Raw genomic sequence first — 115,343 nt, 5'->3', positions numbered from 1 at the left:
AAATCGACGTTGTCGGCACAGGGCGACCCCGTGCATGCCTTACCATGGTTTTTGGTGCTCGGTGAAACCGACTCCGGTAAAACATCCGCGCTAAGAAAATGCGGTTTAACGTCGTTAATTTCCAAAGCCGGTCCAAAGTTAAACGCCGATTCTACCGACACCTGTGATTGGTGGTTTTTTGAAGATGCCGTCGTGCTGGATACCGCAGGAAGGTACACCCTGCCGCTTAATGGTGACGACGATGAATACGAATGGCAGGAATTTCTCACGCTACTCGGAAAGCACCGAAAACGTGAACCAATCAATGGCATTGTGATTACTTTACCCGCAGAAATGCTGGTGGAAGGCGATGCAGAGAGAATAAAAAAATACGGCACTTACATTGCTAATCGACTCAACGCGCTGACGACAGAATTAAAAGCACGTGTATCCGTATATTTAATGATAACTAAAGCCGATCACATCTTTGGTTTCAACGAATTTGCTGAACAGCTCAGCGCCGACAAGCAAAAAGAGGCGCTGGGCATCACCATTGAGCAGACGTTGGAAGCCTCCGACTTTATTGACATGGCATTAAACGATCTGTGTGACCGAATTGGTGCGTTATCACTGCTTTCTCCGAATCAGGTCTCATGCGCTGAGCTCAGCCTAACGGACGAGCTGAAAGCGTTGAAAACAGTATTGAACCAGTTCGCCAGGTCCGCGTTTGGTCATGGGAAATATCATGAAGCCGTGTTACTGAGAGGGATCTACCTTTCCAGTGCCAGACAGCAACACCCCACCAAAAGCGCCTGTTTCTCGCAAATCAGCCAAAGCACAGGCCCTGAGAGGGAACACGGTCTCTTTCTTCACGATTTCTTTTCACACTTGTTACCCAGTCAGCGAGCGGCATACCACCCCAGCAGCGCATGGTTAAATGTTCAACGGAAAAAAGTCTACACCCTGGGTGGCGTATTTGTTGCCATCCTCACGGTAGGCGTACTCACCCTCACCTATGTGTTTTGGCAAGGTCACAACCAGCTATCAGCCCTACAGAACAGTCTGGTGAACCTTCAACAACATGCGCAGCAAACTACGTCGCCCGAACAAAGTTTGCTCAGGCTGTCAGATTTACATACCCAGATTACTGGTTTCGAGCGCGAATTGCCCCCCCGTTATTTGCAGCCTGTCAGCTTAAAGGAACCGATGGTTATCGCCCTTGCTAACGCGAAAAACATATACAGCGAGAACTTTCACCGTCAGGTCATCCACCCCACCAACCAACGGCAATTGCAGTGGCTCAAACATGCAGGAGACCCCAGTGTGGCGCTCGGTGCCGTGATTGATAATTTCGCCTCCCAGCTAAAGGGAGTCGATGCCACCCTCAACGATACTTATCGCCCCATCACGCTTTCAACGCCGGCAGGACAAGCAGAAGACAGCGAAACCCCCTGGCTATACCAAGGTGTATACGAATCACTGTTTAACGCCTACCTGGGATTTAACACCCAGCCTAAACAATTGCTCGCATTGCGTGCTCAGCTTGACGACCAGTTGAACAATCTGCTTGCCATCAACGGTGAACTCTCCTGGTTGGTCAACTGGGCAAATCACCACAACCGACCTGTCAGTTCCAATGAGTTCTGGCAATTACCTTTAGTGAGTCCGCTTAAAATACCGGGGGCATTTACCGAACAGGGCCATCAACACATTCAAGCCTTGCTGACCACACTCAGCGCCTTGAAGTTGGTCGACAACAGTCAGGTTTCTCGTTTCAACAGTGGTTATGCCGTTCAATACCTCGAACATTGGCGCAACCTGAACCTGAACTTCAACCAGACCGGCGAAGGCATGACCATGGCAGAAAGGCGTATGGTGTCTCTCACGGTGAACCAACCCGACAACCCTTTCGCCATCTTGCAGCAAAGAACCCTTAAAGCGCTGCAGGCCATAGCAGCAATCAATGATGTGAGCTTACGTTCCCTCACGCTCGCGGAAACGATGTTAAAAGGCTACTGGGCGGAGAAAGAACAAGACAACCTGAATAAAGGACAGGCGTTTATAGATTCGGCAGTCAACAGTCTGGTCGAAGGGGACAGCGCATATTTCGAAAAAATAGAAAAAGGCAAAGAATGGGTTGGCGCATTCACTCAAGCCATGGTGGTGCAAAACCAGAATATTGATAATCAGTCCAAAGTGACAGAAAGCCTGGGGCGATGGCTAAGCGGCGCAGACTCCGGTGCTGGCATAGAAGATGCCTTTACGGCCACACAGCAACTGGAGAATTTATTGGCCTTAGCGCCCGGCTCAACATCGCTGGGGGGCTATCAGCTTTTCAACAATATCTACCAGTTTATGCTCGAATCCAGCATGGAAACCGCCGCCTGTCGCATACAAAGTGCATGGGAAAGTGACGTGCTCGGGCCACTCAAGTATTTGCCCAATAGAGAAAAAGTACAGCGACTATATGAAAAAAAAGGGTTGTTAGATACCTTTCTTACCCAACAGCTCACCCCTTTCGTCAGCCTTGACGGGAGAGGCTGGAAGCCCAAAATGTTGCAAGGCAAGCAAATTGAGTTCCAGCCCGCCTTTTTCAACTTAGTGGAACGGGGGGCGTATGTTCGGGGTTCGCAGCAACAGGAATATACGGTGCGCGTTCGGTCCTTACCCGTTACCGTCAACCGGGATGCGTTAACTTACCCGCAAAAAACCACCCTTTCACTTTCCTGTGAAAGCGGCGAACAGACTTTGGTCAACCATAACTATGACAAGAAGCAGGCGTTCAAATGGCAGCCCTCTTCCTGTCTCACCACCAAAATCAGCATCGATTTTGGCGATTTCATTTTGAATAAAGTCTGGGAGGGTGAAGGCGCATTTCCCGATTTCCTTCAGGATATGGCCGGAGGCTCCCTGAGACTGGCTCCCTATGATTTTTCAGGCTCACTGCTTTCATTGAAAAAACACAATATTAAGCAAGTGACCATCAATTATGAAATACAAGGAGGACGTTCAATAAGGAACTGGAAAAAAGCCAGAAACCTCGTGATGCCAGAAAAAATCGTTCACTGTGATGTCAAATAACCGGAAAGAGGAAAGGAAAAAATGTCAACACAATATGATAAAGAACAGGATGAAAAAATTCTTGCCCTGGAAAACCCTGATAAACACCAAGATAACAACAAGGGGAATTACAGGAGTATTACAATGGGCTCAAAGTCCTTTATAACGCTAGGTTCTTCTAATAATGTACTAGTTGGGAATTCTGCTGAAATTTTGGTCGGCCCTAGTGAGAGCTTTAAACTTGCCGTTAGTTTGGATGTCAAATTTTCAGCATATGAATCCCTAAATCTTGCGGCAAAACTGGAACAAACATTTGGCGTTAAATGTGATATAAATTACGGTATAACAAAAGAATACAACGGTGTGGACAAAACAGAAGTTGTACTTAATAGCAATATGAAAATCAGTAATAGAAAAATAGATGCTTCTTCTAAAAACATAACAGCATCACATCATAAATTAGATTTAGTTCGAGACGGAAAGGTAGTGAAAATCGGTTATGACTGGAATACAAATGCTCCAAGTTCGACAGATTGGTGGGGTGACAAAGATGACTTGAAAATTGCACTTGCTGGCTCAACCCAACAATATCAAACAGTAGTTAGTGAAGTTGACATTAATGGTACAGAAAAAAAGTTAGTTTTAGGAAACGAAATTAAGCAGGTTACTTATGATTTAGATTACACATCAAAAAGTGGGAATCTTGTTTTTTTATCTGAACAATCTAATATTATTATTGCCGCAAAAAAGCGTATAGAAATAAGTGCTGATGAGTTAGTGATCAAAACAAATAAGCAAATAGATAAAAAAGATAAATTAATAACGACAATAAGAAACCAAAATGTTCAAAGCGCGAAAATTACCATATTTCAATAACATCAAGGGCATTTTCCTCTAAATTATTGAAGTGTTTAATATAACCGCATTAACATCTATCTAAACACAAAAATGAGTGAAAATGATGGGGGAAGCCACTCATAAAATTAGCAACTGAAGGCCAAATTTCTCCCTAGGTAAAAGAGCGGCTTTATGTGTTCAAATTGGTTCCTCTTAAAAGAATGGTCATGTTTGCTTAACGAGTTTCACTATGAAAAAATGCAAAAATTTTGTCAAAAGACCAATTTCCGAAGTAAGCTCATGTGGCATCAACGCAGCGGAAACTGAGCGATTTGATGAAGTAAAGGCTCAGATTAATAATAAGAGCAAGATCATAGTCAGGGTTTCCTGGCCAGTGGTCGAAAAAGGCACGGAGGAGATATTACGCCACCATAGTAAGGATTTCCGCTGCGTGTGTTATTACGCTGTTGCTGCCACGCACAACAGAGGCATACAGGGATTATTCGATGGTTTAAACGCCATTTTGGATATGTGCCTGATCTATTGGGATAACGGCTTTCCCAAAGGAGGGAAAAAAGATGCCCGGTTAGCCGCGTTTGAATGGTATATCGAAAATATCTTACCTACCAAAGCCTTGATACAAGAAGAGAAAGACAAAGCGAAGCTAGAATTAGGCCGTTCGCTGGCGCTTGATATACATGAAGAATTGCTCAAGCACTATGGAAGAGCAGCGCCTGCTTTTGATTCATTGGTCGCGCTGTTTTCCCGCCGTATTGAAAATCTTGAGGCGAAACAGCGGGCGTCGCTGACACTGTTTGATCAGGCTGAACCGCCTCCCCTACAGTCTTCGACTACGCCTGCTTCGGCCGAGCCTGAGGCCGCGCTTTCCCAAAAGCCAAGCAGCAAAAAGGCAAATACGCCTTTGCTACTGATGATCGCACTGACCTTTTTTGCGGCGTTTTTCTACATTATCTACCAAGAAAAACAATTGGAGAGGCTAAAAGAAAACATCAAAGACTATTCCATTGAACGCGTATTGACCGTGATCAGACATGCGGATACGCCGACAGAACTCACCGCTATACAACAGCCCTTGTATGAAAGGCTCGCGGCGATTGTCAACACCTATGGCCACGAGCCGTTTTCTGTTGATAAAAGCCATAAAGTGCTGGCATCCATCAAGGAGTTTGAGCGGCTTTACCCTGAATCGAACAAAGCCGAAGTGTTAGAAAAGGCGTTTGTTTCTAAACATGCTGGTTTAGTCAGTGAGTGGGCGGCCTTAAACGAGGGCTTCAAGAAAGCCAGAACCCTGTTCGCGAACCTGAAAGAAGCAGGAGGTGAACAAGCAGGTATCATAAAATCCTATCAATACAGCAACACCCTTTTCCCATTGATGGGCAGAATCAACTTCGCCGAGAGCGAGCAATCATTGGAAGAGTTGGATAAAGCGCAATACATCCTCAACAGCTATCAGTACAAGATTAACCAACTTCGTGAGGACCTTGAATTGCAAAGCTTGGGAGTAAACGCAGAGGGGAGGAGAAGCGTTTCGCCATAGGCCTGAGCTAAGCCCCTTTTCTTGGATAAAATCAAACTACCTGAAGCTGACTGAATTCAGGCAATTTGGGTGTAAAAAAGGGCCAGAAAGTGCTGACCCTTGTGCAGACTTCGTGTACGTTACGCGTCGTCTTCTTCGTTCTTCTTCGCTGCTACGGTAACCGCAATCGCCAGTTCCTCAAGCGCTGCCGGGTTAGCAAGGCTTGGTGCATCAGTCAAAAGACACGCCGCTGCAGTGGTTTTCGGGAACGCGATAACATCACGGATGTTTTCAGTGCCACAAAGCAGCATGACCAAACGGTCAAGACCGAATGCAAGACCTGCGTGTGGTGGCGTACCGTACTTCAAAGCTTCAAGCAGGAAGCCGAACTTCTCTTTCTGCTCGTCTGATTCAATACCCAGAATATCAAACACAACAGTTTGCATGTCAGAGTTGTGAATACGCACAGAACCACCACCCACTTCGTAGCCGTTTAGAACCATGTCATATGCGTTAGAAATTGCTGATGCCGGGTTTGCGCGTAGCTCTTCTGCCGTCATGCCCAAAGGTGACGTGAATGGGTGGTGCATCGCGTGCAAATTACCTTCGTCATCTTCTTCGAACATTGGGAAGTCAACCACCCACAGTGGTGCCCACTTGCTGGTGTCGGTCAGACCCAGATCGGTACCCAGCTTCAGACGCAGTGCACCCATCGCTTCAGTCACCACTTTCTTGCTGTCAGCACCGAACAGGATGATGTCGCCAGACTCTGCGCCAGTGCGATCAAGAATGGCGTTAACCACATCTTCCGTCAAGAACTTAGCCACTGGAGACTGAATGCCTTCCATGCCTGCTGCACGGTCGTTCACTTTCACCCATGCCAGCCCTTTCGCGCCGTAAATACCAACGAACTTGGTGTAGTCGTCGATTTGCTTACGAGACAGTTCTGCGCCACCCGGTACACGGATAACTGCAACACGGCCTTTCGGATCGTTTGCTGGGCCAGAGAAAACCTTGAATTCAACGTCTTTCAGGATATCTGCAACATCAACCATTTCCAGCGGGTTACGCAGGTCTGGTTTGTCTGAACCGAAACGACGCATCGCTTCTTCGAACGACATGATTGGGAATTGACCCAGATCGACGTTCAACAATTCTTGCCACATATCGCGAACCATGTTTTCAGTCACTTCGCGCACTTGTTCTGCGTTCATGAACGAGGTTTCGATATCGATTTGGGTGAATTCTGGCTGACGGTCTGCACGCAGGTCTTCGTCACGGAAACACTTAACGATTTGGTAGTAACGGTCGAAACCAGACATCATCAGCAGCTGTTTGAACAACTGTGGAGACTGAGGCAGCGCGTAGAAGCTACCTTTGTGAACACGGCTTGGTACCAAGTAGTCACGCGCGCCTTCCGGGGTCGCTTTGGTCAGTACTGGCGTTTCGATGTCCAGGAAGCCGTTGTCATCCAGGAAGCGGCGAACAAAGCTCGACGCTTTCGCACGCAGCTTGATGCGGTCACTCATTTCAGGGCGACGCAGGTCAAGGTAACGGTGCTTCAGACGCTGTTCTTCAGAGTTGTTCTGGTTGAAGTCCAGTGGGAGTGGAGCTGCACGGTTGATGATCTCAACGCCACGCGCCAGCACTTCTACTTCACCCGTCGCCATACCTTTGTTGATTTGGCTGTCAGGACGCAAACGCACTTCACCGGTGATCTTGATACAGAATTCGTTACGCAGTTGGTTAGCAACCTCGAAGATATCTTTCATATCTGGGTCTACAACTACCTGAACGATACCTTCACGATCTCGCATATCGATGAAGATAAGACCGCCTAAATCGCGACGACGGTTAACCCAGCCGCATAGTTCTACAGTTTGCCCTGCGAGGGCTTTGTTCAGGTGACCACAATATTGGGTGCGCATATGAATTTCCCGATCTGTTACTTACTGTCCTTTTACGCCACAAGACGCAAAGTATCGAATGAGGGTTTGCAGCTTTTACTGCTGATGCCCGCTGGAAAATCTGCACCAGCGAACCTCTAAATATTTCAAAAAGACGGCGCATTATAAAGGAAAAAATGAGCCTGCGGTAAATCGTAGCCAGACTAAGGAAGGAAATCGTCGCAACTGCGCAAAAAAGCAGCAAAGATTGACCTCTCGCCAGTGTTAATTCCACAATAGCCGCTCAAACAATAGAAAGGACTTTAGGTTTGCAAACGCCGCTTTCCCAACTGACTTCACCGCCAATCCGCCTTGGTATGACTCAATGGTCACACAATTCATGGCAGCGTGTGTTCTACCCTTCAGGCACAAAAAGCGGCGAACGACTGGCCCGTTACGCAGAAGTGTTCAATTCAGTGGAAGGAAACACCACTTTTTACGCGAGTCCTTCCCACGCCACGGTAGCGAACTGGAAAGCGGCCACCAGCGATGCATTCAGCTTTACCTTTAAGTTTCCCCAACCCGTGACGCACCAAATGATGCTGCGCCATTCCGATGAAATGGTCTCAGAATTTATTACTCTGATGCAGCCACTCCACGAGCGCATTGGCCTTTGGAAAATTCAGCTTCCTGCAGCATTTGGGCCTGAGAATTTACCCGACCTCAAACGTTTTCTGAGCGCAATGCCGAAAGGCTTTAAACTGGGTGTGGAAGTTCGTCATCTCGCGTTTTTTGCCAAAGGTGAAGAAGAACGCGCGTTGAATGCGATGCTGATGGAGCTTGGCGCCAACCGCATCATCATGGACAGCCGCCCTGTTTTCGCGGTTCCACCGGATACCGACGCCCTCCTTGATGCCCAACAGAAAAAGCCGAAAGTGCCCGTGCATGCCATTTCGACGGCAGAAACCCCCATGGTGAGGTTTATCGGAGACCCAACGCTGGAGCGAAACGATAAGTTCTTTGCCAACTGGCTGAAGAAGATCCCAGTCTGGATAAATGAAGGTAAAACGCCTTATCTCTTTATTCACACTGCCAATAACGACGAAGCGCCGCAGTTAGCAGCGCGTTATTACGAAAAGCTGTGTGAGCACATTACCTTGCCACCGTTAGCGCCCTTAATGCCGGAGCAACCTAACAGCAGCCAGATGAGTTTGCTTTAGAGGGGGCTCTGGGTCCTGCAACGTTTTTTAAGTCACGGCCGCCACTTCAAGCTTTTGCTTTTCCTAGGACCTAGGACCGCTCTTTGCCCTTCCTAGAACCTTCTTCAAAAATACCAACTGATTTCCGCTTCCAGAAAATCGTCTTTGCGGAGCGAGTAAACAGGGTCAGATGGGGTATCAGAATCAAACATCCAACCAGTGACTGTCCAGCTCCAGTCGTTGCTGAAACGCCCACTGGATTCGAGCCTAACAGTGACCGAATCAGAGTTATCCAAATCCACCGTGCCACCAACCAGAAACTCGGTGCCGTCTAAATCGTTCAATACCCAACGAAGTCCGGCAAACAAATCATTTTGGCCTGCCACTGGCGCTTTTTCACCGCGGTTGTCATAAAGGTATTCCACCAAAAAACCAAGGTCGGTTATGCCGTCGTTTACACCAACATAGGTGTATTCAAAGCCGCCAGTAAACGCCGTGTGATTGTCTAAGCTGAATCTTCGAATAGCTTCTGCTTTCCACAGCCAGTCTCCGAAAATCGCCTGCACATCCAGTCCGACCTGACTCATCAAGGCATAATACGGTTGAATAGAATTCGACAAACCCTGCACGAAATATGGATCCCGATTAGTGCCATGAAAAGCACTGACACCGAAGTCCCATTGGTCCCACATTAGCGAGTAACGCCCCGCCACATCCGGATACCATTCTTCATGTCGTGATTCGTATTGCGCTTCTGTATCACCCAACCCCGGGAAAGCCAGTCTGCCATCATTGCTGGCGAAGGTTCGTTCCCGAAAGTAAGGAAGCAGGTACAAATCGAGCAGGCTGTCATCAAATTCCCAACCTATGCTCACCATGGGTTGCCCGAGTTTTACTTCACCATCAATTGCTTCAACTGCGTCGGTTTGATTAATCACATCGACTAAATGTTGTGACTCCGTCACGCCCCAGAAGACAATACCGACACCCGCGCGAATTTCGTAATTGCTGTCATAGTGTCGCCACAAGGCCTCGCGAACATCACCATGAGTACGGTCGTCGTCCATCGAGTCCCAACGGAAAAACGGCGAGAACACAAAACTCGAGTTGCCCTCTTCGGTTTCCCAATAAAGCTCTGGCTCTATCGCCACCGAAGTCTGGCTTTTGCTTTGTCCCAACAAGCCGGTTTCTGCAAACTGACGCTGCTGGAATGAGATTTCACCTTCTGCCTCAAAATGCTCGAAGGCAGAAAGGGGAAGCGCAGCCAGCGCCAGTGCTGCCCCCAATACTGCTGATTTCATCCAACCTCCTAGCGCGCACGTTTCAGGCTGGATTTGGAGAAATCTTTTTCTTCAAGCCCCGTATTGAATGCCAATTTGCTGGTGGTCAGTGTCGTCACTTTTCCGGTCTGGTGGTTCTCCATCACCATTTCAAGCGCACGCCAATACTGGTCCATATACTGCTGGTAATCCGCGAAGCTCAGGGTTTTCAGCAAAGTGTCACGACGGTCGTAAAACTCGATTTTCAGCGGGCGATAGTGCTCTTTATCCAGCCACACTTTCTGACGGGTATAACCGGAATATTTATCGGTCGGGATTTGCTCCACCACAAAGCTGTCTTGCCCTTCGACAGACTCATCACCCAAATAGTTGAAACGGTACTTTTCCAGTTCAAATGAGCTCAGATCTTCATAGGCAAACTCACTGCCCACAAATGGGCCTGACTTGTTGCGTGATGCAATTCGTTTAGTGCGCTTAAGCGCTGGCAGATACAGCCACTGGTCATCCGGGCCTGTCACATGCGAATAGTTCAGAAATACCGTGCCACGCACATCTCGCGGTTCATCAAAAATCGTCAGACCTTTATCGCCGTCATCTGCCACTTCCAATGTGTTGATGCGCAGTTTGCGCTCACTGGTATCACCATTAGCGTTTTGCAGCACCATGGTCAGAGTGGAAGCACTATCGCCCCACCCTTCATCTCGCTTTTTGCGCTCTTGAGCAATTTCCAAACCGCGAGCTTCATCCGCCATCAGCGGCATTGATACGCTCAACAGGCTTAATGACACCACCACCGCCTGACTTAACTTCTTCATCGTGCTCATAGTTCTCTCCTTGATTCTTTTTTGTCTTTTGTCTGTTCGTCTATTGGGCGGTTTGTGTCACTAGGTTTTCAGATTCACGGGCGTAAGGTTTACGGTCGGCAACCAGCAATACTGCAGGCAGAAGGATGAAATCGACCACCAGCGCAATGAAGATCACTATGGCACTTAACATGCCCATGTCAGCGTTTAAGCGGAATACGGACGTTGCCAGTACACTGAAGCCTGCCACCAGCACCACTGTGGTGATCCAAAGTGCACGGCCAACGGTGCTGAATGCGTAACGGATACCTTCTTCAACATTGCGTCCTTGAAGGCGCGCATAGCGATACTTGGATAGGAAGTGAACCGTGTCATCCACCACGATGCCAAGCGTAAGAGTCACGACAATAGAAAGTCCCAGATTGATCTCACCGGAAATCACTGCCCACAAACCAAAGCCGATAATGGCGGGCGCAAGATTCGGCACCAGACTGATCGCACCCAGTCGCCATGAACGCAGCGCAAATACCAGCAGACCAGAAATCAGCACCAGTGCAATCGGCAAGGTCTTGAGCATGCTTTCCATATTGGTTTCGCCAATGTGGGCAAACATCAGGTTCGGACCGGAAGAGGTCATGTCGAATTGCGGCGCGTTAGCGGCAAACCATTTATCCATGCGCTGCTCAAGATCGATGAGCTCAACGCTGCCCAAGTTATCGACGGTAAGCAGCAACTTCACTGCCGACTTATCAATGTTTATTTCGTTGTTCAGGTCGAGGCCGTAAGGCAGCGACATCTCATACAGCAGCAGATATTGGGCCGCTAGTTCGGGATCAGTCGGCAATTGATAGTAGGCTTCATCATCGCCATGCATGTTCTTGTTCAAACGCTTGAACGTGTCTGAGATAGACGCAACATGGTCGACTTCCGGTTGAATACGCAGCCAATCCGTAAAACCGTTCACAGCTTGTAAGAACTCAGGCTGGGTGATGCCTTGAGGCTGGCCAGATTTAATCGACAAGCTGATGGCCGTGGTACCACTGATGTTTTCTTCCATAAAGTCAGCGGCCTGACGGAAGGTGTTTTCAGGGCCAAAGTACTCCACTGAGTTGTCATTTACTTGGTTCTGAACAAGCAGCATGCTGCTCAGCACCACCACAACAGCACTGACAGGCAAAATCATTTTGTGGTGGCGAATGACTGAATCAGCAATCCAGCCCATCACCTTGTTGCCAGAGCCTTGCGATTGCTTCACTTTCACAGGCATCAGTTGTAGCAATGCCGGTAGCAAGGTCACTGAGAGGAAGAACGCAATCATCACACCCACCGCTGCCAAGTTACCCATGTCACGAAGTACCGGCGAGTTCGATGCATTCATCATCAGGAAACCGATAGAAGTGGTGACCGAGGTGATCAACAGTGCAAGGAAGTTCAGCTTCAAGGCATAGCTAATAGCCTCAGATTTCTCTTTACCTTCACGAAGCGCATGAACATAAGACGTGATCAGGTGAACACAGTCCGCCACCGCCAACGTCATGATCAGCGTCGGTACATTCACGGTGCCGTTATTGAGGTAGTGCCCCACCCAGCCAAGCAATCCCATTGTGCTGGCGATCGTGAGTACGATGACCACCAGCGTGGCAAAAACAAACTTCCACGAACGCAACATGAAACCCAGAAAGACCAGAATCACCAAGAACATCATGGGTACCAATGTATTGCCGTCATCCATGGCAGCGAGAGCAAAGGCATTGTTCAGGGCAATGATCCCGCCAAGATGAAACTCTACATCGCTGTGTGACTGGCTAACTCGGTCGAGCAACTGGTCTGTAAAAACAGAGATTTCATTGACTTCAACACTCTGGTCACCGTCAGGAAGTTGGAAGGTAATCGTCACGACAGCAACACTGCCATCCTGTGACACACTTGAACCCACAAGTCGCGGTTCGTTCAATGCGACATCTCGGATATAGGCGAGACGTGAAGCATCCAGATCAATGTAATCCGCAGCCAAATCCTCAACCAGCAAGTCATCTTCTTCTGCTGACGTATGCTGATAGTTGGTAATGGAATCAACACGGCTGGCATATGGCGTTTGCCAGGCTTCATCGGTCAGTTGCTTTACCAGTGACAGGTTTTCTTCGGTGAAGACATCACCATTAGCAGGTGCAACCACGATGGATAAGGTATCGGTTTTGTTGAAGGTGGCTTCCAGCTCTTTAAACGCCTGAAGTTGAGGGTTTCCTTCATCAAAGAAGATTTGGTAATCGCCGCGGAAATACAGTTTGGAGGCACCAAACGCCGCAAGCAGGGAAATCAAAACACTAAGGATTAAAAACAACCATGGCCTTAAGGTTGGCCATTGGGAAAGATCTCTGTTCATCACAGGCTCCGTTTGTGACGATTCGTCAATAAATCCGCTTTAAAAAGCCAACACAGTGGCTTAGTAAGACTCAACAGATTTCCGAACCAACCTTGACGAAACGTCAAAATTGGAAAAATTAAAAAGCGCTAGTGCGCCATGACAACTTTCCACACAACGGTAAGTTGACGATCCGTCATAAATGACGTTTCGTCAATATAGATCAACCAGTATCACATTGAAAGCACTTTTTGACGATTCGTCAGGATTAGGCTTTTTGCCCAAGAAGAGCAAGTTCCTCAGAGAAGAGTTCTTTCCTTGCACGGGCCCAGGTTTGCTCATAGTCGAACTCAGTCGACAACGGTTTCCAACCAAGACCATCCAGCAGGAAGTTAATGTTTTGAAGGACAATATTGTGATTCAGTTGGCGTGACACACAAGTGCTGTGTTCCGCGTTATGAACCAAGGCGTTTGTACCAAAACCCATCGCCCAGTTAGCAAACACAACGTTGTCTGATGTCACACCAGGGTTCAACACTAGCTCACCCGAGTTAATACCGTTTTGGATGAACGCATCACCAATAGATACCGCTATTTCTTCCAGCTCATTGAGTTTTTCCAGGCGCTCAGGCGCACTTTTTTCTGTCACAGCAGGCGTGCGGCTGACCATGGCACACATGGAAAGAATGGGTTCGAGTTGGGAGAAAACGAAGTAGCCTGCATGCATGGCGATACATTTCTCGCGGCTGGAGCCATCAAATGCCAAAGAACGTTTAAACATTGGTAGCTCACGACTTAGCGCTTCAATCGCCAGAGCCGCAATCAGGTCTTCTTTGCTGTTAAAGTGATTATAAATTGTTCCCTTGGAGTACGAGCTAGCTGCAGCCACTTTATCCATAGTCAGTTGAGCAAAGCCTTCACGCATCACAACATCACGCGCGATTTCCAACAGCTCTTTTTCTCTGTCACGCATGGCAAGCTGCTTGCGGCTCAAAGACGAAGTATCGACGTTGTAAATCGCGGACATTCTGTTTTCGATGGTTTGCTCTAACATAATCACTTCCTGCACAAGATCAGCTCACTTATAGCATGGAACATGACAAAACGGAAAACGGTCGCTGTATTTAAAAGCTGACAACTTGACGAAATTCAATGACCCGACAATTCACACATTGAGCTCAGAATAAGCAGGATAGAGACAAGCGAAGCAAAATTCTCTACAATACGCGCCCTTTGGATGCTGGATGGAAACTGGCGTCAACGAGTGTAGTAATACCGAATCTCAGGAATGCAGAGATCGACGGTAAACGGTTCTTTTTAGGCAGGTTCAGATGGCAAATCGCGACAATATTTTTGCTGCGCCAATCGAAAAACTGGGTGACTTTACCTTCGACGAAAACGTCGCCGAAGTTTTTCCGGATATGATTCAACGCTCGGTACCGGGCTACAGCAACATCATTTCTGCAATTGGCATGCTGGCTGAGCGTTTCGCCACTGATGGTAGTCGTGTTTACGATTTAGGTTGCTCGCTGGGCGCAGCAACTCTGTCTATGCGCCGTCATATTAAAGCGCAAAACTGCACCATTATTGGCGTTGATAACTCTCCTGCGATGGTTGAACGCTGTAAACTTCACGTCAATGCTTACCGCTCAGACACTGATGTACAAATTCTCGAAGACGATATTCGCAATGTCGATATTCAAAACGCTTCTGTGGTTGTGCTGAACTTTACCTTGCAGTTTTTGACCCCAGACGATCGTCAGGCGCTTCTCGAGAAGATCTTCGCTGGCCTCAAGCCAGGTGGCATTCTGATTCTCTCTGAGAAATACAACTTCGCCGATGAAACTGCGAACGAGCTTCTTATTGACCTGCACCACGATTTCAAACGCGCCAACGGTTACAGCGAGCTGGAAATCAGCCAAAAACGCAGCGCATTGGAAAACGTGATGAAGCCTGACAGCATCGACACTCACAAGCAGCGCCTGACTGACATTGGTTTCAGTAGCGTGGCGGTCTGGTTCCAGTGCTTTAACTTCGGCTCCATGTTTGCCATCAAGTAACTACCAAAGGCCAATAGACCCTGGCTAAACAAATTCATCGCGCTGGGTAGTCCCAGCGCAATACGAAAAACCAAAAGACGATACCTATGTTCGATTTTTCTGACTTCTACCAACTGATTGCAAAAAACCGTCTGCAGAACTGGCTGAATGTATTGCCAGCGCAATTGACGGAGTGGCAAAACCAGCCACATGGTGATCTGCCAAAATGGATGCGCGTGCTGAAGAAGATCCCGATGGATGCGCCTTCTACGATTGACCTGAAAGACAGCGTGACCATTGGTACAGAAGACGAACTGCCGGCTGGCCAGCGCGCGAAGATTGAAAACCTGCTGCGCGCGTTCCACCCATGGCGCAAAGGTCCTTACAATGTTCATGGCATCAATATAGATACTGAGTGGCGCTCGGACTGGAAATGGGATCGTGTGCTACCGCATATCTCTCCACTGAAAGGCCGCTATGTGTTGGATGTAGGCTGCGGCAACGGCTACCACATGTGGCGCATGCTGGGTGAAGGTGCAGAGCTGACAGTAGGTATCGATCCTTCTGAGCTGTTCCTCGTTCAGTTCGAAGCGATTCGCCGAATGATGGGCAACGACCAACGTGCTCACCTACTTCCGCTGGGTATTGAAAAGCTGCCTGAGTTGAAAGCATTCGATACGGTATTCAGCATGGGTGTACTGTACCATCGTCGTTCACCACTTGATCACTTGATCCAATTGAAAAACCAATTAGTGAAAAATGGCGAACTCGTATTAGAAACGCTGGTAATTGATGGCGATGAAAACGCGGTGCTGGTGCCATTTAGTCGTTACGCACAAATGCACAATGTCTACTTCTTCCCTTCCGCGAAAGCACTGAAAGTGTGGTTGGAGAAAGTTGGCTTCGTGGACGTTCGTATTGTTGATGAGTGTGTAACCACCACTGACGAGCAGCGCACAACCGATTGGATGACACACAATTCGCTACCTGATTATCTTGACCCAAATGATCCAACAAAAACGGTTGAAGGTTATCCGGCACCCAAGCGCGCTATTTTGGTTGCACGTAACCCAGATTGAAATAACACCTTTCTGATTTAAAAAGGCAGCCCCGGCTGCCTTTTGTCGTATATTCGAATCAAATAGTTAAATTTTCCGACAACTTAGCGTCATTTCGAGCCAATTCCACCCCAAAATTAATAGTGATTTTAATCGCATAAAAATCCAATTCATTTCATTCGCATTCAAATAATTTCGAGTCAAACCCCGCCAGAAATCCAACATAATTTGTAAGTCATTGTTCGGAATATTTTGAAACATTATTTCAATTTAATCTCACATTCGTTTCGTGAATATTTAATTCGAGACACAAGCAGCATGTATTGGATGTGTCCTGTGAGATACGTACGCAAAAGGAACGAATAATGAAACTAAAAACTCTTGGCCTTATTATCCCAGCAATTTTGGCTTCTAACGCAGTAGTGGCTGCGGATGTATACAAGAATGATACTTTGACCCTTTCCGTTTCGGGTCACGTAAAAGCGAACAGCACTTCATCAAACGCTAAAACCAATGGTGTTGCCACAGCGAAAAAAGAATTTCACGTGACTTCGAGCGGCGAGGTTGCTTTCAATGCAGCTTACCAATTGAACGATGACGTTAAACTAACCGGTTCTGCTTATATCAACGGCAGTGACGGTCTGGAAGGTTTTAAACTATCAGGTTCACACACCAAATACGGTGTGCTTTCTCTGGGCGATACCGGCAGTTCTTTCGGTGCACTGGAAAAGGCGAATGGTCTGGAAATCACCAATATCTACGCGGTTAGCCAGGGCGGCGTTGGCCAGAATGGTATTCGCTACACCAAGTCCGTTGGCGACTTCGACTTCTCAGCAAACTATGAAGCGAAAGAAAGCCAGGTTAATGATGACGGCGAGAAAGACCCTTCAAACTACGCAGCATCCGTTAACTACGGCGGAAGCAACTTCTCAGTTGCAGCCGTTTATGGCTCTGATGGCGACGATGCACAATCCTATGGTGTTGGAGCAGACGTGACGTTTGGATCTCTGAAGGTAGGTGCTGCCTACGTTGACTTCCAGAACGCAGGCTCTTTGACCGTTAATGCCGATGTAGATTCGATTGAGCTGGACACACCGAACAGCGGTGAAACATACGCTTTGACCTCAATTTATACCCTCGATGATTTGGCGCTTTTTGCCACCTACCAACATGCAAAAGGTACGGCAGTGGATAAAGCGTTCGATATCGACACCTATGCGACAGGCCTGACTTACAAGGTAAGCGACAACTTCACAACTTGGGCGAACTATCAGGTGGGTGAAGGTAAAGACGGTACTGACCGTAAAGAGGGTGACGTCATTCGTTTGGGCGTGAAACTCACGTTCTAACGGATAACCCGTGGGGCAGGCCGGTCCCACATTGCACTGCTAATTTCTTTTTTATTTTTACGACTCCTTTTGTGCTATCACCTTGGTGATAGCACTTTTTTATCTGTTAGGGGCTGTTGATCTTTGGTGATGACTTTTGCAGCAGTTTGTGGGGACTTTATGCAAGGCAGAGGCTTCGACGTGTAGCTGGCCTACATGAGAAGCCGATAACGCAGCAGAAATTCCCCACAAACGCTGCCCGAAGGGTTCTGCCCTATACGTTTTATGCTTTGTTGAGGTGTATTTGCTTAGAATGACTAGGCGGCACACACCTCGCCGCGCCTAAAACGTTTAGGGCTAGAACAAAATTTAACCACCAAAGGTCAACAGCCCCTAGGCCACAGCTTGCTGATAAGGATATTTCGCGCAACCCAGCTTTGACGATATGGCTGCAGCGGCCTGAAGCAATGCTGCTTTGTAACGGTCGCAGACCTCCTGTGAGTAGCGGACAGTTGGTATATCAACTGACAACGAGGCGACCGCTCTGTTGAATCTGTCGTAGACAGGCACCGCCAAAGCGATCACCCCGGCCTCATGTTCTTCTCTATCGAACGCATACCCCTTCTTACGGACTGCTTCGAGTTTTATCATCAAGGTAGCGAAGTCTGTATCATCATCTCCACCCGTTTCTTGCCAGATCCTTTTTGTTTCAGATTCGCTCTTCTCAGCCAAAAATACGTTACCCAACGCAGCGTCAACCAACGAATGCCGGCTTCCTACGCGAACCTGAACACCAAGGCTGTGTGAAGCATCGAGTTTATGGACATACACAAAGCTGTCACCATCCTCTATTCCGAGACTCACTGCTTCTCCTGATACAGTCGCTACATTACTCATCTCAGCGTTTGCGATCTCTACTAAGTCGACGTATTCAAGCGCAGCTGCGCCCATTTCGAACAGCTTTAACGTCAGCGAGTAGTGCTCTGAATCGCCCTCCTGCGACACGATCCCTAACGTCTTCATGGTTTGGAGAAAACGATATACCGTACTTTTTGACATCATGAGTCTTTGCGCCAGCTCACTCACGCCAATGTCTTTCTGCGAACTTAATGCCTGCAAAATCGCAAAAGTTTTCAGCACTGATGAAACTGACTCGGGCTGATTGTTTAACGCCATAACACGTATACCTTTACATTCTCATTATTAGGAGCAACCGTTCGCCTCTTGAGGAGCTTGTACCCAATAGGGTTGTCAATCAAACATATCAAGCGAATGGATATTCACTATAGGCTTTCAATCATAAATAAAGTGAAACAGCGTTCCATTAGAATATTCTTTAATTTCGTCAGAGTTCACTGTTTTCGACTCAACGGTTATTTATTAACAACTTCCTTTTATAAACCGTTTATTGAAGCGTCAGGTTTAAGGCGATTAATCCCTGAAAAAATCGAGTACGAAGATAAAGAGAGTAAAGCTCTTTGCGCATGAATCGTCATCCTGAATGCAAGCATGAAAAACCATCATCAGAAATAATGAAAGGGCATTTTCCAAAGAATGAACGTAGGGGAAAGTGTCAGATAAATTAACAAGCTCAGCACTTTGGTTATGCTGCCGTGTCCGCTATCACAAGCCATTCAGAAACCACGAGCCCGGCACCGAGAGACAATTTAGGCTGGTTTATAGAAAACGTAATGAAATTCTGTTCGGATTTTTCATGCCAACAATAACAACAAAGACAATTAAATTGGCCGGCACTAATTTTTGCGACTGAAATCCCAATCATAAAGTTCGGAAAGTTTGCAACAAAACAGTATGTTCAGATTAGCGACAATCCTGACTCAGATATGACAAATCACCCTTCTCGCTTCGTTTTTTTCGGGATAAACTACACTCCTATTTTCAACGCCTTAACCACCCAGCACGGAGCTCCACATGCTAACTCGCAGCGGATTGCTGATTCTTTTCTCTGCTGTCCTCTCTGGCTGCAGCATTACATCTCAGGAACAGCACCAGCAAACCCTGAATGCAATCAGTAACATAGAGACCAACATTCAGAGTGACTACTCGTCGCTAAACCAAAGTGTTCAAACACAGCAAGAACAAATCGCAACCCTTGAACAACAGGTTGCTGATATGTCTGACACACTCAAAATCATGCGTCAGAATCAAGCCCGCGAAGCTGCGAACCGAGCTGAACCGCAAGTGGTCTACGTCGAGAAAGAAGTGCCTGTGCCACAGAAATCCGATAAAGCTGTGCTAGGTGAGCAAGAATGGGTTTGGATTGATGCTGCTGGCTCCAACTACAAGGCCCGCGTAGACACTGGCGCAACGACGTCTTCCCTGAATGCGACTGACATTCAGGAGTTTGAACGCGACGGTAAAACCTGGGTCCGCTTCAGTCTTGCACATACCCAAAATGGCGAGGGTGAGTCCGAACCGCTAGCAACGATTGAAGCACCAGTGACCCGCTGGGTGAAGATCCGTCAAGCTTCCACTGAAGGTCTTGAGCGCCGTCCTGTTGTAGAACTGCGTGTCAGACTGGGTGAACTGCATGAAAAAACGCAATTTACGCTGGCTGACCGTTCGCACATGGAATTCCCGGTTCTTCTGGGTCGTGAATTCTTTAAAGACATTGCCGTTGTTGACGTCTCTCAGTCTTACATCCATCCAAAGTTTGTTGCCGAAAAGAAATAGCGCACTGAACTACCAACCACAGTGCCAATAACGAGGAAAGAATGACTTCACGCGTTCCTTTTTATTTACTCATTAGCCTGCTGATCATCGTCGGTATGAGCATGAGTATCTACCGCCATAACGTCTACGGTGTGCCGTGGACGGCGGGACAAAAACACCAAGTGTGGGAAGTGGAAGCCCGCGTTGAATTCCAAGCCAAAGGCGAGCCAGTCAAAGTGTCACTGGCAACGCCGGATACCCAGGAAGGCTTTACCCTCATTAATGAAAACACCAGCTCACCGGGCTATGGGTTTGCATTGATCAATACCGAAGATGGCCGCAGAGCCGAGTGGAGCAAGCGCGAAGCGAGCGGGCAACAAATACTTTATTTCAAAAACCAAATGCTGGTTGATGAAAATGCCAACTACCCGACTGAGCCCCCTCTCGGTGAAGTCACCCCTGCCGTGCTTGATGGGCCAATCAAAACAGCGGCAGATGCTCTTCTCGAACAAGCCAGACAGCGCTCCGCAGACAATGTGACACTCGCGCGTGAGCTCATCAAACAGTTCAACGACAAAGAAAGCCAAAACGCAGCACTCCTTACCAAAGAGATGAGCAAGGCGGACGCTATTGTGGCTATTTTGTCGTTGGAAGGCATCCACGCCCGCGTTGTTGGTGCTTTGCAGCTGGAAGACGGACGTCGTCGACAAAGCGTTGTTCCAATGGTCGAGATTTGGAATAACGAAGAGTGGCAATTGTTTAACCTAGATACCGGAACAGAAGACTCTTTCGACAATCTATTGATCTGGAATCAAAAAGGCACGCCTTTACTTGAAGTCATGGGTGGCACTAACAGCCAGGTCAGCTTCTCCATCATCGCGCAGGATATCAGCCCTCAACAGGCAACCGACGAGAAAATACAGGCCGAAAGTCTGTTGAATTTCTCTATTCACAGTCTGCCTATTGAAGAACAGGCGATGTTCAAAACCATTATGTTGATCCCAATCGGTGCCCTGATTGTGGTATTGCTACGCGTGCTGGTTGGTCTGAAAACCTCCGGTACCTTCATGCCCGTGCTGATCGCAGTTGCCTTTGTTCAAACGCAGTTAGTACCAGGCCTGGTGGGCTTCCTGTTGATTGTTGGTACCGGTCTGATTATCAGAAGTTACCTATCAAGGCTTAATCTACTCCTTGTCGCGAGGATATCTGCCGTGATCATCACGGTGATCATGATTATCTCTGTCTTTACGGTCGTCGCGTTCAAGATTGGATTGGTTGAAGGCCTGACAATCACCTTCTTCCCAATGATTATCCTTTCCTGGACCATCGAACGTATGTCGATTCTTTGGGAAGAAGAAGGTGCGAAGCAGGTACTCATTCAAGGTGGTGGCTCGCTGTTGACTGCCGTGTTGGTTTACCTCGCCATGACCAATGAATTTGTCCGTCATATCACCTTTAACTTCGTTGGCATTCAACTCGTGATTCTGGCATTGATCCTAATGCTGGGTAACTACACTGGCTACCGCCTGAGCGAATTGAAGCGATTCAAGCCGTTGGTGAAGGACTAAGGCATGCTGGATTTCCTAAAGAAATACACATCGCCTTTTAAGCTGCACAATGCTGGCATCATGGGAATGAACCGCCGGAATATCAGCTATATCGGCCGATATAACAAACGTAGTTTGTTTCCGTTGGTGGATAACAAGCTGAAAACCAAGCAAATTGCCCAACGTGCTGGTGCAACGGTTCCAGAACTGATTGGCGTCATCAACGAACAGCACCAAGTTGCCTCCGTCCACGAGATGGTTAAAGACTGGCCGGGCTTTGTGATAAAGCCAGCCCAAGGCTCAGGCGGTAAAGGTATTCTGGTGGTAACCTCAAACAAAGATGGCGTTTATAAAAAGCCATCTGGCTCCGAGGTCAGTAAAGAAGAAGTCGAACGCCACATCACCAACACCCTAGCGGGATTATTCTCGCTGGGTGGTAAGAACGATGTCGCTGTCGTAGAAAACCTTATCCAGTTCGATGACGTGTTTGATGGTTTCAGCTACGAAGGCGTGCCGGATATCCGCGTTATCGTCTTTAAAGGTTACCCTGTGATGGCGATGATGCGTCTTTCTACTGCAGCTTCCGATGGTAAAGCGAACCTTCACCAAGGTGCGGTTGGTGTCGGTATTGATATCGCGACGGGTAAGGCATTGCGTGCCGTGCAGTTCAACCGCCCTATTGAGCATCATCCTGATACAGGCCGTCTGCTGAGTGAACTTCAGGTGCCTCATTGGGAGCTATTATTGACTCTCGCTGCAAGCGCGTGGGAAATGACAGGCCTTGGCTATCTCGGCACCGATATGGTGCTCGACAAAGAAAAAGGCCCAATGGTGCTGGAGCTCAATGCCCGTCCTGGTCTGGCGATTCAAATCGCTAACGGCTGCGGATTACTGCCAAGACTTCGTCATATCGAAGCCATGGGAGAAACAGCGCATCTCACAACTCCGGAAGAACGTGTGGCTTACGCCGCGAAAAATTTTTCAGGCACCTACACGCCCGGACATTAAATTCAAACAAGATAATTCAATCGGGCTTCGGCCCGATTTTTATTTCAGGCAACGACTCCCCCTTTCCCATTCCCATCTAGTTTCAGTAAGCTAGGGTTATTGACCCCAAAGGAACACTGAGAATGGACGCATCAACCCACCAATTTGATTTTGATAAAGAAGTCGACCGCACAAAAAGCCATAGCGACAAATGGGACAAATACAAAGGTCAGGATATCCTGCCAATGTGGGTGGCAGACAGTGATTTCCAATCCCCACCAGCGGTAATCGAAGCACTCCAAGAACGCGTATCACACGGCGTGTTTGGTTATACCCATGCGTCAGATACCTTGACTGAGATTTTCGTCGCCCGCATGAAATCCCGCTACAACTGGGACATTCAACCTGAGTGGGTAGTCTATCTTCCGGGCTTGGTATGCGGACTCAACATCGCCGCCCGAGCTTTAACGGATGAAGGCCAAACCATTATTAGCCCTAGCCCAATCTATCCACCTTTCATTTCTTCAGCCAAGTTTGCTGAACGCCCTTTAGTGAAAGCCACAGTGAAGCTGACAGATGGCCGCTGGATGCCGGATTTGGAAGAAGCAGGGGAACAACTCTCGGGTAAAGGTGGTTTACTGCAAATGTGTAACCCTCTGAACCCGGGTGGGACGGTTTATACCCGCGAAGAGTTGGAAGCGACGCTAGTGTTTGCGGAAAAACATGATTTGTTTGTGTGTTCCGACGAGATCCATTGCGACCTGATTCTGGATGGTGACAAGCAACATATTCCCTTTGCGAGTATCAGTGAAAGTGCCGAGCGGCGCAGCGTGACGCTCATGGCACCGAGCAAAACCTTCAACATCGCTGGCCTTGGAGCGTCTATCGCTATCATTCCCAATGCGAAGCTTCGCCAGCGTTTTAGCAAGATAAAGCGAGGTATCGTGCCGGGCGTTAATGTGCTGGCTTTCACCGCTGCCGAAGCAGCTTATCAACATGGCGAAGCTTGGCTGCAAGAGCAACTTTGCTATCTCGCAGGTCACCGCGATTACCTGATGCAGGAAATCAATGCCTTGCCCGGTATGAAGCTGGAACACATCGAAGCCACTTACCTTGCCTGGATTGATTGCAGTGAACTGCCCGTCGATAACGCTCATCGTTTCTTTGAGGAAGCAGGCGTGGGTCTTTCACCTGGGCTTGATTTTGGTAACCGTAAGTTCGTCAGACTGAACTTCGGGTGTACCCATAAAACGCTGGAAGAAGCCGTTCGTAGAATGAAAGCTGCAGTCAGCTCGTTGGCTTAACGGCTTTAGACCAAAGAAAAACAGCGCCAAAAGGCGCTGTTTTTGTCTTTTCGTTTAACCTAATTAACGCTTGGTACGAAAACCTCGGTGACACGCTTTACAGGAGCGGTCGGCACTTTTGATTGCGGCTTCCAGAGCATCATCATCTTGCGCTACGGCTGCATCAGCCATTGAAACAAAGCTGGTTTGCAGGCCATCAAGGCCAGATTCAAACTTATCCCACTTCGTCCAAACTGCTGGCTTACTACGGCTGTCAAAGCTACTGCCTTCCGGGAACATTCCTTTAAGTGCGCCGACTGTGTCGGCATTTTTGATTGCCAGATTGCGGATGGTTTCCCAATCCGAGTCACTGCCATCTTCGGCTTTCTTCAAGCTTTTGAATGTGTCTGCAATAGAGAGGAAGTTTTGCTGGCGATTATCAATCACTTCAGAAAAATCCTGCGCCATCGCTGCACCAGACACCATCAGCAGAGCACTGACCAACCCGATTGCTTTACTTCTTGTTGCAATTCTTTTCACGACTTTATCCCTGTAATGCTGTTGAATCGACGAATAACATCATAAAACCTAACAATTTTATGGATATTTCTGTTAAAACTCGACAGAAAAATTGTAACGTTTCGCGTTAAACTCCAAGCCTACATTTTCTGGGAAAATCAGGAACAAATCATGAAGATATGGGACGCACCGACCCGCGTTTATCATTGGCTCCAAGCCGTATTGTTTACGGCGATGTGCGTGACCGGGTTTCTTCAAGAAGGTCCGCACCTGACCATTGGCCTCGCGCTCGCTGCATTGCTGGTTTGGCGGATACTGTGGGGTTTAGTCGGTAGCAAGACCAGCCGATTCCTGCATTTTGTAAAATCACCGCGTTCAGCTGTGAACTACCTCCTTGGTAAAGAGGAGCATGACGGTGTCGGTCATAACCCTGCCGGCGGACTCATGGTTATTATCATGCTGTCATTGTTGGTGTTTCAGTGTTTTATCGGGATGGCCCAAGCGGGGTATTTTGACGATTACATCAGCGACGAAAGCTGGCTGTATGACATCGACCTTCTGGCTACTCTCCACCTTTATGGCGCGTATTTGTTGATGGGATTAGTTGGTGTGCACCTAGCAGCAATAGCCATTTACAGCGCAAAAGGAAAATCATTGGTGAAAGCGATGATTACGGGACGGCAAGCGCAATTGCAACCGACTTCCCTGTTCTTCAGGTCGAACAAACGAGCGGGAGCGATACTGCTTGGGATAGGTGGATTTCTGACTTACTTCGTTTCTGGATAACCCAAAAAAGAACAGCGCTCAACAGGCGCTGTTCTTTTATTTCGACTATTCACCATCTAACACCACGCATACTTCAAGTTTCCTATCTGCTATCGCTCTCTCATTTTCAGCCTCATAAGACACTGATCTATAGCGATATGTGATTGCCTTCTCAGTCGAATCAAGATGCAACATTTCTCCAGTAAAGGGCTTATTTGTCCAATATATTAAGCAAAATGCCGGGCGCATAATCAGACCAACTCAAAACACAAATCTAATAACTCGAACTTAAAGGTCTGAATCATGAAAACGAATCTTGCTGAACTAAAACGGCACCTTCTCACCGGCACCAGCCACATGCTTCCATTCGTTGTTGCAGGTGGTGTTCTGCTGGCTCTGTCGGTAATGCTGAACGGTAAAGGTGCAGTGCCAGAAGGTGTATTCCTTGAAGGTCTGTGGGACATGGGTATCGCAGGTTTCACCCTGTTTGTACCGGTTTTGGGTGGCTACATTGCTTACTCTATCGCTGACCGTCCTGCTCTGGCTCCGGGTATGATTGGTGCTTACCTGGCTAACCAGGTTCAAGCCGGCTTCCTTGGCGCTATCGTGGTGGGTTTCATCGCCGGTTACGTCGTTCTGCAACTGAAGCGCATCCCTCTTTCCAACAAGCTTAAAGCGCTGTCTACCTACTTCATTATCCCTATCGGCGGTACCTTCATCGTGTCTGCACTGGTGGTATGGGTGATCGGTCAACCAATCGCGGCATTCATGGCATTCATGAACGAAGGTCTGCAATCCATGGCTGGCGCTTCTAAAGCGATTCTGGGTGCGGTACTGGGCGGTATGACAGCATTCGATATGGGCGGTCCAATCAACAAAGTTGCCACCCTGTTCGCACAAACTCAGGTAGGTACACAACCATGGCTGATGGGTGGTGTTGGTGTTGCTATCTGTGTTCCACCACTGGGTATGGCACTGGCAACTTTCCTAGCGCCTAAGAAGTACTCTGCGGAAGAACAAGAAGCGGGTAAAGCGGCGGCAATCATGGGCTGTATCGGTATCACTGAAGGTGCCATCCCATTCGCTGCAAACGACCCAGCGCGCGTGATTCCAGCCATCGTGGCAGGCGGCATGGTCGGTAACATTGTGGCCTTTATGGCGGGTGTTCTGAACCACGCACCATGGGGTGGTCTGATTGTCCTCCCGGTTGTCGAAGGTCGAATGATGTATGTCGTCGCGGTCATCGCCGGTGCAGCAACCACAGCACTGATTGTGAACGCACTGAAGAAACCTGTCGCTGACCGCGAAGAAGAAAAACAAGCACAAACCGAAGAACTGGAACTGTCCTTCGATTAACGAACAAAGCAATAAGAAATACATAGGTAAATGAATATGAAATTGATTGGTGTAACTTCTTGCCCTTCTGGCGTAGCACACACTTACATGGCAGCCGAAGCACTGGAAACAGCAGCAAAAGCAAAAGGCTGGGACGCGAAGATTGAAACCCAAGGCGCGATTGGTATCGAAAACGAACTGACCGCTGCTGAAATCGAAGCTGCTGATGTGGTGGTCCTGACAAAAGACATCGCTATCAAGAAAGAAGAGCGCTTCGCGGGTAAGAAAATTGTTCGAGTCACTGTAACTCAAGCGGCAAAACAAGCCCCTGAAATTATCGCCAAGCTGGAGAGCATGCTGGCGCAAGCGTAAGTAAAAACAAACCGCGGTAAGGTTCCCCTGCCGCGGTTTTCCCGTTCAGGCTCGTAAGGCAAATCCTTTTAAATCCCCTTTTCCACGCTTTACGCTTCGTTTTGGAAGGCTCCATTCATGCAACACAATATCGCCGCTTCCCTTAGCAACTTTCATGGCACACTTGCCAAGGTATGTTGCAGTGAAAACACCCCGCCAGAAGGCGCGTACCAGGTAAACTTCAATCGTCTGGAAGTGATTCTAGAAGGGAAATACGACCTGATCGTGGATTCAAGAAACGGCGAGAAGACGCTGGCATTGCAACAAGGAGAGATGGTCTACATCCCTTCCAATGCCTGGAGCAAACCCACTTGGGAAAACAGCTGCAAGATGATGTCGATTCTCTTCGGCAAGCATCAGGTTGGCTTTAGCTTCGTGCATTTTGATGAAAACGAAGGCTACGTCGATGTGCAAAAACACGCCATGCCTCTCCCCACCTCGATGGCCGTCGAACATGTTCTGGATGCTCTCAACAGCATGACCGATGAAAGCCGTTCAGTCGTGATGGCAGACCACCTCACCAATGCGTTGTTGGTTTACTGCAATGAACTGCTGCAAGGCCCACAGCAAGAGAAAGTCAGCCGTGGCGAGAAGCTTTACCGAAGCATGTGTATTTACGTGCAGGAAAACTTCCACAAAGACATCACCCGCGTTTCCGTCGCCAGCCGTTTTGGTGTTTCCTCTGCGCATGTCTCCCGTTTGTTCAATCAGGAAGGCTCAGTGAAATACGCCGATTACGTCACCTACGTCCGGCTCGACCGCGCCAAATTTATGCTCAAGAAGTACAACTTTAAAGTGGACGAAATTGCCCACCGTTGCGGATTTAAAGACACCAATTACTTTTGCCGGGTGTTTAAGCAGAAGACGGGGAAGACACCGAGTGAGTATCGGTTAGGGGCCGTATAGCGTTCCGGCAACACTTTTTAGAAAAAGCGATTCCAACCACGAACCACGCCATTCTCGAAAGCCTTCGATAAAAACCGAAGGCGTCGTAAGCGACTTTGACCAATCCTAGTCAGAGCATTCGTTTTTAAAACGTTTTTGCCCAAATTGAGTTAGCGTTTCGACCATTTGAGTGCTCGAATCATCCCACAAAGCCTGAATTTTTCTTATGCATTTCCGCTGTATAAAAATACAGGGATATGTATATAGTAAAAATGTGAACGCTTTAAATTCGGGACGCCCGATTTCTCACTTTTGGACCACAAGCCAATAAGCTAATCCACTGATTCTACTAAGCTGTATGATAAAGTGTCTTAAGTGTACGCGGACTAATCGGGCGTCTCGATTTTGTACTAAACGGGCTTTATGCCCGCTAATAAGTTGTTATGTTTCATGGAGGAAAACTTGAAAGCTCTATCAGTAGTTGAGCCGTGGGGAACAATGATCGCCAATGGATTAAAGTCATTGGAAATTAGATCATGGAGTCCAGAGCTACTACCAATGCTAAATGTTGCTTTGGTTCAAAATAACACACGTCTAACGAGAGACGGTGACGAAGATGTTGATGGTCGAGTTGTGGCTATTGTTGATATTGTCGCAAGTGAACCATGGGTAAAAGAGGACTGCAAACATTCAGGCTGTGATGAGTCAGAGTTTGAAGAGGGCTGGTTGGCATGGAAGTTAAAAAATATCAGAAAGCTAGATAACCCAGTGAGTGCAATAGCAAAACGTAAATTCTACGATTTGACAGATTCTGAGGCTATTGCCGTCAAACGTGAGTTAGAAACATAACAAATTGTTCAAGAGTGATTCGGCACGCGTGGCATTTTTACTATGCGTTGGTTTTAGTGGTTAAGGTGTTATGCGGAAGCTTGGGTATTGCGTGCCTCACACCTTAACAAGGCGTTAGGTGAACCATGAAATACGAAACATTGGCATTACAAGCAATCAAGGACTCTTCTGGTACTGAAATAGGAGAAGAAGGTGTTGACTTATTTGTAGCCCACCATTTGGAAGAGTTGCCGACAAGTTATTGGGTAGAGCTACTGGGAACAGAATCGCCATCGAGTGAGCAAGTCATTGGCCTACTTATACTTCGCAGTAAATGGGAAGATGAAGAAGTATATGACTTTACTCTCCCTGGAGAAGTTACAGATTATGTTGTCAGCGTAACATTCGATGAGGAAGGCAAAGTTGAGAGTATTGAGATGGAAAGCTAGTTGTTCACCTAACAAAGGCCATCAACGGGACGCTTTGTCACTGCGGAAGCTTCTCAAAGTGCTGTGAATACAAGAGATTAAAGCTGTTTGGTCGGTTTGGTAAGCGCCCGTTATTGCAACGTTATGTAAAACGGAGTTGAAATGCTTAATGAAGTTAAACCCTAAAAAGTTTTTCCGAATAGCCTTTCCTTTAATTCTGATTGGGTTTACAGGCTTCCTTCTCGATACCGTGTATGAAGTAATATCCGGTAGAGGCCATGAATATTATATATCGGGTGTAGGTCATAGATTGACACCTTCTGGTGTGTTGGTTCTTTTGTCAGTTATACCTTTTGTACTATTGATAGGCTGGTACGCCAGATATCGTGCAGATAAAGAGGAAAAGGACTTCGAGAAGAAGTACGGCTCAAAAAGAAAAAAAAGATAGCCTTCTTAGCTTCGATTAGTTTTTACATAACAAGGCCATGAAACATCGCGCCCTTCGGGCGCTGGACTCGCAAAAAACGCGCTCGCCGTTTATGGCAGCGTTATGTGCAAAGAGAGAATTATGTATAAATCCATTCCAAATAGAGAACTTCTGAACTCAGGGAAGTATTCAAATATGTTTCGGGAGGTTGGTGTTTCTGACTTTCATGAGGCCTGTGAATATGTATGGAAGCTTCCTTATGGGAGGACGAGTGATCGATCGAATTGGGATTTGGTACTTTCTGAAGGAAAAGGTGCTTGTAGTACCAAGCATGCACTGTTGAAGGCTTTGTCGAACGAGCTGGCTTTAGATATTGATCTTATTGTTGGCATTTATCTCATGCACGAGAATAATACTCCAGGTGTTGGGGATGTTCTAAGTGAATATGGATTAGCATACATACCTGAGGCACACTGCTATCTGCGGTTTAGTGGAAGTAGGATCGACTTGACTAGACATGGAGCTCAGGCTGAAGAGGAAATCGCTGAATTTCTGACTGAGAAAGTTATTGAACCTCAGGGAATAGGAGCTGAGAAGCAGGAATATCATAGAGAGTACGTGCGCAGAGAATTTGGTGAGGCTGAATTTGATAGGGTATGGAGCGCTCGCGAAGAGTGTATTTCGGCAATTAGCACATAACAATCAAAGGCAAAGCGACGCGTAAACGCGCGCTTGCTTTGGGCGTTAGGGCTCTAGGAGGTCAATATTAGAATTTCGACAAAGCAATTATTCCTTGGTTATTTGAAGCAACTGAGCGTTATCGTAGATAAAGTACAAAATGATGTATTCTCTGAATCCTTATCTGACGGCATGTTTTCTCTTGAGTTAAACGCACAAGTTGCAGCTAATTTTTTGTTGAGAGGTTATTGCCCATTGGTAGGTGCTGATTCAGCGTCGTATAAACTCGTTGGCTCGGGGAAAGATTCTGTCTCTAAGATGCTAGAAAAGGTTAGGACACATCTCGAGTCAATGCCTGATGTGGAGAATTTTGATGACAATAAATCAATTTCTGATTCCGCCGGTTTTTCAGAAGTGTCACTCCCTCAAAGCAGCTTCATCTTAGAATACATAATCCCCAACTATATGTTCCACGTCAGTATGGTGTATGCAATTGCTAGGAAAAATGGTGTTCCGCTCAGCAAAGGTGATTTTGATGGCTTGCATAGCTATCCAATGGGTTTTAGGTTCAAGCCCTAACAAACTGCTCAAGGCGGACTATCAACGCTCGGCAATTTGGGCTCTAGTTTGGTAAAGTGTTTACGGCGGCTAGTTTAAGTATCGTGTAATGCGTTGCTAGCCACTTAGCAGGGCGTTAGGCTTACAGGGGAAACTATGAAAATATTATATTCAGGTGGTCTTCAGGTTCGCTCTCATGATGCACAAGAACGCTTGCTAAATGTTAATACCTTTTTAGAAGGTGAATTTGCTCTCCACAACTTGTATCGAGAAGTTAAAGCAAGCGATTTTCCGATTGCTCAGGATTGCTTTGGCGATCAATTCCTTATTCGAGATAACTTGGTAGTTAAGTTGAATGCTGAAACTGGTGAGATTGATGAATTTGGTTGTACTTGGGAGCAGTTTTTGGCTTGGGTAGAAGAGGACCCAATTGAAAGATTGAATATTCCAAGCGATTTGGAGCTAAAGGTTGGTCAGCTGCTATTCGTTTATCCGCCTTTCTGTACTGTTGAAAGCAACAATGCATCAATAAAAGCAATTGATGGTATTGAGCTAATCAGCTTTCACGCAGATTTTGCAAGGCAGATAAATGGAGAACGTTAAGCCTAACAAATAAGAAGAAGTGTTGAGCAGCCGACCCTTAAAATCCATTCTTTGCCCAAACTCAACTTATCCGAAGTGAGCTGCTACGGGTACAACCCCTAACCCACAATTGTCCAAAATTCAGCTAGCCAATATCCTACACACCTGCGATCGGCTATAGCCGATCGACCATGCTGACAACGCCTTTCCCAATCATGCGCTTGAACGGCAGAACGTGCCAGCTTGGTAATTTGCTTCGGAGTTAAAGTTTGGCTGAGTGCTGCAGGCTATTAGGGCAAGACCGGTTAACATCAACCAGCCAAACTTCATGGTTTTCCTAATCAGAAAGATTGGCACTTATTCTGGCAGAACAACGGGCTAATTGAGGAAACTCAAGCAGAGATACCAATCTGTTTATGTTCATTAGCAACCCAACTCTCAATCATTGAGGCGAACATTTGCGGTTGATCTGCCCATGAAAAGTGACCTGCTTCGGGGAGAATATGTAGTTTACTATTCGGTAATGCTGCATGGATACGTTCTGCATTACTCACATCAAATAACACATCTAATTCCCCCCAAAATACTAATGTTGGGATCTGAATTTCACTTAGACGTGCCGCAATTGCTTCTGACTTTGCATAAAAATCTTTAAACCAATGTATGACTTCAGGCGCCCTACCCGCATAGGCTCTCTTATAATCGTCAATTTCAACGGCGCTGGCTTGATGCCGCACAGCACCAATCTTGGCAGAATACGCTATCAGTGGACCAGCACCTAGCAGTGCGCTAGTGGCTCGCATGAAACCAAACTTGGCCAGCATACCGATCATAAAACCAAGCTCTACTGGGTTGGGGTTACCGATACTGTGGCCTATCACCATACTGGTTAATCTGTGTTCGTGGTCGAGCACATAACTAAGGGCAGAGGCCATTCCTACATCAGGAGCGACAAGGTGAATGTCGTTCAGTTCAAGAGCGTCAAAGATTGCAGCGAGGTGATTTCCTTGTGCGGTTGGCGTCATATCATGACGGTCACCTTCAGAGCCTCCAAAACCGGGTAAATCTATTGCGATTACTCTGAAATTGGCAGTGAGCGATTCCCAAGAACCGGCAAAATTGAGGATACTAGCCGGAAATGGGCTGAGCAGAACAACTGTTGGTGCGTCAACGGGACCTGCTTCTGCCAAGCGAATTTTTCGCCCAGCAATAGTTCGTATTTCCAGCGGTATATTGACAACAGGGTTTTCAAAAGACTGCGCTCTCTTTTGAGCGGCTTTCACTTTAGGCCATTCCGGAGAGACGAGCAGCAGTGAGGCAGCATTGAGCCTGTCAAACAGATTTAGTTTCTTCATTTCTCATCCTTGAGTAATTTGGTCTGCACCATGAGCCTTGAACGCAGTGTTAGGCACCCCTTCTTTATCTCAGTCTATTCATAAGACGCTAAAAGTTTACTTGCCGAAACTTCTGATTGTCACATTCTATCTCCTACACTACCCCACCCTATCAACACAAAAAAGCCGCTCGTAGGGAGCGGCGAATAGATACCCGTTTGATTGGGTGTTTGAGTTACATCGTTTTTATAATGCTAGCTCTGACGTCAGGAAGGCGATCATTTCGTCTTCCGTATTCATCGTTTTCAGGGTGTTTCTGAAATTCTCGTGGATCAGTTTGCGGGCAAGGCCGGAGAAGATGCGCATATGCTGGTCACCCTGATTTTTGTTCAGGGTCAGCATGATCACAAACTCTACTTCGCCGTCTTCTTCATCGCTCCAACGCACCGGTTTGTTCAGGCGGGCAATAGAAATCGACGAATGAACAATGTTGTCTGATTTGGTATGCGGAATCGCAAAGCCATTACCCAGACCGGTCGTGAAGACTTCTTCACGCGCCCAGATATCGGCTTCCAACTCTCCCACCAAATTGGTGCGGCCTTGAATACCAAGGTTGCCCACCAGCGTTTGAATGGCTTCTTCCTTAGAGTTGAAATCGCAATCCAACAGCACACATTCGGTGGCTAGCAGTGGCTTGTCTTCCTGAGAGCGGCTAAACGCTTCCAGCAAATGCTCCACTTCTTCGATAGTCGCGCAGTTGCAAGCCTGAATGAAAAGCTCACGGCAAAGCTGGGCATCCAGTTGGCTCAATTGCGCCTTGGTGGTCGCAATGCTTGGCGCTGCCATGCTGAGCTCGTCCAATCCAGCACCCACCAACAGTGGCAACACTTTCTTGTTAGCGCCTAATTCGCCACATAGGCCCACCCATTTGTTGTGCGCGTGTGCGCCACTGACCACAGCTTCCAGCAGACGCAGGAACGACGGGGCCAAGCTGTTATAGAGCTTCGCGACGTTGTCGTTGTCACGGTCAACCGCAAGCAGGTATTGGGTCATGTCATTGGAGCCAATGCTGAAGAAATCTACTTCCTTACAGAATTGATCCATGATGAAGGCGACAGACGGAATTTCGACCATGATGCCAAGTTCGAACTCACCATAAGCCACACCATCTTGTTCCATTTGCGCTTTGACTGCGTTGATCTGCGCTTTCACCCAACGGATCTCTTCGATGCTTTGAATCATCGGGATCATCACCTTGGTTTTACCAAACGGTGCGGCGCGCAAAATGGCGCGGATTTGGGTGTGGAACAGGCTGATAAATTGCGGATAGATACGCACGGCACGATAGCCGAGGAACGGGTTATGCTCATGTGGCAGGTTCAGGTATTCGATAGGCTTGTCGCCGCCGATGTCCATAGTGCGGATAATCACTGGCTTGCCTTCTGCCGCTTCCAGCACCGTTTTGTAAGCGTGGAATTGCTCATCTTCGTCTGGTGCCGTCGCGCGGTCCATAAACAGCATTTCAGTGCGGAACAAGCCGATACCCTCAGCGCCTTTGGCGAAAGCCGGCTCAGCTTCAACGGTACAAGCAATGTTCGCGGCGATTTCAATCTCTTTGCCGTCACGGGTTTTACCGGAAAGATGAGTAAATGCACCCTCTTTCGCTGCCATTTGCTCGGCGAGCCAGATGGTGCGTTCAAAGTAGGTCGCTACATGCTCAGACGGTGTCAGCGCCACCACACCCAAGCTGCCATCCAGATAAATCAATTCACCTTCCTGCGCAGCACATTCCGCCACTGCCACACCGGAAACCGCGGGAATGTTAAATGCGCGGGCAAGAATAATAGTGTGAGAGGTAGAGCCTGCCTGCGTCAGGATTAAGCCTTTCAAGTGTTCACGATCCAGACCCAGGAACTGGCTTGGCGTTAGATCGTTTGCGATAACAATCGAAGGCTCAGTCAGCGCAAATTCCGTTGAGATATTCATCTCAGGGTGGGCAGCGATCAGCAGTTGAAGTGCGATGTCTTTGATATCCAAAACACGCTCTTTGAGGTAGTCAGAACTAGATTGCAACAGGCTTTCACAAATCACATCTACCGCAAGAATAATCGCCTTCGCCAGCGTTTCGCCTTGCTCAATAAATGTCATCACAGAATGGTTCAGCGCTTCGTCTTTCAGAATGCTCAGGTGCGCTTCGATAATCGCTTTTTCCTGACCAGATGCGCTTTCAGCCTGATCCAGAAGCTTCTCCGTCACCAAGGTTTTCGCGTGCTCAAACGTCATTGCTGATACCGCACTGTCGAACAGTGACAGTTCCACTTCGCTGTATCGAATCAGTTTGCCCTTGCCAATGCCTGCCGACAGACGTTTCGCATTCACCAGTGTCGGGTTATGACGCATCAGCGATTGTGGCAGCGTCACCTCGCCTTCATCCATCACCACCAATTCTTCATCGCAATGCGGGAATTCGTTGTGAAGGTATTTCGCCAGCACATCGAACGCGGCGTCTGCGTCTTCACCTTCAATCAGCATGGAACAAGGGTCATTGAGTAGCGTGTCAGTACCCACTAACGACAGAACGCTTTTCGCTGAACCTTCGTTATTGTTGCGCAGGTTTTTCAACGTAATGGTGCTTTTGAACTGGTTACACACTGCTTCAAGATGATTTGCAGGGCGGGCATGAATGCCGTTTGGCAGCTCACAGGTAAATGCGACTTCTTTTTTCATTTTGTTCACTTAAATTTTTTCAAAAGGGCAATAGGGTGATTGATGGCTTCCTGCACCGAGGTGATGGTCAGCGTCTTCCCGGCATAGCGGTCGCTTTCAGAAGGAGTAATTTCGGTAGCCAACAAGATGTGATCCGCGGAATCAAACTCGCGTTCGGAGATTTTGTTTTCGATGCCCATCGCGCCCTGGGTTTCGACTTTTATTTGAATATTCAGGGTACGTGCCGCTTCAACCAGTCGGTCGGCAGCCATATAGCAATGGGCGATACCTGTGTGGCAGGCAGTGATGGCAACAACTTTCATAGCATGGCTTTTTGTTTGATTCGGATGCCCTCATGCTATGCCTTTCACACCCGTTCAAACAGATGAAATAACTAACATTTACTGGACAAAAGTCGCATGCGAATCGATGTGTGAAATGCATCACCAAGCCGAAAAATCCGTTCGCTCCCCTGCCCGTTCTGGAAAAAAGCGACATTGATTCCGTTCTTCGGCACTCAGCGATTTTTCCACTTCAGTATTAGCAATCGCTCATCAAGTCGCATCTGTGATATCCCTTCCACCGCCATTCGTTACGATACTTGGTGTATAGCGGCGTTACGACGGCCGCATCAGGAAGAAAATAATTCAACAAGGACGTGGCGATAATCAACGACATAGGTATCACCATGGACTTTTCCAAACCCAAGCGCCCTGTCGATAGGGTGTTTTTGCATTGCAGTGCCAGCGATTCAGAGGCACACGACAACATTGAAACCATGCGAAGATGGCATCTTGAAAGAGGATGGCGGGATGTGGGCTATCACTATTTCATCCGAAAGAGTGGCGAGTTGGAGGCTGGCCGCTCATTGGAAGAGGTACCTGCCGCACAACAAGGCCACAATACCGGTTCGATAGCGATTTGCCTGCATGGTTTAAAGCAGGAAAAATTCACCAAAGCCCAGTTCGAGCGGCTCATCGCACTTTGTCGGGAAATCGACAAAGCCTATGAAAACCAACTTACCTTCCACGGACACTGTGAGGTTTCAGCCAAAACCTGCCCGGCGTTTGACTATAAAACCGTGTTGGGATTAACCGAATCAGGAGACAGAAAAAACGCGCCAGCAAGTGAGCCGCAGCGGGTTGAGCAGCCCATTCTTGAACTCACCGCCAAAGGTGCCGCTGTTGCTCACCTTCAAGCGCTACTTAATGAAAAGCTGCAAATAGACCTCACCATCGACGGTCATTTTGGCCAACTCACCAAAGCGGCAGTAATTTCATTTCAGCGAAAGAAAGGACTGATTGACGACGGCACGGTTGGCCGAAGAACGTGGGAGGAGTTGCTTGCTTAAATTGAAATCGCCCAACATGTCGTTGGGCGACTTGCAAACTCAGCGAATTTGCTTCGCAAGTGTTTGATAGCCGTTGTAAATGCGCGAGCCAGTGGTAAACCAACACATGGCACCGAACACACAGGCAATCATCACGAAATGTGCAGGGAATAGACACATCAGCATAAAGCAAAGAATCGTCTCTGAACCTTCGGTCAATCCCGTCATGTAATACAGTGATTTGTTGCTGTAAACCGGGTCATCAATCCCCTGCTTGCTCGCCATGATCGCAAACGCCAGAAAGCTGCTTCCCGTGCCAATGAAAGAGAAGATCAGGAAAGCGCCCGCCACGGCATTCACGTCTGGGTTAGCCAGAATAAAGCCAAATGGCACCAGTGAGTAGAACAGGAAATCGAGGCTGATATCCAGAAACCCACCGGCGTCGGTAATGCCCTGAATCCGCGCCAACGCGCCGTCCAATCCATCCATCATTCGGTTGATCATGATGAAAATCAGCGCCAGTTCGTACTGCTGCATAGCCAGCGCTGGCAAAGCCAGAAATCCGATGCAAAAGCCTGCCAAAGTCACCTGATTGGCAGAAACGCCCATCTCATCGACCATCTCAGCAAACATCGCCAGCGGGCGCTTAACCACTTTAATGCCAAAACTATCAAGCATGTTGACGCTCCTGTTGTGCAGCATGCCAAGGCCAGTTCAGAAGCTGACTGCCTTGAGGAATATCTTCGAGATCATGCGTCACCATCAACGCGGGAATATGGGCCTCTTTCAGCTGCTCAACCACCCAATCGCGGAACTGGCTGCGCAAGGTTTTATCCAGTTTGCTGAAGGGTTCATCCAGCAGCGCCACTTTGGGTTTTGCTAACAACATTCGGGTCAGGCTGACACGGGCCCGTTGCCCGCCGGAGATCTGGTCTGGAAACGAGTTCGCCAGCTGTGCCAGCGAGATGTTTTTCAATGCCTGCATCGCACGTCCTTTGCGTTCCGCGCCTTTAATGGCGTCCGGCAAGGAAAACGCCAGATTTTCCCAAACAGACAGGTGTGGAAACAGTAAGTCATCCTGAAACAGAATGCCGACTTCGCGCTTGTGCGCTGCCATGCCATCAAGCTTGATGCCATTCAATTTGATGCAGCCGGAATATTCGAATTCATCTGACAGGTGACCTGCAACGGCATCCAACAAAGTGGATTTACCGCAACCGCTTGGTCCCATCAGGCACAGCACTTCGCCCTTTTCTACACACATGTTCAGCGATGAAAACAGCACCTCACCAGAGGATTTACGAATGGCGAGGTTTTCGAGACATAAGCTCATTGTGAAACAACTCTTTGATTGGTTTGCGGCGAAGCGTTAACTGCAAACGGCTTGTCAGGATCGCCAGCGAGAAGAACAGGAACGGCAGCAATGCCTGCCAAATAGCGTAAATCGCCGTGACACGACGATCGAAGCCGCTGGAAAGGGCCACAGCTTCCGTAGTCAATGTGGTAATGCGTCCTGCTCCCAGCACCAGTGTCGGCAGATACTGCGCCAGACTAACGCTGATACCGATTGCCCAAGCGAACAGAATCGCGGGCAACAGGATGGGCATTTTCACTTTAAGCCAGACGCGGAGTGGCGATTTACCCAGACTCAACGCCGCGCGGGTTAAACGCTCGTCGTAGCTGCGCCAAGGGCCGTCCAGCGAAAGATAAACATACGGGAAAGCAAAGAACAGATGCGCCCAGCAGACCCAGAAAAAGTGTGCGTCGCCATTCACGTACAGCGTGGCAACCTGCATGCCAAACAGGATGGAAAGCTGCGGTACCAGCATAGGCACAGCAATGATGTAACCCGGCACCTGAATGCGGTGACGCAGGCGGTATTCGTGCGCCAGTAACGCCATCAACAAAGCCAGCGAAGCAGAAATCAACGCAATGACAATGCTCTGCTCAATCGAGCCAAGAATGGAATCCCACTCATGTTCCCAGAAGCGCAGACTGTATCGACTTGGCAGTAAATCCGGAAAGCGCCAGCGCTGCGCCACGCTCCAGATTAACATCAGCGGGATCATCGAAATCGAAAGTATCAGCATCCCCGCAAACAGGGTTTTTCCCGGTAACGCAAACCCTGTACGCCCTGAATATTGCCATTGCTTGAAGCCTTGGGTGACCGCCCATTCAATCAGACGCGCAACACCAATAAGCACAAGGGAGATCGCCAGCAACACCACAGCGCCTGCCGACGCGCGCGGTAGCAGCGCTAAGTCAGGATCGTTAAACCATTGCCACACCAACACCGCAAAGGTTGGCGGGTTGGTCGGGCCGATGATCAATGCCACATCCACCACTGACAAACCATAAGCCATCACCGCCAGCAGCGGAAAACGCAGCTTGGACAGCCACTGTGGGAACACGCATTTCCACCAGGCTTCCGCACGCGAATACCCCAGTGATGCGGCGACTTTTTCCACCCTGTTCACTTTCACCTGCTGGAGAATGGAAATACTCATCAACAGCAGGAATGGCACCTCTTTCAATGCCAGCATCAGGATTAAGCCCAGCGCGTGCGGGTCTTTGATCAGCAGCGCGAGATCAGACGCATTTGGATCAGCGCTAATGCCAACCACATCCAGCAAACGCATTCCCATCCCCGTTGGGGCAAACAGGAAGGCAAAGCCAATGGCAAAGGCCACATGCGGTACAGCCAGCAAAGGAGAAAGGGAGACCTCGACCTTACGCCAGAACCTAGTTCCCCAGGTTGCCTGCAGAATGGAAAATGTCAGCAAACATGCCAGATACGTGCTCGCTAATCCGGAATAGACCGTCATGCCAATCGAACGCCAAACGCCTTCCCAAGCGAACACTTTGGAAAATCCGTTCAGCGAGACGAGGTGCATGTCGAGCGGCGGAATGTAGCCCACTGAAGAGACAGCAACACCCGCCAACCCAAACAGGGTCGGCAGGACGCAAATAAGAAGAATGAACAGATAGCTCGCGCGTAACATCAAACCTAACTTCCGTAGCGTTGTAGCCACTCTTTTTCGATGGCACTTTGCCAGCTTGGGTGGGTTTCAGGCACTGATTTGAACGGTTTGTGTTCTTTCGCCGAACCAGAAAGGAATTCGGTTTTCAACACCGATGGGTCACCCCAAATATCGATATTGCCTTTGCGGGATTGCGCTTCAGGACACATCAAAAAGTTAATGACCACTAACGCCCCAGCCTTTGCATTGGCGTTCCATGGCACCGCCAGATAATGAATGTTCGACAGCGCGCCAAAGTCCATTGCATAAGCTTTGGTGCTTTCCGCAAGGTTACCCGTGGCATGGGCAGCGTAAACCGCGTTTGGGTTGAAAGTGATCGCCAGATCGATTTGACCATCATCCAGCAATTGCAGCGTTTCGGCTGTGCCTGCCGGGAATTGCTTACCGCCACGCCAAGCCACTTGATGGAACGCATCCAGATAGTCCCAAAGCGGTTTGGTCACAGCCGCATAATCTGTGTCAGAGGCTGATTTTTGCAGACGCGGATCGTTCGATGTCAGCTCAATCAGCAAAGACTTCAAAAAGCTGGTGCCGTGAAATTCCGGTGGTCGTGGGTACGTCAGTCGGTTTGGATTCGCCTGCGCATATTTCAGCATGTCCGCGTAAGAACGTGGCGGAGATGAAAGCTCTTCCTCGTCATAGATAAACACCAGTTGCCCCATGCCCCATGGCGCTTCCAGCCCTTCTGTTGGCTCGGAAAAATCCACGGTCACAGGCAGTGACTGATCCACGTACTGCCAGCTTGGTAAGTCTTCGACAAACGGGCCAAACAGCAGTTGGTTATCTTTGAGGGATTTGAAGTTTTCGCCGTTAATCCAGAGCATATCAACGCTGCCACCCTGATCTTTGCCTGCGGCTTTTTCTGCAATCAGGCGCGTGGTGGTTTCGGTAATGTCCGTCACTTTGACGTGATGAAGCGTGACATCGTAACGGCGCTTAAGCTCTTTTTTCGCCCAACCCAGGTAACGGTTAATTTCCTGATTACCGCCCCAGGCGTGGAAGTAAACATGCTGTCCGGCAGCCTCGGCTTCAATTTGCTGCCAGTTTTCGGTGCCCGTCGCAGACACAGAGAAAGAGGTGACCGCTAAAACAAGCGCGGTGAAAAGGTTTTTCATGGCATTTCTAGTTCGTTTAGTTAGGGTCTGTTGACCTTTGGTGATGATTTTTGCAGCAGTTTGTGGGGACTTTATACAAGGCAGAGGCTTCGACATGTAGCTGGCCTACATGAGAAGCCGATAACGCAGTAGAAAGTCCCCACAAACGCTGCCCAAAGGGTTCTGCTCTAAGCGTTTTATGCTTTGTTGAGGTGTATTTGCTTAGAATGACTAGGCGGCACACACCTCGCCGCGCCTAAAACGCTTATAGCGAGAACAAAATTTAACCACCAAAGATCAACAGACCCTAGGGCTTTGAAAAGCAAAAAATCGTCCCCAGCCAAAAAGACGGAGGACGATACATTCACTTCATGGATATGCGCAAGCTTATTTAGACAGTTCCGCCATATCGATGCCTTTTTTCTTCGCGATGTATTTCGGGATCAGAGACATGCCGAACAGCACCAGACCCGCAACCGCGAATTTCACCAGCAACATTGCCGACACGCCGTTAGTCGCGATATCACCCGCCATGTAAGCGAAGATGAAAGCGCCAGGTGCCATAGTGATCATTGAAACCAGCGCGAAAGTGCTCAGGCTCAGACCAGTCAGGCCGTATGCGTAGTTTTGCAGGCTGAATGGGAACACTGGAACCAGACGGGTCAGGATCAGGAAGCTGGTACCATTTTGCGCAACACCGTCATCAATTTTCTTGAAGATTGGGTTGGTGCCAAACTTTTTCATGATGGTGCCACGTAGCAGGAAGCGAGCGACAACAAACGCTGCAGACGCACCCACAGTTGCAGCTACCAGTGCCAGAATACCGCCTTGAACCGGGCCAAATACAATACCCGCTACAATGGTGAACGCACTGCCTGGCAGCATGAAGATACAGGCGAAAACGTAAGCAATCAGGAATACCACGTAACCCATTGCACCGAAGCTTGCGATCCAAGCTTGCAGGCTTTGGATGTCAGTGATGATTTCCAGAATGCCGCTTTGTTTCGCTGCAAACAGAACAGCGGCGATAACCGCAACGATCAGACCGATTTTTAGAAATTTCATGAGTATTTACCCGAAAAATAAAGAATTCTGCTTTTTCCTGAAGAAGGCGTTCGGCCTTGAATGTGCGCTTTTTGTTTGCCTGATACGAGGGCTCCCGTTAGGCCCAGACGCATCCTAAAAGCACACCGAACGACTTCTTAAGGCAAGAAACTCGCCGGGCGAAACTGCAGGAGACAACTGCGTATCGCTCAACACCCGGCGGCTTCTTAATTCACACTGACATGCACTTAATCAGGCCAGCTTTTGACTTGTAGCGGTTGAACCAAGCTTTAGCAGGGTTAGCCAGTACGTTCACTGGTGGCGCAGTATCTTGCATCACAACCGGACCAAACATCAGATCCAGAATGTGCCAAGACTTGGTGCCCACACCCATCATGGATGCACGACATGCGGCGCAGTAAACCACCACGTGGTCAGTTTCAAATTCATCAACACGACGCTGAACCACACGGGTTGCCACATCAGGGTTAGCCGGTACAACCATGCCACCGAAGCCACAGCAGCGCGTATTTTCGCGGGTGTGTTCTGGCTCAGCGGTTTTGTAGCCCAGCTCGTTCAGGATCCAACGGATACCGTCTTGCAGTTCTTTCTCGTAGCGGGTTGAGCAAGAATCGTGAATGGTGAATACCACGTCGCTGTCTTTTGCTTTGCCCACCAGCTCTTTTGGCAGACCGATTTTCGGCAGCAATTTCCACAGAGAAACAGGCTTTTGCGTACCACCAGATTTCTTGATCATGCCGTAGCAGCTTTGGCACGCCACGATCACTTCGTCTGCTTGTAGCTTGTCAAAGTCAGCTTGCAGCTGGCCGTAACGCTCTTTGAATTTGTCTGCCTGACCAATCGCTGCAGTTGGCTTACCACAACATTTCTGAACTGCACCCATTTCCGGGAACACGTTTTTCAGGTGTTGTGCAATCGCCGCGACACCTTCTGGCGAGTAGGATGGCAGGCTGCATCCTGGCATGAATACTTTATTGGTCATTTTGTGGTTACCGCGCGTTTAGCCATTGTGAAGAATTTCGAGAAGCCCAGCTTCTGGTGCATGTTGATTGCCTTGTGGCCTTTCATTGGCGATTCGCCATTGTTCGCATTAACGAAGTCAACACGGGCGCCAAGGAAGATATCCTTCATTGGGTAATCTTTAGGACAAACGATGGTGCACTGGTCACAGGCGTTACAGGAGTAAGCCAGCAGTGGATCCATCTCTTTGTTGTTGACGAAGTCACTGAACAGGGTCTTCGGACAGTCGCCGAAGTCGTTCATCATGATGCACTCGCTCATACACAGTTTGCAGGTACACTGCAGACAGCGGCTTGATTCCTGCTTGATTTGCTCTTGGGTGAAACCAAGGTCAACCTGAGCGAAATCGCGCTTGCGTACTTCGGCATCACGCAGTTCACCGTGCAGACGAGGTACGTCGGTAGTGCCTTTAGGCAATGGAATGTCCAGACGAGACTTGTAGCTGTACTCTTCCTGGAAATCGCGGCCTTCTTCCAGAGGACGACCCGCGAACTGACGCTCGATACTCATGGCGGCTTTACGGCCCAGTGCCATCGCTTCAATCACGATGTTACCGCCAGCGGCGTCACCAGCGACGTAAACACCTTCCAGCGAAGTTGCCAGCGTGTCTTTGTCGACCACGTAGCGACCGCCACGGGTAGTTTCCAGCGCGCCGTCAGTGATGTCTGCCACCAGCTGACCGGTTGCGAATACCACAGTGTCGACTTCGATCGTGCGGGTTTCATCGCTGTAGCTTGGTGCGAAGTTGCCGTTTTCGTCGAAGATAGACAGCACGCGACGCAGGGTAATTGAGGTCACTTTACCGTCTTTCTCTTCGATAGAGATTGGACCCCAGCCAGCGTTGAAGACCACGCCTTCTTCCAGCGATTCTTCGATTTCAACATGGCTTGCTGGCAGTTTTTCCATCGCTTCCAGAGAGCATTGGTAAACTTCATCAGCACCGATACGCCATGATGAACGTGCACAGTCCATCGCTACGTCACCACCGCCGATCACCATCACTCGTTTGCCTGCGCGGGGGAATGCACGGGTTTCAGAGATTTCTTTCAGGTATTCAACCGCAGAGAATACGCCTTCAGACTGGTGACCAGGCAGCGGGATGATGGAACCCACGTGCGCACCGTGTGCCAGAACCACTGCATCGTGTGTATTGCGCAGTTCTTCAAACGTGATGTCTTTACCGATTTCCACACCGAACTTGGTTTCGATGCCCAGCATATCCAGGTAGCTGTATTCAAAATCGATAACATGGCGTGGCAGACGGTACTCAGGAATACCTACACGCATCATGCCGCCGTACACGTCCATTTTTTCGAAGATAGTGACGTCGTGACCTTTGCGGCGAAGTTCAATTGCCGCCTGTGCACCCGCAGGGCCAGCACCGATGATCGCGATTTTCTTGCCAGTTGGATTCAGAACCGCCAGATCCCAGTTCTCTTTGTTATCCATTTTTTCTGCAACGAAGCGTTTGATGCCCGCCACGCTGATGCCCTGACCGTATTCAGTCTGGCGACGACATGCCTGCTCACACGGGTGCGCACAGATGCGACCCAGCGTTTGTGGCAGGAACAGTTTGCCGCGGATCACGTCCAGTGCTTCTTGATACTTGCCTTCGCCCGCCAGACGCACGTACTGCTTAACGTCAGTGTGCATTGGACATGCAGTTTGGCATGCTGGGTCTGCATCACCCATACAGCCGTCTACTACGCGTTGTGCCGCGTCGTAGAGCTTTTGACTAAAAATGACATTGTTCATTGTTGTTATGATTCCGGTATATGTAATTCTTTTGGCACCTACTCAGACGCAGTGCTCAAGTGCGTCTGGGTAAGTCATTGATTAGCTTTTCTTCGCACCGCTTTGCACTGGAATATCCGCACGATTTTGTTCGTAGTGCGCGTAGCTGTACTCAATCCAAGAACCGTCGTAGTTGTAGACGTCTTGTGCACCCAGAACTTCTTCCAGAACCATCATGGTGTGTGCAGAACGAACGCCTGATTGACAGTAGGCAATCACTTTCTTGCCTTTAATCACGTCGCCGTACAGGGCTTGCAGTTCTTCTGCAGATTTCAGTGTGGTGTCGTCGTTCAGCGCTTTGGTCCAGTTAATGTGAACACTGCCAGGGATAGTGCCCGGGCCAAACGCGCCAGATACTGTGGTGCTGCCATCAAATTCCGCGGTGCCGCGGGTATCCAGAATCACCCAGTCAGCGGTGTTTTGCGCTGCCAGAACCATATCCAGCGTTGCCAGTGCCGACTCTTCGCTTTGTGGCGCAGGGGCTTTGTACTGAGATGCAGTCACCGTTGGGTTTGCATTGCCTGTTGGGAAGCCTTCGCCAATCCACGCATTCAGGCCGCCATCCAGGTAACGCACATCTTCATGGCCCAGGTTTTTGATTTGCCAGAACAGGCGGGCTGCATCGTGGTGAGAGTTCGCAGCATAAACCACAATGGTGGTTTCCGGTGTTGCACCGTAGCTGCTCAGCAGGGATTCCATTTCTTCGACAGAGTTGCGCATGCCGTCAAACTCATACGCTTCTTTCGCTGCAGAGTAATCAGGACGCCACATTGAGAATGAACCTTCGATAGGTGCATCTGGCTTCATCGGGTTCAGCGCGCCGATCACAACCACATCCAGATCGCGATCCATCATCTGCTTCACTTCCTGTGCAGAAACGAACGCTTCTGGGTTCGCGTACTCAGCAAATTTCTGCTCTAACACTTCAGCGCTTACCTGAACCGCTTCTGCACCGAACATGCTGGTGTAGCCGACATATCCTGCTGCCAGAACAGCAGCGACAACGCCGATTGCAACTGTCGATTTTTTCATCGTGAAATTCCCAAGATTATTAAAAATTTTTCTGCCTTCTCAGGGGCAAAAGGAAATCAATAACGGGATGCTGAATACTCGGCTTTATGATTCGTTTTAAGTGCCAATCTTACTGCCAGCATCGCGCTCAAAATGCGTTGGGTTGACCGCTCCAGGTCAGTAGCACGGATTGTGTGTGAAGGAAGGTTTGCGGGATATTGTGGTTTACCACAATAGTGCGAAATATTTGATCTAAAGCAACATAAAACATAGGGTTTTCTAGGGTAGAATGCGTGCCACTCGCCTCCTTGTTGTGTCGTTTTCATTTGAACGAATATCTCCAACGATTTACCCCGCTACTCGGCATAAAAGCTGTCTTTCTCTATACCGTCAGCATGTGCTGCTTTTGCGTATGTCCCGCACAAGCTGAAGTGCTCCAGCATTATGATGTCGGTGTGTTAGCGCTTCGTGGCGATCAGCATGCTGAGCAATCCTGGCGGCCAACACTGGATTGGCTGGAAGACACCATTCCGAATACCGAGTTCACCCTTCATACCTACGACTTTGAAGAGTTGGATGAAGCCTTCGAGCACAACCAGTTGGATTTCCTACTGACCAGTCCGGGACAGGCCACGCGCATTGCACGGCAATATCCGCTGAACTGGCTCGCCACCCAAAAAACTCCATACAGCAGCAACCTCACCCACTCCATTGCTTCTGTTGCTGTGGTGCGCAGCGACTCGCCGTATCTTGCCCTTCGCGATATTGAATATGCCCGCGTCGGTGCCGTTTCCGAAAAAGCGTTTGGTGGCTTTCTGGCGCTCCGCTATGAAATTGAAAGACGTAATGTGTTTGGCAGTAGCTTCTTTAAGCGGGTGAAATTCTATGGCCCACCAACAGATAACATTCTGCTAAGTGTGATTGACAACGATTTAGATGTCGCGGTGCTGCCTGCCTGTACGCTGGAAAGCATGATTAGAGAAGGCCGCATCGAGCGGCATAAAGTACGAGTACTTGAAGGCAAGCGTCCGAATGACTCGATCTGTACGGTGACTACCCCGCTCTATCCAAACTGGACGTTTGCCAAAACGGAGCGCGCTTCTGACAGCATTGGCAAGTTGGTCACCCAGTCACTGCTTTCGATGCATGAAAGTGCTTACGCCGCAGAGGCTGCGGGTAATGTAGGGTGGACGCTGCCAGCAAGCCCAGTCAAAGTCGACCATGTGCTGCACCAACTCGACATGCACCCCTTACAGCGCACCTGGCAGGAAGGATTCATGAAATGGCTGGATCGTAATCAGGTACTCGCCTTCGCCACCTTCATCGTTTTCTTGCTGATGAACATCTATCACTTCTGGCTGGAATACCGATTCAAGCGCAGTAAAGATGACCTCAAGAAAACACTCTATGAACTCAAAGAGAGAAATGAACAACTGGAGCATGCCCAGCGCACCATGATTGTCAGCGAGCTTGGCAGCAGCATTGCCCATGAGATCAACCAGCCGCTTTCTACCATTAAAAACTACTCCGAAGGTTTGCAGCGCCGTATTGCCCAAGGCATGACACCGGATGAAATGTCACCTTTTCTTGGGAAAATAGAACAACAGGTGACGGTCGCCAGTGGCATTATCCAGCGCTTGCGTGGCTTGATAAAGCAGACACCGACAGACTATGTCACCTGCGATCCGATCTTCTTTGTCAAAGAGTCGATTTCACTGATTGAATACGACTTTCAGGCGCAAAAAATCGCACTCAATCTGATTGTTGAAGGCAAACCAATCCATGGCGAATTCGATGTCATTGGCATGCAGCAGGTGATGATCAATCTGCTGAAAAACGCCAAAGATGCCTGCGTGGCAAGTCTGGATTACCAAGTCTCGCCGACCGTCACTATTGAGCTCTTGTATGGCACCCATGAAGTGGTTATCCGGGTTCAGGACAACGGCATCGGCCTTGCGGCAAGCGAGACCGAAGTGAAGAAGCCTTTCTATACCACCAAAGAAGATGGCCTGGGCCTTGGTTTACCTATCTGCCGTGAAGTCGTCGAAGCCCATCGCGGACATTTTATTATTCAGGCTGCACGCCCGGTTGGCTGTGAAGTCACTGTGGTGCTGCCAATCAAACGAGAACAAGAATAAATGAACAAAGGCCCGGTATTTATTGTTGATGATGAAGATGCAGTCCGCGAGTCACTGGTCTTTATGTTGGAAAGCTATGGCTTGGTGCTAAAGGATTTCGCCTCTGGCCCTGCGTTTTTGGAAAGCGTCGATATTTCGGCGCCGGGCTGCCTCGTACTCGACAGCCGGATGCCAGAAATGCGCGGTCAGGAGCTACAGCAGATCCTCAACGACGCACAAAGCCCACTCTCTATCATCTTCCTGACAGGTCATGGCGACGTACCCATGGCAGTTGATGCCCTCAAAGACGGTGCAGTGGATTTCTTCCAAAAACCGGTCGACGGTGATCGCTTGGTGGCGGCGATTGAAAAAGCTCTCGCCCACTCTTTCCAGCGTGTTGGGCACGTTTGTGTCGAAAAGAAATACAACAGCCTGACTGAACGTGAAAAAGAAGTACTGAGAGAAGTGCTGAAAGGCCAGACCAACCAGCAAATGTCGAAGACTCTGTGTGTCTCTCTGCGCACCATTGAAGTTCACCGCGCAAACATGATGAAGAAGTTTGAAGCAAGCAATGTGGCAGATTTAGTGCTGCGGTTAAGTACGCTGATTCAGCAAGGGAAAATTTAGCCCACCACAAAAGGCGAAGTGCAGAATCGCGGGGGAATGCGAAACTGCACTTCAGGGGGAACCTATTGGCATTTAAATGCCGTTTGATTCGTTTTAATTAGAGAGCGCGACTTTCATCTGCTCGGCAACTTTGTCGACTTTACCCAACCCGACGACCACTTGCAGGCCACCTTTGCCGATTGGAATCACACCTGCCGCGCCAAGTTGTTTCAGTTTCTCACTGTCTGCCAGTCCAGAGTCTTTCACTGTCAGGCGAAGACGGGTCACACAGTTGTCTACTTCCAGAATATTCTCTGCACCGCCAATGGCTGCAATGTAGTCGTTAGTCAGTTGGCCAATTTCTTCTTTCGTTTCTTCTTTTGAAGCACCTTCTCCACGACCCGGCGTTTTCAGGTTGAACTTCAGAATCGCAAAGCGGAAGGTGAAGTAGTACACCGCGAAGAACACCAGACCTTGAGCAATCAACATGTACCACTGGGTTGCAAGTGGGTTCTGGCTAGACAGTACGAAGTCTACGAAACCTGCTGAGAAACCAAATCCTGCCATCCATTCCATGCTTGCTGCGATGTAGAGCGAGATACCCGTCAGCACAGCGTGAATAAAGTAAAGTGCCGGTGCCAGGAACATGAAGCTGAACTCAAGCGGCTCTGTGATACCTGTGAAGAATGACGCCATGGCTGCTGCAATCATGATAGAGAATGTCGCGCCTTTGTTTTCCGCATCTGCACAGTGGTACATCGCCAGAGCTGCTGCCGGTAGACCGAACATCATGATTGGGAAGAAGCCCGCTTGATACATACCGGTTTTGCCAGGGATCGCCGTACCGTCAGCAATAGACTGCGCGCCACCCAGGAAGTTAGGGATGTCGTTAATGCCGACCACATCAAACCAGAACACTGGGTACAGCGCGTGGTGCATGCCGATGGTCAATGTCAGGCGGTTAAAGAAGCCGAATAAGCCCGCACCCAGTGCATCCAGCGCGACAAGATGGTTACCGAAAACAACCAGTGCGTTGTAAACCATAGGCCAGACATAGAGCAGTACAAACGCAATCGCCATACCTGCAATCGAGGTCAGGATAGGCACCAGACGTTTACCGCTGAAAAACGCGAGTGCTTTTGGCAGTTCAACGGTGTGGTAGCGGTTATAGATCTCCGCGGAGATGATACCGACCAAAATACCAATGAACTGGTTGTTGATCTTACCGAAGGCATCCGGCACTTCACTGGCTGTTATGCCCATCAATTGGCTTACAGCGCCAGGAGAAAGGAGCGTCGTAACGACCATAAAGCAGATAAAACCCGCCATGGCTGCAGCGCCGTTTTTATCTTTACTCAAACCGAATGCGACACCGATGGCGAACAGCACAGCCATGTTGTCGATGATGGCGCCGCCGGATTTGATTAATAGCGCCGCCATGACACTTTCTGAACCCCAACCCACCGGATCAATCCAGTACCCGACGCCCATTAAAATTGCTGCGGCAGGAAGAGTGGCAACGGGTACCATCAATGCCTTACCGACTTTCTGCATATATCCCAAGATATTCATCTAAGCCCCCAAGCTTTATTCAATAAAATTCTTAATCCCCCGCATGATTGTGATGCTGTCGTTATTGGCTTGTTTTCGCTGCTTCACAATCAGTGCTTTAGGCCTATTTGACGATTAAACCCGCTTGCAAACAAACCAATCCGACGCCATCATGAATTAATATTTTTAATGCATAAGAGCGTTAACAGAAAAACGATGGCGAACCTTCAATCCCTGCTTGGCAATCTCCATACCTTCAATGTGGCTGCAAGAACATTGAGCTTTACCGAAGCGGCAAAACTTCTGCACTTAACGCAAGGCGCTGTCAGCCATCGCATCAAGGTGTTGGAGCAGGAACTGGGGTTCAATTTGTTTGTTCGCGGCACGCGAAAGCTGACGCTGACAGAGGAAGGGAGACGGTTTCAGGGCACACTGGCGAGCTCACTGAACAACATTTTCAGTGAAATTGATGATATTCGGCATACGGAACTGAGCGGTGACCTGACCATTGCAACCTCACCTGGTATTGCCTACGAATGGCTTATTCCAAGGCTGGCAGATTTCAAAGCCAAGTACCCTAAATTCAATTTGAAGGTGATGACGCAAGAGCTCGAACTGGACTTCGAGACCAACAATATTGACGTCGCGCTTTACTACGGGGCATCAGAAAGACCCGATGTCTACCGCATTAAAATGTTTGATGAGCGTTATGTGCCTGTCTGCACACCGACATACGCTAAAGAGAACCATCTCTTTGAGGATGGAATGAATTCTCTTTCCCGAGTGAATTTCCTCTACGCTTCCACATCGACAGTCTGGTCACGATGGGCAAAGCACCACAAAGTGGATATCGACATCGCCAAACAATGTTGCGTTTTCACACACCAAGACATGGCTGTGTTCAGCGCAAGAAAAGGATTGGGGGTCGCAATGGGTAGATACCGATTCGTCAAAGACGCACTGGAAAGTGGCGAACTGGTTTCTCCTTATCCCGGAATGGAGACTCACAAAACCCATGATCTACTCTGCCCGCTTGGCTCAGAGAAAAGACCCAAGGTGCGGACGTTCCTTAATTGGGCGACCGGTCAAATTGATCAAACGAACTAACAAGAAGCTCATATATTAGGAATAAAATCACGTTCGAGGACGTCCTCGATCGTGTTCTAGGACGCACCAACACTGATCTCAGCACATACTGGCTCCAATTTCATGGTTTAAGGAGCCACAAGGTGAAATCCATTAATTTACTCGTTATCTTGTTCACGTTCGTCCTAAATTCTGCCTTTGCAGCGAATGTTGGGTTTGAGCAATTATCGCTTGAAGATAACGCATCAAGACCACTGAATGTTTCCATCTGGTACCCAACAGTTCAAACGTCACCAAAAACCGTGATTGCCGAAAATCCCGCTTTTGTTGGTACTGAAGTGATCAAAGCGGCAACGCTAGATGCGAGAAAAGCGCCTGTTGTTTTGCTCTCTCATGGCTATCGTGGAAGCTGGCGAAATCTCAATTGGCTGGCGACTGAGCTTGCTAAACGTGGTTACGTGGTGGCCGCTACTGATCACCCCGGTACAACAACTTTTGATCAATCTGCATCTCAAGCCGCGCAATGGTGGCAAAGACCAAGAGATATTTCCCGCTTGCTGAGTTTTCTGCTGACTGACTCAAAGTGGAGTAATGCTTTGGACGCGGACAACATTTCCGCTATCGGCCACTCTTTGGGGGGATGGACGGTGATGCAGTTGGCAGGCATTGAAATTGATAGAAACGAATTGAAAAAACAATGCCAGCTCATCTTTAATCCAAGAACGTGCGGACTGGCAAAAGAGCTGGGGCTTGATAAGACTCAGCCAAAGGAGCCGGAAACCAACTCGCTTAAAGATACACGTATCAAACGTGTCGTCAGTTTGGACTTGGGTTTAGCGCGCGGATTTTCTGTTCAGAGTATGACTGAAACGCTAACACCGACGCTCATTCTCGCTGCAGGAATCGACATAGGCGATTTGCCACAAGCTATGGAGTCAGGCTATTTGGCTGAACATTTACCTTTGTCGACGAGACACTACAAGGTGTATGAGGAAGCCACCCATTTCAGTTTCATGCAGCGATGTAAGACAGGTGCTATCGACCTGCTGGAACAGGAACACAAAGGCGATGGCATTATCTGTAAGGATGGATTCGGCACCCGGCGCGAAGCACTGCATGCCGACATGTTGGAGGATATCCTTTGGTTTCTTGAGTAACTCATACAGGAATCAAACGGTGCCGCTTCGAAATTCGCTGGGCGTTTTTTCGGTGATTCGCAAAAACTCTCGGTTGAAATTAGATTTAGTCTGAAAGCCCGCAGCAAGATAGATCTCAGTGATCGCCAAGTCGCTGTTTTTCAGCAGAGACTTGGCGTGCTCAATCCGATAGCGGTTGATTGCGCGGGAGATATTCTCCCCACAAACCTGATTCACCGATGAAGAGATTTTTCTCCCCGGAATACCCAGTTTCCTTGCCAGCTTATTTAACGTCAGATCAGGGTCTTTAAACAGCTCCCTTTGCTCCATCATCTCATCCAATTTCGCGACAACCGATTGCGCCTCATCATTCTCGTCAGTGATGGATTCAGGTTCGCGCTCCACTTCAGAATTCAAGTCATTGAGGGCCAACTCAGCGGCATTCGCCTCAAACACTTCTGCTTCATGAACTTGTTCTTGGGAGGGCACACTTCCGTCAACAATCACCACCAGCATACCCATGACAGGTATCAGTATTAGATAGCTGAACGTCAGAATGAAGCCCGTGTGCTCAGCACCAAACACGACAAAGTCATAGGAGATTGCCCCATCAATGAATGCAGAAAACAGTAAAAGTGCACCCGCAACTCTTTCGGAATAACTTGTCTGATTTGTGTCGCTGAGCCTTACCTTGTCTGCGGTGCTGAAAGAAAGAGACAGTAACCACACACCATAGACTAGATACAAAATCACCAGCAATACATCTGTCAGCCCCAACCATAGATATGGATAACTGGCAGAGGACAATGCCACCAACCCAGGACCAATCCAGTGAACGTTACTAAGAGGCTTGTTCGAGTGTGCATGAGAGAAACACCGCCATGCCACGACAGGAAGGCACGCTCCTAACATAGGTTGCATCGTGCGGAAGAAACTAATATCCGTCGTCCACCTCAAACCCACGACCGCGGTCGCAGCAGCACACAGAACCAAAAACCAGAAAGCACGGTTTGACTGGTGGTGTGAACGATTGAAAATGATCGCCGCACCGAAGAGCAACATCAACGACGCCACAAATGGCAAAGGAATAGAGAGCATTTTTGTCCTTTAAATTCAGCTCGCACAATGAGAGGGATTCGTTCGTCACTTAGAAATAATGCGCGATGTCCAGATACCGACTGCGGATATGTTCGATCAACGCCTTCACCTTGGTCGGAGGCTGTCGGGTAAACGGATACACGGCATAGATGCCGAGCTTCTTACCCACTTGCTCAGGAAGAATATCAATCAGCGTCCCTTCCAACAGGTCGTGGTAAACCAAACAGCGCGGCACATAAGCTATGCCATAGCCGCCCAGTGCAGCTTTGCGAAGTGCAGTAGCATTGTCAGTGGAGAAACTGCCGGACACTTTGACGATGTAGTTACCTTTACTCGCCTTGAATTCCCAGTCCGACGCCCCCGTGGTTTGATACGCGTATTGAAGACAATTGTGGTCCACCAATGCTTCAGGTGTGACGGGTTTTCCGTGCTGGGCAATGTATTGCGGCGAAGCACAAACTATCCATTGGGAATCAAGAAAATGGCGGGCAATCAGGCTTGAATCTTCGAGATATCCCGTGCGGATAACCAAGTCATAACCACCTTCAATCAGGTCGACGAATTTGTTGTCGAGCGACATATCAACCGTCAGGCCAGGGTTTTGGTGACAGAACTCTGCTACTGCATCTGCCAGTAGCAAATCACCGGAAATGGTTGGCACCGACATCTTGATATGCCCTGTGATGTTTTCGCCAAACCCCACGACAGAATCGACCGCTTCTTGGGTAGCCTGTTTGACGTTTTTAGCCCCCTGCAAGAGGGCTTTTCCCGCTTCTGTCAGTGTGAGCTTGCGAGTAGTACGGTAGAGAAGCTGAACGCCTAATTCTTCTTCTAAACGCGCAACACGTTTACTGACAACGGAGTTTGTCAGGCTGTTTTGTTCGGCAGCTTTACTAAAGCTGCCCAGCTCAACCACTTGGGAAAAGAGAATCAGATCATCCGCGCGCACAGCATTCACTCACTCTGAGAAACAATTAAGACCATTATTTCTTTTTCTTAGAGAAAGTAAACGACCACGTTCTAGGGGCTGTTGACCTTTGGTGGTTAAATTTTGTTCTAGCCATAAGCGTTTTAGGCGCGGCGAGGTGTGTGCCGCCTAGTCATTCTAAGCAAATACACCTCAACAAAGCATAAAACGCTTAGGGCAGAACCCTTCGGGCAGCGTTTGTGGGGAATTTCTGCTGCGTTATCGGCTTCTCATGTAGGCCAGCTACACATCGAAACCTCTGCCTTGCATAAAATCCCCACAAACTGCTGCAAAAATCATCACCAAAGGTCAACAGCCCCTATGATCAGAACAACCGACGCTTGAGACCAGTTTTCTCCAGTACTCGGGTGGAGATTTCTTCAACCGACAATGAGGTGGTGTTGATATAAGGAATCGCTTCACGACGAAACAAAGATTCAATCGTTGCGATCTCCTGTTCACACTGCTCGCTGCTGGCGTATTCACTGCCTGAAAGCCGGTTCTGACGGATCTGGGTCAGACGCTCTGGCTCTATCGTCAGCCCAAACAACTTGTGACGCTGGAACTCGAATTCCGGCAATAAACGCAGCATTTTCATGTCTTCCGCGATAAACGGATAGTTCACCACACGAAGGCCGAATTGCATCGCCATGTAAAGGCTGGTCGGGGTTTTACCGCTGCGCGAAACACCCAGCAGAATGATGTCGGCTTTATCCAGGTCTTTTAGAGAAATGCCGTCATCGTGCGCCAAGGTGTATTCAATCGCCGAAATACGGTCAAAGTAGGTGTCTGAATCTTTGCTGACACTGCGGGAACGTTGAAGTTTTGGCTTGGGCTCGATTTGTGTGTCTTCTGCCACACGCTGGACGATACTTTCCAGAACATCGTAGAAAAATGCTGGCGCCTGCAGCAGTTGATCACGCATGGCGGGGACGACCATGGAGAAGAAAACCAGCGGTTTTACCCCATGTTTATCGTGGGATTGTTGGATCTGTTTAACCAAATCCGCCACTTTGTCTTCAGACTCGACAAAAGGGAAGGTTTTCTCGTTTGGGACAAAGGAAAACTGGCCCAAAACAACATGCCCTAATGTCTCGCATGTGATGGCTGTCCCGTCCGAGACATAAAAGACGTCTCGGGTTTGAATTTCTGTGTGCTTCAAAGGTTAATCTGCTCGCAAAATTTTATTAGGATACAAACATAACAATAACAACAAATGGTCAGCCATTAACGTTTGCTCAGCTTTTGAAACCCATAGCGTTTTTTTAGCCCAAACTTAAGGTTTACCGCCCAAAACCCAATACAAAAACTGCATAGTTTCTGGAGAAAGACATGCAAAAGAACACCCTCTGGTTCGATACCCTGTCCATGGATGATGTTGACAAGGTCGGCGGCAAAAACGCTTCACTGGGCGAAATGGTTTCCAACCTCGCCAATGTTGGCGTTTCTGTCCCGAATGGGTTTGCGACCACTTCGTTTGCGTTTAACCAGTTTCTTGATTACGAAGGTCTGGATGATCGTATTCACCAAGTGCTCGATGAACTGGATATTGAAGATGTTGAAGCCCTACGCAAAGCCGGTTCCCAAATTCGACAATGGGTACTGGATGCCCCCTTCCCTGCTGATTTAGAACAGGATATCCGAAACAATTACGAAATGCTGGTAGACGGAAATTCGGAGCTTTCCGTTGCTGTGCGTTCATCTGCGACTGCCGAGGATTTGCCGGATGCATCCTTTGCAGGTCAGCAGGAAACCTTCCTGAACGTCAAAGGCATTGATGCCGTGCTTGAGGCAACCAAGCACGTATTCGCCTCATTGTTTAATGACCGCGCCATTTCTTACCGTGTGCATCAAGGCTTTGATCACCGTGGTATCTCTCTGTCTGCGGGCATTCAGCGCATGGTGCGTTCAGACAAAGCTTCATCTGGCGTGATGTTCACGCTGGACACCGAATCAGGCTTCGATCAGGTGGTGTTTATCACTTCCTCATGGGGTCTTGGTGAAATGGTGGTGCAAGGTGCGGTGAACCCTGATGAGTTCTACGTGCACAAGCCACTGCTGGAAGCGGGTCACCCTGCGGTAGTAAAACGCACTTTCGGCTCCAAGCTGATCAAGATGATTTACGCCGACAGTCAGGTAATTGGTAAGCAGGTTGAAATCATCGACACCTCAGCAGAGGAACAAAGCCAGTTCTCGCTGAACGACGATGAAATCGCAGAGCTTGCCAAGCAAGCGATGATCATCGAGAAACACTACAAGCGTCCAATGGACATTGAGTGGGCAAAAGACGGCATCGACGGAAAGCTGTATATCGTCCAGGCGCGTCCTGAAACGGTTTGCTCGCAGAAGCAAGGCAACGTGATTGAACGTTACGAGCTGAGCGCAAAAGCAGGTGTCTTGGTGGAAGGTCGCGCTATCGGTCAGCGTATCGGCAACGGTAGTGTCCGTATCGTGAAATCACTGGATGAAATGTCACTGGTACAGGACGGCGATGTACTGGTTACTGACATGACTGACCCTGATTGGGAACCGGTGATGAAGAAAGCTTCTGCGATTGTCACCAACCGCGGCGGCCGTACCTGTCACGCAGCAATTATCGCCCGTGAGCTTGGTATTCCAGCTATCGTTGGTTGTGGCGACGCCACCAGCAAACTGAGTGATGGTGCGGAAGTGACTATCTCTTGTGCTGAAGGTGAAACCGGTTACGTTTACGAAGGTAAGCTCGACTTTGCGGTCAGCCAAACTGCAGTAGACGAACTGCCAATGCTACCGACCAAAGTAATGATGAATGTGGGTAACCCGGATCGTGCATTCGATTTCGCCCAAATTCCGAACGAAGGTGTCGGTCTTGCCCGTCTTGAATTCATCATCAACAAGATGATTGGTATTCACCCGAAAGCCCTGCTGAACTTTGACGCACAAAGCGACGAGCTGAAAGCAACCATCAATGAACGCATTCGCGGCTACAAAGATCCGGTCGATTTCTATGTCAGCAAACTGACCGAAGGGATCGCGACCATTGGTGCCGCTTTCTGGCCGAAGCGCGTCATCGTGCGTATGTCAGACTTCAAATCGAACGAATACAGCAACCTGATTGGTGGCAGCGAGTTCGAACCCCATGAAGAAAATCCAATGTTGGGCTTCCGTGGTGCTTCACGTTACATCTCGCCAGTGTTTGAAGATTGCTTCGAGTTGGAAACTCAGGCCATCAAACGCGTGCGTGACGAGATGGGTCTGAAGAACGTTGAAATCATGATCCCATTTGTTCGTACCACAGGTGAAGCGGCAGAAGTGAACGATCTTCTGGCGAAGCACAACCTGCGCCGTGGCGAGCAGGGTCTGAAAGTCATCATGATGTGTGAACTGCCATCCAATGCGGTATTGGCGGAAGACTTCCTGAAGTACTTTGATGGCTTCTCAATTGGTTCAAACGATATGACCCAATTAACGCTCGGCCTTGACCGTGATTCCGGTGATGTCGCGCATCTGTTTGATGAGCGCAACCCAGCGGTGAAAGCCATGCTGAAGATGGCGATTGATGCCGCCACCAAAGCAGGTAAATACGTGGGTATTTGTGGTCAGGGACCTTCTGATCACGATGACTTGGCGCAATGGCTGATGGATCAGGGTATCAGCTCTGTTTCCCTCAACCCGGATACCGTGGTTGATACCTGGATGAAACTTGGCAAGGTTGCTAACAAGTCCTGATTCATCGACTGAATGAATGTAAAGTCCCGCAGCGCGAAAATGCTGCGGGATTTTTTTATCCAAAACTTCAAATACAAAGATCTAGAATATTGTGCAAATCAATCTATTTTCTTGCACATTTTTCTCCCGCCATCATTCAGATTAATTAGAACACGATGCAATTCACTTTGTTTTTACGTGAACTCAGACGCGTTTACATCCCGAAAATCGATTAATGACACAACTAACATGACGCACGTCAATATCGCCACTCTCTTCACTCCAAATAATTAACAGCAATTAAGCTTTAACTCATCGGAGTGAATATGAGTCAAGAACAAGGACGTGATTACACTTCTCAACGGAAGCAATCTTATGAATTTTCTTCCCGCACTGAATACCTCGAACATGAATTAAATATTGCCAATTACAAGCGCTGGAAACTCCATCTTCCTTACCGTGATTTTGGTATTGAAATAGAAGACTGGGTGCCAGCTATTGCGGCTACCATCGGCAAAGTCGTGATGGTGACAGCCATGGTTGCCGCCTTCGCCGCACAATTCGGTTTATCACCTGAATTTGTTGCTGAGAACGTGCGTTTCGAGCTCCTTATTGCAGGTCTGCTGTTCGCGATTTTCTTCTCTGCCATGTTTAACCCGCTCACCAATCTTGCAGGTACCCATGGCCCGATGATTCCTCTCATTCCTCTGATTGCTGCGGCAGGCGGTCACCCGCTAGCTCTGGGGATAATGGTAGGCGTATTTGGTTTAATACTCAGCGCAACCAAAGGCGGCTCAAAGCTTGTGAAGCTCACCGGTGAAGGTGTACGGGGCGGCTTGTTGATTTACCTCGGTGCCGTCGGCCTGATTGGTCAGCTGACCGCATTTGAATCCTGGTCAGCTTCTACTGGGCTTAGCCATGTTTCCTTTGTTGTGATTCTCGCGACCATCGTGATTTACGCCTACCTTGCCAAGATTGAAAAACGTTGGCTGGCTATTCCTCTGTGTTCTGCGGTCGCAGGTATCATCGCCTTCGCCATGGGTGTGCCTTTTGAGTTCACCACTGAACCTGGCCTGCCAAACATGAGTCCTTTCTACTGGTGGGGCGAAGACACTGGTTGGCAACTAGGCTGGCCAAGCCTTGAGCACTACATTGCGGTGATCCCGTTTGCGGTGTTGGCGGTTGCCATGTGGTCACCGGATTTTCTTGGACACCGTGTGTTCCAGGAACTGAATTACCCGAAAACCGCCAAAGATGCGTTGATGAATGTGGACGACACCATGACGGTTTGTTCTGTGCGTCAGATTGTTGGTGCCGGTCTTGGCGGTGGTAACCTCGCTTCTTCTTGGGGTACCTACATGATTCCGGCTGCGATTGCCAAACGCCCTATTCCCGGTGGCGCGCTGTTAACCGGTGTGCTGTGTATTTCGGCTGCAGTGATTGGCTACCCGATGGACTTGGCCATGTGGGAACCTGTGCTTCGTGTAGCTTTGCTGGTTGGTGTGTTCCTGCCACTGCTGGAAGCAGGCATGCAAATGGTGAAAAACGCCCGTAACTCCCAAAGTGCCGGTATCTGTATGTTTGCGTGTGCGCTGGTGAACCCGGTATTTGGCTGGGCACTGACCATGCTTTTGGATAACACAGGTTTGATTGGCAACAAAGAGCGCGCTGCGTCTCTCGGCCGCACAGACCGTCTGGGCATTCCACTCACGGCATTGATTGTCTGTGTGGGCGCGCTCGGTGTTGTAGGACAGCTCCCTGGGGTTCCTGCCCTGCTGTAAGTGAAAGATGTAATGTAACTTTGCCCAATCTCACTCGGGCGTTTATATACTTTTGCCACCCAATCGGGTGGCTTTTTTATTTCTGCCACTCAGAAATAAAAGCCGTTGGAAAATATGACATTTTGTATCTAAATATTTCCAGTTAGAAAAATTAGAGCAATCACTTCGGAATATTCAGCTTAAATCACCGAACAGTAGAATTATCTTTATATTCCAACCCACCCAGACAGATCACTAATAATAACCATATAACTCGTGATATTAATTTACATATAACGATAGAATAATTTCACTCTGACATCATTGACTGGTTATTCACTTGTTATCTCTCCATTCCGGTGTTTACTTAGACCTCAAAATTGTTTCAGCCCAACTCAAAACCAAACATTGATCGAAGTTATTCATCTATGGAAATTTGGATTCAGAAGAATCTCCCGATCTAGCCCATACATCCGTCAGAAAGTGCACATCAAGCCAAAACCAATATAACTCATTGTATTAATGGCGTTTAAACTGAATTCCCTACTGTATCAGAAAGTCTTTCCGCCTAAAAACCAATGCATTGATGGCATAAATGAATCAGCTATCTGTGCATCTTCGCCGACCTGAGAGTTTGTAAGAAAATATGTCGTTCGGTGCGGTTGATGTAAATCAACTGTTGCCAATCATTCAGTCAGTAACGTGTCAGGCATCTTGATTCAATAAGGATATCGATATGAAAAACCGCTGGCTTATTGCCGCTTCTGCCGTGGGTATCCATGGCTCTATCGGCTCAGTCTACGCATGGAGCGTATTTAACCTTCCTCTCGAACAAACCTTTGGCTGGGACAGATCTGCCGTTGCGAGCACCTTCAGTTTAGCTATTTTCTTTTTGGGGCTTTCCGCAGCGATTATGGGTCACTTCGTTGAGAAGCATGGCCCGCGAAAAGCAGGCTTACTGGCAGCCACCTTCTGGGGTGCAGGTTTGCTGATTGCCGGCTTCGGTACATCGGTCGGCAACATCTATCTGCTCTGGCTCGGCTACGGCATATTTGGCGGCATCGGTCTTGGCATTGGCTATATCACGCCTGTCTCCACACTGGTGAAATGGTTCCCGGACAGACGCGGCTTTGCTACTGGTCTGGCGATTATGGGCTTTGGATTTGGTGCCATGATTGGCGGCCCGGTGTTTGGTTACCTGATGGAAAACTTCTCCATCCCATTCACGTTTTACGCATCTGGCATCGCCTATATGGCCGTGATGTATCTTTCTGCGTTGTATCTTGAGCGCCCACCTCAAGGTTGGATGCCTGATGGCATGAAAGAAGCCGTCGCTTCCGGCGCGCAGAAAATCACAAAGGATCTGACGCAGCAAACCGCTAATGAGGCCGTGAAGACCGCACCGTTCTACTGGCTCTGGCTCATGATGTTTATCAACATCTCCTGCGGTATTGGTGTCATTTACTCTGCTTCTCCACTGGCACAAGAAACCATTGGGCTTTCCCCCACCGAAGCGGCTGCCGTCGTCGGTTTGATGGCTGTTTTTAACGGCATCGGACGTTTAGGTTGGGCGACACTCTCTGACTCCTTGGGACGCGCGAACACTTACATTGCGTTCTTTGTGCTGCAGATTGCGCTGTTTGCAGTATTGCCGAATATCGGCAGTGTGTTGATGTTCCAAGTGGTGCTCTTCACCATCATGACCTGTTACGGCGGTGGCTTCGCAACCTTGCCAGCATTTATTGGTGATTTGTTCGGTACCAAACAACTTGGCGCGATCCACGGTTACATTCTCACGGCTTGGGCAGCCGCTGGCTTGGTTGGCCCGCAAATCGCCGCTTACCTGCGCTCCGTTACCGGAAGCTATGAATTGACGCTCTATATCTTCGGTGGTGCATTTGTGGTGGCACTGGGTGTGGCATTTATGATGAAGGCGTACATCACCAAAGCGCGTGGAAAACTGGAAGCGGTAACAGCGTAATTGAAAAAAAAGAAAAAGCCCGCTGAAGTATCAGCGGGCTTTGGTATTTCTAAAAGGCGTTATTTAATAACCCTGAGGGTTCTTTGACTGCCAACGCCAGGTGTCTTCTACCATGTCATTTAAGGTATGGGTTGCTTTCCAACCAAGATCTTGCTGCGCTTTGGCAGGGTCTGCCCAACACTCTGCAATGTCACCTGGGCGACGCGGTGCAATTTGATAAGCGATTTCTTTGCCGCATGCCTCGCTAAACGCTGCAACCATTTCCAGCACGCTCTTACCGTCGCCAGTTCCCAGGTTATAAATGTGCAAACCCGCTTTCTTGCCGACTTTATCAAGCGCAGCAAGGTGACCTTCCGCCAAGTCGACAACGTGGATGTAGTCACGTACACCACTCCCGTCACGGGTTGGGTAATCATCACCAAATACCGACAGGAATTCACGACGACCAACAGCCACTTGTGAAATAAACGGCATCAGGTTGTTTGGAATGCCTTGTGGATCTTCACCCATCTCGCCGGATTTGTGCGAACCTACTGGGTTGAAATAGCGAAGCAGAGTAATGCTCCAGTCTGGGTTCGCTTTTTGGAAGTCAGTCAGACACTCTTCCACCATCAGCTTACTGCGGCCATAAGGGTTGGTCGCTGACGTTGGGAAATCTTCACGAATTGGCACAGAAGCCGGGTCACCATAAACAGTTGCCGACGAGCTGAAAATCAGTGAGTGAACGCCTGCATCACGCATCGCATCCACCAGCACCAGAGTACCGTTAACATTGTTGTCGTAGTATTCCAGCGGCTTTTCAACCGACTCACCCACTGCTTTCAAACCCGCAAAATGGATGACTGCATCAACGTTTTCTTTTTCAAACACCGAGGCCAAAAACGCTTTGTCACGGATATCGCCCTGATAAAACGTCGGCTTTTTGCCCGTCAGTTTTTCAATGCGTTCGAGTACCGCAAGTTTACTGTTATGCAGGTTATCGAGAAGGATAGGATTTAGGCCTGCTTCAATCATCTGAACACAGGTGTGACTGCCAATGTAGCCAACGCCGCCAGTTACGAGTACGTTCATGTCAAATCTCAATTGGGTTGTGATTTTAGATTCCGTGTCTAGGTTCAATTCAAGCACGGATTTGTTATGGCGACCACTATACCTGAGCAAGTCAGAAGTGCCAGTTACATACATCGAATCGCATAAAAACCACAGTGTTAGGCGCAAATTCGAATAACTGGCTCGAATTTGAAAAGGTAAACGTTGCAGTTTTACAGTGGATTTAATTCGAATGTAAATAGAAAAAGCCGCAGGCTTATGCAGCGGCTTCGTTGGATTTTAACCCTGTTATCTAATGGCTTCGTACATCGCATGTTGGAACAGCAACGCACTGTCACATACATCACCATTCGCATGACTATGGCCAAGACTGGCTGATGGGATCCGGTTCATCAGTTTCAATACCGTCTGGTTGTTGTCAGAGGTTTCAAGGCCAGCATTCGCCACATCTATCTCTGTCGCAACGCCCCGGTAAACAGTCGCAGCAATATCAATATCTCTAATACTTTCAGGCTCCACGTTATAAGGGCTTTGTTCAAGCACTGTAAAGTTAGCGTACTTGCCGATATCAATACTGCCGACCTGATCTTCTAACCGCGCTGTGTATGCGGCATCAATCGTAATGGCCCGCATGGCTTCATCCACCGTGATCCGCTCTTCAGGCCCCATCACCGTTTCGCCAGACAAGCCGATTCGGTTCACCGCTGCCCAAACCAAAGCCAGCGGCTGCGCAGGTGCCATTGGCGCATCGGAATGCAAAGAAAGGACCCCACCCGCATCGATAAATGAACGCCCTCTTGCCATCACTTCCGCGCGTTCTTTACCTACACCTTCTTTGCTGTAGAGCTCTGCCAGCACGTGGGTGTAATAAGGGTTCACACTGAAGTTAGCGCCAGATTCCACTGCGCGTGGAATATCATCTTTATCAGTGATGCCTAAATGGTGGAAGCTGGTGCGATGATCGTCCCGCGGTGTTTCTTCATTCAAAGCATCCATGACATCCAAGGCGCTTTCAAAACCCAAGTCGCCATTGGCATGAATCACGATCGTGTAGTCGTCATTCCAATACGGGCGCATGCTGTCTTCGAGCTCTTCAGGAGTTTGCAACCATTCGCCATGGTGACCGTCGATATAGCCATCTTTCAACTGCATTAGCTGGCTGTACATCGCGCCGTCAGAGAAGAGTTTGACGAATTTAGGCAACCATTGAATTTGGTCTTGTCCCTTGTAATCTCTGGTCTGGACTTCAGCAATCAACTTGCCCTCGTCAGCATCATAACCACCGGCCGCGTAAGTGAAGTTACCTGCCGGAATTAACCAGTAATCCATAGGGAAAGCATCATCCAGCAATATAGAAACCATTTGGTCATACATTTCCGGCGTCGCAATCACACCAGGGTCAATCGCCGTGGTAATACCACCAGATTGCACATAATCACGCGTTCTCTCCATGCCAGTGGCAAAGCGACCACTGTCTACCAAAAACTTCAGCGTTTCAGGAAGAATGATTTTTCCGCCGTTTTCAAATGCGTGCCCACGCTCCCAGTCTAACTGCTCATAGGCCAAGCCCTCGCCCGACCAATCACTCTCTTCCCAACCCATCATTTCAATCGCGGCATTGTTGAAAAACAGCTCGTGGAAGCTTCGGTGCCAGACAATGATCGGGCGAGTCTCTGAGATCTGGTTCAGCACATCACGTCCCATGTTTTTGCCATGGAAATAGTTGTGATAGCCCCAAACGATCAATGGCTCACCTTCCGGTGTCGCCTTCTCAACCTCAATCAGACGGTTAATGAATGCTTCTTCTGAGTGCACACCTTTTACGTCGCCCCAAGGCAGTTTCCAGTCTGCAGGCGTAATAAAGTCAGTGCTCATGAGAATCGCACTCAACCATAAATGGATATGAGGTTCGACAAAGCCTGGCGTCAGGACTTTATCTTCAAATTGTCTATCTACAATCAGCCCTGGATGCGCTTGGTATTTTTTCAGCAGGGCTTCTTTTTCGCCCAAATCCAAAATTTTGCCATTTTGAACAGCAATGGCAGTGACCTGCTCTGGCGCAACATCCGACATAGTAACAATGTCGTTCGACACAAAAACAGTGACTGGGCTCGCCAGGACTTCTTTCGATAAATCAGCTATATCCACAACATTTGTTTGCTTAGAGCAAGCAGCTAGTAGTGCGATAGACATTGCTACTGCTGATAGTTTGATTGTTCTTTTCATCGTTTTCCCCATATAAGCACTTTGGCTTCGTGAGCTTTGTTCGATGTTGAGAATTTAACAATGAAACGTCGTTCTAACTAATGCATGATGATGGGTAAAACCCAACATTAATTGATGGAGTGAATATGTTCTCTTATGAGCATCTCGCCGCCTTTTGCGCAACAGTGGAAGAAGGTAGCTATAGCAAAGCTGCGCGCAGATTAGGTAAAGACAGAACAACTATTCGCGAGCAGATAAAAGCACTCGAAGACAGCTACGCCATCGCGCTTTTTGATATTGAAGGGAAGTCAGCAGTCGTCACTCACGCTGGTCAGGCGATTTACAAGCAAGCACAGCTTTTGGTCAAAAACAGTGAGCGTTTGAATACCCGATTGCTTAAAAGCTATCTTGAGCCCATCACTCAATTGGACATCTACCATGATGTGCTGGCTCCTGCCCCGCTCATTCTGCTCATTGAACGTTTAATGAATAAGCATTATCCCGATATCAAACTCAACTGGTTACACCGAAACCGCGATGACGCGTTAAAGGCCGTTTCTGAAGGGCAAAATAAACTTGCGCTGATGCAGTACAAACTGGCGAATCAGTCGCCTTACCCGTTGGGTTTCGTCAATCTGGGAAGCGATGACCTGAATGTATATTGCAATCCCCATCATCCACTAGCCAAGTTGGAGCGAGTCACTGTGGGCGACTTACAGCTCGAAAAGCAGTACCTGAGCGAAAACCTGATGGCGAGTGCGCCTGAGCTGTTTTCTGTTTCCACAGATGTAAGAATCGTCAGCAACAACGATATTCTGTTGGAGTTGGTAAAAAACGATGGATGGACGGTGATTCCCCAGAGCCTTGCGCAGCCTTTAGAAAAACAAGGGCACTTGATTCGACTCCAATTGGATGAGTTAGCCTCCAGCCTCAATGTGGGTATTTCTTGCTTCTATCCGGAGGCGATGGAAACCACGCCAGAGCTCCAAACGTTGCTCTCTTCGATCAAAGCTTTCGCTGCCAAATACTATCAATAGGCGCAGACAAAAAAGCCCGCTGATAAACGCGGGCTCCCAGGGGCTGTTGACCTTTGGTGATTTAATCGCTTTACATCCATTTAATGGCAATCACTGCCGCGGCAATACCGACACCTAATCCTGTCAAAACATCACGCCAGTGGTGCTTGAATGCTCTTACCCTGCCAAGGCCAACACAGGCAGCGACACCGTATGAAAGCAGACCGATAAACCAGCCATAGCAAAGCATCAGAGCTGTGGAAGCGGCGACGGCATTTGCAGTGTGATTAGATGGAAAGCTGTCGTTTCCGCTGAGATCAGGTCGTTTCGCATCGATGAAGAACTTACCTAAAAGACCTATTCCTGAAGCACCTGCAATGATCAGTAATGCTTGCTGCAACGCTTGCCACTCGCCATGAATCATAGGAAACCCTAGAGCCGTGGCTACCAGCCCATAAGCACCCACATCACTGACCGACTGCCAGTTGGTAGAAGAAGAGATCTGGGCAATGAAAAACACCCAAATGGAAGCGAGGAAGATCAGAGGATAAACAGTACTCATTGCGCGTCGATTTAATCTCACTAAGGGACTAACAATGAATTGAGTATCTCAAAATCCTTAATGAGATCGGGGAGAAGAATGTAACGAAACGTTTAGCCGCTAGCTAAGCGAGTAAAAAGCGACTCTCTCAGATAGCTAATCCCGCGAATCACTACCCAATGACACTGTGCCGACATCAATTGTAGGGAATAACCTAACATATGCGGTTTTTGAGTATGGCTAATAGAATCTAACATCGCCTTGAAAATGAAACAGTTATCAAGGCAAAACAATGAAAACAAAACATAATCTACTCATCGCTCTGATGAGTTTTAGCGCCCATTCAGTTATTGCTGGCGAGGCAGACGCTGTGATCAATCCTGATGATCTTCAGGACGTTACCAAGATCAATCCTCAGGCCGCGCTCTTTGTGACTTCCGATTCTCACATTCGCGCATCGGGCATTTTCTCCGGTCAATGGAGCGAAACCGCCGCGTTCTCGGGCTATGCCGAAGGTGTATTCGGTAATAAGCAAGGCGAAAACAAGTTTGATACCGATTACCTCGGTGGCAGAGCGCAATATTTTCAAGCACATCAGCTCGATAACAGTCTGTTCCCACGACTTGGCTTTTCTTTCGACCTCGTTCATCAAAAAACGCAAGGGCTGCCAGATACCACGCTTTTCTCTGTCGGTGCAGTTGCTGCCATCAATAAAGATTACACACCGGGTTTTCAGTTATTTCCGAACGTGGCCTTCACAACGGGTGAGGTATTTGGCGAGAGCGCCGATGGGTACCTAGCAAACCTGTTCTTGACCGCACCAATTGGTGACAATGGTTCATTCCTCTTAGCATGGCCTGAATATTTTGACGTGAGCGGCGATACGGTCGAGCTGGAATCAAAATCATTGAACGTTGTTTTCCAATCGCCTGCAAAAAGCAATTTCGGGCAGTGGTTCGTGACCAAACTCGCTTACAACGAAACAGATTTGACCTTGCCATCGGGTCTTCAAATTGATGGTGATGGCGAGTTGGCGATTGAGTTCGGTATGAAGTGGTACTTCTAACATCTATCTACATCACCTGAAGATTATCAATTTCAGACAGTTTGGGTATAGGGAGAGGATATGGAGAAAATAGAGCTTATTCTTGTGATTGTTGTGCTCTTGATGGCGGGCTGTAACAAGCAAAACGCGTTAGACCCTTTAAGTGAACACCACGAAGGATATGAAATGAATATCCCGGTCTCCCCCATCCATTTATCTGGCTATGATGTGTCAATTTGAAATGCGATAAATACGAAAAAGCCCGCTCAGTGAGCGGGCTTAATCTAATGTGGCGGAGAGATAGGGATTTATGCGGTCGCTTCGCGCCCTTCCCTTCGGGCCGTTGCCTACTCGGCTTCGCCGGGCAACGTTGTCTCGCTTCGCTCGGCTGAACCCATAGGGTCTAGGGTTCTGCACCCTATCTCTTGCGAGGGTTAAAAATGCAAAAAGGCCGCTGATAATTCAGCGACCTTTTCTGATGTTGCGGAGAGATAGGGATTTATGCGGTCGCTTCGCGCCCTTCCCTTCGGGCCGTTGCCTATTCGGCTTCGCCGGGCAACGTTGTCTCGCTCCGCTCGGCTGAACCTAGGGTCTAGGGTTCTGCATCCCTATCTCCACAGGCTTATTCCATATACGAAAAAGCCCGCTCAGTGAGCGGGCTTAATCTAATGTGGCGGAGAGATAGGGATTTGAACCCTAGATACGCTATTAACGTATGCCGGTTTTCAAGACCGGTGCTTTCAACCACTCAGCCATCTCTCCGTAAGTGCCGCGCATATTACAAAGCCCTCGCGAGCTTGTAAAGCCCGAATTTCCTGAAATTCGTCCGTTTGCACAGGCTTTGCTCAGTTAGTCTATTTGGCAGACACTTAATGCATACTTTCGGGCTATTGAATCAAGTGCTCAGCCAAGCAGGCGTCCCTGCTCTTCAAACCAATCGATGATATCTGCAAACTCCTGCTGGGTATCTTTGCCGATAGCAAAGAACACATTGAGCCCGATACCTTTTCCAATAGGAGATTCTTTGATATTGAGCTCCACCAGCTCACCAGAATTTAGGTATGGCGACAGATAATCCGTCGGCATGACTGCCCACCCATCTCGTTTAATCAGCTCACACAATAAATCATGGTTACTCACTACATGACGCCGTGGAGAGACCTTGGCAAAGCCCACATCCAACGCGAGAAAGTTCTCTGTCAGATACTGTGTCTGACCCTGTAGTTCATTGATCGTCACTTCTTCCAAAGCAGCCAGCGGAGACGAGACAGATGCAAAACACTTCAGTTGTAGGTTGGCAATACTTCTCCAGGTCACTTCCGTCTCCGCAAAAACCATATCGCGGTTTGGCATTAATGCCAGATCTGCTGAGCCTTCATTGAGCATTTCCAGGGCCTCTGGGCGTGTTCTATGAAGCCAGTTAACCGTGATATTCGGATAATGCTGCCGAATTTTCTCTTCGATATTGACCATCATGGTCATAGGAGCAAACACATCATGAACAATGGTTACCGAGTGCACGTCACTGTCAAATAAGGCTTGGCTGAAGTGGTAGAGCTCGCGGTTTTGTTTCTCTACTACTTTGGCCTGAAAATAAAGCTTAGAAGCCTTGTCAGTGGGGATTGCCTTTCGACCTTCAATCACAAATAGTGAATATCCCACTCCATCCTCAAATGCCATCACGTGCTCACGCACCGTGGTGCGCGATTTCCCCAACAGCTTTGCCGCAGCGCTGTACGACCCTTTTTCATAGACCGCGATAAAGGTAGTGAGTTGTTCCAATGTATGCATTTCGTCTATCCCATGCCTTTTGTTAGCAATACCCTAACAAAACTGACTTGGTAGTATTGGATATTCGTTTAAAAATAGCGACAAGTTCAAAAAGTCATTTAAAACAAAAACTAAACTCAGAGGTCGAAATGAAAATCATCCCGCTTTCAGTTGTCGCTCTTGCACTCTCCTCTACCATGGCGCTAGCCGCACCGGATTTGATTTTGAAAAACGGAGACATCGTCACCGTTACCAGCGAACAGGCAAGAGCCGAAGCCGTGGCGATAAAAGATGGAAAAATCGTTGCTGTCGGCAGCACCAAGGAAGTCCTAAAAACAAAAGGAAGCACAACAGAAGTTCGTGACCTTGAGGGGAAAACAGTCGCACCCGGCTTTATTGATTCCCATGGTCACTTTGCCAACTACATCCCACTGGCAAACTCATTATTTGTTTACCCATCCCCAATGGGAGCCAGTGACAGCATCCCTGCAATCCAAGAACAGTTGGCGACTCATTTCTCCCAAGACTTGGATAAAAGCATTTTGCATATCGCGTTTGGCTATGACGATTCCGTGCTGGAAGAAAAACGCCACCCGAACAAGCAGGAGCTGGATAAAGTAACGGGAGACTTCAGCCTTTGTATGATGCATGTGTCTGGGCATTTAGGGGTTTGTAACAGTGCGGGATTGGCAAAAATCGGTTATTCCGATGCATCAGAAAACCCAAGTGGTGGCGTGATCCACAAAGATGAAAACGGCGCGCTGACGGGGCTAATTGAAGAGTCTGCCACCTATGCGCTCTTTCCTCACCTGACTGTAGGTAGCCAAGAAGAAGCCATCGAAAACTTTAACAAAGCGCAGGATCTATTCGCACGTTATGGGGTAACGACCGCGCAGGAAGGACTGGCAACAGCCTCGACATTAGGTTTGATTAAATCAATGGCAGATGCAGGCGAGTTAAAAATCGATGTGTTGGCTTACGCAAAATGGGTCGACTTCGAAACGGTGCTTGAAAACATGAAGCTTGGCGAATATAGCAACGGGCTGAAGCTGGCTGGCATGAAAATCACCGGAGATGGCTCTCCTCAAGGCAAAACTGCATTCCTATCAACGCCATACTTCAAGGTGCCTCATAGCCACTCCTATCACTACCATGGCTACCCGGTACTCAATCAAGATGAAATGAATCACTACGTGGATTTGGCATTCAAAAATAACGCTCAGCTCATTAGTCATGCAAACGGCGATGCGGCAGCCGATCTTCTTCTCAATGCGGTTGAAAAGGCAAATGCGAAATATGGGGACCGTGACCACCGAACCACCACGATTCACGCCCAAACTATGCGCCTGGACCAAATTAAACGTATGCGAGATGCAGGTATGATGGCGTCTTATTTCCCTGCCCATACCTTCTTCTGGGGTGATTACCACCGCGATTCAGTGCTTGGTCCTTGGAGAGCATCAAACATCTCTCCTATGGGCTGGGCAAATGAATTCGGACTCACTTACACCATTCATATGGATGCGCCGGTTGCTTTCCCTGACCAGTTGCTCAACATGTGGACGGCGGTAAACCGAGTTACACGTTCAGGTGAAGTATTAGGTGAATACCACAGAATCACTCCTTACCAAGCGCTGGAAGCCGTCACCAAAACCGCTGCTTACCAAAACTTTGAGGAAGACGAAAAAGGCACCATTGAAGTGGGCAAGCGCGCGGATTTAGTCGTGCTGGACAAAAACCCACTGGCCGTCGAGCCGATGGAAATCAAAGACATTCAGGTACTGGAGACCATTAAAGACGGTAACACTGTGTTCAAATACGCTGGCTAATAGCAATCACAGTAGGTAGCTGATCAGAAAAAAGGCGGACAATATGTCCGCCTTTTGAATTTCTGGCGTCAGCGATTAGCCGAAGCGGCCACCGATGTAGTCGCGGGTTAGCTTGTGCTCAGGTTCTTCGAACACACGCACTGTTTCATTCACTTCCACCAGGTCACCCAAATGGAAGTATGCAGTACGGTCAGAAACACGCTTCGCTTGTGACATAGAGTGGGTCACCATCACAATGCTGAAGTTCTCTTTCAGTTCGCTGATCAGCTCTTCGATGATGCCCGTAGCAATCGGGTCAAGCGCTGAACAAGGCTCATCCATCAGGATAACTTCTGGCGCAATCGCGATAGTACGGGCGATACAAAGACGCTGCTGCTGACCACCTGAAAGGCCAGTTGCTGGCTGATCAAGGCGGTCAGCCACTTCAGCCCAAAGACCTGCACGACGCAGCGATTCTTCAATCACGCCATCCAGTTCATCTTTGCCATCCACCAAGCCATGAATACGAGGCCCATAAGCCACGTTGTCATAAATAGATTTCGGGAACGGGTTCGGGCGCTGGAATACCATGCCCACCTGCGAACGCAGCTCAACAATTTCCTGTTCCTTGGCATAGATGTTATGACCATCAAGCAGGATTTCACCTTTCACTTCACAACCCGGTACAGTGTCGTTCATGCGGTTCAGACAGCGCAGGAAAGTGGATTTACCACAACCTGAAGGGCCAATCATCGCCAACACCTGTTTCTCACCGATGTCGAGATTAATATTACGAATGGCAGACTTTGCGCCACCTTCATAGCTCACGCTGACATCACGCGCTGTCATGCGAGGAGCCGTGACAAATGGCAGGCCACAGGTCTCTTTTGGCGCCGCGGTTTTTTCAGCCGCCATTTCTTGAGGTATTTGATTCAGTTCACCTGTGTGAGTCATTACGGTTGTCATATCCATACTCCTACCATCTGCGCTCAAGGCGCTTACGCATGATAACGGCACATGCATTCATCAGTGCCAAGAACGCCAGCAATACCATGATTGCGCCTGAGGTGTTCTCAACAAAACCTTTTTCCGGGTTTTCCGCCCAGAGATAAATTTGTACTGGCAGCGCGGTGGCTGCATCCAGCGGACCAGAAGGAACGTCAACAATAAACGCCACCATACCGATCATCAGCAGCGGTGCAGTTTCACCCAACGCCTGCGCCATACCGATAATGGTACCAGTCAGCATGCCTGGCATGGCCAGCGGCAAAACGTGGTGAAGCACCATCTGCATTTTCGATGCGCCCACACCCAATGCAGCATCACGCACCGAAGGTGGAACCGCTTTGATTGCAGCGCGGCTGGAAATAATGATGGTTGGCAGCGTCATCAGTGTCAGTACCAAACCACCTACCACCGGCGCCGAGCGCGGCAAGTCAGCCACATTCAGAAACACCGCCAGACCCAGCAGACCGAAAACAATAGACGGCACAGCTGCAAGGTTGTTGATGTTAATTTCAATCAGCTCAGTCGCGCGGTTACGTGGCGCAAACTCTTCCAGGTAAATCGCTGCAGCGACACCAATTGGGAAGCTCAGCACCAAAGTCACCAGTAAGGTGTAGAAGGACCCCACCGTTGCACCCCAAATGCCAGCCAGTTCTGGATCACGGCTGTCACCATTGGTGAAGAACTTGGTGTTGAATACGGTACGAATACGATCTTCTTTTTTCAGTTCGTCATACCATTCGATTTGAAGGTTCTTGAACTGACGGCCATCTTCCGGCGTGCTCGCCTTGATGTTGCCTTTGTTGTACTGGTTAAAGTTATCGCCTGCTTGCGCCCAGTAAGTGATGGTCGTCCCAATCAACGACGGGTCCGCCATTACCTTGTCACGCAGGTCGTATTCCGCACCGTTTGAGATAAAGCTGTAAAGTGCGCGGCGTTGTTTACGACCATCAACCTCAATCTCTTCACGAAGCGCCTGACGAAGCACTTTGCGGTAGCTTGCGCCCATCAACACTTTAGGGTCGGTTTCGTTGCCATCAATGCCGAGCGCTTCGGGAGAAAGATCGACCTGAAGCTCGATTTCGGTAGTGAAAAACGCGGTGTAACCCTCGGAAAAAATGGTGGTCATCAAGACAATCAGAAACGCAAACGCCATCGAAATCGAAGCAATACCGTAGAAGCGAAAACGCTTCTCTTTGGCACGACGACGGGCTACACCCGCTTTGACTCGCTCGCGTTTGGTCTCTGCCAGTTTTAATAATTTATCAGTCATACTGCTCTCGATATTTCTTCACGATTCGAAGTGCAACAAAGTTAAGTGCCAGTGTTACAACGAACAATGTCAAGCCCAGTGCGAACGCAGCCAGCGTTTTAGGGCTGTCAAACTCTTGGTCACCCACCAGCAAGGTCACGATTTGTACGGTGACGGTGGTGACAGAATCCAGCGGGTTCGCGGTGAGGTTTGCCGACAAGCCTGCCGCCATCACCACGATCATGGTTTCACCAATCGCGCGTGACACTGCGAGCAGCAAGCCACCCACGATGCCAGGGAGCGCTGCGGGCAACACGACTTTACGGATGGTTTCAGAACGCGTAGCACCCAAGCCTAAAGAACCGTCGCGGAGAGACTGCGGTACCGCGGTAATCACGTCATCAGACAGTGATGAAACAAAAGGAATGATCATCACGCCCATGACAGCACCTGCTGCCAAAGCACTTTCCGAGGAAACACTGCTAAGTCCAATCGATTCAGCGACATCACGGATAAAAGGCGCAGCCGTCAGGGCGGCAAAGAAGCCGTAAACCACGGTTGGAATACCGGCGAGGATTTCCAGAACAGGTTTAACGATATTGCGCACGCGTGGTGAGGCATATTCGGCCAGGTAAATCGCACTCATCAAACCGATGGGCGCTGCGATACACATGGCAATAAAGGAAATCATCAAAGTGCCAGTGAACAGCGGAATCGCACCAAATGCGCCGCTTGCACCTTGTTGGTCTGCACGCAGGGCAATCTGCGGTGACCATTGCGTCCCGAACAGGAAGTCCGTGACGGGGATAATCTGGAAGAAACGGATCGCTTCAAACAACACTGACAGAACAATACCTGCCGTGGTCAGGATCGCCAGTGTTGAACAGAACATCAGGAATATTTGCAGACACTTTTCCACATAGTGACGTGCTTTCAGCTTAGGGCGAACCATTCGCCAGCCAGCCGCCAAACCTACCAGAGACACAGTCAGTACCGCGACCCATCTCAGCGTCAGTCCAATACTTTGTAAGTGGTGGTAGTGTTCTGATGCTGCAAGCAACGCAGGATCTTCTGTCTTCAAAACGCCATTCGCAATGTGCACGATTTGGCTGTAGAGCAGCGTCATACTTTCGTGCGCTTGTAGCGTAGATGACGGGATCTGGGCCATCACCAAAGAGTGAACCAGACTGGGTTCTATGGCTTGCCAGATCAGAAGAAGAATCACCGCAGGTACCGCCGCTAAAATTGCAGCAAAGGAACCATAGTAGGCGGGTCGGGAGTGAAGTTTTTTCAAACCACCTTCAATGGTAGCCACTTCCCTGGAGCGTTTTTTGGCGAGTACAAAAGCGCTTATTGCAAACAGCGCGACTATCACCATCAATGTGGACGTCTGCATCCGTATTCCTTAAATCCTTTTTTACCCAAACCATGTTTCAATTCGATTCGGGCAAATACAGCAAAAGGTGGCGCACCTTAAAAAGTGCACCACCTCGGGTTGGTAACTTACAGGTTTGGTTTCAATTCAACCGCATCGTTACGAACCAGTTTCCAATCGCGAGCTGACAGAGGAATCAGACCACGGTCAGTCAGGTAACCTTCGTCACCAATCGCATCTTCAGAAGTGAAGGCCGTTACGTAGTCTTTCAGGCCAGGAATCACATCTGCGTGTGCGTTTTTCACGTAGAAGTACAGTGAACGAGATACTGGGTAAGAGCCGTCACCAATCGCATCAAACGTTGGTACTACGCCGCCAATTTTCGCACCCTGAACTTTGTCAGAGTTTTGCTCGAGGAAGCTGTAACCGAAGATACCGAATGCATTAGCGTTCGCGTCCAGTTTCTGTACGATCAGGTTGTCGTTCTCACCCGCTTCAATGAACGCGCCATCTTCACGAATGCCGTGACAAACTGCTTTGTACTTCTTCTTGTCTTGCTTCTTCATGGCTTTCAGCTCTGGGTATTGCTTACAGCCACCTTCCATTGCCAGCTCTACGAACGCATCGCGAGTACCAGACGTTGGTGGTGGGCCCAGAACTTCAATTTTGGTCGCTGGAAGAGAAGGGTTGACGTCTTTCCAGGTTTTGTTCGGGTTTTCGATGAGGTTGCCGTTCGCATCAGGAACCACTTTCGCCAGTGCAGTGAAAAGGTCTTTCAGAGTGATATCGAACTGCTCAGACTTTTTAGAGTTAGCGAAAGCGATGCCGTCGTAACCTACTTTGATTTCGGTGATGTCTTTAACGCCGTTCTTTGCACACAGCTCGATTTCAGAGCTTTTGATTTTACGCGATGCGTTAGTGATGTCTGGGGTATTTTCACCCACACCTGCACAGAACAGCTTCAGACCACCGCCAGAACCGGTAGATTCGATTTTCGGTACAGAGAATTCTGAAGTGCGACCAAAGCGTTCCGCTACAACGGTAGCAAACGGGTACACTGTTGAAGAACCAACAATGCTAATGTAGTCACGAGTCGCTGCAGCAGCGTTATTCGCAGCGAATACTGACAGGCATACTGTCGATGCCGCAATCAGAGCCTTAAGTTTCACATCAACCTCCAAGTCGATAGTTTTTTGAGTTCAACTGTCAGTGTCCTCACTGACCGTTATTCGATTTCTTATCAAAACCTGCTATCAAAATTAGAGATCGCTTGTGACACTAACCTTAATGAAATGTGAACATTTAATTACAGGGAGCAATGTCACTTAACTGAAATATCAATGACACCCATCTTTCATCGCGTTGACATAATTCCTGCCTAGTTTATTTCCGTGCCTCACCCTCGCCGCATCTGTCTTTTTTGCCGTATTGACAACGCTTTATCGCGGAATTTCGCTTGCTGATTGGCACTAAAAAGAAGTGCGTCTGCCTGATTCCACGCCTTAAGGCTGCTTGGGCATCTCAACGCAGTGGCTTCAAACATTCCAATAAATAAAAGAGAGTACAGACATGGCTCAACCCGCCTCAGTTGGCTCAAGCACCTCATCCAGCGTTGGCTCGTCATCGCTTGCCGATCATGACGTTCGCTTGAAACACAAACCAACCGTCCTTTTCCTGTGTGACGGTCAAGAAGGCTATTCCTTAGTGGCAGGCGCGATTTTGGCGCATAAAGCAGACAGTCACTTTGATAGCTACAGTGCCTACACCAGTGCCAGTTGCGATGTCGCCACAGCCTGTCAAACACTGAAGCAATACAACATTGCCTGCTCAGATTCGCACTTCAGACCGATTGAGGCATACCACCGAAACAACGTCGATTATCTGATTGCACTTAATCCAGCATCGGTACAATCAGGCAAGCCTTTACCGAAGTATGAAAAATTTATTCCGTGGGATATTACTGAGGGTGGAGAATCGAGCGATCGACAGAAAGCGATAAAGTACATCAACGACCAGATAAACTATTTTCTGTCTGTCTATCTGTATCGTTGAGTGCAACGTGTTTGGAGATTCAGTTTGTGATTGAGGTAATCGTGACGGGCCTTTTGGACGCTGACATCGCACAGTTGCGTCCTTTCACTTTGGCCTCAGACAAGGCGTTGTGAGCAAGGTTGATCAACTTGTCCACGGCGCGGTCATAGGGAATTTGTTTTTCACTGTCGCTCCGGAAAGCACAATAACCGATGCTGATGGTCACCGGTTTATTGTCAATTGAGCACTGCGCGACACCTTCCGACATCCGCTCGCACACTTTTACCACTTCCGATTGCAAGGTGTCCGGCAACCAAATCAGGAACTGCTCGCCGCTGTATCTTGCCACGTAATCGTAGTTTCGAACGGCCTGACGCAAGGCGGTCGCTGCGCCTTTCAATATCCGATCACCTTCTTCATGCCCATGCTTTTCATTGATTGCGTGGAAATTATCAATATCAACCAATGCAATCGCGCCTTCCCCATCTCGCCTTATCAGCTGATTCAGCTCTCTATTCAGATAATCAAACAGCGCCCTGCGGCTTGGCAGCTCAGTCAGGATATCCACCTGCTGCAAGTTTTCGAGACGCTCACTGAGTTGGCGGTAAGATTCACGCGCTCCGTTAAGCTCCGCGCGGTATTCCTCATTCTCCAGTTTAATTTCCAGAATTCCTGCCAGCAGCGTCAAGATGCCTTCGTTGCCCGGGTTTGCGCTGCCGTCGGCATCTGCCACTACACTCAGTGTTCCCCACACTGCACCGCCAAAACGGATCGCCACTCCCCAATAGGCCTCTGGCAGTCGGTTAACGCCGGGATGACCTGAGAGCTTTTCATTCTTTCTGGTATCCGGTGCCATCAGCGGCGTTTCCATGCCCGCCGTCACGCTGCAAAACGTGCTGCCCAAAGCCACCACGTCGCCTGCTTTTTTCGAGACCACGTTGCCATTCGAATAGCATTCCACGACTTCCAATTCGAGATTGTCGATACGGGAAAAGCAGGCGCAATCTGCGTCAAATTGCCACGTAGCGATTTGCAGCAACTCCCTGACCCACTCAGAAAAATCGAGATCTTTTCGTCGCGTCAGATGTTGAATACGCCCAACGATATTGGTGGGAACAACGGACATTTCAGTTTCGGAAGCGTGAGATGACATGGCAGTACCTTGTTCAATTGCCTTATAAAAACAAATAGCACAGCAAACGATATACGCTCATTTCTTTGACAAGTGTTTCGACATGAAATCACTCCGGTCGCACATGTACGGCAAGTATCCGCTGGCTCTCTTTTTTCACCTCCGCACGTTTTTTCCAGCTCCATAATCTGTCTCGAGCTGCTTTTGATGCGCCATCAAGCTCGATACAAGGTTCTGGATAATCCCCTGCTTCACCGATGCTGATTCCGTACATTTGCTGTTCCAGCGGCGTTAACAGCCAAGGCTCGAACACTAAAGGCGAAGGGATTTGCTTCAACTCCGGCAGCCAGCGGTGAATAAATGCAGCGTCAGGGTCATGCTCCTGTGCTTGTTTGGTGGGGTTGTAAATCCGAATGGTATTCGTGCCTGTCACGCTTGCCTGCATTTGAAACTGGGCGTAATGAATGCCGGGTTCGAAGTCCAAAAAGAGACTCGCCAAGTGTTTTACACCCCATCGCCAGTCAATATTGAGGTGATGGCAAAGGAAACTGACCAGCATGGAGCGCATACGAAAATTGATGTAGCCAGTGGCATGAAGACAGCGCATGCACGCATCCACCAGCGGATAACCTGTCGTGCCTTGCATCCAACACGCTAAATCCTTGATGACGTTTTCATCTTTTCTATAGGGAAACGCTTCATAGCCACGGTTAACATGGCGAAACTCCATCTCACATTCACTCTCAAATTTTTGAATGAAATGACAGTGCCAGTGAAACCGCGATGACAGCGCACTCAATGACCGTCGCCATCCCGGTTCATTCCAATGTTGTAATAAAGTCTGGTAGACCTCACGCACACTGATGTTTCCCCACGCGAGATACGGCGAGAGTCGGGAGCAATGGTTGCGACTTTCTGTAGGCTTGGAGATTTTGAACGCATACGACTTCCCCCGCCCGTCGTAGAAACTATGTAGCGTTTTCCACGCCAACATGGGACCGCCCGTCTGCATTCCCCGTTGTTTGTTATGCCACGTTGCTGGTGGCACAAATTCTGGCAGGTGAGCAGATTGGACGTTAATAAACGCAGCGGTTTCAAGATTCGGTGTGACGACAGGTGCCCGCATGGTTTTGTCCCACGCTTTGTCCCATCCATCACGGCCTATTGCCCCACGTTTTACCGCACCGGTTTGATATTCCTGCCAGTCTATCTCATGTTCTTCGCACCATTTCCCTACCTCTTTGTCCCGGGTGAACGTCTTCATTAACCCCGTTTCCTCATGGGAGTAGAGGGTTTTAATCTTGAACTGGGTATGAAGAGATGACAGCGCCTCAATACATTCGCTTCGTACCACCAGCACTTTGCCGCCAAAAGGCGCAAGTTGTTGGTTCAGATCTTCCAGCGATTGCCAAACAAATCGCCAATGGCGTTCTGAGTAATGTTCATCCTCAAGCAGTATCGGTTCAAATATATATAGCAGTAGGACAGGTAAGCCCGATGCTATCGCTGCCTGTAGCGGCGCATGGTCGGTCAGACGCAAATCGCGTTTGAACCAGACTAGGCTGATAGCATCTCGGTTTTGGGTTGGTGATGAAGGCATCAAGTCATCAGGGTCAAGAGTTTCGTCTTTTTACGCAGTCCATCACACGTTCGATCTGCTCTTATGGCGAGAAACGCCGATAAATTCGAAACATCAAGGTGTTGAATCTACGCTTTTATTAGGGGATGTTGACCTTAGAACCAACAAACTGATGTGAAATGACGGCTTTTCGGAGACTGACTATGCCTAAAGTGACGTTCGGCAAAACCGGAAACAGTGTGGAGCTTTCTAGCGGTAGCTCGCTGATTGACTTGGAAGATACAGGTGAAAGTGAAGTGCCTTTTGGCTGTCGCTCTGCGGCTTGCGGCACCTGCTTGATTGATGTCGAGTCCGGCATAAACAATCTAGCCCCCCGCACCGAAGAAGAACAGGATCTTCTTCATGATCTCGATATGGATGGCGACAAGCGCCGCCTTGCATGCCAATGCGTCATTTATGGTGATATCACCATCACCCCGCTGAACTGAAACTCTCCGCCCAAAGAAAAATGTGCATGTGTGTTTGATCTAAGCCGCATGCACGCGGTTCGAATGAGGTAAAATCCCCCCTTTCTCTGGGCTTCTCGCCCACTTTACACATCCATTTCAATAAAGGTTCTCGCGTGATATCCAAACTGCCCAAATGGGTTGAGTACGGCGCTTTTGTTCTTGCGCTGACAGCCGGCTATGTCAATGGCATTGGTTTGCTCGGTTTTGAGCATCAAGCCATCTCGCATTTGTCGGGAACGGCGACATTGATTGGTACGGATATCATCAACAGTCATCCTGTAAAGCTGGTGCATTTGCTCAGCATTCTGGCGGGATTTTTCGGTGGCGCGCTATTATCTGGCTTTATATTGAAAGACGGCACCCTGTCACTCGGCCGCCGCTACGACTTTCTGCTCATTGTTGAAGCGGCCCTGCTGCTGGGCGCTATCTATCCGATGAGTCACAATGCCGTTTATGGCTTGTATCTCGCGGCAGCAGCCTGTGGTATTCAAAATGGTTTGGTCACCAGCTACAGCGGTGCCATTGTTCGCACCACACACATCACGGGCATTATTACTGACTTGGGTTTGATGTTTGGGGCAAGGTTAAGAGGACAGCCTGTTAACCGCCGGAAGCTGGTGCTGTTTGTGGTGATTGCCGTCGGTTTTGTGCTGGGCGGAACACTCAGTGCGATGCTGTTTCCTATTCTTAAAGAAAAAGCTTTCGTGCTTCCCGCCATGGTATGCGTAACGCTGGCCTTCATCTATCGCATTTACATGCGAAGAGCGAGGATACACCTTAAAGCCATTGCGCCCAATCAAGCGCGGGATTGACGGCGAAACTTAGCTTTATACATTTCTCCGTCTGCTCGATTGAGCAGTTCGTCGATATTGGCATCGGCTTTCACATTTACAAATCCGATGCTGACATCCACACCATAATCAGTAATGCCAGTGCAAAGTGAAGCCGACAACGCACCCAGGCCATGCTCATTTTTACTGAATGCCACAAACTCATCCCCACCAACACGAAACGCAGCCTGCGACCCAAACGTCGATGACAAGTTTTGACCAAAGATTTTCAGTACTTTATCGCCGATTTTATGGCCGTGGGTATCGTTACACTGTTTGAATTTATCGAGGTCAAAGTAGTAAAGGCGATGAGTGATCAACCCAAGTTTGGAGAACCGCTCAAAGCAGGCACGACGGTTACCTAACTGCGTAAGCTCATCCAAGCGGGCATCTTTGTACAACTTGGCCCGCAGTGATTTATTCGCTGCCGCTTCACCATTGAGCTGTGCAATCATTTTTTCGCCGGCGACGGTCTGCTTTAGGAAGCCATAAGAAATCAACACCATGCCCATAATGGTTAGGCTGGTATCAAGATAAAGCACCTTGAACTTTTCACTACTGACCACTTCATCAAGCACATCAAAGAGATTGCCCAAGCCGTATACCAGCCAACCAATCCACAGCCAGGTAGCCATGCGCATGCTTTTATAGCGAAAACACTCAAATGCCACGGACAGGCCAATGCCTAACCCTATGATTTCCTCATAGATCCCAGCATCTTCTTTGATGGCAATGGTGTCGACAAACACCATTAATGTGGCGAGGATCGTCCAAATAACCAAATGGTACAGCCAACGTGTTGAAATTCGATTCAAACCGCCCCCTTGATTACTTTTTGATCGATTTGGGCGATTTTAAAAGAAACCGGATGCAAACTCCCATTCGAATTCATTTATTCGAGAAGTGACTCGAATCCACCCTTCACCCTTATTGACAGTATTGTTATTTATAAATCAAGAAAATCTTGAACACGTACAAGTAAACGGAGCTGGCTTTATGCCATAGTGAATCTTTTCGGCTAAATCACGCACAAGGACGAAGTATGAAAGACGAAACTCTCTCGATCCACGCTGGCTATCAGACGGACCCAACCACAAAGTCGGTGGCAACACCGATTTACCAAACCGTCGCCTATGAATTTGACAGTGCACAACACGGCGCGGATCTGTTCAACCTTGAAGTCCCGGGAAATATTTACACCCGTATCATGAACCCAACCAATGACGTACTGGAACAGCGTATGGCTGCGTTGGAAGGTGGTTTGGCATCACTGGTTGTGAGTGCAGGTAGTGCGGCGATTAACTACGCGATCCTGACGCTGGCGGAAGCTGGCGACAATATTGTTTCAACACCACAGCTCTACGGCGGCACTTACACCCTTTTCGCGCACATGCTTCCGAAGCAAGGCATTGAAGTGAAATTCGCTAAAGACGACAGCCCTGAATCACTGGCTGAACTCATCGATGACAACACCAAAGCGGTGTACTGTGAAAGTATTGGTAACCCAGCGGGTAACATTGTCGATCTTGGCCGAGTGGCAGAACTGGCTCACGCGAAAGGCGTACCGGTTATCGTAGATAACACAGTGGCAACGCCAGTGCTTTGTAAGCCAATCGAACACGGCGCAGATATCGTGGTGCACTCTCTGACCAAATACATTGGCGGTCACGGAACCACTCTCGGTGGTGTGATTGTTGATTCCGGCAAATTCCCTTGGGCACAACACAAAGAACGTTTCCCGGTGTTTAACCAGCCAGAGCCTTCCTATCACGGTGTAGTCTATACCGAGGCGTTTGGTGAAGCCGCCTTTATTGGCCGTGCACGTACCGTGCCGTTACGCAACACAGGTGCCGCTCTGTCGCCTATGAATGCCTTTATGCTGATGCAAGGTTTGGAAACCCTGCCGCTTCGCATGGAGCGTCACGTAGAGAATGCGCTGAAAGTCGCGGAATACCTGAAGGGCCACGAGAAAGTGAGTTGGGTCAGCTATGCCGGTCTGCCAGAATCTGAGCACCATGCACTGGCGCAGAAATACATGGATGGCAAACCTTCAGCAATTCTGTCTTTCGGCCTGAAAGATGGCTACGACGCAGGTGTTCGTTTCTACGATTCGCTGGGTCTGTTCAAGCGTTTGGTGAACATTGGTGATGCGAAGTCTCTGGCATGTCACCCTGCTTCAACCACTCACCGTCAGTTGAGTGTGGAAGAGCAAGCGCAAGCAGGTGTTTCACCGGAAATGATCCGTCTATCAGTCGGTATCGAACATATCGACGACATCATTGCGGATTTGGAGCAAGCGCTGAACGCGTAAATCCAATTCACGCCGAAAAGCCCGCTATATGGTCCGTATAGCGGGCTTTTTATTTAAACCGGCTAAGGCTGCGTAAGACGACTGAGAAGCACAGGAGCATTATTGATGCTGTTCAGCATGAAGCTATTGTCATCCAGCCAGTAAATATCCTGGCTTTGGTTGAAGGTCTGATGGATAACATTCTTCACGATCTCTAAGCCATAGGCTTCGAATGTGCTGTTTTCTACTGGCTCCCATTCATCCATAAAGGTCGTTTTCAGAATCAGTCTGTCACCATCAATCAACCACTCTCCGTTGTTCAACAAGTAATAGGTTTCACTGTTGCCGTCTTTCACCGCCGTGTAGGCAAATTGAAAACTTGCTGAATAGGTGTTGTCACTGTTAAACACCACATTTCCAGACCAGTTTGCGTCGATGTTGCCCTTCACCCCTTCCAGCACAACCCGCTCGCCATCGTTGTTAAGGAAGTAATGTGATTCAAAAGCCCATTTGTCTCTGGTCAGTGCGCGCTTGGTACCGAAAACAGATTCAATCACGGCTGAAAAACCAAAGAAGGAAATCAGGAAAACAATGAGATAAGACAACCACTTCTTCACAGCTTGCATTGGTTTTCCTCCAACGACAGCGAAGAGTTCAGACCAATGCGGAAAGCATGACCGAGAGACTGCTCATGGAAAATGAGCAAGGAGATGGAATCGGCATGATTCGCAGCAACCAACACTTGGGAAACAGGCAGGTTCTCCTGCTCCACAATCACATTCACACACCTTTCGATAACTGGAACCAGTTTGGAATTGATTTGGTTTCCCGCCAGTTTATAAATGGGCATGGAGAGAGAGGAAGATTCAATGGTTTCCATTTTTGAAGCTTGGGGCTTTTCGACAGTCACCCAAGCTGCGGCAAACGCCAGCAAAACGGCAATCAGATAAGGAATCCACCCCATTGGCACACGCTGACTTTTCTCTACTTCGGGTTCAGAGGGCGTTGCCAGTTCGCTCGGGTTCGCTTCCAAGACCAGCAGATAGCCCATTTTGGGAATGGTTTTGATCACCATCTGATCTTTCGCGGTGTCATTAAATGCTTTGCGTAAAAGTGAAATGCTTTGGTTCACGCTGCTTTCATCCACCACCAGTCCGCGTGGTTCCCAAACATCCGCCAGAATTTGCTGGCGCGACACTATCTCCCCTTTCTCTTTGATCAGGAGTTGAAGCAAGAGTGATTCATTGAGCGATAACTCAGTCACTTCACCTGTGTCTTCATTGGTCAGGGTATGGAGTCGGGTGTCTAAGAGGAAGGTATCCCCAATGCGGTAGTAGGCAGACACCTGCTCTGAGTTAGATTCGTTACTCACACGCTTCCCGGTTTACTCAATGATATGGCAACAAAATTAGCTGATGGGACAAACCTAAGGCTGTCCAATTTCGATACAAAAGCAGAATGGCTGGATAATACGAAAAAAGGCATGTCGCTCCGGACATGCCTTTATACCAATGATGTTTACAGCAAAGTGATCTCTACCGAGCGCTCCAGCAATGCATCTGATTGAGAAATTGGTGATTGGTCTGCCACTGACAGAACAACAATACGGTCAGATTCCACACCTTTGCTCACCAAGTAGTCTGCAACGGCATCGGCACGGGCAGCAGAAACACGCTGGTTTGTCGCATCAGAACCACTGGTATCGGTGCGGCCAATCAGCTCAGCTTGCAAGTGAGGGTTCGCCAGCATGGCATGCGCGACTTCATTCAGGTTGAACGCACCGTATTCGTTGATATCAGAGCTGCCCACCTGGAAAGGAAGCACGTAGTGAGCGCGTGAAGGGACTTCTTCTACCACTTCTACGGTTTTTACCACTTCCTCTGTCACCACCATTGGTGTTTCTGGCTGGCCAAACTTGTAGCTCATGCCCCAGTAGACTTGGTGAAGATCTGTCTTACCACCATTGGCTTTTTCAACGTCAGCATAAATGTCGTAACCAACTTGGGTGCTTACTGCGTGAGTCAGTTGATATTCAAGACCGACACCCGCCGCAACGACCGCGTTTTCTTTTTTGAATACGTCGCCATCTGTGTTGTCAGCAAAAATGTAAGCACCACCCACTTTACCGAACATAGACAAATTCTCAGTCACGTTCAGGTCGCCTTTTACACCCATTTCTGCGATGTGAAGTTCCGCATTTGCGCCTTCATTCAGACCAAAGTCATTCATGTAGCCATAGCCACCATACACACTGAAATGGTTACCAAAGTCGTAACCCCCTTCCAGTTTGAGTGCATGCGCATCATGTTCAGAACCTGCTGGCATTTCTGATTCTTCAATCAGACCCATACCTGTGCCGGCACCGATATAAAAACCTTCTCCAGTGGCTTGTTGAACATCTGCCTCTGTAGCAAATGCCTGTGGTGCAATACCAAACATGCTGATGAGGATAGCGGAAGAAATGAATGTCTTTTTCATGATGGTTACCTTTATTGGTTATTCGTTTTCAAAGGCAAATCCCTGCCGACGTCACTGCTTTTTAATACCCGCTGGCTAATGCGGATATCGTCCGTTGCAAACACAAATCCATCTTGTCGGTGGAGGAAGGAGAAGACCAATAAACGGTTGTGATTCGTTGTAATGAAAGCTAATCAGGAGGGTTAAATAGGCATAAAAAGATATGAAGAACACTCAAGAACCCCTGCAAGCCTCTGTTTTAATGAGGTTTAAATGTGAGCGCAATTAAACCGGGTCTTGCTGGATTCTATAGGTAATCGAAAGGGTTTTTCCTTGGATAACAAAGTGCAAAATGTATTGATTCGGGCAAATGGTCATTTCTTTTTGCTAGTGAAAGCTAAGTTCCAGCAGCTCAAAGGATAGACAGTGGCTGTATATACCCAAACGACCTGAATCCTGCATCTTCAGGTTGTTTGGGTATACATGTTGAACGGAAAGATTTTTCCCTTTTTTTATTAAAGTATTACGTCGCAATACCGATACATAGGGGGTAAGAAGTCAAAGTCAGGTTCACATGCAAATTCACGCGCTCGACAAAGCCCAACTCATTTCAGATATACAGCTCGGGGGAAACCTCAACCATGCTGTGTGTCAGGGCCGTCGTTCGGATTTCGCATTGATGTTGGCGTTGCTTTCTGGAGACGCTACTGAAACCACGCCACTCAATCCCCCTTATCCAGAAAAGGTAACAGAAGCGCAGCTTCGAAAAGCGTTTGATCTTCCCGAACCGACCCGTCTGGTTGCTGAAGAAAGAGACTATGAACTCTGTGGCTCTCAGGCTGACGCCTTTCACAAAGCGGGGTTAGTCAGCGCTAAGCTGAATGACTGTGTGAGTCCTTCTGCATTACATTTTCCTGCTATTGGAACACACAATTTAGGGGAAGATGTTTATCATAATTTGTCAGGACATCAACGAAGACAATTAGATAGCGAAAATGGCAAGACTGCCGCACTGGATCCGGTAAATTTATATAATCAATTGGTGACCGCAAAGCGCTTCAATGAAATGCACATTCAAGCGTAATCTATTGATTTTATTAACACTAGAACGCTCCAATACCATACTCATCACACCAATTCAACTTCTTCCATTCAAAAAAATCAAACTGTGATCACTTACTAAAAAAATCATTTTGCACACAGTTTGCACAACCTTTTTTGAACAAATTCACACCACTTTCGTCGATCATGGTCCAAGATTGTTATCCGCCTCTTAAAAAGCTGGGTATAAGTTGTTAGTCATCGTCGTATAACAATGAAGTGTGTCGGAAACATAATAGAAAGGTAAGACAATGGATATCGCTAAATCCGTCATTGTGATTACAGCTGCTGGGACTCCAACAGGTCGCGCTATGGCTGAACATTTTTGCAGGCTAAACGCCCGCGTTGCTCTCGTGGATACTGATGCAAGCCAACTTCAGGCTACTTACAATTCTTGTGTGAATGTAGGTGGTGTGTGTTTCTCATTCTTCCTTGCTAATCGCAGTGTGGAAAACATTTCCTACCTGTTTGAAGAGGTCAATCGTGAGATGGGAGCTGTGGATGTACTTATCAACTACTGGCAAGGCGGATCTCTGCCAAATTTGCTCGCCAGTCAGGAAGCTGCTAATGATGTCGTGAAAGACACTCTCGCTGATGTAGCTTCGAATCTGTACCTGTTTGGACGCGGCGCTGCTTTTAATATGCTTAACAAAGGCCGCAAGGGCGTGATAGTGAATATCCCCGGCGTCCTTTCTTCCGGCAACAGTGCCCCAACGTTTGACAGCTCTAACGCTGTGATTAAAGGCTTGACCCGAAGCTGGGCACAAGAACTGGAACACGCGAACATTCGAGTAGGCGGCGTATTGCCAAGGCTACGCCAAAGTGATGAAGGTAACGTTCACTACCACCCTGCAGTGAACTACGACATGATTGATGGTGCCGCTTACATCGTCGAAAACGACAGTTTCACCGGCCGTATCTTAGAAGCAGCGAGTTAAACGGCTGGTGAAGTTTGCCGTAGCCGCTTCTATGCCCTGTTAATTTGAATTGACTGCATACATGGCGATTGGATAGGTCCCATCGTCAGGGAGTTGTCACCTCAAAAGGGTATTGCCACTGCCAATAAAAAAGCCCGCTTACGCGGGCTTTCTCTTTATTTCTGATTCAGAAATTATGCTTTAGCAGCTTCTTTCTTTGCTTTCGCAGCTGGTTTAGCCGCTGCAGCGTTACGGTCTTCGCTCTTCTTGATAACCGTAGTGCCTTCGAAAGTCTCACCTTCTACGAATGCTTTACCGTAGTAAGATGCCAGCAGAACTTCTTTCAGCTCAGTGATCAGAGGGTAGCGTGGGTTCGCACCAGTACATTGGTCATCGAACGCTTCCACTGCCAGCTCGTCAATCTTCGCCAGGAAGTCAGCTTCCTTCACACCCGCTTCCTGAATAGACATTGGGATATCCAGGTTGCCTTTCAGCTCGTCCAACCATGCCAGAAGACGTTGGATCTTCTGAGCAGTGCGGTCGCCCGCTTGAGTCAGACCCAGGTGGTCAGCCACTTCTGCGTAACGACGACGTGCTTGTGGACGGTCGTACTGAGAGAACGCAGTTTGTTTAGTTGGGTTGTCGTTTGCGTTGTAACGAACAACGTTAGAAATCAGCAGTGCGTTCGCCAGGCCGTGTGGCAGGTGGAACTCAGCACCGATTTTGTGCGCCATTGAGTGACATACACCCAGGAAGGCGTTCGCAAACGCGATACCAGCGATAGTTGCTGCGTTGTGCACTTTCTCACGAGCGATTGGGTCGTTTGCACCATTCGCGTAGCTAGAAGGCAGGTATTCTTTCAGCATCTTAAGCGCTTGCAGAGCTTGACCGTCAGAGTACTCGTTCGCCAGAACAGATACGTATGCTTCCAGTGCGTGAGTCACTGCGTCGTAACCACCGAATGCAGTCAGCGACTTAGGCATGTTCATCACCAGGTTCGCATCTACGATAGCCATTTGAGGCGTCAACTCGTAATCAGCCAGTGGGTATTTCGCACCAGTCTTGTCGTCAGTTACAACCGCGAATGGCGTGACTTCTGAACCTGTACCTGAAGTGGTAGTGATACATACCAGTTCCGCTTTCTTACCCATTTTAGGGAACTTGTAGATACGCTTACGGATGTCCATAAAGCGCATTGCCAGTTCTTCGAAATGCGTTTCTGGGTGCTCGTACATTACCCACATGATTTTCGCAGCATCCATTGGTGAACCACCGCCCAGTGCGATAATCACGTCTGGCTGGAAGCTTTGCATTGCTGCAGCACCTTTTTCTACTACAGTCAGCGTTGGGTCTGCTTCTACTTCGAAGAAGGTCTGAACTTCCATGCCTTGTGCTTTCAGCAGGGCAACAACTTCGTCTGAGTAACCGTTGTTGAACAGGAAGCGGTCTGTTACAACCATTGCGCGTTTCTTACCTTCCAGATCACCCAGTGCAATTGGCAGGCTGCCACGACGGAAGTAGATAGATTTCGGTAGTTTGTGCCACAGCATGTTTTCAGCTCGCTTCGCTACAGTTTTCTTGTTGATAAGGTGCTTAGGACCAACGTTCTCAGAGATTGAGTTACCGCCCCAAGAACCACAACCCAGAGTCAGTGATGGTGCAACGTTGAAGTTGTACAGGTCACCAATACCACCGTGAGTGGTTGGGATGTTCACAAGAATACGTGCGGTTTTCAGCTTGTCGCCGAAGTATTTGATGCGCTCTTGGTTGACGTCTTGGTTGGTGTACAGGCCAGAGGTGTGACCGATACCGCCGATTTCAACCATGGTGACTGCTTGCGCTACTGCGTCTTCAAAATCCGTTGCACGGAACAGACCCAGTGTTGGAGACAGTTTCTCGTGAGCAAAAGCGTCATCAACAGACACTTTGTCCAGACCTTCACCTACCAGTACTTTAGTATCAGCTGGAACGGTTACGCCTGCCATTTCAGCAATCGCTGCAGCTGGCTGACCAACGATGTTTGCGTTCAAAGCGCCATCAATCAACAGTACTTTACGTACTTTGTCTGCTTCATCTTTGCTCAGTACATAACCTTTGTGAGAAGCAAAACGCTCTTTCACTTCGTCGTATACAGCGTCAACAACAATCGCAGCCTGCTCAGAAGCACACACTACACCGTTATCGAAAGTCTTAGACATCAGGATAGAAGCAACTGCACGCTTGATATCAGCTGTTTCGTCGATAACAACAGGAACGTTACCTGCACCTACGCCGATAGCTGGTTTACCAGAAGAGTAAGCCGCTTTAACCATGCCTGGGCCACCAGTTGCCAGGATCAGGTTGATGTCGTCGTGCTTCATCAGCGCGTTAGACAGTTCTACTGAAGGCTGGTCAATCCAACCGATGATGTCTTTTGGTGCGCCCGCTGCGACTGCTGCGTCCAGAACCAATTTAGCTGCATCATTAGTAGAGTTTTTCGCACGTGGGTGTGGCGAGAAGATAATACCGTTACGGGTCTTCAGAGAAATCAGAGATTTGAAGATCGCGGTAGAAGTCGGGTTGGTCGTTGGAACGATACCACAGATGATACCTACTGGCTCAGCGATAGTGAAAGTACCGAACTCGTCGTTCTCTTCCAAGATGCCGCAGGTTTTTTCATCTTTGTATTTGTTGTAGATGAATTCAGATGCGAAGTGGTTTTTGATGACTTTGTCTTCGACAATACCCATGCCAGATTCCGCAACAGCTTGTTGAGCCAGAGGAATACGGGCGTTGTTAGCAGCCAAAGACGCAGCACGGAAGATTTTGTCTACTTGCTCTTGAGAGTAAGTTGCAAACTCTTTCTGCGCTTTCTTTACACGCTCAACCATTGCGTTGAGTTCGGCTACGTTAGTTACAGGCATAGTTGTCTCCTACATACCTAAAGTTTGAAAATTATTTAGTAACTACATGCTCGTTTGTTTAGAGGCCTAAGCGTCACACTTCCTCAGTGAGCCTTGGCAAGCATTTAGTAAATAACTTTCAAAACTGATTATAGATTTTCATAAAAGCAGAAAATTGATCGGGATCATGTGTAGTAAACTTTCACAAAGATTTTCATCAACCGGTCAATAATCAATCAAATCACGCTATAATCGACGTTTTGAAAGCCTAAAACCACAAAAAAACTACGCGAATGTAACACATGCGTTTTGTGTCTCATACACCTGTATAACTTCTTTTTCGTATGTTGTCCCAGTTAGATTTACAGATGTGATCGCTATCACATGCATAGGTTGACAACCTACCGTACAGAGAAGTTTCCAGCACTTACATACCAGTTATATTTAGTACACTTATTGCTCAGAGAGCCCGAAATACCTGACCTTTTAACCTGGGAAAAATATTTCTCGTTGACGCCGCCACTGTGGATTGGCATTTCATCTTTCGACGTTATACTAGCGCCCAAGATTGGCACTTTTGCGATCCACATCTAATCCTTCCGTTTCTCAGATTCGAGTGTTTGGGAATGAATAGCATCGAACTTGTAATATTTTTTCAGTTTTTCATTGGTTTGTTTGCAGCCGTGAACCCGTTGGGCATCATGCCTATCTTTGTTTCTTTAACTGCCCATCAGGATCCAGTTGAACGGAACAAGACTGCATATACGGCAAGTCTAGCCGTGGCTGCCATTCTGGTTGTCTCATTATTGGCGGGTCAGTTACTGCTGGATTTCTTCAGCATCTCATTGGACTCTTTCCGTGTTGCGGGTGGCCTGCTGCTGGTTAGCATCGCTTTCACCATGATGAGCGGTAAGCTGGGTGAAGATAAACAGAATAAACAGGAACAATCAGAGTCTGTTAGCCGCGAACAGATTGGTGTTGTGCCACTGGCGATGCCACTTCTGGCCGGCCCCGGTGCTATCAGTTCTACCATCGTTTATGCCAGCCGTTATCCTGGCTCCGTCGATACTTTTGGTCTTATCACCAGTATTTGTATTTTTGCAGCCGGCATCTGGGGCTTACTCCGGCTGGCACCAACCATCGTGAAGTTTCTGGGTCAAACTGGCATCAACGTGATCACCCGTATTATGGGTTTGATTCTGGCAGCTCTTGGTATTGAATTTATTGCCAATGGTCTTCGTGCCTTGTTCCCTGGCCTAAGCTAAACATTCCTTGTTTTATAGCCCGCTCATCTCCTGAGCGGGTTTCTCCTGCTAAACTTTTCATATCTAAATACTTTCCAGAGTACTTGGCATGAGCAGGAATGCTGTTCAGGAGACCCTTTACACCACCATTTTCGGCACTGAAACACGTGCTGGGAAAACCTTTGACATCATACTGATCATTATCATCCTCGCGTCTATTGCGGTATTGATGCTCGAGTCTGTCGGGGACATGCAAGCCAAGTATGGGGATTGGTTCTTCACTATCGAATGGGGATTCACACTCTTCTTTACTGTGGAGTATGCACTGCGTCTATACTGCTCCCCTGCTCCCAAGGCCTATGCAAAAAGCTTTTACGGCATCGTCGATTTACTTGCCATTCTACCCACCTATATCGCCATGCTTTTCCCGGGCACCAATTATCTGATGGCGGTGCGCCTTCTCAGGGTGTTACGTATCTTCCGCGTCCTTAAACTCATGCGGTACCTTGAGGAATCAAACGTCCTGTTGGAATCACTTAAATCCTCGGGCAGGAAAATCTTTATCTTCTTTTATGCTGTGATGGTGTTGGTGACCATCTTTGGATCATTGATGTTTGTTATTGAGGGTCCTGAGCACGGTTTTACCAGCATTCCTTACAGCATTTACTGGGCCATCGTGACCATGACGACGGTCGGATACGGCGATTTGGTGCCGCAAACGGACATTGGCAAAGCATTGGCCTCGATAACCATGCTGATGGGTTACTCCATCATTGCGGTTCCCACAGGTATTATCACCGCTCAAATGGGGCAACATATGACGACACAAAGACAAACGACGCTTTGCCCCAATTGTTCTAAACCAGGGCACGAAAATGATGCTGATTTTTGTAAGTTTTGTGGTAGTGACCTAGCACAAAAAGAGAAAGAAACGTAAACCAAACCTTCATACCCTAACAGCCTGAATCTTCAGGTTGTATGGGTATATTCAACTCGGGTTAAGGTAGAAAGGATATTATCGTTACTAAGCCATCCAGAATGTGGTATCTCAACGCAATGAGCCATTTTTTGGTCGTACCAAAAGCTTGCATGATTTCCATTTTGTCCTTTAAGGAAATCATTCGCTTATCTCCCCTCTTGAGCTTCAAGCTTCCGGGCAGGCTTAATAACCAAAAAAGCGGAGCCATTAGGCTCCGCTTTTTAGTTTCATTCACCCATTAGAACGTATATCGGACACCGGCTTGCAGCTGGTCATCATTTTGCTTGCCATCCAAGCGGTTAAATTCATAACCCGCATAGCCGACAAAATTGTCAGTGACGTTGTAAACACCTTCAATTGCGTTGTAGTCGACATCATGAGAAGCATTATCTGAATCGCGATAGTTGAAGACATACCGGAAGACATAGTCATTGATGTTATACGCCAGAGCAATCTCGTAACCGTCTATATCAACGTTATCAACTTCACCAGCGACATAGAGAGCGCCAATGTAGAAATCGTTGAAAGTATAAGATAGAGCTACGTCATATTGGTCGACCTCGACACTGGCTAAACCAGTCCCAGTTCTCTGATCGCCTGAAACATAACCAGCACCGATATCTAATCCAATGGGGCTCTCGTAATAGATAGAGCCACCTGCAGAATCATTGTCCTTTTCGTCAGCAGCCACATAATTCAATGTCACTGTTACACCCACTGGCGTTTCTACCATGTAAACAAAGTTGTTTTCTAACTTGTCTTGGTTACCAACAACGATATCTGCCGCACTACCACCAAAGGTCTCCATGATATCGGTGACATTGGTCAGAATGACCTGAGAAGAGTCCTGCTTACCGTATGAGAAGGCGCCAAAGTTGGTGTCAAAGCCAGCGAACATGTATCGGTTGTCGATGTCGGAATCTTCCGTTGTCATTTCCGCTTCATAGAAGCCAAAAACACTAACACTGTCATTGACGCTGGTTTCTCCAGCAAAATGTAGCCTTGCACGACTCATGTCTTTGAATGAGCTGTTGCCATTCGCAGTGCCATTTGCGTTAACTTCATTTGCATCGGAAACATTGAATCGAGGCTCGATACGACCGCCAATATCAAGTGCTGACTCATCACTGGAATAAACCGTGTATGCGTATGCATTAAAGCCCACTGCCGCGCCGATTATCGACGCTGTTATCATCGTTTTTTTCATTTCAATCATCCCTGCGGCTTTACAGCCGCTTGAGTTCCATCAAAACAACTGCACGTAATCGCGCCTACAACGATTAAAAAATAATTACGACAAGCGCCTGAACATCACAGCAAGAATCGCTCAAAGCCAGTAAAAATGGGCTCCCACAAATGAGATTATGAAAATAAACTCAATGAATGAGAGCTCTTATGGAAGCGCCGATGATGAACAGGAGAATTTAGGTGTCTTCATGCAAACAATTTGGCGAATATTTTTTAATATACCTAAACAACCTGAAGATGCCGGATTCAGCGAGTTTGACTGGCGTTGTGATCGCGGCGTCTCTTTGTAGGTCACCTCCATCAAAAAGGGACAACAACGAGCACGACGTCAGTCAACTCGCCCGAAGGGAGGCCCTCAATGCGCCCACTTCTTCGTTAAATTCCACGGAAATAGAACCACTATTCCTCGCGAAATTTGCCTTGAATTGAACGCATTGATGACCTTTGAATGCGAGCATCTTCAGGTCGTTTGGGTATAGAGACAGTGCTCAAGGGAAAGGAAAGAAATAAAAAACGGAGCACTAAGCTCCGTTTAATTAGGTATGGGAATTTGGCTTATTTACGACGCCAAGTGGTGCCTGCTGCGCCGTCTTCCAGAACAATGCCCATTTCGATCAAAGCATCACGTGCCGCATCCGCTGCCGACCAGTCTTTGCTTGCGCGTGCATCGTTACGCGCTTTGATCAGCGCTTCAATTTCCGCCACTTCATCATCGCCACCCGCGTTGCCTTGCAGGAAGGCTTCTGGGTCTTGCTCTAGCAGGCCAAGCACTTCAGCCAGTTCACGCATACGAGCAGCCAGTTTAGATGCACCTTCTACGTCTTCGGCTTTCAGGCGGTTGATTTCACGCGCCATGTCGAACAGCACTGAATACGCTTCTGGCGTGTTGAAATCGTCGTCCATTGCTGCTTTGAAACGCTCAGTGAACTCTTCACCACCTTCCGCAGTGACTGAAAGATCAAGGCCACGCAGTGACGTATACAGACGTTCCATCGACGCACGCGCTTGTTTCAGGTTCTCTTCGCTGTAGTTCAACTGGCTGCGGTAGTGACCAGACATCAGGAAGTAGCGAACAGTTTCCGCATCGTAGTGAGCGAGCACGTCACGGATAGTAAAGAAGTTACCCAGTGACTTGGACATCTTCTCGCGGTCAACCATCACCATACCGCTGTGCATCCAGGTATTCACATACTGGGTGTCATGTGCACAGCAAGATTGCGCGATTTCATTTTCGTGGTGCGGGAAGGTCAGATCTGAACCGCCGCCGTGGATATCAAAATGATTACCCAGAATCGCAGAGTTCATTGCAGAACATTCGATATGCCAGCCCGGACGACCTGGACCCCAAGGAGATTCCCATGTTGGTTCACCCGGCTTGGACATTTTCCACAGTACAAAATCCAGTGGGCTTTTCTTCGCTTCTTCCACGTCAACACGCGCACCCGCCTGAAGCTGGTCCAGATCCTGACGTGATAGCTTGCCGTATTCGTCAAACTTCGCCACTTCGAACAGCACATCGCCGTTAGAAGCAACATAAGCGAAGCCACGCTCAATCAAACGCTCCACCAGCGCAATGATTTCATCGATGTACTGAGTGGCGCGCGGTTCAATATCTGGGCGCTTCATGTTCAACGCGTCAAAGTCAGCATACATTTCACCGATCAGACGCTCGGTCAATGAATCACAGCTTTCACCGTTTTCAGCTGCTCGCTTGATGATCTTGTCATCGATGTCTGTGATGTTACGAACGAACTTCAGGTCATAACCCAGAAAGCGCAGGTAACGTGATACCACGTCGAATGAAACGAAGGTGCGACCATGGCCGATGTGACACAAATCGTAAATGGTAACCCCACACACATACATGCCAACCTTGCCAGGATGGATAGGTTTGAATTCTTCTTTTTTCTTAGTGAGGGAGTTGTAAATCTTCAACATGGTAGTCGGGTTACCCATTACAAATATTAAATGATAAGAGGAATGGCATATTACACCTTTTCCGCCGAGTTTAGGCAAGGGTGAACAGAGGCGCGCATACAATTAAAGCATGCAGGCGCTATGCTGAGTCATAAGGCTGATTTTTCTGGTGTGATCAGTTGAATGTCACGACCACTAGGATAGAATCAAACGTTCAAAGCTAAACGCGAATTTATAGGAACAAATCATGGTTACGCTTCATACCAACTTTGGTGACATCAAAATCCAACTGAACAGCGAAAAAGCGCCAGTGACTGCAGAAAACTTCCTGCAATACTGCCGTGACGGTTTTTACAACGGCACTCTGTTCCACCGTGTCATCGACGGTTTCATGATTCAAGGCGGCGGCATGGCTTCTGGCATGCAAGAAAAAGAAACCAACGCACCGATTAAAAACGAAGCTAACAACGGCCTGAGCAACAAAGTAGGTACCATTGCAATGGCACGTACTATGGAACCACATTCAGCGAGCTCTCAGTTCTTCATCAACGTTAACAACAACACCTTCCTGGATTTCAAATCTGAAACGCCAGACGGTTGGGGTTACTGTGTATTCGGTGAAGTAGTTGAAGGTATGGACGTGGTTAACAAGATCAAAGACGTTGCTACCGGTAACTGGGGTTACGTTCACCAGGACGTGCCTGTAGAAGAAGTGCTGATCGAAAGCGTGACTATCGAAGAATAAGGCACTGAGGGGCAGCAATGACTTGCTGCCCTTATATTATCTATGACCGTATTATTTATTTCTGATCTCCATCTCAGCCCTACCCATCCTGAAATTACCCAGTGCTTTTTGCGTTTCCTGAAAGAGGACGCACCAAAGGCAAGTGCACTTTATGTGTTGGGCGACCTGTTTGAGTCCTGGATTGGTGACGACGACGGAACCCCGCTTCAAATTGAAGTGGCAGATGCATTTAAAGCACTCAGCGATCTGGGTATCCCCATCTATTTCATTCATGGAAACCGCGATTTCTTGGTCGGCAAACGGTTTGCAAAAGCATCGGGCATGACTCTGCTGCCTGAACTCCATGTGATCGATTTATTCGGTAAGCCCACGCTCATCATGCATGGCGACACATTGTGTATTCAGGATGAAGGGTATCAGCGCTACCGTAAAAAAGTGCACAACCCGCTAATCCAGTGGCTGTTCTTTAGATTGCCGCTTTCCGTCAGGCGCCGTATCGGCGAAAAGATCCGGGCTGGTAGCACCAAAAGCAACATGGAAAAATCGGAAGACATCATGGATGTCGACCAATCTGAGGTGTTGCGTGTAATGAAAGACAGTGGCGTGACGCAACTCATTCATGGTCACACTCACAGACCGGATATTCATGACATTCGCATTGGAAATGATCCGGCTCAACGAATCGTACTCGGTGATTGGTACACTCAAGGCTCTGTTTTGGTCTGTACCGAAGAAGGCTGCACGCTGCAAACCCGCGCGTTTTAAATGCTCAATGCAAATCACGACGAGCTGACCGAACGGTCAAGATGAGAAAAGCATGAGTTTTCTCATTAATTTTCTTCGCGAAATATCAGCCATTATTAGCACTCTCAAATATGAGACTTTTTATACAATTGATTTCGTAATCCTCTTTAAGGAAACGTTGGCATTCTATGCGTTCAAACATTGCACGGCAGGCGATCTATAACTCAGAGCAAAAAGTCATTGCTTATGAGTTGTTGTTTCGCGAAGGCTACTGTGATTCTTTTCCTTGTATCGAATCTGACATCGCCACTGACAGTGTGCTGAATGATTTATTCTGCGAGACAACCGGCGGCGTCAGGCGTGTTTCTGATGGCCTCCCCTGCTTCGTTAACTTCTGTTACGACAGCCTTATTCAAGGCAAAGCACTTAACTATCCAGCTCAAGAATTGGTTATTGAGGTGCTTGAAGATTGTGTGGCGGACGCTGAGCTTTACAAAGCACTGGAAGACCTGAAGTCCCACGGCTATCAAATCGCGTTTGACGATTTTATTCCGTCGTCTGACTGGCTCCCTTTCCTTCGATTAGCGGATTACGTGAAAATCGATTTCCGGGCACAGACCCTGACTCAGATTTCCCAGTTTGTCAGCAAGTATCGAAAGCGTTTTGACTTTAAACTACTGGCTGAAAAGATTGAGACTGACGAGGAATATCACGCAGCGCTTGAAATGGGCTTCGACCTGTTTCAGGGCTATCAACTGAGTAAACCTGAGCGCATTTTCTTTTCAAACGTCGCTTAACGTTCAATAAGTACTCCACATGAAAAAAGGAACCGTTCGGTTCCTTTTTTCTTTCAGGCAAATTGCCATTATTTCATTGTTGGCATAATAAAATCGGCGTTCACCCTGAGCCCGGTTGGCCATCGCGCGGTGATCGCCTTGCGTCTAGTGTAGAAGCGCACACCATCAGGACCGTGCACATGAAGCGAACCAAACAGTGAACGCTTCCAGCCGCCAAAACTGTGGAATGCCATTGGTACAGGGATGGGCACATTCACGCCAACCATACCTACCTGAATTTCATGACAGAACTGACGCGCTGCATCGCCATTTTGGGTAAAGATGGCCGTACCGTTGCCAAATTCATGATCATTAATCAGTTTCACCGCCGTCGCATAATCCGGCACGCGAACCACAGACAGAACCGGACCAAAAATTTCGTCGCGATAGATAGTCATTTCTGGTGTGACATTATCGAACAAGCAACCACCCAGGAAGTAGCCATCTCCACCTTCAGCCTGAACACCACGGCCATCAACAAGCAAGTCAGCGCCTTCTTCAACACCTTTCGCCACATAGCCTTCCACTTTGCTCAGGTGTTCTTTCGTTACCAAAGGCCCCATTTCCATGCCTTCAATCACGCCATTACCAACACGAAGTTCTTTCACTTTTGGCGTCAACTTTTCAATCAGGGCATCTGCCACGTTGCCTACCGCAACTGCCACAGAAATTGCCATACAGCGCTCACCGGCAGAGCCGTAAGCCGCGCCCATCAAGGCCGCAACCGCCTGATCCAGATCCGCATCCGGCATCACCACCATGTGGTTTTTTGCGCCGCCCAATGCCTGAACACGCTTACCGTGCGCTGATGCCGTGCTGTAGATGTATTCAGCAATCGGAGTTGAACCCACAAAGCTGACCGCTTGCACATCTGGGTGAGTCAGCAATACATCTACTGCTTCTTTATCCCCATTGACCACATTGAAAACGCCATCCGGCAAACCCGCTTCAGTGAGTAACTCTGCGATACGCAGCGTTGAGCTTGGGTCTTTTTCCGAAGGCTTCATCACGAAGGTGTTACCACAGGCAATGGCAATCGGGAACATCCACATTGGCACCATCACCGGGAAGTTAAACGGCGAAATACCTGCCACCACACCCAAAGGCTGGTTGAGTGACCAGGCATCAATGCCCGAGCCAATTTGCTCTGTCATCTCGCCTTTCAATAAATGAGGAATACCGCAGGCAAACTCGACGACTTCCAGACCACGGGTTAACTCTCCTTTGGCATCATCCAGCACCTTTCCGTGCTCTTTGGTAATGAGCGCCGCGAGCTCGTCGATGTTTTCTTCCACCAACGCCTTGAACTTAAACATCACACGGGCACGGCGAAGTGGCGACATTTCGGACCATGCAGGAAAAGCGGCTTTGGCAGAAGCAATTGCAGCTTCGGTTTCGGCAACTGATGCCAAAGAGACTTCGCCACTTTGCTCGCCGGTCGCAGGGTTAAACAGCGCTTGCTTGCGCTCGCTTTCGGCTGTGTATTTGCCATCAATGTAGTGCGTTACAGACATATCCTTATATCCCCTTAAAGTTAAATCGCTTGCTTGATGGCGCGTTCCAGCGTGCTGACCATCTGATCGATGTGTTTCGATTCCATAATAAGTGGCGGCGACATGGCGATGATGTCGCCCGAAGCGCGCACTAACACACCGTCGTAGAAACAGCGTGTAAAGATGTCATAACCGCGTTTACCGACACCCTCACTGCTCGGCGAAAACTGAATGCCGGCAATCAAGCCTGTGTTTCGAACATCAATCACATTCGGCAAATTATCGAGCGAATGCAGTGCCTCTTCCCATTCAGTTTCCAGTTGCCTTGCGCGCTCGAACAGATTCTCGTCACGGTAAATATCGAGCGTTGCCAGCGCTGCTGCCGCCGCAACCGGGTGACCGGAATAGGTATAACCGTGGAAAAGCTCGATCGTGTCCTCCGGCGCTGCATTCATGCAGGCATCGTAAATACGATCACTCACCATTACTGCACCCATTGGGATCGCGCCATTGGTCAAGGCTTTCGCGGTAGTAATAATGTCTGGCGTAACATCCCAGCGCTGCGATGCAAAGGCATCACCCACACGGCCGAAGCCCGTAATCACTTCATCGAAGATCAACAGAATGTCGTGTTTGGCCGTGATTTCACGAAGACGTTTTAGATAACCTTTTGGCGGAAGAATAACCCCACCCGATCCTGACATTGGCTCAACCATCACCGCTGCGATATTTTCAGCGCCGTGCAGGGCAATCAGCTGTTCCAGCACCTCAGCACGTTCGATACCGTGCTCTGGCATACCTTTCGAGAAGGCATTGCGTTCTATGTCCAAAGTATGTGGAAGATGAGCAACACTTGGCAGCAACTGACTGTTAAACGCTTTGCGGTTATTCACCATACCGCCCACAGAAATACCGCCAAAACCTGTGCCGTGATAGCCCTGCTCGCGACCAATAAACATGGTGCGATTGGCATGACCACGGGCCCGCTGATAGGCCAGTGCAATTTTCAACGCCGTATCGGCAGATTCAGAACCAGAGTTGGTGAAGAACACGCGGTTCAAATCGGCAGGAGCCAATTCTGCTAAACGCTCAGCGAGTTCAAATGGGAGAGGATGCCCCATCTGGAAAGTTGGCGCATAGTCGAGTTCTTTGATCTGTTTACTTACAGCGTCAGTGATTTGATCACGGCTATGACCCGCGTTGCAGCACCACAATCCGGCCGTCGAATCCAGCACTGAATTCCCCTCAACGTCGGTGTAATACATGCCTTCCGCTTTTGCGAGTAGTCTTGGCGTGGTTTTGTACTGACGGTTTGCGGTGAAAGGCATCCAGAAGTTATCCAGACGTGCTCCTTCACTCTGCGGTTTGTTCACTGCCATAGTCAGGGTTCCTTGCTTGCTTCCGTTGTTAACAAGATGTTGCCTAGCGGCCAATATTTGCAATACTATGTCAAATATAACGAACAGTAAACGGCCTATGTTCAATATCTAAAGAATAAATTGCACCAATTGTAAAATATTTTGAAATGGTGCACAGTGGCCATACTCATCGCACATAACAGGGAAAAGGGGCTGCTATGACTTCGCACAAGTCTCGTCAAGACTGGGATGCACTCGCACAATCTATAACAATCAAAGGACAGGCATTCATCGATGGTGATTACCGAGATGCGGTTTCTGGTGAGACCTTTGCCTGCATCAGTCCGGTCGATGGTCGTGTGCTGGCCGATGTTGCCAGTTGCGATCTTGCTGACGCCAACCACGCAGTCAGCAATGCCCGTGCAACGTTTGAGTCTGGTGTATGGGCTCACCTTCCTCCTGCTGAACGTAAGAAAATCGTGATCCGTTTTGCGGAATTAATTGAAGAAAACGGCGACGAACTGGCGCTCCTGGAAACACTGGATATGGGCAAGCCTATCCGTTATTCCAAAGCGGTGGATGTAAATGGTGCCGCCCGTGCCATTCGCTGGTCAGGCGAAGCGGTCGACAAGATTTACGATGAACTCGCGCCCACGCCACACAATGAAATCGGCATGGTTACCCGTGAGCCTGTGGGCGTTGTTGCCGCTATCGTGCCCTGGAACTTCCCTATGCTGATGGCCTGTTGGAAGCTTGGTCCTGCCCTCGCCTCCGGTAACTCTGTTGTCCTAAAGCCCTCCGAGAAATCGCCACTCACTGCCATCCGTCTTGGCGAACTTGCCATTGAGGCAGGTATGCCAAAAGGTGTGCTAAATGTACTCCCTGGCTTTGGGCACACAGTGGGCAAAGCGCTCGCGCTGCACATGGATGTCGATACGCTGGTGTTCACTGGCTCAACCAAAATCGCCAAACAACTGATGATTTACGCTGGCGAATCAAACATGAAGCGTGTCTGGCTGGAGGCTGGCGGTAAGAGCCCGAATATCGTCTTTGCTGATGCGCCAGATTTAGATGCCGCAGCCTCTGCTGCTGCGTCTGCCATTGCCTTCAACCAAGGCGAAGTCTGTACCGCAGGCTCGCGCTTGTTGGTGGAAGCGTCTATCAAAGATGTCTTTATCGAAAAGGTCGTCGAGAACCTGAAAGGCTGGCAACCAGGGCATCCGCTAGACCCAGACACTCAGGTTGGTGCAGTCGTTGACCAACAGCAGCTTGATACCGTGCTGACGTACATAGACAAGGGCGCACAAGGCGGCGCCAAGATGGTGTGTGGCGGCAGCCGTGTCATGGCTGAAACCGGTGGTTTATTTGTCGAACCCACGGTGTTCGATAATGTGAACAATGAGATGGCGATTGCCCGCGAAGAGATATTCGGCCCTGTATTGTCGGTGATCACCTTCGACACACCCGAGCAAGCAGTCGCGATTGCCAACGATACCGATTATGGCCTTGCTTCTGCGGTATGGACATCTGACATCGGCAAAGCGCACAAAACCGCGAAATCGCTGCGCACTGGGATGGTGTGGATTAACCATTATGATGGCGGCGACATGACTGCGCCATTTGGTGGGTACAAGCAATCCGGCAATGGCCGCGATAAATCACTTCATGCGTTCGAGAAATACACAGAAGTGAAAGCCACCTGGATTGCACTTTGATCTGACGATTTTCTAAATCAGATAAAAAGACCGGCTCGATGAGCCGGTCTTTTACATTCACTGAAGCAGTCTTATTTATCTTTCAGTTCGGTAGTGATAACAATCTTGCCTTCCAGCGTTTTATGTACCGGACACTTATCGGCAATTTCCAATAAACGCTGACGCTCGTCATCGGTTAGATCACCGAACAACTCGATTTCACGGGACATGACCTCGACCTTCGCGTTGTTTTCATCACAGTGCTCGCAATCCTCACCGTGCTGACGACTGTGCGACAGGGTCACTTTTACATCATCCAACGGCAGCTTTTTACGATTAGCGTACATACGCAGCGTCATGGAAGTACACGCACCCAATCCAGCCAGCACATGTTCGTAAGGATCTGGTCCTAGATTATCGCCGCTGTAATCGACAGGTTCATCGGCAAACCACTGGTGATGGTCTGTTTGGATGGTACGGGTAAACTGTTTGTTGTGCTCATGCACCAGCACCTCACCACGTTTCACACCTTCTTCTGCCTCTTTGACCGGTGCTGCCCTGTCGATGTAGCGGTGTGACCAGGCCGCGATAAGCTCAGCCACATACTGAGCATCGTTTTTGTTGGTCAGCAAGTGATCGGCAGAATCCAGCGTCACAAAGCTCTTAGGATGCTTAGCGCGGGTGTAGATTTTCTCGGCTTCTTTAATCAGCACGATGTTATCGATTGGGGAATGCATCACCAGCAGCGGTACACGCAGGTTTTCGATATCGTCATTGTCGGCGCGGATATCATCAAGGAACTGTTTCTTGATCGTGAAAGGACGGCCAGCCAAAGAAAGCTCTGCTTCACCTTCAGCCTCAATTTGCTCCACGTGAGCCGCAAACTGTTTAGACACATGTTCAGCATCTGCTGGCGCGCCAATGGTCGCCACCGCTGAGACTTCTGGAATGCGATGTGCCGCCGACAGCACCGCGCGGCCACCCAGACTGTGACCAATCAGCAGCAGTGGCGCTTCATAGTTATCGCGCAGGAAATCTGCCGCTGCGACCAAATCATCAACGTTGGAAGAAAAGTTGGTATTGGCGAAATCACCGTCACTGCCGCCCAAGCCCGTAAAGTCAAAGCGAAAGACCGCAAAGCCGATGTTCACTAAAGCGCGTGAAATACGGGAAGCCGCCGCCACATCTTTTCCACAAGTAAAGCAATGTGCAAACAAGGCATAGCCTCTCGCATTTTGCTCTGGTGTCTCCAACATCCCAGCCAACTCAAGTCCATTGCTTAGGAAGGTAACTTTGTTTCTTTTCCCTGCCATTTCCGTCTCCCGGTTATTTGATTCGCGTCATTTAGCTCACGCTAACATTCACAGACATGACCGGAACAGGGCATAAAAGATAACAAAGCGCCTCAGGCTTAAGCTTGAGACGCTTTAAACGGATGATTTAAGTATGAGGTTTATTGCAGTGCTTCTTTCAAACGGTGATAAGTCATGCCGATCGCCAACAAAGGCGAACGCAACAGAGGCCCACCAGGAAAGGTCATATGTTTCACCTTGGCGAACACATCAAAGCGCTCTGCGGTACCTGAGATCGCTTCTGCGATGACTTTGCCTGCCATGTGAGTAGCATTCACACCGTGACCGGAATACGCCTGTGCGAAGAAGATATTCGGGGCATCCGGCAACCGACCAATTTGAGGTAAACGGTTCGCACCAATGCCAATCATGCCGCCCCATTCGAAATCAATGCCAACACCTTTCAGCTGCGGGAAAACCCGCTCAAGATTTGGCAGCAAGGCTCCCGTAATGTCTTTCGGATCTTTTCCGGAATAAGTACACAGCCCACCGAACAGTAATCGGTTGTCGCCGGAGAGGTGGTAGTAATCAAGCGCGATGCTGAGGTCAGCAAACGCCATGTTCTTTGGTATGGTGCTGGCGACTTGTTCGTCTGACAGTGTTTCAGTGGCGATGATGTAACTACCTGCTGGAAGCACCTTCCCACCTATATAAGGTTCCAGTTTGTGGCCGATATACGCGTTACCTGCCAATAGCAGATAGTTGCAAGTTACTTGCCCTTGCGCCGTTTTCACGATGGGCTTTTGGCCCTTGATGATTTCCGTCGCAGCACTGTCTTCGAAAAGCTGGACGCCCAGACCAGCAGCAGCTGCCGCTTCACCTGTCACCAAGTTCAGAGGATGTAAATGACCACTGCCCATATCCAGCATGCCGCCGATGTAACGGTCAGACCCAATCACTTCCGCAAGATCTGCTTTTTCGAGCATGCGGATTTCATGGGGATACTGGTTTGCGCTCAGATCATCAAAATCTTCCTGAAGCTCTTTCATGTGAGAGGGTTTCATCGCCAGATCGCAATATCCCATGGCGAGATCGCAATCGATGCTGAACTCATCTACACGATCTTTGACGATCTGCACTGCTTCCAAACCCATCTGACTGATGGCGGCGACACCTTCTTTACCTATTTGATTAGTGAACTGCTCGATGCCATGGCCAATACCACGGATCAACTCGCCACCATTGCGGCCTGACGCCCCCCATCCAATCTTGTTGGCTTCCAGCACAGCCACGGAATAACCACGTTGAGCCAGCTCAATCGCACTGTTTATGCCGCTGAATCCACCACCGACAATACACACATCCACACTGATTGATTCCGTCAAAGCTGGATAACGCTGCGGGTATTTCGCAGTGGCTGCGTAATAAGAAGAAGTATGGGGAAGATTCGATGGAGTATGCGCCATGCTTTACATCCTTTGTAAAATATAATTAACAAAGACTACCGTATTTTCCTTCGGGGGGTGAAGCAAAAATTGTACGGTGTGGTCAGGTTATCACTATCAGCTCAAGATACTTAACAAAGCTAAAGCCGCCTTCTAAAGGCCGAGCTGTAAGTGACCACCGAGAAAAGGCGTTGATCAATAAAGTGCATAATACATTGCAAATTTGTGGTTTATATTTTTTACATAATGACGAAGTCATCACAAAATACTTGATTACTCGCCTTATGGAAGTAGGATCGCTTGTTCAAAATCTATTACAGTGACTGAAGCTAACTAACAAAACCCAGTCAAAGCAGGGAGAATCGAACATTGGACATTGGTGCAAACCTTAAAGCCGTTAGAAAAAGTCGCGGACTATCGCAACGCGAACTCGCTAAACGCGCAGGCGTAACCAACAGTACCATCTCGATGATTGAGAAAAACAGCGTCAGTCCATCTGTCAGTTCGCTGAAGAAAGTTTTGTCTGGTATTCCCATGTCTTTGGTTGAGTTCTTCTCTGCCGATATTGGACAAACAGAATCAGCGCCTGTCATCTATCGCCAACAGGATCTACTCGAAATCGGCGATGATTCCGTATCGATGAAGCTGATCGGCAAAGAGTTCCCAAACCGCGCTATCTCTGTGCTTTCCGAAACCTATCCACCAGGCGCGCACTCCGGCGAGGAAATGCTGCAGCATGAAGGCGAAGAAGCGGGTTTGGTTGTGGAAGGTAAGCTCGAACTGACTGTCGGTGACGATATTTTCGTTCTGGAAGTCGGCGACAGCTATTACTTCGACAGTAACCGTCCGCATCGTTTTGCCAACCCATTCGATGCCACTTGCCGTCTGTTTAGCGCAACAACGCCAGCGAATTTCTAAGCCATCGACCAAGTTGAAAGAACGCCCGGGAGACGAACCGGGCGTTTTTGTTTTCCCGTTATACCAATCACAGTAGGTAGCTGATCAGAAATAGCGCAGGAAAAATGCTCGAGAACAAGGCGGCAAATTTCGATAAGTAGTTATTCTACGGTCAAATTTTCCAACGCAGTTATCGAGCATTTTAACAAGCTAGGATGAGCAGATATTTACTACGATTGGTATTAAATGCCGAACTTGTCCCTGACTGAGTAATACCATGCTCCCAGCGCTGAAAACGGCACACTCAGCATGTGTCCACCGGGGAACGGCAAGTGCGGTAAGTTGGCAAAAGCATCAAATCGCTCCGCCTGCCCTTTCAGCACTTCCGACATTAATCTGCCTGCCAGATGGGTATAAGTGACACCGTGACCACTGCAGCCTTGTGAGTAATAAATATTGTTACCGATACGTCCCACTTGCGGTAAGCGCGATAGGGTCAGCAGGAAATTGCCCGTCCAGCGGTGGTCAATTTTCACACCGCTAAGCTGCGGAAAGGTATTCAGCATCTTTGGGCGGATAATAGCGTCTATATCAGCCGGATCCCGCGCACCGTAAACGACACCACCGCCATATATCAGCCGTTTGTCACCAGACAGCCTGAAGTAATCAAGAAGATAGTTACAGTCCTCCACGCAGTAATCCTGCGGCAGCAAACTTTTCGCCTGCTGATCGGTCAGTGGCTCAGTGGCAATCACCTGTGTTCCACAGGGCATAGACTTGGCACGAAGCTCTGGCATCAGGTTACCGAGGTAAGCATTGCCTGCCACGATAACGAAAGAGGCGGTGACAGAGCCCTGCTCTGTTATCACTTTTGCCGGTTCGCCGCGTTCAATGTTCACCACTGGCGAATGTTCGTAGATTTTCCCACCCAAACTTTCAACCGCAGCGGCTTCTCCCAGCGCAAGGTTAAGTGGGTGGATATGCCCGCCAGATTTATCCAGCAATCCGCCAACATAGCGCTCCGTATCCACCACACAACGGATGTCGCTGTCATTCAGCATTTCGAGTTGGGTATTGCCGTATTTTTCCCACAGCGCCTTTTGATGTTCCAGCTCCTGCATTTGCTTGTCATTCAACGCAGCAAACACACCGCCATTTTTCAGATCACAGTGGATGTTGTATTTCTCAACGCGCTCACGGATGATCTTCCCGCCTTCAAAAGCCATTTCACCAAAAAGACCAATTTTTTCCTTACCGACGGTTTTCTCAATCACATCAATGTCACGGCTGAAGCTATTCACAATCTGCCCGCCGTTACGGCCAGAAGCGCCCCACCCGACTTTGGCCGCTTCCAACACCACAACGTTAAAGCCGGCTTCCAGCAAATGCAGCGCTGATGAAAGACCCGTATAACCAGCACCGACAATGCAAATATCAGTCGTGATTTCTGCATTCAGCACTTCTCGCATCGGAGAAGGATTGGCTGATGCAGCGTAATAAGAAGGTGCATGAGCCTGACTGGCTTCCTGTCTGGTGTGTTGAGACTGATTTTGTTGGTTCTGAATCGAACTGACTTGTTCCATGATGACAATCCTATTCCTGAAGCTCTTGGTTAAGGCGCTTCATGTCTTCCAGCGATTTTTGCTCTGCGCGACGCGCCACGTACCAGGACAAAAACGCAAACAGCGACACAACCAAAATGATGATGGTGGCAAGTGCATTGATTTTCGGTGAAACCCCAAGCCTGACAGAAGAAAAGACCACCATAGGCAACGTGGTAGAACCTGGCCCAGAGACGAAGCTCGCGATAACCAGATCATCAAGGGAAAGACTGAAGCTCAGCAGCCATCCTGCCACCAGCGCAGGGGCAATCATGGGTACCGTGATAACGAAGAAGACTTTAAACGGTGTCGCACCTAAATCCATACCTGCCTCTTCAATCGAAAAATCCAGTTCCCTTAGTCTTGAAGAGACCACCACTGCGACATAAGCAGCACAGAAAGTAGAGTGCGCGATCCATACCGTGGTCATGCCTCGCTCGGCAGGCCAACCAAACAGTTCCCCCATCTGCACAAACAGAAGCAGCAAGGATAGACCGATAATCACATCCGGCATGACGAGCGGTGCGGTGATCATATTGGAGAGTGTTAACCGTCCCCATGAACGTCTAAACCGCGTCATCACAAAGGCTGCCAGCGTACCGATAATCACCGCCATGGTAGAACTGTAGAAAGCAATGCGAAGGCTGGTCCAAACCGCCTGCAGGATTTGCTCGTCTTTGAACAGCTCGGCATACCATTTGGGCGAAAAACCACCCCAGACGGTGACCAGCTTGGATGCGTTGAAAGAATAAATCACCAGGATCAGCATGGGCAGATAGAGGAAAACCAAACCTACCCAAAGCATGACCGTCGAAAATTGCCAGCGTTTCATCGGTCAGCCTCCATGTCCTTGGACTGATAGTGATGGAACAGCGTGATAGGGATAATGAGTAGAAGCAGCATCACTATCGCCAACGCTGAGGCGACGGGCCAGTCACGGTTATTGAAGAATTCCTGCCACAGCACTTTGCCTATCATCAGAGTTTCTGGGCCGCCCAGAAGTTCTGGGATCACCACTTCACCCACCACAGGGATAAACACCAGCATTGAGCCCGCAATAATGCCGCCTTTCGACAGCGGCAAGGTCACTTTCCAGAAGGTGTTGAAGTTGCGTGAACCCAAATCTGCAGCCGCTTCTAGCAAGCTGCCATCCAGCTTCACTAGATTGGCGTATAGCGGAAGCACCATAAATGGCAGGTAGGTATAAACAATACCAATGTAGACCGCAGTGTTGGTATTGAGGATCTGGATCGGATCGGAAATCACGCCCAGCCACATCAGGGTGTTGTTGATGATCCCTGTGTTGCTAAGTAGCCCCATCCAGGCATACACGCGGATCAGGAAAGAGGTCCAGGAAGGCAACATGATCAGCAGTAACAATACGGTCTGCATTCTTGCCGGGGCACGTGCAATGGCATAAGCCATGGGATAACCCAAAAGCAAACAGCCTAGCGTTGATACAAAGGCGATTTTTACCGAACTCAGATAGGCAAGGTAATAGAGATCATCATCCAGAATCCGCAAATAGTTCTCGAGATTCAGGGTAATTTCGATGACTTCATCAACATAAGCGACAATGGCTTCGTAAGGAGGGATTGCCAACGCAGCCATCGAAAAACTGATTTTGAAAACGATAAGGAATGGCACAGCAAAAAAGAGCAGCAGCCACAGGTAAGGAATACCCATGGTGATGTGCCGTCCCTTGGGAAACAACATCTTATTTTTATGCGGTGCTTTGCTTGGTGCTGGCGTTTTCGTCTGGGAGTTCGTCAAGGTCGTCATACGCGTAATACCACACCACCGGTGGCCTCCCAGCTGATGAACACCTCGTCATCCCAAGTGGGGCGATCCTGATGGCGGGAAACATTGGCCATACTGCACATCACCACTTTGTTGCTCGGTAACTTCACGTAGTACATGGAAGTACCACCAAGGTAGGCGATGTCATGTACTGTGCCCTTCGACCAATTATATTCACCGTCCGGTTGCTCTCGGCTAATAAAAGCTTTTTCAGGGCGAACTGCTAACCACACTTTTCTGTCTTCCACGTTGGTTGCCACACCGTGCCCCACGTAGATTTGTTGCGCTGTGTCGCTGGACGAAATGACACAGTGATCAGTTTCATCCACCACGATTTCGCCTTCAAACAGGTTCACCGAACCAATGAATTCGGCAATCATGCAGCTGTTTGGCGACTCGTAAATATCTGTGGGTGTGCCAGTTTGGGCAATCCAGCCTTCATGCATAATGGCTATGCGCCCTGCCATCGTCATGGCTTCTTCCTGATCGTGGGTCACCATCACACAGGTCACGCCAACACGCTCAAGAATATCTACCACTTCCAGCTGCATCTGGTTACGAAGCTTCTTATCCAATGCGCCCATCGGCTCATCAAGCAGTAAGAGTTTCGGGCGTTTCGCCAAAGATCGAGCCAGCGCTACGCGCTGACGCTGACCACCTGATAATTGGTGCGGCTTACGCTTGGCGTATTGCTCCATGTGCACCAACTTCAGCATCTCTTTAACCCGATCCTGAATATCGGCTTTCTTGAGCTTGTCCTGCTTGAGACCAAACGCAATATTCTGTTCAACCGTCATATGCGGAAACAAAGCGTAAGACTGAAACATCATGTTGATGGGTCTGTCATAGGGCGCCATGTCGGTAATGTCTTCCCCATCGAGATAGATACGTCCGCTCGACGGGGTTTCAAAACCCGCCAATATACGAAGCAAGGTAGATTTCCCAGAACCGGAACCACCGAGTAAAGAAAAAATCTCACCTTTCTCAATCGTTAAGGAAACATCATCAACCGCGCGGACATCCCCGAACAGCTTGCTGACACGATCGATTCTCAACAGCTCCGGCTTCTTCGCGCCGTTGCCATTAGGGTTGCTGGTCACCATCTCTTCCTCCCTGTGACTGCCCCGGAACACACGAAAACAGGGAGCTGACATTTCAGCTCCCTGACGAAGCCATTACTGGCCGGTTTTCATGCGCGTCCAGGTTCGGTTGGACGTGCGGCTGATTTTCAGTGGAAGCACTTCAGAGACAAAGAGTTTGTCCATCACTTCTTGAGGAGGGTAAATAGACGGGTTGTTGAGCACTTCCGGATCCACCAGCTTGTTAGATGCTGGGTTCGGGTTTGCATACGCCACGTAGTCAGTGATTGGTGCAATCACTTCTGGACGCAGAATGTAATTCATAAATGCATGGGCGTTTTTGGCATTTTTGGCGTCAGCTGGAATTGCCATCATGTCGAACCAAAGCTGCGCGCCTTTGCTTGGAATGGAATAATCAATCACCTGACCGTTACCCGCCTCTTCTGCACGATAAGCCGCCTGGAAGATGTCACCAGAGAAGCCATAAGCGAGACAGATATCGCCATTGGCAAGGTCTGTGATGTAGCGGGATGAATGGAAGTAAGTCACGTAAGGACGGACTTTCGCCAGCACTTCCCCCGCTTCTTTGTAATCGCCTTTCTTGGTGGAGTTAGGATCTTTGCCGATGTATTGCAGCACCTGAGGCATCACCTCATCCGCAGAATCCACGACGGCAATGCCGCAATCCTGTAGTTTGGCTGCGTATTTAGGGTCCAGCAGCAAATCCAGCTTGTTTTCTGGAATATCATCGCCCAAACGCTCTTTCACTTTATCGACGTTGTAGCCAATGCCATTCGTGCCCCACATGTAGGGAATCGCGTATTGGTTACCCGGGTCAGCCATTTCCAAGCGCTTCATCAGTTTCGGATCCAGATTGCCACTGTTGGTCAAAAGACTCTTATCCAGAGGCTGGAAAGCACCCGCTTTGATTTGTTTAGCGAGGAAGTTATTCGAAGGGACAACCAAATCATAACCCGAGTTACCCGACAGCAGCTTGGCTTCCAGCACGTCATTGCTGTCGTAAACATCATAGGTGACCTTGATGCCAGTCTCTTTCTCGAAGTTTTCTATCGTGTCTTCCGCGATATAGTCACTCCAATTGTAAATTCGAAGGATTTCTTCAGCCTGTAGCCCGGTTGAAACCATCAATCCTGCCAACACGACGGCAGAAACTTTGTTGCGGATTACCATCTTCATGTTTTCTCCTTTTGACCCGAGTCCTATCGAGGTCGTTACTACATTCCAATGTCCAAACCAGAACCAATCTTTGACTCTGGTTTTGATGGTTTGCCAGCATCAGGGTCTGTAGACCTTGAGTGCCGACAGAATTTCAATTCTTTCCAGGCTAAAGCGCGCCCTTGTCCTTAAGTGCCTGCAGCGTTAAATCCAATGCCAGCTTGGCCTTGTGGATCAGTTCATCCACCTCTGCGTGGGTGATCACTAGCGGCGGGCTGATGATCATGGTGTCGCCACACGCACGCATTACAAGGCCGTTCTCCACGCTGATATCACGACAAACTTCGCCAATGCCGACTTCTTCATCAAAGCGTTTGCGGGTGGCTTTGTCTTGCACCAATTCAATCGCCGCCACCAACCCAACACCGCGCGCTTCGCCCACCAGGGGGTGCTCAGCCAGCGTTTGCCATTGGGATTGCAGGTAAGGTCCAATATCTTCCTTCACATACTGAACCAGATTTCTCTCTTTCATCACTTTGAGGTTTTCCAGTGCAACAGCTGCTGCTACCGGATGACCGGAGTAGGTGTATCCGTGATTGAAATCACCGCCTTTTTCTTCAAAAGCATTGGCAACGCGGTCGCTGACAATCACGCCGCCCATTGGGATATATCCGGAGGTCATGCCTTTCGCAATTGGCATAAAGTCCGGTTTGATATCGAATGTCTGGCTACCGAACCATTCACCGGTGCGGCCAAAACCACAAATCACTTCATCAGCAATCATCAGGATGTCGTACTTCGCCAGAATACGATTGATTTCCGGCCAGTAGGTTGAAGGCGGAATGACTACGCCACCAGCACCTTGGACGGGTTCAGCGATAAAGGCCGCGACATTGTCTTCACCAATCTCCAGAATGGCTTTTTCCAATTCCTGTGCCGCTTTCACACCAAATTCTTCAGGCGTTAAGTCCCCACCCTCGCCAAACCAATAAGGCTGCGGAATATGGTGAATACCTGGAATTGGAAGGCCGCCTTGCTTGTGCATGGCTTTCATGCCACCCAGACTTGCCCCTGCTACCGTGGAGCCGTGGTAACCGTTATGGCGGCCAATGATAGTGAATTTTTCCGGCTGACCTTTCAGCGTCCAGTAATGGCGAACCATACGCAGAACCGTGTCATTGGATTCTGAACCTGAGCCAGTAAAGAACACTTGATTCATGTGATCCGGTGCGAGTTCAGCAATCTCTTTAGCCAACTCAACCACAGGTGGATGGGCACACTGGAAAAAGCTGTTGTAATAAGGCAATTCCAGCATTTGCTTGTGGGCAGCATCAGCCAGACGTTTCTCGCCATAACCAATGTTGGTGCACCATAGTCCAGCCATACCATCAAGAATACGGTTGCCGTCACTGTCCCAGATATACACGCCCTGAGCGCGAACAATCATACGCGCTCCCTTTTCCCTCAGCGTTTTATGATCGCTGAATGGGTGAAGATAATGCGCATTATCCAATGCCTGTAGCGTTTGGGTGTCTGGGTGTTGTACGACGTGTGTCATTCTGACCTCCACATCCTTGAAGTTTGAAACATTGGCAACCGTCTTGGTTGTCTCCCTTGTAAAACAATGACTAAACGAGTCTGACCGTCCTCACATTACACAGTGAGCAACAGGAACTCCCGCTCCCAGGAACTGATGACACGTTTGAAGTTCTCCTGCTCTTTGCGCTTCACCGCGATGTAGCCACGAGCAAAGGACTCCCCTAAATACTCTGCAACCTCATCACACTGTTCCATGCGCTCCAATGCGCCTTCTAAGGTGTAAGGCAGCGCCGGGCTGCGCAGCTCATAGCCACGTCCCTGTACAGGGGGCGTTGGTTTCAAACCACGCTCCATACCGATGTAACCACACAAAAGACTGGCGGCAATGGCGAGGTAACAGTTAGCATCCGCCCCCGGCAAGCGGTTTTCTACACGACGCGCCTGAGGAGAACAGCTCGGCACACGCAAGCCACAAGTGCGGTTTTCTTCGCCCCACTCCACATTTACCGGTGCTGAGGTATCTGGCAGGAAGCGACGGAATGAGTTTACGTTCGGGGCGAACATAGGAAGCATTTCCGGAATGAACTGCTGAAGGCCAGCAATATGCCCATAAAAGAGTGGTGAGCTGGTACCGTCTTCATTGGTGAAAATGTTTTTACCGGTTTTCACATCAACGATGCTCTGGTGAAGGTGCATCGCACTGCCCGGCTCATCAGTGATTGGCTTAGACATAAAGGTCGCCACCACCTGATGCTTGAGCGCGGCTTCACGCAGCGTGCGCTTGAACAGGAACACCTGATCTGCCAGCACCAAAGGATCGCCATGACGGAAGTTGATTTCCATCTGAGCGACGCCTTCTTCGTGGATCAAGGTATCAATGGCAAGCCCTTGCGTTTCACACCATTCGTACATGTCTTCAAACAGCGGATCGAATTCGTTGGCAGCATCAATAGAAAAAGACTGGCGACCTGTCTCCATACGTCCAGAACGGCCAATCGGCGGCTCAAGCGGTAAGTCAGGATCTTCGCACCGAGCTGTTAGATAAAACTCCATTTCCGGTGCAACAACCGGTTTCCAACCCTTCTCTTCGTAGAGCTTCAGCACCTTCTTCAACACGTTACGCGGTGTCAGTTCAATGGGGTTCCCCATTTTGTCGAAGGTGTCATGAATGATTTGAGCGGTTTTCTCAATCGTCCATGGAAGCAGGTAGACGGCGTCTTCATCCGGCTTACAGATGAAGTCAATGTCTGCCTCATCCAGCAAGGCGTAATAGATGTCATCATCCACATAGTCGCCCGTCACTGTTTGCAGTAAAACACTCTCTGGCAGACGCATTTCGCCTTCGTTAATGAACTTATCGACAGGTGCGATCTTTCCGCGAGCAATGCCGGATAAGTCACTGACAACGCACTCAACTTCCGTAATCTCGTTTTCTTTCAACCACTTCTTAAGCTTGTCCATATTCTTTCTCACGCTGATTCGCCCTTATTCGGCAGGCTTCCCCAAACATATCGAAGATAGCTGAATAAAAAGGATTTTTTGTGACTTTCCACTCAGGATGCCACTGAACTCCTAAGGCGAAGTTTTTTGCATCGATGACAGAGACTGCCTCTATCAGTCCGTCCGGGGCGTACGCTTCTGGTCGCAGTCCTTTGCCTAATCTGTCTATGCCCTGAGTATGGACAGAGTTCACGTCAGCAGAGGTGCGACCCCAAGCCTCGTAGAGAAGCCCCCCGGGTTCGATGTTTACGGTGTGAGAAATGCCGTATTGAATATCTACCGCAGCGGTTTTGTCTTCGCGAT

General features: G+C 48.7%; 96 protein-coding genes, 1 tRNA gene and 2 other RNA genes (2 of these 99 cut by a window edge). 45 read left to right on the top strand and 54 right to left on the bottom strand.

What is annotated here, in order from left to right; translation table 11 throughout:
* From QL223_RS06535 to QL223_RS06525, 3 genes are all read left to right on the top strand, one after another.
* Window positions 1-3,060 carry the 3' portion of a type VI secretion protein IcmF/TssM N-terminal domain-containing protein gene (locus QL223_RS06535; RefSeq protein WP_281544245.1) on the top strand. The gene continues 318 nt to the left of window position 1, outside the view, so the window shows 3,060 of its 3,378 coding nt (coding positions 319-3,378); its start codon lies off the left edge, out of view; it ends in the stop codon at window positions 3,058-3,060.
* A 21-nt stretch (window positions 3,061-3,081) separates the two neighbouring features.
* Window positions 3,082-3,915 (top strand): hypothetical protein, encoded by an 834-nt coding sequence (locus QL223_RS06530; protein WP_281544244.1) that lies wholly within the window; start codon window positions 3,082-3,084, stop codon window positions 3,913-3,915.
* A gap of 211 nt (window positions 3,916-4,126) precedes the next feature.
* Window positions 4,127-5,434, top strand: coding sequence for a type VI secretion system ImpA family N-terminal domain-containing protein (locus QL223_RS06525; RefSeq protein WP_281544243.1), 1,308 nt, complete (start codon window positions 4,127-4,129; stop codon window positions 5,432-5,434).
* Between the two features lie 119 nt (window positions 5,435-5,553).
* On the opposite strand, the gene aspS is transcribed toward QL223_RS06525, so the two are convergent.
* Window positions 5,554-7,341 (bottom strand): aspartate--tRNA ligase, encoded by a 1,788-nt coding sequence (gene aspS / locus QL223_RS06520; protein WP_281544242.1) that lies wholly within the window; start codon window positions 7,339-7,341, stop codon window positions 5,554-5,556.
* Window positions 7,342-7,676: 335 nt separating this feature from the next.
* Here aspS and QL223_RS06515 point away from each other — a divergent pair, with 335 nt between their 5' ends.
* Window positions 7,677-8,519 carry a DUF72 domain-containing protein gene (locus tag QL223_RS06515; RefSeq protein WP_051997505.1) on the top strand — a complete coding sequence of 281 codons (843 nt, stop codon included), beginning with the start codon at window positions 7,677-7,679 and terminating at the stop codon, window positions 8,517-8,519.
* Between the two features lie 104 nt (window positions 8,520-8,623).
* Here QL223_RS06515 and QL223_RS06510 read toward each other — a convergent pair whose 3' ends face one another.
* From QL223_RS06510 to QL223_RS06495, 4 genes are all read right to left on the bottom strand, one after another.
* A complete protein-coding gene (locus tag QL223_RS06510) occupies window positions 8,624-9,799 on the bottom strand; it encodes a hypothetical protein (protein ID WP_281544241.1) in 1,176 nt (391 codons plus the stop codon).
* Window positions 9,800-9,807: 8 nt separating this feature from the next.
* Window positions 9,808-10,593, bottom strand: coding sequence for an outer membrane lipoprotein-sorting protein (locus QL223_RS06505; protein ID WP_281544276.1), 786 nt, complete (start codon window positions 10,591-10,593; stop codon window positions 9,808-9,810).
* Window positions 10,594-10,642: 49 nt separating this feature from the next.
* Window positions 10,643-12,964 carry an MMPL family transporter gene (locus tag QL223_RS06500; protein WP_281544240.1) on the bottom strand — a complete coding sequence of 774 codons (2,322 nt, stop codon included), beginning with the start codon at window positions 12,962-12,964 and terminating at the stop codon, window positions 10,643-10,645.
* Window positions 12,965-13,211: 247 nt separating this feature from the next.
* On the bottom strand, window positions 13,212-13,997 hold the full coding sequence (locus QL223_RS06495) for a TetR/AcrR family transcriptional regulator (RefSeq protein WP_002538498.1): 786 nt from the start codon (window positions 13,995-13,997) through the stop codon (window positions 13,212-13,214).
* Window positions 13,998-14,274: 277 nt separating this feature from the next.
* Here QL223_RS06495 and cmoA point away from each other — a divergent pair, with 277 nt between their 5' ends.
* From cmoA to QL223_RS06480, 3 genes are all read left to right on the top strand, one after another.
* Window positions 14,275-15,003 (top strand): carboxy-S-adenosyl-L-methionine synthase CmoA, encoded by a 729-nt coding sequence (gene cmoA / locus QL223_RS06490; protein WP_002538500.1) that lies wholly within the window; start codon window positions 14,275-14,277, stop codon window positions 15,001-15,003.
* 86 nt (window positions 15,004-15,089) lie between these two features.
* Complete coding sequence (cmoB, locus tag QL223_RS06485; RefSeq protein WP_002538502.1) at window positions 15,090-16,061, top strand: tRNA 5-methoxyuridine(34)/uridine 5-oxyacetic acid(34) synthase CmoB; 972 nt, start codon at window positions 15,090-15,092, stop codon at window positions 16,059-16,061.
* Between the two features lie 344 nt (window positions 16,062-16,405).
* Window positions 16,406-17,389, top strand: a complete 984-nt coding sequence (locus QL223_RS06480) for a porin (RefSeq protein ID WP_281544239.1) — start codon at window positions 16,406-16,408, stop codon at window positions 17,387-17,389.
* A 372-nt stretch (window positions 17,390-17,761) separates the two neighbouring features.
* On the opposite strand, the gene kdgR is transcribed toward QL223_RS06480, so the two are convergent.
* On the bottom strand, window positions 17,762-18,544 hold the full coding sequence (kdgR, locus tag QL223_RS06475) for a DNA-binding transcriptional regulator KdgR (RefSeq protein WP_281544238.1): 783 nt from the start codon (window positions 18,542-18,544) through the stop codon (window positions 17,762-17,764).
* A 756-nt stretch (window positions 18,545-19,300) separates the two neighbouring features.
* Here kdgR and QL223_RS06470 point away from each other — a divergent pair.
* The 4 genes from QL223_RS06470 (at window position 19,301) to QL223_RS06455 (ending at window position 23,879) form a co-directional block, all read left to right on the top strand.
* Window positions 19,301-20,062, top strand: coding sequence for a RimK/LysX family protein (locus tag QL223_RS06470; RefSeq protein ID WP_002538505.1), 762 nt, complete (start codon window positions 19,301-19,303; stop codon window positions 20,060-20,062).
* Between the two features lie 41 nt (window positions 20,063-20,103).
* Window positions 20,104-21,609 carry an inactive transglutaminase family protein gene (locus QL223_RS06465; protein ID WP_002538507.1) on the top strand — a complete coding sequence of 502 codons (1,506 nt, stop codon included), beginning with the start codon at window positions 20,104-20,106 and terminating at the stop codon, window positions 21,607-21,609.
* A 3-nt stretch (window positions 21,610-21,612) separates the two neighbouring features.
* Window positions 21,613-22,596: an alpha-L-glutamate ligase-like protein gene (locus QL223_RS06460; protein ID WP_002538509.1), complete on the top strand. Its 984-nt coding sequence runs from the start codon at window positions 21,613-21,615 to the stop codon at window positions 22,594-22,596.
* Window positions 22,597-22,718: 122 nt separating this feature from the next.
* Complete coding sequence (locus QL223_RS06455; protein ID WP_281544237.1) at window positions 22,719-23,879, top strand: PatB family C-S lyase; 1,161 nt, start codon at window positions 22,719-22,721, stop codon at window positions 23,877-23,879.
* Between the two features lie 63 nt (window positions 23,880-23,942).
* On the opposite strand, the gene QL223_RS06450 is transcribed toward QL223_RS06455, so the two are convergent.
* A complete protein-coding gene (locus QL223_RS06450; RefSeq protein WP_002538511.1) occupies window positions 23,943-24,398 on the bottom strand; it encodes a cytochrome c in 456 nt (151 codons plus the stop codon).
* A 150-nt stretch (window positions 24,399-24,548) separates the two neighbouring features.
* Between QL223_RS06450 and QL223_RS06445 the strand changes: the two genes are divergently transcribed.
* From QL223_RS06445 to QL223_RS06400, 9 genes are all read left to right on the top strand, one after another.
* A complete protein-coding gene (locus QL223_RS06445; protein ID WP_002538513.1) occupies window positions 24,549-25,163 on the top strand; it encodes a cytochrome b/b6 domain-containing protein in 615 nt (204 codons plus the stop codon).
* A gap of 282 nt (window positions 25,164-25,445) precedes the next feature.
* Window positions 25,446-26,498, top strand: coding sequence for a PTS fructose transporter subunit EIIC (locus tag QL223_RS06440; RefSeq protein ID WP_039849952.1), 1,053 nt, complete (start codon window positions 25,446-25,448; stop codon window positions 26,496-26,498).
* A gap of 36 nt (window positions 26,499-26,534) precedes the next feature.
* Window positions 26,535-26,849 (top strand): PTS fructose-like transporter subunit IIB, encoded by a 315-nt coding sequence (locus tag QL223_RS06435; protein ID WP_039849953.1) that lies wholly within the window; start codon window positions 26,535-26,537, stop codon window positions 26,847-26,849.
* 117 nt (window positions 26,850-26,966) lie between these two features.
* Window positions 26,967-27,794, top strand: a complete 828-nt coding sequence (locus tag QL223_RS06430) for an AraC family transcriptional regulator (protein ID WP_281544236.1) — start codon at window positions 26,967-26,969, stop codon at window positions 27,792-27,794.
* A 441-nt stretch (window positions 27,795-28,235) separates the two neighbouring features.
* Window positions 28,236-28,622, top strand: a complete 387-nt coding sequence (locus QL223_RS06425; RefSeq protein ID WP_281544235.1) for an ASCH domain-containing protein — start codon at window positions 28,236-28,238, stop codon at window positions 28,620-28,622.
* Window positions 28,623-28,747: 125 nt separating this feature from the next.
* Window positions 28,748-29,050 (top strand): DUF2004 domain-containing protein, encoded by a 303-nt coding sequence (locus QL223_RS06415; RefSeq protein ID WP_281544234.1) that lies wholly within the window; start codon window positions 28,748-28,750, stop codon window positions 29,048-29,050.
* A gap of 547 nt (window positions 29,051-29,597) precedes the next feature.
* On the top strand, window positions 29,598-30,155 hold the full coding sequence (locus tag QL223_RS06410; protein WP_039849954.1) for a hypothetical protein: 558 nt from the start codon (window positions 29,598-29,600) through the stop codon (window positions 30,153-30,155).
* A 102-nt stretch (window positions 30,156-30,257) separates the two neighbouring features.
* Window positions 30,258-30,713: a DUF1993 family protein gene (locus QL223_RS06405; protein ID WP_083939882.1), complete on the top strand. Its 456-nt coding sequence runs from the start codon at window positions 30,258-30,260 to the stop codon at window positions 30,711-30,713.
* A gap of 135 nt (window positions 30,714-30,848) precedes the next feature.
* Window positions 30,849-31,295, top strand: coding sequence for a hypothetical protein (locus QL223_RS06400; RefSeq protein ID WP_002538519.1), 447 nt, complete (start codon window positions 30,849-30,851; stop codon window positions 31,293-31,295).
* 371 nt (window positions 31,296-31,666) lie between these two features.
* On the opposite strand, the gene QL223_RS06395 is transcribed toward QL223_RS06400, so the two are convergent.
* The 3 genes from QL223_RS06395 to QL223_RS06385 all read right to left on the bottom strand — a co-directional run bounded on the left by QL223_RS06395 (window position 31,667) and on the right by QL223_RS06385 (window position 35,637).
* Window positions 31,667-32,629, bottom strand: coding sequence for an alpha/beta hydrolase (locus tag QL223_RS06395; RefSeq protein WP_281544233.1), 963 nt, complete (start codon window positions 32,627-32,629; stop codon window positions 31,667-31,669).
* A gap of 225 nt (window positions 32,630-32,854) precedes the next feature.
* On the bottom strand, window positions 32,855-35,335 hold the full coding sequence (gene ptsP / locus QL223_RS06390) for a phosphoenolpyruvate--protein phosphotransferase (protein WP_281544232.1): 2,481 nt from the start codon (window positions 35,333-35,335) through the stop codon (window positions 32,855-32,857).
* Window positions 35,336-35,340: 5 nt separating this feature from the next.
* Window positions 35,341-35,637, bottom strand: a complete 297-nt coding sequence (locus tag QL223_RS06385; protein ID WP_002538525.1) for a fructose PTS transporter subunit IIB — start codon at window positions 35,635-35,637, stop codon at window positions 35,341-35,343.
* A 365-nt stretch (window positions 35,638-36,002) separates the two neighbouring features.
* On the opposite strand from QL223_RS06385, the gene QL223_RS06380 reads away from it, so the two are divergent.
* On the top strand, window positions 36,003-36,665 hold the full coding sequence (locus QL223_RS06380; protein WP_281544231.1) for a peptidoglycan-binding domain-containing protein: 663 nt from the start codon (window positions 36,003-36,005) through the stop codon (window positions 36,663-36,665).
* Window positions 36,666-36,704: 39 nt separating this feature from the next.
* Here QL223_RS06380 and QL223_RS06375 read toward each other — a convergent pair whose 3' ends face one another.
* The 8 genes from QL223_RS06375 to QL223_RS06340 form a co-directional block, all read right to left on the bottom strand.
* Window positions 36,705-37,322: a CDP-alcohol phosphatidyltransferase family protein gene (locus QL223_RS06375; protein WP_281544230.1), complete on the bottom strand. Its 618-nt coding sequence runs from the start codon at window positions 37,320-37,322 to the stop codon at window positions 36,705-36,707.
* Window positions 37,315-37,977, bottom strand: a complete 663-nt coding sequence (locus QL223_RS06370; RefSeq protein WP_281544229.1) for an ATP-binding cassette domain-containing protein — start codon at window positions 37,975-37,977, stop codon at window positions 37,315-37,317. The genes QL223_RS06375 and QL223_RS06370 overlap by 8 nt, the downstream gene beginning before the upstream one ends.
* Window positions 37,943-39,646 (bottom strand): thiamine ABC transporter permease, encoded by a 1,704-nt coding sequence (locus QL223_RS06365; protein WP_281544275.1) that lies wholly within the window; start codon window positions 39,644-39,646, stop codon window positions 37,943-37,945. The genes QL223_RS06370 and QL223_RS06365 overlap by 35 nt, the downstream gene beginning before the upstream one ends.
* 5 nt (window positions 39,647-39,651) lie before the next feature.
* Window positions 39,652-40,800: an ABC transporter substrate-binding protein gene (locus QL223_RS06360; RefSeq protein WP_281544228.1), complete on the bottom strand. Its 1,149-nt coding sequence runs from the start codon at window positions 40,798-40,800 to the stop codon at window positions 39,652-39,654.
* Between the two features lie 366 nt (window positions 40,801-41,166).
* The gene (locus QL223_RS06355; RefSeq protein ID WP_002538533.1) at window positions 41,167-41,844 is read right to left on the bottom strand and encodes a TVP38/TMEM64 family protein; all 678 of its coding nucleotides are present in this window, start codon (window positions 41,842-41,844) and stop codon (window positions 41,167-41,169) included.
* Window positions 41,845-42,055: 211 nt separating this feature from the next.
* A complete protein-coding gene (locus tag QL223_RS06350) occupies window positions 42,056-42,826 on the bottom strand; it encodes a (Fe-S)-binding protein (RefSeq protein ID WP_062662459.1) in 771 nt (256 codons plus the stop codon).
* Window positions 42,823-44,619 (bottom strand): FAD-dependent oxidoreductase, encoded by a 1,797-nt coding sequence (locus QL223_RS06345; RefSeq protein WP_002538537.1) that lies wholly within the window; start codon window positions 44,617-44,619, stop codon window positions 42,823-42,825. Before QL223_RS06345 ends, QL223_RS06350 begins: the two co-directional genes overlap by 4 nt.
* Before the next feature lie 81 nt (window positions 44,620-44,700).
* Window positions 44,701-45,690 (bottom strand): rhodanese-like domain-containing protein, encoded by a 990-nt coding sequence (locus QL223_RS06340; protein WP_281544227.1) that lies wholly within the window; start codon window positions 45,688-45,690, stop codon window positions 44,701-44,703.
* A gap of 410 nt (window positions 45,691-46,100) precedes the next feature.
* Between QL223_RS06340 and QL223_RS06335 the strand changes: the two genes are divergently transcribed.
* Complete coding sequence (locus QL223_RS06335) at window positions 46,101-47,807, top strand: sensor histidine kinase (protein ID WP_281544226.1); 1,707 nt, start codon at window positions 46,101-46,103, stop codon at window positions 47,805-47,807.
* Window positions 47,808-48,413: a response regulator gene (locus QL223_RS06330; RefSeq protein ID WP_281544225.1), complete on the top strand. Its 606-nt coding sequence runs from the start codon at window positions 47,808-47,810 to the stop codon at window positions 48,411-48,413.
* 93 nt (window positions 48,414-48,506) lie between these two features.
* Here the strand turns inward: QL223_RS06330 and nagE are convergent, their stop codons facing one another.
* Complete coding sequence (gene nagE / locus QL223_RS06325) at window positions 48,507-49,964, bottom strand: N-acetylglucosamine-specific PTS transporter subunit IIBC (RefSeq protein ID WP_281544224.1); 1,458 nt, start codon at window positions 49,962-49,964, stop codon at window positions 48,507-48,509.
* Between the two features lie 195 nt (window positions 49,965-50,159).
* Between nagE and QL223_RS06320 the strand changes: the two genes are divergently transcribed.
* Window positions 50,160-51,050, top strand: a complete 891-nt coding sequence (locus QL223_RS06320) for a LysR substrate-binding domain-containing protein (RefSeq protein WP_281544223.1) — start codon at window positions 50,160-50,162, stop codon at window positions 51,048-51,050.
* A 122-nt stretch (window positions 51,051-51,172) separates the two neighbouring features.
* Window positions 51,173-52,186: an alpha/beta fold hydrolase gene (locus QL223_RS06315; RefSeq protein WP_281544222.1), complete on the top strand. Its 1,014-nt coding sequence runs from the start codon at window positions 51,173-51,175 to the stop codon at window positions 52,184-52,186.
* A 12-nt stretch (window positions 52,187-52,198) separates the two neighbouring features.
* On the opposite strand, the gene QL223_RS06310 is transcribed toward QL223_RS06315, so the two are convergent.
* The 3 genes from QL223_RS06310 to QL223_RS06300 all read right to left on the bottom strand — a co-directional run bounded on the left by QL223_RS06310 (window position 52,199) and on the right by QL223_RS06300 (window position 55,392).
* Window positions 52,199-53,263, bottom strand: coding sequence for an AraC family transcriptional regulator (locus tag QL223_RS06310; protein ID WP_281544221.1), 1,065 nt, complete (start codon window positions 53,261-53,263; stop codon window positions 52,199-52,201).
* Window positions 53,264-53,312: 49 nt separating this feature from the next.
* Entirely contained in the window at window positions 53,313-54,212 is a 900-nt protein-coding gene (locus QL223_RS06305; protein WP_002538551.1) for a LysR family transcriptional regulator, read from the bottom strand.
* A 343-nt stretch (window positions 54,213-54,555) separates the two neighbouring features.
* Window positions 54,556-55,392, bottom strand: a complete 837-nt coding sequence (locus tag QL223_RS06300) for a pyruvate, water dikinase regulatory protein (RefSeq protein ID WP_082111454.1) — start codon at window positions 55,390-55,392, stop codon at window positions 54,556-54,558.
* Between the two features lie 170 nt (window positions 55,393-55,562).
* Between QL223_RS06300 and ppsA the strand changes: the two genes are divergently transcribed.
* The 3 genes from ppsA (at window position 55,563) to QL223_RS06285 (ending at window position 61,658) form a co-directional block, all read left to right on the top strand.
* Complete coding sequence (gene ppsA / locus QL223_RS06295; protein ID WP_281544220.1) at window positions 55,563-57,938, top strand: phosphoenolpyruvate synthase; 2,376 nt, start codon at window positions 55,563-55,565, stop codon at window positions 57,936-57,938.
* Window positions 57,939-58,243: 305 nt separating this feature from the next.
* Entirely contained in the window at window positions 58,244-59,698 is a 1,455-nt protein-coding gene (locus QL223_RS06290) for a DUF3360 family protein (protein ID WP_281544219.1), read from the top strand.
* Window positions 59,699-60,413: 715 nt separating this feature from the next.
* Window positions 60,414-61,658 (top strand): OFA family MFS transporter, encoded by a 1,245-nt coding sequence (locus QL223_RS06285; protein WP_281544218.1) that lies wholly within the window; start codon window positions 60,414-60,416, stop codon window positions 61,656-61,658.
* A 63-nt stretch (window positions 61,659-61,721) separates the two neighbouring features.
* Here QL223_RS06285 and galE read toward each other — a convergent pair whose 3' ends face one another.
* Window positions 61,722-62,729, bottom strand: a complete 1,008-nt coding sequence (galE, locus tag QL223_RS06280) for a UDP-glucose 4-epimerase GalE (protein ID WP_281544217.1) — start codon at window positions 62,727-62,729, stop codon at window positions 61,722-61,724.
* A gap of 267 nt (window positions 62,730-62,996) precedes the next feature.
* Entirely contained in the window at window positions 62,997-64,934 is a 1,938-nt protein-coding gene (locus QL223_RS06275; protein ID WP_281544216.1) for an amidohydrolase, read from the bottom strand.
* Between the two features lie 125 nt (window positions 64,935-65,059).
* Between QL223_RS06275 and QL223_RS06270 the strand changes: the two genes are divergently transcribed.
* Window positions 65,060-65,950, top strand: a complete 891-nt coding sequence (locus QL223_RS06270) for a LysR family transcriptional regulator (RefSeq protein ID WP_281544215.1) — start codon at window positions 65,060-65,062, stop codon at window positions 65,948-65,950.
* Window positions 65,951-66,020: 70 nt separating this feature from the next.
* On the opposite strand, the gene QL223_RS06265 is transcribed toward QL223_RS06270, so the two are convergent.
* Complete coding sequence (locus QL223_RS06265) at window positions 66,021-66,491, bottom strand: phosphatase PAP2 family protein (protein ID WP_281544214.1); 471 nt, start codon at window positions 66,489-66,491, stop codon at window positions 66,021-66,023.
* Window positions 66,492-66,762: 271 nt separating this feature from the next.
* Between QL223_RS06265 and QL223_RS06260 the strand changes: the two genes are divergently transcribed.
* Together QL223_RS06260 and QL223_RS06255 are read left to right on the top strand one after the other, a co-directional pair.
* Window positions 66,763-67,536: a hypothetical protein gene (locus tag QL223_RS06260; RefSeq protein ID WP_281544213.1), complete on the top strand. Its 774-nt coding sequence runs from the start codon at window positions 66,763-66,765 to the stop codon at window positions 67,534-67,536.
* A gap of 60 nt (window positions 67,537-67,596) precedes the next feature.
* Window positions 67,597-67,755, top strand: coding sequence for a hypothetical protein (locus QL223_RS06255; RefSeq protein WP_281544212.1), 159 nt, complete (start codon window positions 67,597-67,599; stop codon window positions 67,753-67,755).
* A gap of 50 nt (window positions 67,756-67,805) precedes the next feature.
* Here the strand turns inward: QL223_RS06255 and QL223_RS06250 are convergent.
* From QL223_RS06250 to QL223_RS06235, 4 genes are all read right to left on the bottom strand, one after another.
* A non-coding RNA gene (locus tag QL223_RS06250) (RtT sRNA) lies at window positions 67,806-67,952 on the bottom strand.
* A gap of 44 nt (window positions 67,953-67,996) precedes the next feature.
* Window positions 67,997-68,142: non-coding RNA, RtT sRNA (locus tag QL223_RS06245), on the bottom strand.
* A gap of 44 nt (window positions 68,143-68,186) precedes the next feature.
* Window positions 68,187-68,277, bottom strand: a tRNA-Ser gene (locus QL223_RS06240).
* 141 nt (window positions 68,278-68,418) lie between these two features.
* Entirely contained in the window at window positions 68,419-69,306 is an 888-nt protein-coding gene (locus QL223_RS06235; RefSeq protein WP_281544211.1) for a LysR family transcriptional regulator, read from the bottom strand.
* A gap of 128 nt (window positions 69,307-69,434) precedes the next feature.
* On the opposite strand from QL223_RS06235, the gene QL223_RS06230 reads away from it, so the two are divergent.
* A complete protein-coding gene (locus QL223_RS06230) occupies window positions 69,435-71,114 on the top strand; it encodes an amidohydrolase (protein WP_281544210.1) in 1,680 nt (559 codons plus the stop codon).
* A gap of 75 nt (window positions 71,115-71,189) precedes the next feature.
* On the opposite strand, the gene pstB is transcribed toward QL223_RS06230, so the two are convergent.
* The 4 genes from pstB to QL223_RS06210 form a co-directional block, all read right to left on the bottom strand.
* Window positions 71,190-72,059, bottom strand: coding sequence for a phosphate ABC transporter ATP-binding protein PstB (gene pstB, locus QL223_RS06225; RefSeq protein WP_348651391.1), 870 nt, complete (start codon window positions 72,057-72,059; stop codon window positions 71,190-71,192).
* A 10-nt stretch (window positions 72,060-72,069) separates the two neighbouring features.
* Window positions 72,070-73,371 (bottom strand): phosphate ABC transporter permease PstA, encoded by a 1,302-nt coding sequence (gene pstA / locus QL223_RS06220; RefSeq protein WP_281544209.1) that lies wholly within the window; start codon window positions 73,369-73,371, stop codon window positions 72,070-72,072.
* Window positions 73,364-74,746 carry a phosphate ABC transporter permease subunit PstC gene (gene pstC, locus QL223_RS06215; RefSeq protein WP_002542648.1) on the bottom strand — a complete coding sequence of 461 codons (1,383 nt, stop codon included), beginning with the start codon at window positions 74,744-74,746 and terminating at the stop codon, window positions 73,364-73,366. Before pstC ends, pstA begins: the two co-directional genes overlap by 8 nt.
* Window positions 74,747-74,853: 107 nt before the next feature.
* Window positions 74,854-75,894 carry a substrate-binding domain-containing protein gene (locus tag QL223_RS06210; RefSeq protein ID WP_281544208.1) on the bottom strand — a complete coding sequence of 347 codons (1,041 nt, stop codon included), beginning with the start codon at window positions 75,892-75,894 and terminating at the stop codon, window positions 74,854-74,856.
* A 400-nt stretch (window positions 75,895-76,294) separates the two neighbouring features.
* On the opposite strand from QL223_RS06210, the gene QL223_RS06205 reads away from it, so the two are divergent.
* A complete protein-coding gene (locus tag QL223_RS06205) occupies window positions 76,295-76,777 on the top strand; it encodes a hypothetical protein (protein WP_002542652.1) in 483 nt (160 codons plus the stop codon).
* Window positions 76,778-76,796: 19 nt separating this feature from the next.
* On the opposite strand, the gene QL223_RS06200 is transcribed toward QL223_RS06205, so the two are convergent.
* Together QL223_RS06200 and QL223_RS06195 are read right to left on the bottom strand one after the other, a co-directional pair.
* Window positions 76,797-77,909, bottom strand: a complete 1,113-nt coding sequence (locus tag QL223_RS06200) for a GGDEF domain-containing protein (protein WP_002542654.1) — start codon at window positions 77,907-77,909, stop codon at window positions 76,797-76,799.
* Between the two features lie 88 nt (window positions 77,910-77,997).
* Window positions 77,998-79,488, bottom strand: coding sequence for a deoxyribodipyrimidine photo-lyase (locus QL223_RS06195; protein ID WP_281544207.1), 1,491 nt, complete (start codon window positions 79,486-79,488; stop codon window positions 77,998-78,000).
* Window positions 79,489-79,670: 182 nt separating this feature from the next.
* Here QL223_RS06195 and QL223_RS06190 point away from each other — a divergent pair, with 182 nt between their 5' ends.
* A complete protein-coding gene (locus tag QL223_RS06190; protein WP_281544206.1) occupies window positions 79,671-79,955 on the top strand; it encodes a 2Fe-2S iron-sulfur cluster-binding protein in 285 nt (94 codons plus the stop codon).
* Window positions 79,956-80,089: 134 nt separating this feature from the next.
* Complete coding sequence (locus QL223_RS06185; RefSeq protein ID WP_002542660.1) at window positions 80,090-80,788, top strand: YoaK family protein; 699 nt, start codon at window positions 80,090-80,092, stop codon at window positions 80,786-80,788.
* On the opposite strand, the gene QL223_RS06180 is transcribed toward QL223_RS06185, so the two are convergent.
* A complete protein-coding gene (locus QL223_RS06180; protein WP_039850654.1) occupies window positions 80,773-81,621 on the bottom strand; it encodes a GGDEF domain-containing protein in 849 nt (282 codons plus the stop codon). The two genes, QL223_RS06185 and QL223_RS06180, sit on opposite strands and share 16 nt — an antisense overlap.
* A 227-nt stretch (window positions 81,622-81,848) precedes the next feature.
* Here QL223_RS06180 and QL223_RS06175 point away from each other — a divergent pair, with 227 nt between their 5' ends.
* Window positions 81,849-83,117 carry an O-acetylhomoserine aminocarboxypropyltransferase/cysteine synthase gene (locus QL223_RS06175; RefSeq protein WP_002542664.1) on the top strand — a complete coding sequence of 423 codons (1,269 nt, stop codon included), beginning with the start codon at window positions 81,849-81,851 and terminating at the stop codon, window positions 83,115-83,117.
* A 62-nt stretch (window positions 83,118-83,179) separates the two neighbouring features.
* On the opposite strand, the gene QL223_RS06170 is transcribed toward QL223_RS06175, so the two are convergent.
* The 3 genes from QL223_RS06170 to QL223_RS06160 form a co-directional block, all read right to left on the bottom strand.
* Window positions 83,180-83,722: a regulatory protein ToxS gene (locus QL223_RS06170; RefSeq protein WP_002542665.1), complete on the bottom strand. Its 543-nt coding sequence runs from the start codon at window positions 83,720-83,722 to the stop codon at window positions 83,180-83,182.
* Window positions 83,710-84,468, bottom strand: coding sequence for a winged helix-turn-helix domain-containing protein (locus tag QL223_RS06165; RefSeq protein WP_002542666.1), 759 nt, complete (start codon window positions 84,466-84,468; stop codon window positions 83,710-83,712). The genes QL223_RS06170 and QL223_RS06165 overlap by 13 nt, the downstream gene beginning before the upstream one ends.
* A gap of 146 nt (window positions 84,469-84,614) precedes the next feature.
* Window positions 84,615-85,574 carry an OmpA family protein gene (locus QL223_RS06160; RefSeq protein ID WP_281544205.1) on the bottom strand — a complete coding sequence of 320 codons (960 nt, stop codon included), beginning with the start codon at window positions 85,572-85,574 and terminating at the stop codon, window positions 84,615-84,617.
* A 553-nt stretch (window positions 85,575-86,127) separates the two neighbouring features.
* Between QL223_RS06160 and QL223_RS06155 the strand changes: the two genes are divergently transcribed.
* On the top strand, window positions 86,128-86,637 hold the full coding sequence (locus QL223_RS06155) for a VC2046/SO_2500 family protein (protein ID WP_002542670.1): 510 nt from the start codon (window positions 86,128-86,130) through the stop codon (window positions 86,635-86,637).
* Window positions 86,638-86,905: 268 nt separating this feature from the next.
* On the top strand, window positions 86,906-87,592 hold the full coding sequence (locus QL223_RS06150; RefSeq protein ID WP_281544204.1) for an SDR family NAD(P)-dependent oxidoreductase: 687 nt from the start codon (window positions 86,906-86,908) through the stop codon (window positions 87,590-87,592).
* A gap of 173 nt (window positions 87,593-87,765) precedes the next feature.
* Here the strand turns inward: QL223_RS06150 and adhE are convergent, their stop codons facing one another.
* On the bottom strand, window positions 87,766-90,474 hold the full coding sequence (gene adhE, locus QL223_RS06145; protein ID WP_002542672.1) for a bifunctional acetaldehyde-CoA/alcohol dehydrogenase: 2,709 nt from the start codon (window positions 90,472-90,474) through the stop codon (window positions 87,766-87,768).
* 605 nt (window positions 90,475-91,079) lie between these two features.
* Here adhE and QL223_RS06140 point away from each other — a divergent pair.
* Complete coding sequence (locus QL223_RS06140) at window positions 91,080-91,718, top strand: YchE family NAAT transporter (protein WP_062662546.1); 639 nt, start codon at window positions 91,080-91,082, stop codon at window positions 91,716-91,718.
* Window positions 91,719-91,806: 88 nt separating this feature from the next.
* Entirely contained in the window at window positions 91,807-92,634 is an 828-nt protein-coding gene (locus QL223_RS06135; RefSeq protein ID WP_281544203.1) for an ion transporter, read from the top strand.
* 280 nt (window positions 92,635-92,914) lie between these two features.
* On the opposite strand, the gene QL223_RS06130 is transcribed toward QL223_RS06135, so the two are convergent.
* Both QL223_RS06130 and cysS read right to left on the bottom strand, forming a co-directional pair.
* A complete protein-coding gene (locus tag QL223_RS06130) occupies window positions 92,915-93,883 on the bottom strand; it encodes a porin (protein ID WP_281544202.1) in 969 nt (322 codons plus the stop codon).
* A 596-nt stretch (window positions 93,884-94,479) separates the two neighbouring features.
* Complete coding sequence (cysS, locus tag QL223_RS06125; RefSeq protein ID WP_281544201.1) at window positions 94,480-95,862, bottom strand: cysteine--tRNA ligase; 1,383 nt, start codon at window positions 95,860-95,862, stop codon at window positions 94,480-94,482.
* 226 nt (window positions 95,863-96,088) lie between these two features.
* Between cysS and QL223_RS06120 the strand changes: the two genes are divergently transcribed.
* From QL223_RS06120 to QL223_RS06110, 3 genes are all read left to right on the top strand, one after another.
* Window positions 96,089-96,586 (top strand): peptidylprolyl isomerase, encoded by a 498-nt coding sequence (locus tag QL223_RS06120; RefSeq protein ID WP_002542184.1) that lies wholly within the window; start codon window positions 96,089-96,091, stop codon window positions 96,584-96,586.
* 42 nt (window positions 96,587-96,628) lie between these two features.
* Window positions 96,629-97,351 (top strand): UDP-2,3-diacylglucosamine diphosphatase, encoded by a 723-nt coding sequence (lpxH, locus tag QL223_RS06115; RefSeq protein ID WP_281544200.1) that lies wholly within the window; start codon window positions 96,629-96,631, stop codon window positions 97,349-97,351.
* A gap of 167 nt (window positions 97,352-97,518) precedes the next feature.
* Window positions 97,519-98,127: an EAL domain-containing protein gene (locus tag QL223_RS06110; RefSeq protein WP_281544199.1), complete on the top strand. Its 609-nt coding sequence runs from the start codon at window positions 97,519-97,521 to the stop codon at window positions 98,125-98,127.
* A gap of 68 nt (window positions 98,128-98,195) precedes the next feature.
* On the opposite strand, the gene QL223_RS06105 is transcribed toward QL223_RS06110, so the two are convergent.
* Together QL223_RS06105 and QL223_RS06100 are read right to left on the bottom strand one after the other, a co-directional pair.
* Window positions 98,196-99,680 carry a CoA-acylating methylmalonate-semialdehyde dehydrogenase gene (locus tag QL223_RS06105; RefSeq protein WP_281544198.1) on the bottom strand — a complete coding sequence of 495 codons (1,485 nt, stop codon included), beginning with the start codon at window positions 99,678-99,680 and terminating at the stop codon, window positions 98,196-98,198.
* A 20-nt stretch (window positions 99,681-99,700) separates the two neighbouring features.
* The gene (locus tag QL223_RS06100; RefSeq protein WP_281544197.1) at window positions 99,701-101,038 is read right to left on the bottom strand and encodes an aspartate aminotransferase family protein; all 1,338 of its coding nucleotides are present in this window, start codon (window positions 101,036-101,038) and stop codon (window positions 99,701-99,703) included.
* A 197-nt stretch (window positions 101,039-101,235) separates the two neighbouring features.
* Between QL223_RS06100 and QL223_RS06095 the strand changes: the two genes are divergently transcribed.
* The gene (locus QL223_RS06095; protein ID WP_281544196.1) at window positions 101,236-102,732 is read left to right on the top strand and encodes an aldehyde dehydrogenase; all 1,497 of its coding nucleotides are present in this window, start codon (window positions 101,236-101,238) and stop codon (window positions 102,730-102,732) included.
* A gap of 71 nt (window positions 102,733-102,803) precedes the next feature.
* Here the strand turns inward: QL223_RS06095 and QL223_RS06090 are convergent, their stop codons facing one another.
* Both QL223_RS06090 and QL223_RS06085 read right to left on the bottom strand, forming a co-directional pair.
* Entirely contained in the window at window positions 102,804-104,024 is a 1,221-nt protein-coding gene (locus QL223_RS06090) for a bifunctional alpha/beta hydrolase/OsmC family protein (RefSeq protein ID WP_281544195.1), read from the bottom strand.
* Window positions 104,025-104,164: 140 nt separating this feature from the next.
* Entirely contained in the window at window positions 104,165-105,469 is a 1,305-nt protein-coding gene (locus tag QL223_RS06085; RefSeq protein ID WP_281544194.1) for an FAD-binding oxidoreductase, read from the bottom strand.
* Between the two features lie 348 nt (window positions 105,470-105,817).
* On the opposite strand from QL223_RS06085, the gene QL223_RS06080 reads away from it, so the two are divergent.
* The gene (locus QL223_RS06080) at window positions 105,818-106,366 is read left to right on the top strand and encodes a cupin domain-containing protein (protein WP_002542174.1); all 549 of its coding nucleotides are present in this window, start codon (window positions 105,818-105,820) and stop codon (window positions 106,364-106,366) included.
* A gap of 221 nt (window positions 106,367-106,587) precedes the next feature.
* Here the strand turns inward: QL223_RS06080 and QL223_RS06075 are convergent, their stop codons facing one another.
* From QL223_RS06075 to QL223_RS06040, 8 genes are all read right to left on the bottom strand, one after another.
* Window positions 106,588-107,814 (bottom strand): FAD-binding oxidoreductase, encoded by a 1,227-nt coding sequence (locus QL223_RS06075; protein WP_281544273.1) that lies wholly within the window; start codon window positions 107,812-107,814, stop codon window positions 106,588-106,590.
* A gap of 124 nt (window positions 107,815-107,938) precedes the next feature.
* Window positions 107,939-108,778 (bottom strand): ABC transporter permease subunit, encoded by an 840-nt coding sequence (locus tag QL223_RS06070; protein ID WP_002542171.1) that lies wholly within the window; start codon window positions 108,776-108,778, stop codon window positions 107,939-107,941.
* Window positions 108,775-109,662, bottom strand: coding sequence for an ABC transporter permease subunit (locus QL223_RS06065; protein ID WP_152442427.1), 888 nt, complete (start codon window positions 109,660-109,662; stop codon window positions 108,775-108,777). The genes QL223_RS06070 and QL223_RS06065 overlap by 4 nt, the downstream gene beginning before the upstream one ends.
* A 62-nt stretch (window positions 109,663-109,724) precedes the next feature.
* Window positions 109,725-110,849, bottom strand: coding sequence for a polyamine ABC transporter ATP-binding protein (gene potA / locus QL223_RS06060; RefSeq protein WP_281544193.1), 1,125 nt, complete (start codon window positions 110,847-110,849; stop codon window positions 109,725-109,727).
* Window positions 110,850-110,921: 72 nt separating this feature from the next.
* Window positions 110,922-112,022, bottom strand: a complete 1,101-nt coding sequence (locus QL223_RS06055) for a polyamine ABC transporter substrate-binding protein (RefSeq protein ID WP_281544192.1) — start codon at window positions 112,020-112,022, stop codon at window positions 110,922-110,924.
* Between the two features lie 148 nt (window positions 112,023-112,170).
* On the bottom strand, window positions 112,171-113,559 hold the full coding sequence (locus QL223_RS06050) for an aspartate aminotransferase family protein (protein ID WP_281544191.1): 1,389 nt from the start codon (window positions 113,557-113,559) through the stop codon (window positions 112,171-112,173).
* Between the two features lie 95 nt (window positions 113,560-113,654).
* Window positions 113,655-115,001, bottom strand: coding sequence for a glutamine synthetase family protein (locus QL223_RS06045; RefSeq protein ID WP_002542163.1), 1,347 nt, complete (start codon window positions 114,999-115,001; stop codon window positions 113,655-113,657).
* Window positions 114,988-115,343, bottom strand: the 3' end of a protein-coding gene (locus QL223_RS06040; protein WP_002542161.1) for a gamma-glutamyl-gamma-aminobutyrate hydrolase family protein. Its footprint extends 424 nt past the window's final position; the window shows 356 of its 780 coding nt (coding positions 425-780); its start codon lies beyond the right edge, outside the window; the stop codon is at window positions 114,988-114,990. Before QL223_RS06040 ends, QL223_RS06045 begins: the two co-directional genes overlap by 14 nt.

This window comes from Grimontia sp. SpTr1 (genome assembly GCF_947387585.1).
Lineage (GTDB): Bacteria > Pseudomonadota > Gammaproteobacteria > Enterobacterales > Vibrionaceae > Enterovibrio > Enterovibrio indicus.
This window is presented reverse-complemented; position numbering and strand designations above follow the sequence as displayed.

Excerpts from the sequence above, each read along its gene's own strand:
- QL223_RS06530 (WP_281544244.1), top strand. The coding sequence starts at position 3,082 with ATGTCAACACAATATGATAAAGAACAGGATGAAAAAATTCTTGCCCTG.
- QL223_RS06525 (WP_281544243.1), top strand. The coding sequence starts at position 4,127 with ATGAAAAAATGCAAAAATTTTGTCAAAAGACCAATTTCCGAAGTAAGC.
- aspS (WP_281544242.1), bottom strand. The coding sequence starts at position 7,341 with ATGCGCACCCAATATTGTGGTCACCTGAACAAAGCCCTCGCAGGGCAA.
- QL223_RS06515 (WP_051997505.1), top strand. The coding sequence starts at position 7,677 with ATGACTCAATGGTCACACAATTCATGGCAGCGTGTGTTCTACCCTTCA.
- QL223_RS06510 (WP_281544241.1), bottom strand. The coding sequence starts at position 9,799 with ATGAAATCAGCAGTATTGGGGGCAGCACTGGCGCTGGCTGCGCTTCCC.
- QL223_RS06505 (WP_281544276.1), bottom strand. The coding sequence starts at position 10,593 with ATGAAGAAGTTAAGTCAGGCGGTGGTGGTGTCATTAAGCCTGTTGAGC.
- QL223_RS06500 (WP_281544240.1), bottom strand. The coding sequence starts at position 12,964 with ATGAACAGAGATCTTTCCCAATGGCCAACCTTAAGGCCATGGTTGTTT.
- QL223_RS06495 (WP_002538498.1), bottom strand. The coding sequence starts at position 13,997 with ATGTTAGAGCAAACCATCGAAAACAGAATGTCCGCGATTTACAACGTC.
- cmoA (WP_002538500.1), top strand. The coding sequence starts at position 14,275 with ATGGCAAATCGCGACAATATTTTTGCTGCGCCAATCGAAAAACTGGGT.
- cmoB (WP_002538502.1), top strand. The coding sequence starts at position 15,090 with ATGTTCGATTTTTCTGACTTCTACCAACTGATTGCAAAAAACCGTCTG.
- QL223_RS06480 (WP_281544239.1), top strand. The coding sequence starts at position 16,406 with ATGAAACTAAAAACTCTTGGCCTTATTATCCCAGCAATTTTGGCTTCT.
- kdgR (WP_281544238.1), bottom strand. The coding sequence starts at position 18,544 with ATGGCGTTAAACAATCAGCCCGAGTCAGTTTCATCAGTGCTGAAAACT.
- QL223_RS06470 (WP_002538505.1), top strand. The coding sequence starts at position 19,301 with ATGCTAACTCGCAGCGGATTGCTGATTCTTTTCTCTGCTGTCCTCTCT.
- QL223_RS06465 (WP_002538507.1), top strand. The coding sequence starts at position 20,104 with ATGACTTCACGCGTTCCTTTTTATTTACTCATTAGCCTGCTGATCATC.
- QL223_RS06460 (WP_002538509.1), top strand. The coding sequence starts at position 21,613 with ATGCTGGATTTCCTAAAGAAATACACATCGCCTTTTAAGCTGCACAAT.
- QL223_RS06455 (WP_281544237.1), top strand. The coding sequence starts at position 22,719 with ATGGACGCATCAACCCACCAATTTGATTTTGATAAAGAAGTCGACCGC.
- QL223_RS06445 (WP_002538513.1), top strand. The coding sequence starts at position 24,549 with ATGAAGATATGGGACGCACCGACCCGCGTTTATCATTGGCTCCAAGCC.
- QL223_RS06440 (WP_039849952.1), top strand. The coding sequence starts at position 25,446 with ATGAAAACGAATCTTGCTGAACTAAAACGGCACCTTCTCACCGGCACC.
- QL223_RS06435 (WP_039849953.1), top strand. The coding sequence starts at position 26,535 with ATGAAATTGATTGGTGTAACTTCTTGCCCTTCTGGCGTAGCACACACT.
- QL223_RS06430 (WP_281544236.1), top strand. The coding sequence starts at position 26,967 with ATGCAACACAATATCGCCGCTTCCCTTAGCAACTTTCATGGCACACTT.
- QL223_RS06415 (WP_281544234.1), top strand. The coding sequence starts at position 28,748 with ATGAAATACGAAACATTGGCATTACAAGCAATCAAGGACTCTTCTGGT.
- QL223_RS06410 (WP_039849954.1), top strand. The coding sequence starts at position 29,598 with ATGTATAAATCCATTCCAAATAGAGAACTTCTGAACTCAGGGAAGTAT.
- QL223_RS06400 (WP_002538519.1), top strand. The coding sequence starts at position 30,849 with ATGAAAATATTATATTCAGGTGGTCTTCAGGTTCGCTCTCATGATGCA.
- QL223_RS06395 (WP_281544233.1), bottom strand. The coding sequence starts at position 32,629 with ATGAAGAAACTAAATCTGTTTGACAGGCTCAATGCTGCCTCACTGCTG.
- ptsP (WP_281544232.1), bottom strand. The coding sequence starts at position 35,335 with ATGAAAAAAGAAGTCGCATTTACCTGTGAGCTGCCAAACGGCATTCAT.
- QL223_RS06385 (WP_002538525.1), bottom strand. The coding sequence starts at position 35,637 with ATGAAAGTTGTTGCCATCACTGCCTGCCACACAGGTATCGCCCATTGC.
- QL223_RS06380 (WP_281544231.1), top strand. The coding sequence starts at position 36,003 with ATGGACTTTTCCAAACCCAAGCGCCCTGTCGATAGGGTGTTTTTGCAT.
- QL223_RS06375 (WP_281544230.1), bottom strand. The coding sequence starts at position 37,322 with ATGCTTGATAGTTTTGGCATTAAAGTGGTTAAGCGCCCGCTGGCGATG.
- QL223_RS06370 (WP_281544229.1), bottom strand. The coding sequence starts at position 37,977 with ATGAGCTTATGTCTCGAAAACCTCGCCATTCGTAAATCCTCTGGTGAG.
- QL223_RS06365 (WP_281544275.1), bottom strand. The coding sequence starts at position 39,646 with ATGTTACGCGCGAGCTATCTGTTCATTCTTCTTATTTGCGTCCTGCCG.
- QL223_RS06360 (WP_281544228.1), bottom strand. The coding sequence starts at position 40,800 with ATGAAAAACCTTTTCACCGCGCTTGTTTTAGCGGTCACCTCTTTCTCT.
- QL223_RS06355 (WP_002538533.1), bottom strand. The coding sequence starts at position 41,844 with ATGAAATTTCTAAAAATCGGTCTGATCGTTGCGGTTATCGCCGCTGTT.
- QL223_RS06350 (WP_062662459.1), bottom strand. The coding sequence starts at position 42,826 with ATGACCAATAAAGTATTCATGCCAGGATGCAGCCTGCCATCCTACTCG.
- QL223_RS06345 (WP_002538537.1), bottom strand. The coding sequence starts at position 44,619 with ATGAACAATGTCATTTTTAGTCAAAAGCTCTACGACGCGGCACAACGC.
- QL223_RS06340 (WP_281544227.1), bottom strand. The coding sequence starts at position 45,690 with ATGAAAAAATCGACAGTTGCAATCGGCGTTGTCGCTGCTGTTCTGGCA.
- QL223_RS06330 (WP_281544225.1), top strand. The coding sequence starts at position 47,808 with ATGAACAAAGGCCCGGTATTTATTGTTGATGATGAAGATGCAGTCCGC.
- nagE (WP_281544224.1), bottom strand. The coding sequence starts at position 49,964 with ATGAATATCTTGGGATATATGCAGAAAGTCGGTAAGGCATTGATGGTA.
- QL223_RS06320 (WP_281544223.1), top strand. The coding sequence starts at position 50,160 with ATGGCGAACCTTCAATCCCTGCTTGGCAATCTCCATACCTTCAATGTG.
- QL223_RS06310 (WP_281544221.1), bottom strand. The coding sequence starts at position 53,263 with ATGCTCTCTATTCCTTTGCCATTTGTGGCGTCGTTGATGTTGCTCTTC.
- ppsA (WP_281544220.1), top strand. The coding sequence starts at position 55,563 with ATGCAAAAGAACACCCTCTGGTTCGATACCCTGTCCATGGATGATGTT.
- QL223_RS06290 (WP_281544219.1), top strand. The coding sequence starts at position 58,244 with ATGAGTCAAGAACAAGGACGTGATTACACTTCTCAACGGAAGCAATCT.
- QL223_RS06285 (WP_281544218.1), top strand. The coding sequence starts at position 60,414 with ATGAAAAACCGCTGGCTTATTGCCGCTTCTGCCGTGGGTATCCATGGC.
- galE (WP_281544217.1), bottom strand. The coding sequence starts at position 62,729 with ATGAACGTACTCGTAACTGGCGGCGTTGGCTACATTGGCAGTCACACC.
- QL223_RS06275 (WP_281544216.1), bottom strand. The coding sequence starts at position 64,934 with ATGAAAAGAACAATCAAACTATCAGCAGTAGCAATGTCTATCGCACTA.
- QL223_RS06270 (WP_281544215.1), top strand. The coding sequence starts at position 65,060 with ATGTTCTCTTATGAGCATCTCGCCGCCTTTTGCGCAACAGTGGAAGAA.
- QL223_RS06265 (WP_281544214.1), bottom strand. The coding sequence starts at position 66,491 with ATGAGTACTGTTTATCCTCTGATCTTCCTCGCTTCCATTTGGGTGTTT.
- QL223_RS06260 (WP_281544213.1), top strand. The coding sequence starts at position 66,763 with ATGAAAACAAAACATAATCTACTCATCGCTCTGATGAGTTTTAGCGCC.
- QL223_RS06255 (WP_281544212.1), top strand. The coding sequence starts at position 67,597 with ATGGAGAAAATAGAGCTTATTCTTGTGATTGTTGTGCTCTTGATGGCG.
- QL223_RS06235 (WP_281544211.1), bottom strand. The coding sequence starts at position 69,306 with ATGCATACATTGGAACAACTCACTACCTTTATCGCGGTCTATGAAAAA.
- QL223_RS06230 (WP_281544210.1), top strand. The coding sequence starts at position 69,435 with ATGAAAATCATCCCGCTTTCAGTTGTCGCTCTTGCACTCTCCTCTACC.
- pstB (WP_348651391.1), bottom strand. The coding sequence starts at position 72,059 with ATGACAACCGTAATGACTCACACAGGTGAACTGAATCAAATACCTCAA.
- pstA (WP_281544209.1), bottom strand. The coding sequence starts at position 73,371 with ATGACTGATAAATTATTAAAACTGGCAGAGACCAAACGCGAGCGAGTC.
- pstC (WP_002542648.1), bottom strand. The coding sequence starts at position 74,746 with ATGCAGACGTCCACATTGATGGTGATAGTCGCGCTGTTTGCAATAAGC.
- QL223_RS06205 (WP_002542652.1), top strand. The coding sequence starts at position 76,295 with ATGGCTCAACCCGCCTCAGTTGGCTCAAGCACCTCATCCAGCGTTGGC.
- QL223_RS06200 (WP_002542654.1), bottom strand. The coding sequence starts at position 77,909 with ATGTCATCTCACGCTTCCGAAACTGAAATGTCCGTTGTTCCCACCAAT.
- QL223_RS06195 (WP_281544207.1), bottom strand. The coding sequence starts at position 79,488 with ATGCCTTCATCACCAACCCAAAACCGAGATGCTATCAGCCTAGTCTGG.
- QL223_RS06190 (WP_281544206.1), top strand. The coding sequence starts at position 79,671 with ATGCCTAAAGTGACGTTCGGCAAAACCGGAAACAGTGTGGAGCTTTCT.
- QL223_RS06175 (WP_002542664.1), top strand. The coding sequence starts at position 81,849 with ATGAAAGACGAAACTCTCTCGATCCACGCTGGCTATCAGACGGACCCA.
- QL223_RS06170 (WP_002542665.1), bottom strand. The coding sequence starts at position 83,722 with ATGCAAGCTGTGAAGAAGTGGTTGTCTTATCTCATTGTTTTCCTGATT.
- QL223_RS06160 (WP_281544205.1), bottom strand. The coding sequence starts at position 85,574 with ATGAAAAAGACATTCATTTCTTCCGCTATCCTCATCAGCATGTTTGGT.
- QL223_RS06155 (WP_002542670.1), top strand. The coding sequence starts at position 86,128 with ATGCAAATTCACGCGCTCGACAAAGCCCAACTCATTTCAGATATACAG.
- QL223_RS06150 (WP_281544204.1), top strand. The coding sequence starts at position 86,906 with ATGGATATCGCTAAATCCGTCATTGTGATTACAGCTGCTGGGACTCCA.
- adhE (WP_002542672.1), bottom strand. The coding sequence starts at position 90,474 with ATGCCTGTAACTAACGTAGCCGAACTCAACGCAATGGTTGAGCGTGTA.
- QL223_RS06140 (WP_062662546.1), top strand. The coding sequence starts at position 91,080 with ATGAATAGCATCGAACTTGTAATATTTTTTCAGTTTTTCATTGGTTTG.
- QL223_RS06135 (WP_281544203.1), top strand. The coding sequence starts at position 91,807 with ATGAGCAGGAATGCTGTTCAGGAGACCCTTTACACCACCATTTTCGGC.
- QL223_RS06130 (WP_281544202.1), bottom strand. The coding sequence starts at position 93,883 with ATGAAAAAAACGATGATAACAGCGTCGATAATCGGCGCGGCAGTGGGC.
- cysS (WP_281544201.1), bottom strand. The coding sequence starts at position 95,862 with ATGTTGAAGATTTACAACTCCCTCACTAAGAAAAAAGAAGAATTCAAA.
- QL223_RS06120 (WP_002542184.1), top strand. The coding sequence starts at position 96,089 with ATGGTTACGCTTCATACCAACTTTGGTGACATCAAAATCCAACTGAAC.
- lpxH (WP_281544200.1), top strand. The coding sequence starts at position 96,629 with ATGACCGTATTATTTATTTCTGATCTCCATCTCAGCCCTACCCATCCT.
- QL223_RS06110 (WP_281544199.1), top strand. The coding sequence starts at position 97,519 with ATGCGTTCAAACATTGCACGGCAGGCGATCTATAACTCAGAGCAAAAA.
- QL223_RS06105 (WP_281544198.1), bottom strand. The coding sequence starts at position 99,680 with ATGTCTGTAACGCACTACATTGATGGCAAATACACAGCCGAAAGCGAG.
- QL223_RS06100 (WP_281544197.1), bottom strand. The coding sequence starts at position 101,038 with ATGGCAGTGAACAAACCGCAGAGTGAAGGAGCACGTCTGGATAACTTC.
- QL223_RS06095 (WP_281544196.1), top strand. The coding sequence starts at position 101,236 with ATGACTTCGCACAAGTCTCGTCAAGACTGGGATGCACTCGCACAATCT.
- QL223_RS06090 (WP_281544195.1), bottom strand. The coding sequence starts at position 104,024 with ATGGCAGGGAAAAGAAACAAAGTTACCTTCCTAAGCAATGGACTTGAG.
- QL223_RS06085 (WP_281544194.1), bottom strand. The coding sequence starts at position 105,469 with ATGGCGCATACTCCATCGAATCTTCCCCATACTTCTTCTTATTACGCA.
- QL223_RS06075 (WP_281544273.1), bottom strand. The coding sequence starts at position 107,814 with ATGCGAGAAGTGCTGAATGCAGAAATCACGACTGATATTTGCATTGTC.
- QL223_RS06070 (WP_002542171.1), bottom strand. The coding sequence starts at position 108,778 with ATGAAACGCTGGCAATTTTCGACGGTCATGCTTTGGGTAGGTTTGGTT.
- QL223_RS06065 (WP_152442427.1), bottom strand. The coding sequence starts at position 109,662 with ATGTTGTTTCCCAAGGGACGGCACATCACCATGGGTATTCCTTACCTG.
- potA (WP_281544193.1), bottom strand. The coding sequence starts at position 110,849 with ATGGTGACCAGCAACCCTAATGGCAACGGCGCGAAGAAGCCGGAGCTG.
- QL223_RS06055 (WP_281544192.1), bottom strand. The coding sequence starts at position 112,022 with ATGAAGATGGTAATCCGCAACAAAGTTTCTGCCGTCGTGTTGGCAGGA.
- QL223_RS06050 (WP_281544191.1), bottom strand. The coding sequence starts at position 113,559 with ATGACACACGTCGTACAACACCCAGACACCCAAACGCTACAGGCATTG.
- QL223_RS06045 (WP_002542163.1), bottom strand. The coding sequence starts at position 115,001 with ATGGACAAGCTTAAGAAGTGGTTGAAAGAAAACGAGATTACGGAAGTT.